The sequence below is a fragment of the Aquibacillus albus genome (genome assembly GCF_016908325.1).
Lineage (GTDB): Bacteria > Bacillota > Bacilli > Bacillales > Amphibacillaceae > Aquibacillus_A > Aquibacillus_A albus.
The window spans coordinates 1-83,600 of sequence record NZ_JAFBDR010000019.1 but is presented as its reverse complement, the minus strand read 5'-3'; the positions used below and the strand labels follow the sequence as shown (position 1 = coordinate 83,600).

Below are 83,600 nucleotides of genomic sequence, written 5' to 3'. Positions count from 1 at the left end.
CTATAACAAAAAAAAGACCCTGCAAAACAGAGTCAGTAAAAAGTTCAAGGACAAGCCTCTTTTTTTAAACTGTCTATTCTACAGGGTCCATTTTAGTTTGAGCTCGGTCCTCTTTTTTAAATTTGTAAAACATTTATGTGAAACAAGATGAATGACACCTATAACTGAGTATCAAGTAATAGAGACAATTTTTCATTACGTTCTTGCTGTTCCTCGGCTGTTAATAAATCGTATTTTTTTAATAAATGAAACAAAACATTTAGAACGTCTTGTGTAGGATTAGCTTGTAATAGCATATGCCCCTTTTTATACAGGCTATCTGGCAGGTGGTTTTTTTGACTTTCAAGTTTTTGCGTTACATCTTCTAGTGGGTGATCAATATTACATTCTCCCATTAAAATTCCCTCCTAACTATTTATTATCCTTTCCGGGTGTGAGTATACGTTAAATGTTTGTCCTCGAATAAAGCCGATGGTTGTGATGTTTAAATCTTCTGCAAGCTCAATAGCCAGGTCTGTTGGGGCTGATTTTGATAGTACAATACCAACGCCAATTTTTGCAGCTTTTATCAGTACTTCAGAGGAAATTCTGCCACTGAAAACAATCACTTTATCGCGAACAGGGATGCTGTTTGCCATGCTATATCCGTATAGTTTATCCAGTGCATTGTGTCTTCCAATATCTGTCCGATCGACGATAAGTTCGGTTGGACTACAGAGAGCAGCGTTATGTACACCACCAGTATTTTTAAACATAATGCTGTTTTCCTGCATCGTGTTCATTAACTGAATACACTGCTCTACTTTCATTTTCGTGTTGGACATGGACGTTTTTGCAGTACGGACATCACTCTGCAAATAAAATTGCCTACTCTTTCCACAACACGAGCCGATAAATCGTTTGGAATGGTCGGGATGGTTTGTAAAAGCATTTGATTTCAATGTGACGTAAGCAAATCCAAGTCCTTCATCAATTTCCAGGTTTGTGACATCATCTTTGAACAGAATTACTCCCTCAGACGCCAAGAATCCAATAACAAGTTCATCTAAGTGAGTCGGGGTGCAAACCATTGTTGCAAATTCCTCTCCATTGACGTGAATAGTAATTGGAAATTCTGTAGCAATTTCATCCTCTACCACTTCTAATTTCCCGTTTTGGTATTTCGTAATTACTCTTTTTTTGCTTCTTTGTAATACCATGGTTTCCCCTCCTATTCAATGAACATGTAATAATCATAAACATAATTGGTTTTATAAAACAAGTAACAGAATTGTTGGCAAAACTTTCAAAAAATCTATTGATATTTTAAGCGCTTTCGTGATAAGATTAATTTTGTTAAAAAATTCATAGAATTGTAACAAATTTGATGCGAGATAGCGTCCCTGTCGTCGGTTAAATTTATTACAAGTATTATGAAATAGATTTTACTGTTGGTCCAATAGTAGCGAATCCTGCTGTTTACTAACCGTTAATCTTTCCAGATGAGAATGCATGAAGTGTATTCTTTTGGAGGGGTTAACGGTTTTTATATTTTCAAAGAAGGATGTGTTTATTGGTGCAAAAAGTGAAAAATAGATGGTTAATTGCATTGTCAGCTGTAGGAATACATATTTCGATTGGTTCTGTCTATGCTTGGAGTAATTTTACTGACCCATTAATTGAACAATTTGGTTGGTCCAATAGTCAAGTGCAATTGACCTTTAGTATTGCCATTTTATTTTTAGGATTATCTGCAGCCTTTCTAGGTCACTTCGTCGAAAAATATGGTCCAAGGAAAGCTGGATTACTTGCTGCTACCTTATTTGGCATAGGGATATTTGGTTCCGGCTTAGCAGTAAACCTCAGTTCATTACCGCTATTATATGTATTTTACGGTGTATTAGGAGGCGTTGGATTAGGGGTTGGTTACATTGCTCCTGTATCTACACTAGTAAAATGGTTCCCAGACCGACGTGGGTTAGCAACAGGGTTAGCGATTATGGGTTTTGGTTTTGCCGCGGCAATTAGTAGTCCAATTATGGATGCTTTAATTAAATCAGTAGGAACTGCTAATACGTTTTATATTTTAGGAATTGCTTATTTTGTTGTAATGACTATATCATCTCTTTATTTAGAAAAGCCCCCTGTTGATTGGGCTCCGGCAGGCTTTAACGATAAAATGAAACAAGATCAATCAAAGGTGAAGAAAGATTTATCACAATTAAAAGCTAATGAAGCCATTAAAACGTCAAGGTTTTATTATTTATGGATCATGTTATTTATTAATGTTACGTGTGGAATTGCTATTTTATCTGCAGCAAAGCCGCTTGCAGAAGAGAGTATTGGTCTTACAACAACAGAAGCCGCTGCACTAGTTGGTGTACTAGGGATTTTTAATGGTCTTGGCAGAATAGGTTGGGCTTCCATATCAGACTATATTGGTAGACCGAATACGTACACCACATTTTTTGTTTTGCAAATTATCCTATTTGCAGCATTACCGCATACAACAACGTCCTTATTGTTCCAAGTAATGCTTGCCGTTGTTTATACGTGCTATGGCGGAGGATTTGCATCGATTCCTGCATTTATTGGGGATTTGTTTGGCACGAAGCAGCTCGGTGCGATTCATGGTTATATTTTAACGGCATGGGCGGCTGCAGGTTTAGTAGGCCCTTTATTCGCAGCATGGATGAAGGATACGACTGGTAGTTATGGCTCAAGCCTAACATACTTTGCGGGGCTATTTGTGATAGCACTAATAATTTCGTTGCTTATCCGCAAAGATATCAATAAATTACGCAATCTAAATAGGCAACAATTTGAGGGGAAAGCGGAAGTAAGTTAAATTTTATAATGTTCTAGATAAAGTATGATAAAATATTATCGATAGAATACGATTGTATATGTAGGAGGCCACCATGAATAGGTATGAGGCAGAATTCAGTAATCTTGTTCGTTCTTTCAGAAAAAAGCATATGGGAAAAGGCCCAAGTAAAATTACAACGACATTTTGCAAAAATTGGGCGATATGCGAGATGGAAGGTAATCTTTCACCAGTTGAAAAATTCATTGCAGGGGCTGATGAAGGAAGACAAGTTTTGCGGTCTGCCCGAACAGAAATGGTGAAAGACATGTATCGAAACAATCCTCCTGTAGAAATGGAAGAGTTTTTAGGTTGCAAGTTTGTTGATTTGTTTGTTGATATAGATATTGATCGTGATTTTGGGATGTCGATCTTTATCTTTGCTGAAAATATTGAGCAAAAATATTGTAAATAATAGGTTTTGGCACTTGGTAGCGACCCTGCTAAAGGCTTAACCACCGTAGTATTTTTAAAATAAAAATATGTACGGTGGTTTTTTCTATGTTAGAGGGCGCTTTCAAAGGAATCTATGTTAGGAGTGAACAAAAAATGGGGAAGACTAAACATCAAGGACCAATCAAAATATCGAAAGTACCCACACCAGAACATTGGGTCAGTCCGATTCCGTTTGGATTAGGGAAGGTAAAGCCGAAACATATTCGGGATACGATGAAAATCATGTGGGAAAACAAGGATAATTTAAATTACGCCAAAAATATTCTTACGAAAGGTGTATGCGATGGTTGTGCTTTAGGAGTATCAGGTCTTCAGGATCAAACACTGAAAGGTCCTCACATTTGTACGACTCGCTTAAATGTTTTACGCCTAAGTACCATGCCTGCAATGAAGGAAGATATCGTTCACGCAGACATTGATGAGCTTAAGAAATACAGCAGCAAAGAATTACGTACGTTAGGTAGAATTCCATATCCGTTAATTCGTAGAAAAGGAGAAAGGAAGTTTTCACGTATTAGTTGGGATGAAGCAATGAATACGATTGCGGAAAAAATGAAAAAATTAGATCCTAAACAGTATGGTTTCTATTTAACTTCCAGAGGAATTACGAACGAATCGTATTATGTGGCTGCAAAAGTATCTCGTTTCCTCGGAACAAATCATATTGATAATGCGTCACGAATTTGTCATTCTCCATCGAAAACGGCGCTAAAGCGTTCAGTTGGAATAGGTGCTAGTAGCTCGAACTATCAGGACTGGATTGGTACGGATGTCCTATTATTCTGGGGATCTGTTGCCTCGAACAGTTCTCCAGTTTCAACGAAATATATGCTAGCTGCAAAGAAAAAAGGTACAAAAATCATTGTCATTAATCCATATAAGGAGCCTGCCATGGATAAATATTGGGTTCCTTCAAATGCAGAATCCGCTTTATTTGGGACTAAAATTGCAGATGATTTTTATCAAGTAAACATTGGTGGGGATATTGCTTTCATGCATGGAATCATGAAGCATTGGTTTGAAATGGAGGAAAAAAAGTACGGTTCAGCCGTCAATCATACGTTTGTTCGGGATCATGTTAATGGCTATGAGGAGCTTAAAGCTAAAGTACAAAATCAATCGTGGGATAGCGTCGTAAAGTCATCAGGTGTGTCAAAAGATAGGATTATTGAGTTATCTGAACTGCTAGCAAACAGTAAAAATGCAGTCTACGCTTGGGCACTTGGATTAACGATGCATTCTTTTGCGACAGATAATATTTCTCAAGTTGCTAATCTCGCCCTTTTACGAGGTCATTTAGGACGTAAACACGCTGGTCTAATGCCATTCCGTGGACACTCAAGTGTTCAAGGTACAGGTGAGATGGGGGCAGACCCATTTGTTCTTCCTGGCGGCGGCTGGGATGAGGAAAACGTGAACAGAATGGAAAAGGTATGGGATTTTGAGCTGCCTAAATGGCAAGGGGATATTGTCGGTGTTTCTTTAGAAAATGCTGTGCTCCCTGAGGATCATGAAAGAAAAATAAAACTCTATTATATGAGTGGTGGTAATTTCTTAGAAACAATGCCTAATCCTGAGTTTATCGAAAAAGCATTGTCTGAGCTGGATATTCGTGTCCATCAAGACATTATTTTTAATACATCGACATTGGTGGAAGCGAAAGAGGCGGTTATTGTTTTACCTGCTAAAACGCGTTATGAGCAAGAAGGTGGAGGAACTTCTACTTCGACGGAGCGGATGGTCTATTTTTCACCGGAAATTGAAGGGAACAAACAGGAGGTTCCAGAAGCAAGAGCGGAATGGAAAATCTACATTGACTTAGCCAAACGAGTGAAGCCAGAAACGGCTCATTTGGTAGATTTTAGAACTGGCCAGGAAATTCGAGATGAAATTGCAGTGGCAAACCGCAACTATGATGGGATTCAGCATTTGAAAAAACAAGGAGATGTTTTCCAATGGGGCGGCGCCTGGTTATGTGAAGGTGGCGTTTGTCCAACACCAGATGGAAGAGGAAATTTAATTCCAATTGATATTCCTAAGCTGGAAAAGCCAGATGGCACCTTTTATATTACGACTCGGCGAGGGAAACAATTCAATTCGATGGTGTACAAAGAAACAGACCCGTTCAATGCGGCCGGTCGTTATGATGTTTTAATCAATGAAGAGGATGCAAAAGAATTAAACATTGCGAATGGTGAGCCAATTGTTGTTTATAATCAACATGGTACATTTCAAGGAAATGCGCACTTTGCTGATATTACAAAGGGAAATGTCGGCCTTCACTTCCCTGAAGGAAACTTTTTAATTCCAAAAGGGATTTATGATGGCCCATCTGGAATCCCGCAATATAGTGTGGCGGCTAAAGTGGAAAAAGCTGAACGCTTCCACGCCAAAAAGGATGTAGATTACTTGGAGAAAAGGATAGAAGATTTAGAAATGGAAGTGTAACTATATTGTTGATAGAGTCGTAAAAAGATAATAATAGATAAAAAGATACTCCAACCACGTGACGGAGTATCTTTTTTATATGTAAAGAAAGCGCAGGTGATTGCCAAATTTACCGGGAATTATTAATCAAATAAATTTGATTGTTATTATCCGGCTTAACCTGTGGTTTTGTCAACACGCTATCTTTATTGATCCATGAAAATAGTTGTAGTTAAATTCAACTACATACATAGGACATAAGTTGCAGTTTTTGTTCATAGAATTATTTAAAGAATAGTAGGGGTATGGTGAAGATGGGTAATTTCTATTCAGTAAATAGTTGTAAAAAAGTAATAGTATTAACTCTTTCTGTGACAGGGTGGATCATTATAGCAATAACCTTACTCTGGTATGTCATTGTTTTGTTCTCAGTTTTTTATAGTCAATTATCGATGAATGGATTATACGTTCCAGAAATCGTTAACGAAACTAAAAGTCGACTAGTTCTTGTTTTTATATGGACTCTAATTGTCTTTTTATTTAATGTAGGATGGATAAAATATAATAATTGTTTACCACATTCAAAAGAACGATACGACCGTAAAACGAATCAAATTTTATATATGCATACAAATATTCCATGGTCTGAGGCAGTTATTTCAACAATTCATGCACAAAACGTGTTACAAGAAGCAGAACAAATAAAAAATAGCCTTTCCGTTGTACAACCTCATCCGAATGAAACCATTTCCAACCTAAAGAAAATGGAACCACAACAACTTCTTAATCTTGCTATAACGCTTATAAAAAGTGACCACTTATCAAAGGGGGTAAGTATTTTAAGAATTATTCTTGAGCACCCCGAATCCTCTGCTTTAGTTAAACAGGTCGCCAGAATTAAAGTTTCACAATGCTTAGTTGAATTAGGGCATGAAAGCTTCGCAACAGGATTAGCTGAATAGATAATTAAGGTTAATATGGAGGAAAAACAAATGATACCTGAGGATTTTGAAAAAATTATTAGTCAAAAAAAATTCAGTCGTTCTGTACAGGGGTACAACCCAAAGCAAGTCGATCGGTATTTAAAAAAAATGACTGGTTATTATTGGGAGCTTTATGAAGAAAAACAAACATTAGAGACTAAAATTAGTCACTATGAAAAGCAGGATAAATACCTGAGTCAAGCATTAATACGTGTCGAAGAATCTTCTGAAAAGATAAAACATCAATCAAAAATAGAAGCTGAACAAATCATACAGCAAGCGAAAAAGGATGCAGAGCACATGAAACAAGAAGCCACAACTTGTGTGCAGCAACTAAAAAAACAAGTGGTAGAAGAGCAACAAGCATTTGTTCAACAACTTAACCAGAATAGAAAGACTTATGAAGAGCAGACAAAAGGATTAATTGAAGGAATATATTTTGCTGTGAGAAGTAAGGTCAATAGTTTACATGAAGAACTTAATAAAGAATTAGAAGACTATGTAAGAACGTTGGAAGATACCATGCAACAAACCGATTATATCGAAAACATGAAAGTGGAAACGAACAAAAAAATGAACACGGAGGACAGGTGGAGGGTAAAGGAAGAAGAGCTCTTAGTTGGGTATGCGTTAAAGGATGATATTAAAGATAATGAAGGAAATATTGTCGTTGCTAAATCAACTGTGATCACTCCCAATGTCATACAATTGTTAATCGATAAAGAATTGTATGGTGAGTTATTTGCAGTCATAGGTGATGAAGTAGATGAGCGTTGTCCATAAAACCTTTGAACTAATGGGTTATTTTATCATCGGGTATCCAATCTTCATGGCAATCGTTTGGATTGTTTCTGGGTTCATTTACTGGCAGAGATATGAAAGGTCTGAACATATTGATATTCAAACGATAAGCAAGTGGCCGACTGTTACCATTTTAATTCCTTGTCACAATGAAGCACAGATTATTTCTAAGACATGCAAGGAACTCTTAAACATAGACTATCCATCCTATCAAGTAGTATTTATTGATGATGGATCGACTGACCATACTTCTGAGGTGATTCGTAAGTGGACAAAAGAAATTTCTCATTTCCATCTCTTGAGAATTATAGAAAATCAGGGAAAATCAAACGCTTTGAATAGTGCATTAGCAGTAACCGGGACTACTCCTATAACAGTAATTATGGATGCTGATACGTTACCACAACCCGTATCTATTAAAATTCTCGTACAAACACTCCTATCAATAAATGATATAGGTGCGGCAACAGGTCATGCCATCGTATATAATCGAAGCAATTTATTAGAAAAAATTCAAGCGGTGGAATTTACATCGATTATTGGTTTAATAAAAAGAGCCCAGAATATGTATGGCTACCTGTTTTCTATATCTGGATGTATCACGGCTTTCAAAACAGAAGCATTGCATCATGTAAACGGGTTTTCTACAAAAACTGCAACGGAAGATATTGATATAACTTGGGCATTACAAAGGGCTTACTATCGAGTGAAATATATCCCTCAAGCTGTCGCACATATCCAAGTACCGAACAAACTCGCTGAATATTGGAAGCAACGGAAACGTTGGGCAATGGGTGGCTGGCATTTATTACGTACCCATAAAGATATTTTTCTAGATTGGAGATTAAAGAGGCTCTGGATTATTTATATTGAGTTACTGTTATCTTATATATGGTCATTACTCTTTGTTTTTGGAGTGGTATTATGGCTAGTACCAAGTATTCTTCTAATGAAGAGTAATATTGGAATCAACCCAATACCCATCTTTACCTCAATCTTAATCTTAATGTGTATGATTCAGTTCACGATTGCGCTTAAATTCAACCATCCATATGACAAAGAAATTTGGCGGTTATTCTACTTCATTCCATGGTATCCAGCTTTATTTTTTACTGTTGGTGCATTAACCGTTTGTCGTACAGTGATTGCAGGCCTGTTTCAAAATTTAGATATGGCTGGAAAATGGAGAAGCCCGGCTAGGATTAATGTGCAAAAGGATAGGGGAAAAGGTGAATGAAAAAGTGGGTTATGGCTATTATACTATTGTTCATCATTGTTTATTTGGTTAGTATAAAAATAGATCAAGCTAATGAAGCGGCACAAGACATGTATAAGCAAGATTTCACTATTACAGGGCAAGGTTGTCTTGTATTAAATTATCACCGTATACGATCATCAAAAAAATTGGTTAAAGCGTTTGATAAATTAGTCACAGCATACACAAAGGACCCAGAACTACTTTTATATTCTGTGTATGAAGATGAATTTAAGGAACATTTACATTATCTTAAGAAAAATGGATTTCATTTTGTAACCCCAGATGATATTAACCAATTTATAAAAAATGAAGCATCACTTCCTAACAAGTGTGCTTTAGTGACATTTGATGATGCGGATGTAAGTGTTTATGAACATGCGTTTCCGATTTTAATTGAGAACCAGATTCCGTTCACACTATTTATTATAACGGGAGAAGTAGGGAATGCTGATTTCAAAGGTCTAGAGCTTGCTACATGGAGTCAAATAGAAGAGATGAAGGATACTGGTCTTGCGACGATAGGGACACATACACACGATATGCATTATTTAGAAAAAAATAATAATCCTCCATTTTTATCTTTAGATAAGATGGACGATTTTAGACAGGATACACAAGCAACCATAGTGACCGTTGAAGAAAAGTTAGATTTTACGCCAATATACTATGCTTACCCATTTGGTTTTGGGATGCCAGAGTCAGATGATATACTGCTAGAATCCGGATATGAGTTAATTTTTACATTAAGACCAGGAACTGTACAAAAAAGTGATCCAGCTTTTTTTATGAAAAGAGTACTTGTCACTAAGGAAAGCTGGCAGGAAGTAGTGGACTGGGTAGAAAATAACTATTAATAGTAGCGAGGAATATGAAAAAGGAGCAAAAAGGGGTCAGACCCCTTTGGGATAGTGCAATTTTTTTGTGTTTAATAAACTTTGGTTCGAAAAAATTAAAAAAAGTTGTAACTTTCCATAGTTAGCGGCGTCTGTATATATAGAACAGCAAACGGATTTTACAACAAATGAGTGGAAGACTGAACAAAATGATTACACTCCTTTTGATGAACAGATGGTAATCCAACAAGTACTCACTCATATGCAAAAAAAAGAGCGAACGATTATCCTTGTATGTACTTGCAAGGCTTTAGTTATGCAGAAATCGCAGATATCGTAAGTTTATCAGAAGGAAAGTCAAAATAGGTATTTACCGAGCGAAAAAAATTCATAGCCTTATATGAAAAGCAGGAGTAGGATTCAAAATGAAGCTAACATGTGAAGCAGTCGAAGATTTTTATGTACTCTACCAAGAAGATGAGCTACACACAAACGTAAAGAAGGCAGTCGAAGAACACTTACAGACGTGTGACAAGTGCCAAAACATCTATAAAACAGGAGATAATTTTACGAAGGCAAAGAAGTTAAAAGAGGATGACTCTTCTAACACTCCATCTAATAAACTGGATAACCAAATAAAGACGAAGCTAAAATTACGGAGAATGCGGTTCATTCTTTTATTTATTGTTACGATTTTTATTGTTTATAGCTTCTTCCAGTATGTGGATGATCGGAAAAATATGTTATATGAAGTGTCAAGCTTAGAGGGAACGGTTCGAGATTTGTACTTTGAAGTCGATCGGGTTAAATCGGAAGGAGACCCTTATTTTAGGACCTTTTCATATATTTCTGATTTAAATGAAAAAACAGCTCGCATAAGCCGACATGCAAACGTTTTTGAAGAACGACAAATAGACAATCATCCGTATCAGTTACATTTAACCTTAACTTTAAACGACTTCAACAATGTCTTGCATAACCGTTATAAACATGGGCAGTGGACTGACCGAGATGAGGAAGCCTTGAACCGGATGAGTGATTTGTTTGATGAATTTTCGATTTTATTGACTGATGAACGATTAAAGCTAAATGATGTATATGATTACAGTCCCACTGCTTTATTTACACCATTTAATGGAGATAAACTAGTATCCATTCATCAAGACATCAATTACTTGGCGTATTCGTATAGTTATTTCCAAAAATTTCCTGAGGAAGTAGAAATTCTTACTGAGCAGGAGATGAAACAGAGGGCACGAGAAGTTTTTCAAGCACCAGAGGCTGAGGTTACGCTTGGTTCTATTCAAAGTAGACCTGTCATTAAGGGTAATGGTACTTATAGTACAATGATTGAGGGGGAAAATAAGCGATATAATGCAGAGTGGGAAGCATATACAGGAAATCTTTTGGAATTTAACAATCGTCATATGTCGGAAAGTGGTGAGCTATTACCAGTGGAGGATGTCCGAGAGCAACTGGATGAGCTTATACCTCGGTTGTTTAATAATGAAGAATTCCAAGCTAATTACAAAGGTCTAAATTATAATTTCTCAAGCAATTTAGATCACCAAATTTATACGTATCAGATAATACCTGCAAAAGATGGCTTTGAAACGAATGCTCGTTATCGATTATATATCGATGCCAGAACTGGTAACCCGCAAAGCTTAATAACATTGGATCAAAACTACTTTGCTCATTTACCGTTTTCGCCTATTAATATTAATGTCAGTAAGGAGGAAGGAATTGAACGACTACAAGAAAAATATCCTGATGCGACGTACTCCTTCCAAAATACAGAATATGTCCCTTCGATTCTAAGCAATCAGTATGAATTAGTTCATCAATTTGAACGGGAAGAAGGAGAAGAAGCGCCAAATACTATCTATTTAAATACGAGGTCTGGAGAAGAAGAAGCATTATATTAGGGGGAGGAAAATCCTACTCCTTTCCAAGCAATTCAGATAACGCAATTGCAGATACAAAGTCAAAGGGCGTTAATTGTTTAATTGTTGTTTTTCCTAATAAGATAAAAAGAATCCGATGGTAATATTTAAGGTTATATCCATAAAACTTAATTCCATCATCGCATCCCTCCTAAAAAGAGATTTCTATTATTTTTGACAAGTTTAATAGTTTTCATTCTAGAATAATCATGTTCTTATAGATGTTATTATGAGGAGAAGACATGGAGCGGATATGGAAATAACGGGCTCAATGTCCACGGAGTAATATGATAAATTACAAAAAACGCTTGGAGTGAAATCCAAGCGTTTTAAGTATCTACTAAAATATAATTATGCAGTTAAAATACTTTCAATTTTCTCAAGCGAGTCTTCAGATAGCTTTACGCCTGACGCTTTTACATTTTCTTCTAGCTGCTCTGGTCTGCTTGCACCTACAAGTGCACTCGCAACATTAGGCTGTCTCAAAATCCAAGCAATCGAAAGCTGGGCTAATGATAAATCTTCCTCAGCTGCTACTGCTTTTAATTGCTCTACTTTATCAAGATTTGTGTCTGTTAACACACGGGATAAGTCGAGGTTCTCTTGTGCTGCACGACTATCTGCTGGGATTTGTTCTCCCTTTTTATACTTTCCTGTTAACACACCTTGTGCCAATGGAGAAAAAACTACCTGGCCAATGCCATGCTTCTCACTAACAGGGATAATTTCTTTTTCTATATAACGTTGGAGCATGCTGTAATTGGGTTGATTGACGACAATATGATCTAATAGCTTTTTATCTGCAATATGAATAGCCTCTGAGATTTGCTCTGCGGTCCATTCACTTACACCTAAATAAAGCACCTTCCCCTGCCTAACAAGGTCATCTAAAGCACGTAACGTTTCCTCTACTGGTGTATCTTGGTGGAAGCGGTGGCAGTAATAAATATCAACATAGTCCATCCCTAACCGTTGGAGGCTGGCATCACATTGTTCAGTAATATGCTTACGTGATAGTCCTTGATCATTGGGACCATCTCCCATTTTACCAAATACCTTTGTGGCCAATACATAAGAGCTCCTCGGATACTTGCTTAATGCTTTTCCAACGATTTTTTCTGCTTCTCCACGCATGTAAACGTTTGCAGTATCGAAAAAATTAATCCCTAATTCATAGGCTTTGTCTATTGATGCTTCTGCTTTTTGTTCTTCCACATAGCCACCATATGTAAGCCAGCTTCCAAGACTTATTTCACTTACCTTTAACCCTGTGTTCCCTAATCGACGATATTGCATGAAATCACCCTCCTATTTATGGAATATTCAGTTAATATTTTTACTTTACTACAGGACAAGGGAAAAGGTCTAATAGTTAGCTTCCACAATCGAATTAATTACGATGACGAAAAGAAAGACGTTTCAATGTAAGTGGATTCGTTCTTGAAAATAAAAACGGTTACACTTATGATTATTTATATTAGCTACACCCATTACTACTAGATAGATAGATTTTTAAGAGGATGTTCAATTTGAACACGCACTTTATATAGAACGTTATTAAACATATTAACTTCTGGAGGAGGAAGTGGCTTGACTATACTTTATTTTGATTGTTTTTCAGGTATTAGTGGTGATATGACGATTGGGGCGTTGATTGATGCCGGAGCGGACCCTAATCAATTAGAAAACGAGTTAAAAAAATTAAAGATAGCTGATGAATATACACTAGAGTGGAAAAAAGTAGTTAAAAACGGAATTACTAGTACAAAATTTGATGTGATCCTGAGGAATGATGAAGCTCATCACCATCACCACGGGGACCACCATCATGGACATAGCCATGAAGAACATTCACACCATCATGACCACACTCATCAACATCGTTCTTATCAAGATATTGTACATAGGATCAGTGAGTCGGATTTATCTCAGAAATCTAAAGAACTAGCTTTAAAGATTTTTAAGAAAATTGGTGAAGCGGAAGGGCATATTCATGGAGTATCTCTGGAAAAGGTTCATTTTCATGAGGTCGGAGCGGTTGATTCAATCATCGATATTGTTGGGACTGCAATTCTGATTGATTTGTTAGGTATTGAAAAAGTGATTTCTTCTTCGATTCCTGTTGGATCAGGAAGGATTCATATTGATCATGGAATTTATCCGGTGCCAGCACCAGCAACCTTAGAAATTTTGCGTGGTATTCCAATTATAAATAGTAATGTAAAAGCCGAATTGGTAACACCTACGGGAGCAGCGATTATTGCGGTACTTGCGGAGGAATACGGAACTTTTCCGACTATGAACGTAGAGAAAATTGGTTATGGTGCGGGTACAAAAACCTTTCCTAATCATCCGAATGTGTTACGTGTTGTAATTGGCACTTAAAACGGATGTTCAAAAAAGTTACCAAATGATAAGCGGCGTATCTCTTCGTTGGCTCGTTCTTCCGGTCCCCATGTAGAAAAAGCATCAGGGGAACTTCTACTAAGAACGTGCACGTCCTGTGCACAACGTAGAAGTCAGCACGTCCTGTGCAAGTCCGTTCCTCAGAAGCTTCGCCGCCTCGATCTACTTGCTTCTAATTTACCGACTTTTTGAACACGCACTTAAAGCGGACTAGGAAAAACTTGCAGGTCAGGGTTTTCTGCGATTTCGGTAAAGTGAAGTTTCACTTTATCGAGATTTTTGCTATAATAATAACAACGTTGTTATTTGGTTGGCGATATTAATCGTTATTAAAATTTTTTGTTTTTTTGAAAGGGATTACACCTTAGGTAGGCGAACATAGTTAGTAATAAATAACGTTCAATACAATAATGGGAATGGAGTGAAAAAGGTGGGCATTATTCAGGAGTTACTTCAAGATATTCCGCTTCCAAAAGTCGCGAAAGTACGGCAAACCTTTGATCAAACACAAGTAGACGATTTATCGAATGATTTACGAGGAAAATTAGATCAAGAAGCAGTTAAAGCTAGTATTAAGCCAGGGATGGAAGTAGCGATTGCAGTTGGCAGCAGGGGACTTGATCGTCTTGTGGAATTAACAGCAGTTACCGTGAAATTTTTACAGGATCTAGGTGCTAAGCCTTTTATTGTACCAAGTATGGGAAGTCATGGTGGAGCATCTGCGGAAGGGCAAAAAGCGGTGCTTGAACATCTAGGTGTAACAGAAGAAAGCGTAAATGCCGAAATTCGTTCCTCGATGGAAGTTATTAAAGTTGGAGAACTAGAAAACGGCTTGCCTGTCTATATTGATAAGCTTGCTTCTAAAGCAGATGGAATTGTTGTGATTAATCGAGTAAAGCCTCATACAGCCTTTCGTGGACCAGTGGAAAGTGGCGTGATGAAAATGATTAGTATTGGTCTTGGCAAACAAAAAGGTGCAGAGGCATGCCACCAGCTTGGGTTTAAGCATATGGCAGAATATGTTCCGGCAATGGCCAACATGACCTTAGAAAAAATGCCGTTTTTATTTGCAGTCGCAACGGTTGAAAATGCTTTTGACAAGATTGCTAGAGTTGAAGTTTGGCAGCCAGATGAAATTGAGGAAAAAGAAATCGAAATGCAAAAGCTTTCGAAACAATTACTACCGAAAATCTATTTAGATAAAATTGATGTGCTTTTAATAGATAAAATCGGAAAGAACATAAGTGGAGACGGGATGGATCCAAATATTACCGGGCGTTATCCAACACCATATGCCTATGGTGGACCAGATGTTACGAAAATGGTTGTATTAGACTTGACGAAGCAGACAGAAGGAAATGCCAATGGGGTTGGTACAGCTGACTTCACGACACAACGGATAGTCGATAAGTTGGATCGTGAAGCAACGTATGCGAACGGATTAACTTCGACTGTTGTCGGTCCCACCCACATTTCTACTACGCTAGCAAATGACGAACTGGCAGTAAAGGCTGCAATTAAGACGTGTAATATTTTAGATTTTACGAAGGTAAAGCTTGTTCGAATTAAAAACACATTAGATATTGGTGAAATTGAAGTGTCGGAAGCTTTACTAGAAGATGTAAAAGCACATGAAAATTTAGAACAGCTGACAGATTCATATGAGCTTGACTTTAATGAAAATGGAAACTTGTTTGAATAAAGGGGAGGCAAATGATGCAGGATTTATTTGACTTATCGGGCAAGGTTGCCGTTGCTATTGGTGGAAATGGCGTTTTGGGAGGAGAAATCGCCAAAGCCTTTGCCGAGTATGGAGCAAAAGTAGCCATTGTAGGTAGAAACATGGAAAAGGCAGAAGAGGTAACGAAAGAAATCGAAGCTAACGGTGGAACTGCAAAATCATTCCAAGCAGATGTTAGTGATTTGGCGACAGTAGAAAATGCTGCAAAGGAAATAGAAGAATGGGCAGGTGGATGGGATATTATCCTAAATGCCCCTGGGATGAACAGTCCGACCCCATTTTTTGATCTAAAGCCAGAGGAATGGGATCAAATTATGGATGTGAATCTTCGTGGTGTTGTATTTGCTACACAAATCTTTGCGAAACGGATGGTTGAGCAGGAACGGAAAGGTAGTATTATTAATATTTCTTCTGTTTCTTCGACGACACCACTATCTAAAGTGTTTACATATTCAGCATCGAAGGCGAGTATGAATAATGTGACACAATTTTTGGCCAGGGAATTTGCTCCAAATGGAATTAGAGTAAATGCGATTATACCAGGCTTTTTCCCTGCAGAACAAAACCGCAAAATTTTAAGTGAGGATCGAGTAGCACAGATTATGAATCACACACCAATGGATCGTTTCGGAGAACCAGAAGAACTGAAGGGTGCTGCTATCTATCTAGCTTCAGACAAAGCATCTGGATTTGTAACCGGGTCATTCCTGCGAGTCGATGGTGGTTTTGGAAGCATGACTATTTAATTGGAGGAAAGAGGTTTATGACGTTAAGAGAAGTAGTAATTGGGTTAGATATTGGGACAACAAGCGTCAAAGCAGTCTTGTTCGATACGAAGGGAAAACTAATCTTAGAAACGGAAGAATTGATTACGACCTTCCATCCTGAACCTGGGTGGGCAGAGCAGGATCCTAAGGAAACTGAACGCAAGGCGATTCAAGTGATAAAACAAGCAATTAACCAATTGGATAAAGGGAAGGATAAACTTCTTGGCATTGGTTTTTCTTCTGCGATGCACTCACTTATATGCATGAGCAGCGACAAGGAACCGTTGTCGAATGTGATTATTTGGTCTGACGGAAGAAGTAGTGAACAGGCAGAAAATTTAAATGAAGTTAAGGGGAAGGATATTTACCTAAGAACTGGTACACCGATTCATCCAATGTCACCTTTTGTAAAATTAAATTGGATGAAGGAAACAGGGTATGAACCTTATCATCAGGCAGCCTACTTCCTATCGATGAAAGAATATCTCGTATGGAAATGGTTTGACAAACGGTTGACAGATTATGCAATGGCTTCTGCAACAGGATTGTATAATGTTCAAACACATCACTGGGATGAAGAAGCACTTGAAATCGTAGGTGTATCGCAGGAGCAGCTTTCTGAAATTGTTGGTCCGGATACAGTGCTTGGTGGACTTATTCCTGAGGTTGCCAATGAAATAGGTGTAAGCTCGGAGCTGCCATTTGTGATTGGATCAGCGGATGGACAGCTAGCCAATCTTGGTGACGGTGCCATCTTACCAGGAGAAGTTGCAATCTCCGCTGGTACGAGTGGGGCAATTCGTCAGTTTGCACAAGGAGCGGCAATTAATTCAAATCGAGAAACATTCACTTATGCGTTTACGAGAGATACATCGATTGTTGGTGGCCCAACGAATAACGGCGGAGTTGTGCTACAATGGCTAAAAGATGTGCTGGAATTTAAAGGAACACACGAGGAATTAATTGCTGGTGCAGAAACAATTGCTCCAGGAGCAGAAGGTATCTTATTTTTACCCTATGTAAATGGAGAAAGGGCACCGGTTTGGAACCAACGTGCGCGAGGAAATTTTTATGGCTTAAGCATTGAGCATCGAAAGGAACATTTGGTGAGAGCGGTTTTAGAAGGAATTGCTCTGAATTTATATCAAATTAGTCAATCGTTAGAAAAGCTTGCTGGAGAGCCAAAGCGAATTACCGTAAATGGTGGACTATCAAAATCTGATGTTTGGGTACAAATCGTAGCAGATATTTTTGGAAAAGAAATTCATCAATCGGAAACCCATCACAGTGCCGCTTGGGGAGCAGCTTGGACAGCGTTGGTTGGAATCGGATATGTATCTGATTACGCAGCAATTAAGGAGTATATTACGATAAAGAAATCCATTCAACCAAATCTAGAAAATCATAAGAAATATGCAAAAAATTATGAGAAATATGCAAGGTTAGCAAAAGATATTTCAACCTATTTTACAGATTAAATGATTTCATTAGCAACGAGGTGCCAAAGACATGCTTGATAATATTCTAGAACAAGTACAACAAGGAAAACTTACAGTCGAAGAAGCAAAGACTAAATTGGCGTCCTATGAGAACCTTGGATTTGCCAAAATTGATTATCATCGAACGAAACGAACGGGTTTTCCAGAGGTCATTTATGGTGAAGGAAAAACGGCAGACCAAATCATATCGATTATGAAAGCTATTCAACAAAACAATAACAATGTATTAGCGACGCGAGTTTCTGAAGATAAAGCAGAAGTCATTGTCGAACAATTTCCAGAAGCCCAATACGATTCACGTTCAAGGATCCTTTATTGGAAACTACAGAACGATGCTGCTCTACAGCGAGAAGGTTATATTGCAGTCATTTGCGCAGGAACTTCAGACTTGAATGTAGCAGAAGAAGCTGCTATAACAGCTGAGGTTTTCGGTAGTAATGTCCACCGCATTTATGATGTCGGGGTAGCTGGATTACACCGGCTTCTCGATCATCTAGAGGAAATTCAAGGGGCAACGGTTTCGGTCGTTGTTGCTGGCATGGAGGGGGCGCTTGGAAGTGTTGTTGGAGGTCTCGTTTCTCATCCAGTAATTGCTGTTCCTACGAGTGTTGGTTATGGTGCGAATTTCCAAGGTTTATCAGCGTTATTATCGATGTTAAACTCCTGCTCCTCTGGATTGAGTGTGGTCAATATTGATAACGGATTTGGGGCAGCATACAACGCAGTTATGATTGACCGATTGGCAAACCAAAAAAGCAGGGAGTAAACGGAGATTCTTCAGAGCTGTGTTAGAGGAGGCGATTAGGATATGAGAGAAAATCAACCACCAAACTTCGAACACGTCGATGATCAAATGATAAAAATGGAAGTCAACCTCGACGACACACCTGGAGAATGGCTAGGATATGTGATGGATGAACTTTTCGATGCTGGTGCAAATGATGTTTACTATACACCGATTTATATGAAAAAAAATAGACCTGCTATTTTACTTCAGTTGCTCTGTTCCATGGATCGTTTGGAAACGATGAAATTCATTTTATGGAAGGAAACGACGACACTTGGTATTCGTTATTATCCATTAACGGTTCATCGGATGGAACGTCGTTTTGTAACCGTTGAGACAGAATGGGGACCGGTAACTGTAAAGCAGGGGATTTTTAATCAGGAAGTATTACAAAGCTCTCCAGAGTATGAGGAATGTAGAGCTATTGCAAAAAAGTATCAAATTCCATTAAAAAAGGTATATGCAGCAGTTTGGAATAAGTTGGAGTGCTGACATATCTCAAATTGAGAACAGGATTAAATGATAGGGAGGAGAAAAGTATGCTAGAAAAAAATCAGAAGCTTGGGGAAATTTTAAACGGGATGGATCGCGTCATGGTCGCTTTTTCAGGCGGAATTGATAGCGCCTTTGTACTGAAACGAGCAGAACAGGAATTAGGAGCATCCAATGTATTAGCTGTCGTCGTAGCATCCGAGCTATTCCGTAATGAAGAATTTGAAGGAGCCGTACAGTTAGCCGAAAAAATGGGGGTTCCAGTTCATCAAACAGAAATCAAAGAGCTTGAGCAGGAGGAAATTGCGGCGAATACACCGGAAAGCTGGTATTATAGCAAGAAGTTGCTTTACACACATCTAAATCAGCTAGCCGAAAAAATGGGTTATGCCTATGTGTTGGATGGCATGATCATGGATGATGTAGACGATTTTCGTCCCGGTTTAAAGGCAAGAACAGAAGCTGGAGTCCGTAGTGTTTTACAAGAAGCAAAGCTTTATAAAAGAGAGATTCGAGCATTAGCGAAGGAAATCGACGTCCCGGTTTGGGATAAACCAGCATCTTGTAGTCTGGCATCTCGAATTCCATATGGCACAATACTAGACAAACAAAAAATCTATCAAGTTGACGAGGCAGAAAAATTCTTGATAAAGCTAGGCTTTAATATGGTACGTGTACGTCATCACGGAGAGATTGCTAGAATTGAAGTTCTCCCAGAAAAGATGAATGGGATCATCGAATATCGTGAAAAGATTGATTTGAAATTTAAATCACTAGGTTTCTCTTATATTTCTATTGATTTGAATGGATATCGAACGGGTAGTATGAACGAAGTATTGCCAGACCAAACCATCGTAGGCTAATAAATGGATAATTAGTGAGGAGTTGGGGGAGCAATCCAGTTTTGGAGTGTTTCTCCTTTCTTCATTCAAGAAATGATGAACCTACCACGATTTATTCATCTTATTATGTAGCTTGATTCTTATAGTTATAAAAATTTAGAATCTGAACAGAAACGGTTGTTCATTAACCCAAAATGTTTTACAATAATAACAACGTTGTTATTAAGATTTGAAAATTTGAAACTTCGGCATTCAAATTTTCTTTTCAACTAAATGTAACCGATATCAAAAAGGGATTCAACGAAGGAAAATGAAAAGGAGCTGATTTTTTTTGAACCATGTTGTTGATTTGAATCATCTTGTTGAGGTGCTTGAGTCATTGAGTAAGGGTAACGTGTTGGGAACAACTAGTAATCTAAAAGTCTACGAAAAATCGTTCACAGAACATGAAAATGTAAAGTTATTAATGGTAAAAGATGTCGACCAAAGATGGCTGCTGGCTGCTGGTGAAGGAGCACTTTATGATGAGCTGCAGGGAAAGAACGTAAAGGATACTGGTAAAGCATGTCCACTTTCCCATGAAAATCGACTTGTCCTTAATCGTTATTTTGACTATACAGTTCCCCAAGCATTCGGTACGGAAATTGCTACAATGGGATTGGGAGATCGATTAGGCCTAGCCTCACCTGGTCATATTGATACGATAGAAAACCATAAAGTAAAGCCGGTTTTGGCTCAACAGAGTATTCGTGAATTAGATTTAACCAATCGGACGATGCACGATATTCTTGATGCTGCAACCTACGCAGTTTTTCAGGAAGGATACAAGGGTGGATATGGTGCAGATGGCGATCATATCAAAGAAGAAAAGGACATTGAATATGCATTATCATTAGGGTACTCCATGTTAACACTAGATTGTTCTGAGCAAATTCCTAATCGTATAGAATCAGCTTCAGCAGAAGAAGTGCAAGCAGAATTTAACCAATTATCACAGGAGAAAAGAGACTATTTCAACAGTGAGTATTTAAATAAATCTTTTGATGTAAATGGATTGGCGATTAGCTATGATGAGACCGCTGTCAGGAAGAATGTGTTGTTATATGGTGAAGCACTTGATTACATGGAGCATGTTTACACTACTTATTTAGCGAATGCGGATAAGGCGATCGATTTTGAGGTTTCAATCGATGAAACAGAAACAGTAACATCTCCAGATGCCCATTTTTTTGTGGCAAATGAGCTGAAAAGAAGAGGTGTATCTGTTACCAGTCTTGCACCGAGGTTCTGTGGTGAATTCCAAAAGGGTATTGATTACATTGGAGATATGGAACAATTTGAAAAAGAGTTAAGCGAACATGCCCAAATTGCTGAGCACTTTGGCTATAAGCTTAGTATTCATTCTGGTAGTGATAAGTTCAGTGTATTCCCGATTATCGGTAAATACACGAAAGGATTGCTTCACGTTAAAACAGCAGGTACCAATTGGTTGGAGGCTGTAAGGGTGATTGCAGATACGAATCCAGATTTATATCGTAGAATGCATACGTACGCCCTGGAACATTTCGATGAGGCATTAAAGTATTATCACATTACCCCAGATTTAGACAGTATTGATCCACTTGATCTTAAACCGGATAATGAATTGCCTTCCTACATGGATCACGATGCTGCTCGTCAATTAATCCATGTGACATATGGTGTTTTATTAACTGCAAAAGATAACAGTGGTAATTACTTATTCAAAGATGAATTTTTCCAAACGTTAAATGAAAATGAAGAGGTCTATCGTGAGGCACTTAAGAAACATATCGGGAGACATGCTGAATTACTTGGGTTGTAAAAGCTTTTGAAACTTAATGGAAAATAAATGGAAAGTAGGGGTAGAATGAAACAATTTATGGATGAAAATTTTTTACTAGATAACGAGATTGGTAAAAAATTGTACTTTGAATATGCAAAGGATCTTCCAATCATCGACTATCATTGTCACTTAGTTCCTCAAGAAATTTACGAAAACAAACAATTCAACAACATAACGGAAATCTGGCTATATGGTGATCACTATAAGTGGCGTGCGATGCGGGCAAATGGAATTGATGAAGAATACATTACTGGAAATGCTAGTGATTATGATAAGTTTATGGCTTGGGCGAAAACGGTTCCAATGTTAATCGGAAATCCATTGTACAACTGGACGCACTTGGAGCTGCAACGATTTTTCGATGTTTATGATGTACTTAATGAGAAAAGCGCACCTGAAATTTGGGAAAAGGTCAATGCCAAATTAACAAGCGGAGAATTTCGTGCACGTGATTTTATTGAAAAATCAAAGGTAAAGGTAGTTTGTACCACAGATGATCCGGTCGATAGTTTAGAATATCATATTAAGCTGAAGGAAGAAGCTCCAGAATTTGATTGTAAAATGCTTCCTAGTTTTCGCCCGGATAAAGGTCTTGAAATAAATAGAGATGGTTTTCAGGACTGGGTGAAAAAATTAGAGCAAGCAGCTGATATGAGCATTTCATCTTATGATGACTTTTTAAGTGCACTTGAAGCTAGAGTTGAATTTTTTAATTCAATTGGTGGAAAAGTATCGGACCATGCAATTGACTCGATGATGTATGCAGAAGCAACTAAGGAAGAAGTAGTTTCATCTTTCCAACAAGCGCTTGAGGGGAATAAAGTTTCACTTGATGATGAGCGAAAGTTTAAATCTTATACGTTAACGTTTTTAGGTAAACAGTACGCAAAGCATGATTGGGCGATGCAATTTCATATTAATGCTCACCGAAACAATAACACGAGAATGTTTAACGAGTTAGGTCCTGATACTGGATTTGATTCGATGAATGATGAATTAGTTGGAAAGCCACTTGTAAGGTTATTAGATTCGATGGATAAGGAAAATGCACTGCCCAAAACAATTCTTTATTCTTTAAACCCTACTGACAACAGTACGCTTGCAACAATAACAGGTAGCTTTCAAGGTGGTGGAGTCCCAGGAAAAATGCAGTTTGGAACCGCTTGGTGGTTTAATGATAGTAAACCTGGTATGCTGGATCAAATGACGACACTAGCTAATATTGGTGTATTCAGTCAATTTATAGGAATGTTAACAGATTCACGTAGTCTGCTATCTTATCCAAGACATGAATACTTTAGAAGACTCGTATGTTCATTAATTGGTAGCTGGGTTGAAAGCGGAGAGATTCCAAATGATATGGAATTACTAGGAAACATTGTTCAAGGAATATCTTATTACAATGCTGAGCAATACTTTAATTTTTCATAGTTAGAGAATAATAGAGAAACATTCCGGTCAATTGAGAATCGGAATGTTTTTTTACTGGATAAATCCCATCTGTGTTCCATATGAAACAATGGTCATAGGAGGAATTTAACGGATTTAGCGAGAATACCATATATAGGTAAACATTCATAATAATAGTAAAGGTAGAGGTAAACATGAAGATGCTCGAAAAGATGGTTTTATCGAATGGGAAGCTGAATGGAAAATATGTGCAGGATAGAGAAATCCTTTACCAAGGTATGAACGGCAAAAATGTAGAGCGGTTTTATTTGTCTGCCTCAGAAAGTTATATTTTCAAACCTTTGACGAATGATAGCCAACTAGGTAAAGAGCAGTGGATTTATGAATATGTTTTACCTTCGTTACCTCCGTTTTATCCGAAAATGATTGCAAAATCGTCAAGTACAGACCCGGATAATCATTGGATGATTTTTGAAGATTTGGGCTCGCTTAATCATGTATTTAATGAAAAGGTAGTTCTTGAAGTAATAAAATGTATGGCCAAGTGGCATACCGTTCCTACAGATAACTTGAAGCATGAAGATTTACATGGCCCGAAGCCATATATAGAAGATATTACTGCTGATGTTTTTGCAAACAAACAGGAGATATTACGAATAGCTTCTGAGCATTCGATTCCAAAAAGATACATGGATATAATTTTTTTACTTTTGGAAGAAAATCCCTTCTCAAATGTTAAAGTTTTTTCGCATGGGGACCTGCACTTAGGAAATTATGCTGTTACTGATCAGCAGGTGGTCGTTTTAGATTGGGAGCACGCACATCTAAACGTACCATTTTGGGATTTGTATCATTTAATGGATATGTCTCATCCAATGTTTCCAAAGGAAGTTACACCTATCTTAAGAGAACATGTGCTAGGCTGCTATTTAGATCAAATGGCGTTTTACGGACTCAGTTTTTCCCATCATTCCTTCAAACAGGAATATTATTTGTTTTCTACTGTATTTAGCCTTTGGATGCTTCTACTTATTCAACAAGACCTAAACAACGGAAACAGTAATTGGCCGAAAGAAAGATTACGTGAACAACTAAATGAAACAATTTCAAATCTAGTTCAATGTGCAAACCAATTATCATAATGTCCACAAAGGGGTCTGACCCCGCTTGTGGACATTTGTCCGTGTGTCGCGGACACTATTGGTGGTTTATTTAATCTAATTGATCAGCTGGACCAAAGAATTCAAAGTGGATTTTTTCTTCTGGAACGTTCCAGGCTTTTAAGCCATGTTTAATCACTTTCATAAATGGTACCGGGCCACAAAAATAAAAATCTGCTTGGTTGTCAGGTAAAATTTGTTGTAACCATTCTAATTCTACATATCCCTCCTTATCAAAGCGGTTTTGTTCACGGTCATAATCTGTTGGGTTTTCATAGCAAAGAAAATAATTCACATTTTCATTATTGTTCGCTAGTTCAGTTACTTCGTTGTCCATTGCATGGAAGTCTCCATTTATTGCAGCATGAATAAACGTAACTTCTCGACTAGGTTGTTGTTCTACGATTGTATTTAACATGCTAAGCATTGGCGTTTGCCCAACGCCACCACTAATTAGGACAACCGGTTCAAAGGAGTCCATATTTAATACAAAATCACCAGCTGGTGCAGTTAATTCAACAACATCCCCTTCGCTAATTTGATCATGCAAATAGTTGGAAACAATTCCATCAGGTTTGATATCACTATCTGCTTCGCGCTTCACACTTATTCGGTAATAATCTTTTCCTGGTGCATCTGACAAACTGTACTGTCGAATATGTGTGTAGGTTTCTCCTTCAATATAACAACGAATGCTGACATATTGTCCTGGTAGGTATTCGGAAATGGCTTTACCATCTTTTGGTTTTAAGTAGAAAGAAGTGATTGCGTCACTCTCTTTTACCTTTTTAGCTACAACGAAGTCACGAAATCCGTCCCACCCGCCTTTTTTCTCTGCTGCTTCTTCATACATTTCTTTTTCCACCTGAATAAATACATCAGCTATCACACCATATGCTTTACCCCAAGCCTCAAGAATCTCATCAGTTGCAGCATCACCTAATACATCCTTAATGGCTAATAAAAGATGCTCTCCTACAATTGGATATTGTTCAGGTTTAACTTGCAAGCTTCGGTGTTTATGGGCGATTTGTTTAACGACGGGGACGATTGCTTCTAAATGATCAATATATTTTGCTGCTGCGTAAACCGTATTAGCTAAAGCCTTTTGCTGTTTTCCTTGCTGTTGGTTGGCGTGATTAAATACATGTAACAGTTCAGGGTGATTTTCAAACATCAATGGATAAAAACGTTTCGTAATTGCTTCCCCATGTTTTTCTAATACAGGAGCTGTTGATTTTACAATTTCAATTGTTTTTTCATCTAAACGTGTAGTTACTGTCATTCCAGAAACCCTCCTTGGAGTTATAAAAGATACATTTTAAATACATCTTTTATTGTAAGGGGATTCAGTGTACAAAAGCAATATTTTAAATACATCTTTAAGAAAATGTTCACATTTAAACTTAATGGTTTGTATCGTGTATAATGATATAGTGAATAGAAATTAAAGATAGAATAAAGGTGATTTATATGCAGTTAACTTCCTTTACGGATTATACGTTACGCGTTCTAATTTATTTAGGAACCCAACCTGAAGGAAAACAATCGAACATTAAAGAAATAGCAAATTTTTATAATATATCGAATAACCATTTAAGTAAGGTCGTTTATGAATTAGGCAAGTTAGGGTTTATTGAGACGATAAGAGGTAGGAATGGTGGTATCAAGCTCAGCCAAAATCCAACTACTATTAATGTAGGCTCGATTGTAAGGCATACAGAAAGTCCCATTCACCTGGTGGAATGTTTTGATGAAACGAGAAATACGTGCAAAATTAGTCCGGCTTGTCGATTAAAAGGAGTACTCAATGAGGCGCTAGAGGCTTACTTCAAAGTACTTGATTCCTATACACTGGAAGATCTTTTAGTAAATAAAGATGCGTTGAAAGAATTGATTTTTATGACAAAAACTGAGAACGGATGAAGAATCTAGTTCCGATACGCTCCTAAAACATAATAGAATTAACAAATCACACAACAATGCTTTAAAGCTTTGTTGGTGTTGCAAAATACCCTGGAGAAATAAGCCAAAGCTCGAGTTTTGCTCGGTTAACATGCTTTAGTTTTTAAATAAAAAACAGCCATGAAGGGTTAGGTCCTTTTTGGCTGTTTTCCAATTTAAATAAGCAATTTATCCATGGAAATCTTTATAACGTTTATGCAGCTGATTCTGATTTTGGCTCTGGTACATAAGCAAGAATAATAAAACCAATAATGAATAGAATGACTAGACTAAATACACCCATGTTCGATTTCCCAGTTACTTGTGCGGTTGCTCCTAATAGAACGGGTCCCATGATGGATGCGAACTTTCCGAATATATTATAGAAACCGAAAAACTCATTTGCGTGATTCTTTGGTATTAGCTTAGCAAAATAGGACCTACTTAATGCTTGAATACCTCCTTGAGAGGTAGCGACGAGCATGGCTAGTATCCAAAAATCTAACACAGTCTCTAAGAAAAACGCATAGATACAAACAATGATATACACACAGATACCGACATAAAGCATCTTTTTACCTGTGAATCGCTCGGAAAGCCGACCATATAAAATAGCAAACGGGGCAGCGACTACTTGAGTGACAAATAGAACAACTAGTAAATTGGTAGCGCTTATTCCTAAGTCCGTCCCATATGCTGTTGACATGGAAATAACTGTACCAACACCATCAATGTAAAAAAAGTAGGCGAGAAGGAATAAGAAAACTGCACGATATTTTTTAATTTCTTTAAATGTATTAGCTAACCGTTTAAAGCTATTAAGTACAAGCTTTGGTTCTCGATTAATATAATGCTTTTGATGGACATGCTTTAACATCGGAATCGCAAATATTCCCCACCAAATAGCGGTAATAATGAATGCAATTCGGCTAGCGTTCGTACTGGATAGAGGTATTGTCTCTGTTTGAGCTAACATGATAATTGCGATACTAATAATAAAGGGGATTGTACTACCGATATACCCTAATCCAAATCCTCTAGCCGAAATACGATCCATCCGCTTTTCTGTTGTTACATCTACAAGAAAGGCATCATAGAAGACGTTTGCTCCAGTTGAGCCAATCGATGCGATCGTATAACAAATGAGGAGCAATAACCATTGTTCACTTGGAACAAAAGCGAGGAACGCTGTTGATAGGACACCTAACCCGAAAAAGAAAGTAAAAAAACGCTTTTTCATTCCTTGGTAATCTGCAACTGTCCCTAAGATTGGACTAAGCATAGCTAAGATAAAGGTGAAAATAGAAATGGTATATCCTAAGTAAGCGGTAGAGTTTGCAGCACTGACACCAGCATTCGTTGCTGCTGCCTTATAAAAAATTGGAAATATAGCGGTTGTAATAATAATGGAATAGGCAGAATTTGCCCAGTCATAAAACATCCAGCTGTTTTCTTGTTTCGTAAACCCCTTCATGTACATCCCCCTCAACGTTTCGGTTATTTTTATTTTACAGGAAAAGAACGCTTTCAAATAGAGGGAATTAAAGAAAATTTGGCTAGCGCCAAGCCTTTAGGCGCAGGCGATCGCCTAGTTGCGCTTATACTTAGTTCCTAAAAATTTTTACTACGTCGATTAACTTCAGCGCTAAAATTTTAAACTTTCCTAACGTGAAAAAATAAACATTACTTTTACATGAGAAGGTGAACTACCCAAATAAGATGAAACCTTTGCTATACTAGTAGAAAGTAAAAATTCAAAACTTCGAACGAATAGAAGTAATGGAAATCGATGAGTATTAGAGGTGGGGAATTTGCATAAAACGATAGGAATATTGGCACACGTTGATGCAGGGAAGACAACCTTTTCTGAACAACTGCTTTACCATACAAGTCGAATCAAAAAGCGGGGAAGGGTCGATCATAAGGACGCATTCCTTGATAGTCATACGATTGAAAAACAACGGGGTATTACTGTTTTTGCGGACCAAACAACGTTTACGTATAAGCAATCAACCTATCATCTTATTGACACACCTGGTCACGTCGATTTTTCTCCGGAAATGGAACGGGCGATTCAAGTGATGGATTATGCTATCGTCATTGTTAGTGCAGTGGAAGGTGTCCAGGGGCATACGGAAACAGTTTGGCAGTTACTTCAAAAGCATCGAATTCCAACCTTTTTCTTTATCAATAAAATCGATCGCGTTGGTGCGAATATGGAAAAAGTTTTAGCAGATATTCGCAAGCATATGACCGAGGATGCTTTTCCTATAACAGGAGCGAACCTAGAAGGAAACATGGATGAAGCTTTGGTAGAATTTTTAGCAGAAAGAGATGAGCAGCTTTTAGAAATGTATATGGAGAAAGGATATGATCAAGAGATATGGTTGAACAACCTCATCGATCAGATTAATCGCAATCAAGTGTTTCCTGTTATGCACGGGTCGGCACTTCAGGATATCGGTGTCGTGGAATTTTTACATGTATTCGATTCCCTAACGCTTACCAATTATAATAATCAGGAGGCCTTTTCTGGACGCGTTTATAAAATTAGACATGATGAAAATGGCACGAGACTTACCTTTATAAAAGCGTTGGCTGGAACATTAAGTGTTCGTGAACCCTTGGCTTACGGGGCTTTTAATCAACAAATGGAGGAAAAAGTTACACAGCTTCGAATGTACCACGGGGAAAAATACGAACAAGTGGAGACTGTCCATGCAGGAGAATTATTTGCTGTTACTGGATTAACGGATGCACAAGTTGGTGATGGGCTTGGAGCATTAAAGGAAAAAGCAGCATTTGAAATGATTCCAACGTTAAAGTCTAAAGTGATTGTAGACCCATCTTTACCTGTGAAAGAAGCATTAAGGCTGTTTCAAATATTAGATGCTGAAGACCCTTCGTTACATGTTCATTGGGATGAAAGGTTGCAGGACATACATATCCATGTAATGGGAACCGTTCAATTAGAAGTGTTAGAGCAGTATGTGAAAGAACGGTTTGATTTATCGGTGTCTTTTGCAGATCCAGAAATTGTATATAAAGAAACGATCGAAGCGCCAGTGGTTGGCTATGGACACTTCGAACCATTAAAGCACTATGCGGAAGTCCATTTGAAGATAGAGCCTGCTGAACGAAACAGTGGTATCTCTTTTGAGAATGCCTGTCATGCCGATGACCTGTCTGTCGGGAATCAAAACTTGATTAGGCATCATCTGTTTGAACGAGAGCATCATGGTTTACTAACAGGATCTGCTGTTACGGACGTGAAAATTACGTTATTAACGGGTAGAGCACATGAAAAGCATACGTCGGGAGGCGATTTTAGGGAAGCTGCGTTTCGTGCATTGAGACAAGGACTAGAAAAAGCAAATAATCTCTTGCTAGAGCCTTATTATCAATTCAAAATTAGGGTTGAAATAGAATTGATGGGCAGAGTCATTTCAGATATCCAACAAGCGAACGGAACATTTGAAACACCGAATACAGAAGGTGAAAAAGCAACAATAACTGGTACAGCACCAGTAGCTACCTTTAAGCAATATAGTGTTGATCTGGCATCGTTTACTCAAGGAAAAGGATCCATTCATTTAACATTTGCTGGCTACTTCCCGTGTCACAATCAAGAGGAAGTTATCGAGCGGATTGGATACAATAAAGATGCTGATCCCGAATACAGCTCCTCATCAATCTTCTGTGCTAAAGGAAAAGGCTATACCGTACCTTGGGATAAGGCAGAAGCGTACATGCACGGTTGAAAAAGGCACTTCTGAAAATCACTTTGTTTTTCGAGAATAGGATGCTTGTTTAAGATAAGGAATAATGGGTAATTTATTAGTAAGCAAGCATAAATAACGGAAAGGGGTGTATCCATGGCTACACATATCCTAGCCTATTTTAAAAACGAAAATGATGCAGAAGCGGTACACGCAGATTTGCATCGTTTACATGTCAATAATGTGGTAGTTGATGAAATGCCAGAGGATGCTGAACCTGAAATGATAGTACCAATTGCTGCTGTTAATACTGGTTCTGGTGGTGCCGCCGTAACAAATAATGGTTTTTTTGCTGCAGCTTATGGTCAACTCGACTTGGATGACATAGGAGACGATGCTGAAGATAGGCGAAAACACTTATTAGAATTTGATGTAGAAGATGAAGATGTAGATGCGGCTATAGAAATTCTTAAGAAACACGATGGATATATAGATAAATCATTGCTTCAATAATGCTTTCATTGGTGCTGTCTTTTTCACTAAGTTCAAAAAAATACAATAAGAGAGGATGCCCTATAGATAGAGCATCCTCTCTTAAATTGGTAGTAGGAAATAGTGTTTACCAGAAGAAGAATGGAAGGAAAGCTAAAGTAGCAATTGCTCCAAATGCAACCCCAACACCAAAACCAGGTCCGTATCCATACGGTCCCCAGTAGCCAAATCCATAGCCGCCTAGTCCTCGAGGGGTTGGTTGTAAGAATACATGAGAATGGTTTACTCGTTGAATAATACCACGATGGACTCTGCCATCCTTTGTTGTTATCTTAACTGGTTTTCCAACGTTCTTTTGACACATGTTAAAATAGTTTGACATACAAAGTGCTCCTTTCATACTTCCGATTAGTGCTCTCCAACACTTATAATAGGTTATGAAAGGAGTGGACGAAATGTAGAGGTTAGTTGACCGATGGTTATCGCACATTTATTAATAGTTGATGTTCAAAAAGTCGCCAACTTTTTGAACAACGCATTAATAGGAAGAATTATGAAAGATCTCATCAGAGGATAATCGTAAGCTTTCAAAAATTGATTTATTGCTATTTTGAAGAAATGAGTACACGAGATGATAGCCGGTATTGTACCCTAACGACTTCGGAATATTTCCTTTTCCATATAACAATATATCATGGCGCCGATCTGTTTTTTTCATATCAATATTCGGTTTGATCCATTTTTTCCAGTGCTTTTTTACCTCTTCGTCAGAGTATAATTTGGTCCAATTTGCTATATATTTATCACCTAATAAGCTGCGAACTGCATTTTCAGCCAATCCCTCTAGGATTAGGGAGTCTAATAAGCATAGCTCCTCTTCTGTTTTGTCTATGAAATGAAGACGACAAACATGGTTATACTCATGCGTAATCAAAGCAAGTAATTCCTTTGTAGTCGTTTTATCTGTTATAAACAAAAACATTTTATCGCGAAAGCTCAGACCAGATAATCCGTTGAATTCCCTTTGGAGTACACGACTTGTAAAATTAGAAGGAAAAATAAAGACAGGAACATCTGGACCTTTCCACGCTTTTTTTAAGGTCGACAATCCTTTCTCTGCCTGTTTCCACACGTTCCTTTTGATCATTTTTCTAATTACCTGTTTATCTGATGGATCTGGTAAAAACAATCCGTGGCTTAATAAATGAGCATGTAAATCATCTATATTAGCAGTTGGAAAATAATCCAATAACTTCTGACACAATGCTTCTTTTTGAACTTGAAGATTCCGTTTGTGATTTCTTTTTTTGTTTTTTTCATAAACGGTTAACCATTGATCTGTAGGTATAATTGTCACAAATATCATTCCTTCCGTTGACAATAATAAAGATAAGAACCTAATCGATCAGCATATTTCTCACTTAAATAATGGTGCTTAGCCATTAACTGAAGCATTGTTTCATTCATTTTAGCAGGGTGGTTTAGCTCATAGTTGCTACCTAAATAAGGGTCGACTGTTTCTTTTTCCATTAGGGAAAACCCATTCTTTTCAATTAAATGAATCCACTCGTCTTTAGTAGGAACATCTGTAACTTGATAAAAATCTTTTAATTCTTGGATTTCACTCTTATCTAACCAGCCAGTATTGGTCATTTCTAATAAAACTAATCTGCCATTGGGGTGTAAGACCCTTGCATATTCTGCTAATGATTTAGATATATTCGTAAAGGATGTAACTGATTCGGATAGAATAATGTCAAAGGAATCCGATTCGAAGGGCAGTTGTTCTGTGCTTCCTTGAACAATAGTAGCCTTGATTGGTTTTGTTTCAATCCGTTGTATGGCCTGATTTGTCATCTCTGTATCAATATCTAAACCGACAGTTTCACAATCAAATTTTTCTGCTAGGTATTCAACGGTTTTACCGGTTCCACAGCCAGCGTCCAAAATTTTTGTGAATGAATCAATAGGAAGCTTCTCTGCTATTTTTTTTGTTACCGCCATACTTCCAGGGTGTGCACCACCAACACCTAATTTTGCTAATAGGTTCGTATAATTTAATGTCATTTTCATTACTCCCGTTTACTTTTTAACAATATAATATGTATGTTCAAAAAATTTGGGAAAAGATTTATTCCAATAAGTGCGTGTTCAAACTGATTGAGGATATACTTTAAATTGCGGTTTGTTTGTAGTAACATTAGATAAAAATTGTCAGATTTTTAATTAGCAGAAAAGTAGGTGATTCAGCTTGAAACAGAAAGAAATAGAGCTTCTAGAATTATTGGAGGAAAATGCAAGGATAAATATTGAAAGTATAGCGAAGATGATTGATGTAAGCGTCGAAGAAACGAAAAAAATGATAGAAAAATTAGAGAACGATAATGCCATATTAGGTTATTCAACCATTATTAATTGGTCGAAGGTTTTGGAATCTGAAGAAGTTACGGCCATGATTGATGTGAAGGTTACACCTGCAAGAGGTGTTGGCTTTGATAAGGTAGCTGAGCGAATTTATCGCTTTCCAGAAGTTAAAGCTGTTTACTTAATGTCAGGTGCTTATGATTTATCTGTTTCAGTAGAAGGAAAAACCATGATGGAAATCAGCCGTTTTGTCTCCGAGAAATTATCAACCCTTGATACAGTTATCTCTACAACGACTCATTTTGTTCTCAAGAAATATAAGCATGATGGTGTCATTTTTGATGACGGTGAAGATGACAAAAGAATTATGGTGACACCATGACAATACAAGGAACTTCCTATCTTTCAAAAACGGTTGAGAGCTTAAAACCTTCGGGAATCCGACGTTTTTTTGATTTGGCTTCAAAGATGGATAATGTCATATCGTTGGGGGTTGGGGAGCCAGATTTTGTTACACCGTGGAACGTGATTGAAGCAAGCTACCATTCGCTTGAGCAGGGATATACTGCATATACAGCAAATTCGGGCTTATTAGAGCTTCGGAAGGAAATTAGTCATTTTTTAAATAAGCATTATAGCCTTGATTATAACCCAGAAAATCAATTAATCGTTACAGTTGGTGCTAGTCAGGCAATTGACTTAGCTTTAAGGGCAATTTTAAATCCAGGTGAAGAGGTTATTGTTGTTGAGCCTGGCTTTGTATCTTACGCACCAGCAGTTACTTTAGCCGGTGGAAATCCAATTACTGTTCATGCTGATGCAGAAAAGGAATTTAAAGTTCAAGCAGAGCAATTAGAAAAAGCAATTACCCCTAATACCAAAGCTATCATCCTTTGTAGTCCGAATAATCCGACGGGTACCGTACTGAATAATGAAGAATTGGGTAAAATTGCAGCTGTTGTAGAAAAACATGATTTAATCGTAATTTCTGATGAAATATATGCTGAATTAACGTATGATGAATCGTTTACAAGCTTTGCTTCCATCGTTGAAATGGAGGAACGAACCATTTTAATTTCCGGATTTTCCAAGGCATTTGCCATGACTGGTTGGCGATTAGGTTATGCGGCTGGACCAGTTTCCATCATTGAAGCAATGACAAAAATTCATCAATATACAATGATGTGCGCACCAACAATGGCTCAGCATGGGGCTTTAGAGGCTTTGAGAAATGGTGAGAGCAGTGTGCAAAAGATGAAACGAAGCTATCAGCAGCGAAGGAATTTCGTCGTCAAAGCGTTGAAAGAGATGGGCCTTGATTGCCATATGCCTGGAGGAGCGTTTTACGTCTTTCCATCCATTAAGAAAACAGGACTGACATCAGAGACCTTTGCAGAGAAACTGTTACATGAGGAAAAGGTTGCTGTCGTTCCCGGAAATGTGTTTGGCTCCAGTGGTGAAGGCTATATTCGTTGCTCATACGCTACTTCCTTAAAACAGCTAGATGAGTCGATGAAACGAATAAATAGATTTATCAATAACATATAAAAAAACAGGGGGGTCAGACCCTTTAGGGGTCTGACCCCCTTTTTCACTGTTTACATTTACATTTTCTTACGTTTTTTTGCGTTTTGGTATACGACCTATTCCTAGTTCCTTTGCTTCATTATTAAGTGCTTTAATTAAGCTAGCCGTCATTAAAGCCATAATCACAGAGAATGGAAGTGCAGCCGCTATCATGAGATTTTGAAGTGCTTGAAGACCTCCGGAATAGAGTAAGACAAGTGCGATAGCAGCTAACATAATACCCCAGGTTATTTTGATTTTTGCTCCAGGTGAATGCGAACCATTTGTTGTCATCATTCCTAATACATAGGTTCCTGAATCCGCAGAAGTAATGAAAAATGTGCCAATTAAAACCATGGCTACAATCGAAGCAAAGAATCCTAAAGGGTAATTAGATAACATTCCAAATAACGACTCCTCTGTTGCAAGCGCAGAGATTTGGGCGATGTTATCGTGTTCTAATTGAATCGCTGTTCCTCCAAAGGTTGCAAACCATAGAAAACCTATAATCGATGGCGCTAATAAGACATAGAACACAAATTCACGAATCGTTCTTCCCCTAGAGACACGTGCAATAAACACGCCAACAAATGGTGACCAGGCAATCCACCATGCCCAGTAAAAGATTGTCCAGCCGTTTATCCATGCTCTATTTTCTTCATCTAATGGTGAGATTCGAAAGCTCATTCTTGGTAAGTTCTGCAGATAAGTTCCAACTGTGTCTGTGAAAATATTTAAAATAAATAGGGTTGGACCAAAGACAAGTACAGTTAAGAATAATATGGCTGCAAGCACCATATTGACATTACTCAAGATTTTAATTCCTTTACTTAATCCTGTCCAAGCCGAAAATAAGAAAAGGACAGTAACGATTGCGATGATAATGAACTGAGATACAATCGATATTGGGATATTAAATAAGAAGGACAACCCACCATTAATTTGAACGGCTCCAAAGCCTAGTGTTGTTGCCACCCCCATCACTGTTGCTAGTACTGCTAAAATATCAATCAATTTCCCAGTTCCACCATCAACACTGTTTCCTAAAATCGGTCTTAGTGTTGTACTAATTAAACCTGGCTCTTTATGACGGAAGTTAAAGTAAGCAATAACCATTGCAACGATGCCATATATTGCCCAGGCGTGTATTCCCCAGTGAAAAAATGTAAAGCGCAGTGCATCTCGAATGGCTTGGTCTGTTCCTGTTTCTCCAGTAGGTGAACTTATAGCATAATGACTAATCGGCTCAGCCGTTCCATAGAATACCAAACCGATCCCCATTCCTGCACTAAATAGCATGGCTAACCAAGTCGGTCTAGAAAATTCAGGCTTATCATCCTGCTTGCCTAATTTAATTCTTCCAACAGGAGTAATTAAAAAATATAAACAGACAATGACAAAAACGGTAACGAGTATTAAATAATACCATCCAAACGATGCAGAAAAAAAAGCTTGCACATTACCTGTTAATTCCTCTAGTGAGTCTGGAAAAATAATTCCGAACAAGACAAGTAGAGATAAGATGACAAGTGAAACGTAATATACTGTTGATCCTTGTTTCATTAATTATTCTCTCCTTTTATTCGTTGTCACTCTTACATAGCTTTTCCTTATTGTCTTTATTTTGACTTAGATTATGTATGGAAAGAAAAAAGCCTTAGAAATATTACCAAATAAAATCAATAATTACAAATTTTAGATAGCGTAAGCAATAAATGTGTTAAAATTAGTTACTATAATCAATACTTCTAGGAGGAATTGGAGTGGGAGGAATAGGTTTTCCTGGAGATATTATGTTTCAGATCGTACCAATTATTATTATGATTGTTTTTGTTGTTGTTATTGGAACGATTATATTTAACGTCATAAAAGGGATTGGTCAATGGAATCAAAACAATCAATCTCCACAACTGACTGTTCCTGCAGTAGTAAAATCGAAACGTACGCATGTAAGCCGAAGATCGCATGGACATGGTAATCATGTACACCATGGGTCAAGAACTGATTATTATGTAACGTTTGAATTTGAAAGTGGTGACCGATCTGAATTTAAAGTGAGTGGCCAAGAATATGGCCAGATAGCAGAAGCGGACTTAGGTATGCTTACTTTTCAAGGAACCCGTTATCTTGGATTTTCACGAGATACTTAAAAAAGCTGACGGAAATGCACGAGCAAATGTGCTTTTCCACCAGCTTTTTTTTCATGGGAGGAAAGAAAATGCTATACTGATGAAAAATAGATAGTGAGTAACCATTCAAACTATTTTTTGTTACTCCAAAAAAGAGATAGGATGAAAAAATATGAAAGTACATAGTGATATAGAAATTGCACAACAAGCAAATCTAAAAAGAATAGAGGAAATCGCTTCCTCGATAGGATTAAAGGAAGAAGAATGGGAGCCATATGGCAAATACAAAGCAAAAATCTCCCTTGATGTGTTGGATCGATTGAAAGATAAACCGGATGGAAAGGTAGTGCTTGTCACATCTTTAAATCCAACCCCTGCTGGTGAAGGGAAATCAACGGTAACGGTAGGATTAGGACAAGCATTAAATAAAATTGGTAAGAAAGCCGTTGTTGCTTTACGGGAACCTTCCTTAGGTCCGACGATGGGATTAAAAGGTGGAGCGAGTGGTGGCGGTTATTCGCAAGTCATGCCGATGGAGGATATCAACCTTCATTTCACCGGAGATATTCATGCGATCACGACAGCAAATAACGCGTTGTCTGCTTTTATTGATAACCATATCTTTCAAGGAAATGCTTGCGAAATAGATACACGTAGAATCGTATGGAAGCGAGTTGTAGATTTAAATGATCGTGCCTTAAGACAAGTGATTGTTGGCTTAGGAGGAGTAAAGCAAGGTGTTCCAAGAGAGGATGGCTTTAATATCACGGTTGCCTCCGAAATTATGGCGATATTTTGTTTAGCAACAAGTATGCAGGATTTGAAAAGTAGGCTTGCCAAAATTGTTGTCGGCTACAAATCAAATGGTTTCCCAATAACAGTAAAAGATTTGGGTGTGGAAGGTGCACTAACATTATTATTAAAAGAGGCAATTAAACCAAACCTTGTACAAACTTTAGAAAATACACCAGCGATTATTCATGGTGGGCCGTTTGCCAACATTGCTCATGGCTGTAATAGTGTTTTGGCGACCAAAGTTGCGAGTAAGCTAGGCGATTTTGTTGTAACAGAAGCAGGATTTGGGGCCGATCTTGGTGCGGAAAAATTTTTGAACATCAAGGCCAGACTAGGTGAAATAAAGCCAGAAGCAGTTGTCATTGTAGCGACGATTCGTGCATTAAAGATGCATGGGGGCTTATCCAAAAGTGAGTTGAAATCTGAAAATGGACAAGCATTACGTGAAGGAATGGACAACTTAGCAAAGCATGTAGAAACCATTGAAGCATTTGGTTTAGCCTATGTGGTTGCGATTAATCGATTTATTACAGACACAGACAAAGAAATAGAAGTAGTAAAAAAATGGTGTAAGGATAGAGGGATTGAGGTAGCAGTTGCAAACGTATGGGAAGAAGGAGGGGAAGGTGGAGTCGAATTAGGACATACACTTTTAAACGTAATCAACAATAAGAAGAGTGAATATCGTCCACTTTACTCATTAGAGGATTCCATTGAAAGTAAAATTACTACCATTGCCAAAAGGGTTTATGGGGCAGAGAAGGTAGATTTCACACCGAATGCACGAGCACAGCTAGAAGAATTTCATGCTAATGGATGGTCCAATCTTCCTGTTTGTATGGCAAAGACACAGTATTCGTTGTCGGATGATCCGAAGTTATTAGGTAGACCAACTGGATTTACAATTACTGTTAAGGAATTATGTCCCTCCATTGGTGCTGGCTTTATCGTCGCCCTAACAGGGGATATTCTGACAATGCCTGGATTACCAGCTGAACCAGCAGCATTACAAATGGATGTGAGTGAAGACGGAGATGCTATTGGCTTGTTCTAAAAAAGGGAAAGGATGTTGATTCAATCAACATCCTTTACTTGTTAGTATAACTTCCGTTTAAAATAGTAATTACCTCTTACTTGTAAGTACAATTCTTGATATAATAATGATAGCGCTTAGATTAAACGAGAGGGAGATAGAGAGATGAAGGTAACAGATGTTAAATCATTTGAACTTGAAACAACAGTAGGAATCGCTCCTAAATTACCTGAAAAGGTAGAGGCAGTTTTAGATAATGGCATTGTTGCAGATTTTAATGTGCAATGGGATTCGGTTGAATCAGCTCAATTAGCTGAAAAAGGAACGTTTACAGTAGAAGGTACCTTAGAACATAAAACATACCGAAAGCATCTTGTAGAACAAAGGGCAGATCCTTATATATACAAGCATACAGACGGTTATTATTATTTCACAGGCTCCTATCCACTCTATGATCGTATCGTCTTAAGAAGATCCAAAACAATAGAAGGGCTTACCGATGCTCCTGAAACGGTTGTTTGGAAAAAGCATGAAAGCGGTGTGATGTCCGAACATATTTGGGCACCTGAACTTCATTTTATTGATGGGAAATGGTACATCTATTTTGCAGCTGGAGAAAAGGATGATGTGTGGGAAATCCGTCCTTACGTATTGGAAACTGATGCAGAAAATCCATTAGAGGGAAATTGGACGGAAAAAGGTCAAATCAATACGGAATTTCAAAGCTTCTCGCTAGATGCAACAACCTTTGAGCACCAAGGGAAGCGTTATCTCGTTTGGGCACAAAAGGTAGATAATGATACGATTTCCAATATGTATATTGCAGAGATGAGCAATCCATGGACAATTAAAGAACAGGTTTTTCTTTCTACTCCTGAATATAAGTGGGAACAAGAAGGTTTTTATGTAAATGAAGGTCCAGCTTTCTTGCGCCGCAATGGTAAAGTATTTATTGCTTATTCTGGTGCAGCAACAGATGATCGATATGCGATGGGGCTTTTATCAGCGGATGAAAATAGTGATTTGCTAGATCCGAAATCGTGGACAAAAACACCAGAGCCAGTCTTTGTATCTAGCGAAGAAACAAGTGAATATGGACCTGGGCATAATAGCTTCACTGTCGATGAAGATGGCTATGATTTACTTGTTTATCATGCACGTCCATATAAAGAAATAGAAGGCAATCCATTATATGATCATAACCGTCATGCGCGTGTACAACGTCTGTTTTGGAATAACGATGGGACACCATACTTTGGCATACCTGGTCAGGATGTGGATGTATCTACACAGAAAGCTAAAGTGTCTGTAACGGTAAAGTAATGAAATATAAATAAACGCACATTGTCATGGCAATGTGCGTTTTTTCGGTGCAAATCTGTATCTCTCATAAAAAAAGGTATAGACTACCTCGAGCCTATACCATCCTAAAAATTACTCTATCACATATTCCACTTCATCAAATTTTCTGCTGTATTTCATATGAAAATCCATTCCATCAAAGTACCAAATATCCGAGTTTTCTACATAAAACGTAATTCCCAGAGCTTCTGTTTGCATTGCTGGATCATTCGGTTGGTCATTGGATAATGCAAGAGAAAAACCTTTGTGTACACCACCGTGCCCTCCATAACGAACAAAGAAGCGGACGAAATCTCCTTCCTTTAAATCCATTTCATCGATATACCACTTGGCAGCTGGTTGTGTAATTGAGATCTTCATGTTGTTGCCTCCTTCTAATTAACTATAACAAATAACGTTAGTATAGGACTAAATGATTTGCTTTCGTAAGACGCTTTATGTCATTTGTCGGTGTATGAAATGTAAGGTGATTGAAAAACATGTCATATTTTTAAGATTACATACTTTTTTCAAAAAAATAACTAGGTCAATTTCATGAAAATTATGGAAAAAATTACAAGTGAATGACAGGTGAATACGAGAAATGATAGGCTTAAATATCCAGATAATGATGGTAATTGTCCTATATCCATCAAATTTCCCTTTTTTATGTCAAAATAATTGAGCTTATTGTTGGGTTCTCGTTATCTACTGCATCCATTATCATGGTTACAAGAGATCAGTCGGAAAAGTAAATAACTGATTCTCGATAAAGGCAAAGCTGGTGAAAGCCAGTGACGCAAAGCTATAGGGGCTTCAGTGTATGGAACACTATGCCAGCCAGTTACCGAAAGATCAGGGTGTAGTTTTTTCTATAAGGGATCGTCCATTCAACTAGAAAAACGACCAACTTCTTTATAGCAAATATAACTACGAACAACAACCCCGCTTTCGGTGAAGGCGGGGTTAATTTTATTTAATGGAGGTGAGAGATTGGAATTAGTTAACCTGAGTAATGGACAAACGTTAGCGACTAACCTTCGCGAGGCAGACACTTTTTGGGAAAGGTTAATCGGATTAATGTTTACAAAAGCGTTGGACTCAGGCTCTGGATTACTGATTAAACCCTGCCAGTCCATTCACACATTTTTTATGAATTATGCCATCGATATCTTATACCTTAATGAAAAAAATGAAATTGTGGCAATGGATGAGGCTTTGCAGCCGGGAAAAATTGGTAAGCGACAGAAGCGGTCAGTTGCCGTCATTGAGCTTCCTGAGGGTGTAGCAAAGCAAACGGAAACGATGGTTGGTCATGTTATTCAATTTAAATAAGAAAAGGGGAGATTTTCATGTTAAACAAATTTAAAGCATTGTTGTTAGAAGAAGAAGGTCAAGGGATGACAGAATATGCGTTGGTGTTAGGTGTAATTGCAATTGGCGTGGTGGCAATTTTAATTACGCTTGGAGAAGAAATAACTGCCAAGTTCCAAGATGTTGTAGATATGATTAAGAATCCTAGCGGTGAAGAGTCTGGTTAATAATTAAATTAATAAATAGGAGGGCAAACCAATGCTAATCAACATCTTGTTATTTATCATTCTATTGACCTGTGTCATAACAGACCTAAAGTCTAGAAAAATATATAACCATGTCATTTTTCCATCTCTTGTCCTTGCCCTCCTTTTTCACTTTTTTACAGGTGGCTTTTCAGGGTTAGGTCATAGTTTACTAGGGCTTCTAACTGGATTTGCCATTCTTTTGATTCCATATTTGATGGGCGGCATGGGTGCTGGGGATGTAAAGCTTTTAGCAGTAATTGGTGCAATCAAGGGTGTATCATTTGTCCTTGCTGCAGCAGTGTATATGGCAATCATTGGGGCTGCTATTGGGTTAGCTATTATGTTGTTCAGGCGAGGTGCTTTTCAGAGAATGAGAGTACTTGTTTACTCCTTATGTGGCATGAAATATGGAGTTAAAATATTTCCGAGTCAGGAAAGTCTTCAGGCAACATACCCGTATGGAGTGGCGATTGCGGGTGGTACGATGATGGCGTTTTTTGTAAATGGGGTTCAATTCTTATGATGCGCGAGGAAAAAGGACAAGCATTAGTAGAAATGTCCCTTGTAATTCCAATGCTACTCATCATCCTTGTTGGTGTATTTGATATTGGTAGAATGATTTACACCTATTCCACGTTACATTTTACTGCACAGGAAACGGTTCGGCTCGGCAGTTTTAGTAAGGGAGATCCTGAAATGGAACAGTTTGCCCGTAATAATTTTAGTGCTGGAGATCGTTCGGAGCTAGAAGTGGCCATTTCCCCTTCTGAAGAGATGCGCAAGCCTGGTGAATATGTAACGGTTTCCCTTACCTATCCTGTAGATCCATTCATTCCCGTTGTAAGTACATTCCTACCTGATGAAATTCTGCTCCAAGTCGATTCTACGATACGAATAGAATGAGAGGGGTAGTAATGAAGAAGATAAAAAAATTTTTTAAGAAGGAACAAGGAAATGTGCTAGTACTTGTCTCCATATCGTTTATGGCTTTATTAACGTTCACGGGTTTAATCATTGATGGCGGTATGCTTTATATGACGAAGTCCCACCTGCAAAAGGTAGCAAATGCTGCAGCGTTATCAGGAGCACAGGAATTAACAGATGAAGATGAAACGGAAGTAGAAGAAATAGTCGATGCAATTATAGCTTTCCACCGAGAATCAGCTGCTTTATCAAACATCAATGTCACCTTGAACGAACAGGTATCGGTTGACCTTGACGAGCCTGTAGAGCTTGCGTTTTCTAGTTTGCTAGGATTTGAAACAATTAACGTTAGTGCTCAAGCGACAGCAAGTTTAGGAAAAATGGGTAGAGTCGTCGGTGCTGCTCCATTAGGTATTAATGAATCGATATCACTAGAGTATGGGGTTAATTACGAGTTAAAAGTAGATTCAGACGACGTCGACACTGGTAATTTTGGCATCTTAGCTTTAGAAGGCCCTGGTGCTGCTACTTATGAAGATAATCTACGTCATGGATTTCAAGAAGAACTAAAAGTTGGCGATATTGTTGATACGCAGACAGGTAATATTGCTGGTAAGACAAAAAAGGTAGTCGATGAATTAGTTGATAGCTGTGATGACCCTGATCAACGGGATTGCAGAAGAATTTTGCTTGTCCCTGTTTATCAGCCATACAATCAGGATTCGAATCAAATGAAGCAAGTGCAGATAACTGGGTTTGCTTACTTTTATATACTAGAACGGATGCAAAATAACGATACATCGATTACAGGAATGTTTATCAAGCGCACCGATACAGGATTTGAAGATACAAATGCAGTAGATCGTGGTGCATACAGTATTCGATTAACAGAGTAGGTGAAAAAATGAAATCACGAGTAATTTTATTATTGTCCCTTGTTATGGCCATTTTCACTACCTTTTTATTTATCAATTATTTGCAACAAAACGAAACAAAAGGAGCATCTGCACCAGATGTTACAAAAGTAGTTGTAGCAAAGGAAGCAATCCGGCAAAATCAGCAGATGTCAGTGGAGCTCGTTGAACTGACTGAAGTGACTAAGAAAGATGTACATCCAACAACATTAACCTCTCTAGAGGATGTGGAAGGGAAAATTGCAACAGCTGCTATCGAGAAGGGGGAAGTTATTTTAGCTCACCGAGTCCAAGCTGATGAAGCAGAAGAAAAGGTTGTTTCTCGAAAAATTAAAGATGGTTTTCGAGCAGTTTCTGTAGGAGTTAATATCGTGCAATCTGTTTCTAATTTAATAGACCCCGAGGATTATGTAGATGTTATCCATTCTAAAATATTAGAGGATGATTCGGTTGAAACGGAACAGCTTCTATCTAAGGTACGTGTACTAGCAGTTGGACGAAAATTAACGGAAACAACAGCTGGGGAAGATGAAGGATATGTAGAATATAGCTCAGTCACATTAGAGTTAAAGCCGGATGATGCGAAAGCGTTGATCCATGCATCAGAAGAAGGGTTGATTCACTTTACTTTACACTCTAGTATTCTGCCAACAGAAGAGGAATAAAGGAGAGAAGCTGCTATGGCACATATGGAAGATGCCAAGAAGTCAAGTGCTGCGAAGGTCGTTGCTGTCTGTAGTGCAAAGGGTGGCATAGGAAAAACCCTTTTGTCTGTTAACCTGGCCGTAGCGTTAAATAAGAATAATTTAGATGTGGCATTAATGGATGCGGATTTTCAGTTTGGTGATGTAGCCCTGGCATTAGACTTGCACCCTTCTTTTACAATCAAGGACGTGATAGAGGAATTGAATCAAATAGATCATACTTCTATACAAGATTTTTTAACAGAACATGCTACAGGTGTGAACATATTAGCGGCCCCGGAAAAACCTGAATATGCAGACCTTGTTACGAGTGAAGCTGTCATGAAAATCATCCATCTATTAAAAGCGCAACAAGATTATTTGATTGTTGACAATGGGATCGGTATTCAAGAACAATCGATTGACCTATTAGAGCAAGCGGACAAAATTTTGTTAGTTACCAATTTGGAAATGACTGCCTTAAAAAATACGAAGTTAATGCTGGAAACCTTTCGTGAATTAGGGATTAGAGATAAAGTGTCTTTAGTTGTCAATCGTTATACAATGGAAAGCTTAATGGAAGCCAAAGATGTACCGGAAATGCTTGGCGAGCATCACGCATTTTTTATCCCAAATAATTTTAAATTGGCTTCTCAATCTCTGAATTTAGGACTCCCTTTTGTGTTAAGTCAAGCCAGTTCTGATTTGTCTAAATCCATTTTTAAAATGGCAGAAGGTATAGCCTCCAACACACATGCTTCGATAGAAACAATGAAAAACAAAAAATCTGTATTGTCACATTTACTTCCGTTTAAAGGGAAAGGGGTGAATGGCTAATGAGTTTGTTGAGTCGCATCCAAAATAAGACAAATGACCAGGCGGAGCAAAAGGAACAAGAGCCTCAGGGAACGAAAGCCGCGGTTTATCAGCCTTCCAAACAGCAGAGCACTACGCGAATTCAAAAGACAGAAACCATCCATAAAGCTGCGAAACCGAAAAAAAAGAACGAAAAGCAACAGGCCTTTAAACAGGTGCTGCACCAACAAATTTTACAAGCAATGAAAAAGGGTCAAGAGGTCGAAGAAATTGTTCCAGAGATAGAGCAAATGGCTATGGATATTTTAAAGGAAGAGGATGAATTCAAGGGTTCCGTTGACCGAAAGAAAGTGGTAGAAGAGCTAATCAATGATCTAACGGGATTTGGTCCGATAAACCCTTTGTTATTAGATGAAGATGTTTCGGAGGTGATGGTCAATGGTCCGGACCAAGTGTATTGTGAGCGGAAAGGAAAAATAATCTTAACGGATATTAGCTTTCGAGATAATGAACATGTGATGAGTGTGATTGAAAAGATTGTTGCTCCAATTGGAAGGCGGATTGATGAAAGTAGTCCAATGGTGGATGCACGTTTACCGGATGGATCAAGGGTAAATGCGATTATTCCTCCACTTGCCTTAAATGGTCCTACGATAACCATTCGAAAATTTTCGAAGGACCCCTTTCAAATAGAAGACTTAATTACATTTGGTACATTAACGAATGAGATGGCTGTTTTTTTAGATGCCTGTGTCAAAGCAAGACTTAACATTTTTGTAAGTGGTGGTACGGGTTCTGGAAAAACAACTAGTTTAAACGTTTTGTCTAACTTCATTCCAAATGATGAGCGAATTGTAACGATTGAAGATGCTGCCGAATTACAATTAGGACAAGAGCATGTCGTATCACTGGAATCAAGGCCGCCCAATATTGAGGGGAAGGGTGCGATTACGATTCGTGACCTTGTGCGTAATTCGTTACGAATGCGCCCAGATCGTGTTGTCATTGGTGAGGTGCGTGGTGCAGAGGCGTTGGATATGCTGCAAGCGATGAATACTGGCCATGATGGATCACTGGCAACAGGGCACTCGAATAGTCCACGGGATATGATTTCCAGGTTAGAAACAATGGTTTTATTAGCTGGTGTCGAGCTGCCAGTAAAAGCGATTAGAGAGCAGATTTCAGGCGCGATTGATGTGATTATTCAACAATCAAGGCTAAAGGATGGATCACGAAAAATTGTCAGTATAACAGAAGTACAAGGATTAGAAGGAGATGTCGTTGTACTTCAGGATATCTTTACTTTTGAACAAAAGGGGCTGGATGAACAAGGCAAAGTAATGGGTGAATTAGTTCCAACAGGTGTTCGTCCAAAGTTTTTTGATCGATTGGAAAGCTCAGGTATCGATATCCCGATGAGTGTCTTCTTAAGAGCTGGAGAGTGGGAACAGTGAAAGAAATTGTAATAGCTATGGTGCTGCTTTCCTCCTTTTTATTTTTTTATGCGATATTGAAGCGGTTATTGTTAAAATCAAACAAGGTTCAAGATCGAGTAAATCGATACCTTATGGATGCAAAACAAGATGAGAAACAGCAGAAAAAGCAAGAAAAGCCTAAATTTTCATTTACCTTTACAAAAAAACAAATCCGAAAAAAGGTTTTAACAAAAGAAAAAAATGTAAAGCTCGAGGCTGCATTAAATCGAGCAGGCTTGCCACTAAAGCCAGAGGAATACATTATGTTTCAGTGGATTGCGGTGTCATTGTGTGCGGGTTTGTTTTATCTGCTGTTTGAACGTATTTTTCTCCTACCAGTCGGGGCTATGATTGGGTATTTCGTTCCGAAGTTTATCCTTCTAAAAAAACAAAGGGATCGTTTAAAGGCGTTTAACGATGCCTTGCCGGAAATGATAACAACACTGATTGGCGGATTAAGAGCAGGGTTTAGCTTTCAACAAGGACTAAAATCTGTGATGGAGGAAGCTGCTTCCCCAATGAAAGAAGAGGTAGAAATGGTATTGCGCGAAATGCAATACGGCGCAAGTGTAGAAGATTCGTTAAATCGTTGGAAGGATCGGATGCCAAGTGAGGATTTAGATTTAATGATTCAAGCAATTATTATTCAAAGGCAGGTCGGGGGGAACTTGGCAACCGTTTTAGAGAAAATTGTAGAAACGATTCGGGCAAGAATTAAAATCCAAGGTCAAATTAGTACATTGACTGCTCAAGGGCGATTATCTGGTCTTATTGTCGGTCTATTACCAGTGATTCTAGGATTTATGTTATATATAATTGAGCCAAACTATATTGGTGTCTTATTTGAGCATCCATTTGGCATTATTTTGATGGTTGCTGCCAGTATTTCTAGCCTACTAGGTTTTATTTTCATAAAGAAAGTAACGACGATCGAGGTGTAATCAGGATGATAATTATAACGTATACACTGAGTCTTTTATTACTGATCTATGGGCTGTTTGCTTTTAAATCAGAAAAGAGGCAGCAGCTTGAAAGCCGTGTGAATGCCGTGCTTCATGTCAATAAGGAGACAATGTCACAAGACGAAGAGAAGCAATCGTTTTCCAATCGAATCATTCAGCCAGTATGGAAAAGGTTAAAGAAAAACTATCAAAAAAATGTATCCGAAGAACAAATAGCAGCGATTGAATTAAAATTACTTCAAGCCGGCAGTCCTTTTGGATTGACTCCTGTTGAGTACCGGTTTATCCAATTAGCATTATTTCTCTTATTACCTGGCTTGGTAGTTGTTTGGGCGTTGTTTGGACGATTAAATACTGGTGTGTTTTTATTATTTTTATTAGGAAGTATCGTAATTGCAAGATACCTACCAATGATTTTAATAAAAAAGAAAATTGCAGAGCGAAATAATCAGGCATTAAAAGAATTACCTGATTTTTTAGACTTGGTAACGGTAAGTATTGAAGCTGGTTTAGGTTTTGATTCGGCTTTGAGTAAAGTTGTGGCAAAAAAAGAAGGCGTACTATCAAATGAGTTTCAACGTTGTTTAGAAGAAATGCGATTAGGAAAAACAAGGCGAGAGGCACTGAATGGTGTACGTAATCGGTTAGTACTTGACGATGTTCGGGCACTCATCGGTAGTATCATTCAAGCTGAACAGCTTGGGATTGGGATGGTTCAAATAATGCGTGTTCAGTCGAGTGAAATACGAGAAAGAAGAAAGCAAAGAGCAGAGGAGGCTGCAATGAAAGCACCGATAAAGATGCTTTTTCCTCTCATTTTGTTTATCTTTCCTTGTATTTTTATTGTTTTGTTAGGTCCAGCGGTTATCCGTTTTCTTGGTGCGTTCTAATGGTGGACAATTGGGATGTTCTGGATCTGTTCTTGTTTTCTTGTTAGATGGAGTTCTAGCTTGTTATTGATAGAAGCATAAAACACGTCATTAATATTATCGATACCTAGAGAAGATAATTGCTGATGAAGCCATTGATCGTCGACGTTAAATTGTTGAAGTACATCCGAATATAGCTTTCCTTCCACTACGACTGGGAAAGCTAAACTAGTAGATTTCTTTGCAATCCCCATATCTTCTATAGTGACTGTTTGTTTTGCTTCTTTTTTGTACACGCTTAAAGATCCATTAGCTTCAATAATAGCAAGTTCAACATCATTCAGGTCAAATACATCTTTTAAACGTAGCATCTGCAAGATATTGTCAATCGAATAGCGACTCTTTTTTAAATTAGCATGTAAAAACTTCCCATCCTTCACAACAACCATTGGTTCAAACGTAAGTAATCGGCCGAATTTTCGATTGGCTATCTTCCATGATGCAACCAGTCTCTGTAGTATCGCAATTATAACAATTGCAAAGGCTGTAGGTAGATGGTCGATACTGGGGTCTGCTATATCCGCGCCGACTACGGCACCTAGTGTCAAGATGATTAGGAAGTCAAAGACCGGAAGTTCACCAATTGCCCTTTTCCCCATATATAGTGTCAGCATCAACATCAATGGTAAAATAGTTACAATCCTTCCTAGGACAATGAATAAATCTTTAATCGTATCTGTCATTCTTGTTTTCCTCCATCAAACCATTATTGAATAAATTAATGCTTGTAGATAGGAAAAGAGATCTTCTCGTACTGAGAAAGATCTCTATTGCATAATTAAGCTTCTCGCAAGCTATCTAAAGGCACGTTTCTTTCATTTTGTGGCTCGTCAACAGGAAAGACGCGAGCTGTAGATGCATCCTCATCAACGTGCTGAATGTAAATAGGCGTTTCCTCATAAAGTACGTTGATCATTTTTGGTGATTCAATAATTTCTTGTGCTCTTTGTACATCCATCATATCCCTCCTCCAATTCATTCATTCTATTATTTGTATCTAGATGAAAAATATGCGTATTTTGAGAAGAGAGAGCGATAAAATTGCTTATCGTAAGGATTCGATTTATAATCCGATTATGTATTTAGAATTTTTGTACCAAGTGTGAAAGGGAAGTGCCTGCATTGATTCGTCGATTTTATTCCTATTATTTACCTCATAAAAGATTATTTATCTTGGATTTTAGCTGTGCAGTAGTCGTTGCTATTTTGGAGCTCGCTTTTCCATTGGCTGTCCAATGGTTTATAGATGACCTGCTTCCAACGAACAACTGGTCTATGATTGCTACTGTCAGTGTAGCACTTCTGCTATTATATATTCTCAGTACATTTTTACAGTATATTGTCAACTATTGGGGCCATAAGCTCGGCATTAATATCGAAACCGATATGCGGCAACAGTTATTTAAGCATGTTCAAAAACAGTCGTTTCGCTTTTTCGATAATACAAAAACAGGGCATATTATGAGTCGGATTACCAATGACTTATTTGATATTGGTGAGTTAGCACACCATGGTCCTGAGGATTTGTTTATCGCATGCATGACGTTTATCGGTGCGTTCTGGATCATGTTTACGATTAACGTCAAATTAGCGCTTGTTATTTTATTGGCTGTTCCCTTTTTAGTTTGGCTTATTTACTTTTGTAACATTCGGATGAATAATGCTTGGAAGCGTATGTATCGGGAAATTGGTGATGTCAATGCGCGAGTAGAGGATAGTGTATCCGGTGTACGAGTTGTTCAATCATTTACGAATGAGGATTATGAAATTGCAAGGTTTACGAAGGACAACCAAAACTTTCGACATGCAAAGATTAGTTCTTATAAAGTAATGTCTTATGGTTTATCAGGAATCTATATGATGACTAGACTAATTGTGTTAGTGGTGTTGGTACTTGGTGCTTGGCTTAGCTTTAATAATCAGCTTTCCTATGGAGAATTAGTCGGTTTTGTTTTATATGTCAATGTTCTTTTTAAACCGATTGATAAAATTAGTGCACTGATGGAAATGTATCCGAAAGGGATGGCCGGCTTCAAACGATTTACGGAGTTAATTGATACAGAGCCCGAGGTTGTTGACCAAGAGAACGCGATCAAGGTGAAAAATCTTCGTGGCGATATTGATTTTCATCACGTAACATTCGGCTATGAAAACCATCAAACGGTATTAAAGGATATTAATCTGCATATAGATGCGGGAGAAACCATTGCATTTGTAGGTCCGTCTGGTGCGGGTAAAACAACGATTTGTTCATTAATACCTAGATTCTATGATGTGAATGATGGTGCAATAACAATAGATGGGCTGGACATTCGGGATATGACAAAGCAATCGTTGCGTCACCAAATCGGAATCGTTCAACAAGATGTGTTCCTATTTACCGGGACGCTACGTGAAAACATCGCTTATGGGAAACGAGACGCAACGGATCAAGAAATACAGGATGCAGCTAAAAAGGCTCATTTAGAAGCTTTCATTGACTCTCTGCCAAAAGGATATGAGACCGAGGTGGGGGAGCGTGGATTGAAGTTATCTGGAGGACAAAAACAGCGAATAGCAATTGCTCGGATGTTTTTGAAAAATCCACCGATTTTAATTTTAGATGAGGCAACTTCTGCCTTAGATACCGAAACAGAATTGGTGATACAACAGGCATTAAATGAACTTGCTAGGAATAGAACGACGTTAATTATCGCTCATCGCCTTGCTACAATCAAAAATGCTGATCGAATTATTGTCGTAACCGATCAAGGAATAGAAGAACAGGGAACGCATGAAGAATTAATTCAAAAAGATGGTACATTTGCTAAGCTCCATCGTGTCCAACAATAATAAAACATGCATCACAAAAGAACCTCGCCAATGCCAAGCTGGATGGTGAGGTTCTTTTTTTAATAGTATAGCCAATGATGGTTAGTCGATTAAATTCAATTTTTCATAGGGTATCATTTGCTTATGAAGTCCATAATACTTGACCAAAACGTTCTGAACGGATTGAGAATCTAGTATTAGCATTCCTACATTATTTTCTGTATCTATCATCTTCCCATTTTCTGTAGACAGATATCGAATCGTTTCTCGCCACCTATACGTTGGAGGGCACGGCGCACCTTTGTCCTCTATCACTAGGTTGTTTTGATTATCACAATAACGGAAAATTCGTTTCTGCATTCTATTTTTAATGAAATGAACTGCTTTAGTTAAGAAGGAATCTGAAGTGACGGAACAGATATCAGTTAATCGACTGCTTGTAAATTGATATAGCTTTAAATTCTTTCCTTCATTATATTCAACTGTAGATTTAAGAGCTGCTGCATAATGACTATCCCCTGACAAAATAAAGCAATGACTTGGATTACACTCTGCTAACCATCGGTAGAATGTATGAAACTCATCTCTATTATATTTCCGAGCTTTTAAATCAAGCATACGCTGCCTTTTGATTCCGAGAAAGCGTAATGGATTAAAAAAATTGTATAAGGTAGCTTCAATCAAGTCATTACCGTAAAGTGGTCTTGGAGAAACAACAATTAATGGACTTTGGTGTTTCCAGCCACTGTTTTTTAGTAATGCAGAAGCTTTTTTCCATCCTTCTGTGTTCTTTAACTGAGAACGTTGAACTTCCTCTTCTTTGGTAGCGCTTACATTGATGGCGTTTGATCTCATTGTACGTGTATCAAGAAAGATAGCTTTTGGGTAGGTTGGTGCAACAAATTGCCAATCATTAAAATTCCATAACATGTCGACCCAATCTTGATAGGAGTCTGACTCGATTGAAAAAGCTTGCATATAATTTTGCATCGTTGCTTTAAACAACGTATCGAATGCATTTGGGTTATTTCCCCAGCCTTGAAAAGCCCAATAAGCTGCTAATCCATTAGCTACTATGTGTTTACCGAGTGGGGCATTTCGGACGGCTGTTTTCCATTCGCTTGTTAAGTTCCAATCACCTGTAATATCATGGTCGTCAAAAATCATATAGGTAGGGGTATTAGCAAGGAGACGACGGATTCGATATAAATCTTGTTGAAATTGATAAATGTTCGTCGCTTGTTCTATATATTCCATTCGATTTTGGTTAAGCTCCTTTTCGAGCGCTTTTTTATTTGGCTGGTCTGGAATTGCAACAAAATAATCGTCTTGCATATCCGTATTAAAAGTATCAAAAACACCGTAACTCTCCGCTAAATCCCAAAGCTGAGGTCCAAACGATAGTAAATACATGGCTGCATATTCACCGAGGGTAATAAGATGGTTGGCTCCATGATTTGGTGTAAACTGAGCGAGTTGTTTGATCATATATTGTCTTCCGGATAATTCATTTAAAAATGATAATTTGGAGTTCATTTTTAGTCGAGTATCTAATCTCTCAAGTTTTTCATCCTTACCTATTAACTCTTTTCCTAACTCCATAATAAAGGTACGCAGTGGAACAGGTATATCATCAGCGTAAATTTGGTTACCCATGAGAAAAAGTGAGCTTGGTCGATTACAAATATCATCCTGACTCTCTTCGATAATTAAATCTGCACCAACAAGTGCATCATCTCCGTAACTTTGTGGTTTACGGCAAGAACCATAAAGAACGTTGTTTGCATTTCTCGTATTCATGTAAAATGTAGGATATTTAAAATCACCATAAATGATTGCATGTGGGTTTTGCTTTGACAATAAACCAAGTTGATTTAGATCAATAGTAGTTGACTCTTTTCTAAAAAAAAGATTGTAACCAATTAATCGGTTGGTCGGCAATTCTTCCTGAACAGGCATGATTTTTACTAAATGAATAAATAGTTTTTTACCTAATTCTATCGTTTCGGTTTCCGTCTCTGAATCTATCATTCGATAAGCATTGTCAACATCGTATAATGCTGCATCCATTGAATAGTCTTCACTCGTCGCTATCCATAGGTGTACGTGAGAGGCTTCCGTCCTTCGAACAATCGGTCCAGACAGTATTGAAGGCAAATCCATAAATACCACTCCATACTATGAATGAATTTAATATAGCTTATTCGTTAGAAAAGGAGGGTGTGCTGTTACTGCTATAGAAAAATAGAGTGCAGATTTGCACTAAAAAAGTAGGAAAGAGGCAGTAACACTGATATGAATGCAAGAATGTTATCCTGCGCAACAATTTGAGAGTGCTTGAATACCGCTGCGGAAATACACTTCGCTTTCCGCGGGCGGCTGGTGAGCCTCCTCGAGCTTTCGCTCTGCGGGGTCTCACCGATGCCATTCCTCCCGCAGGAGTCTTCGTGTATTTCCTCCGCTGTAAAGTGATATATATAAATAGAAGTCAGACATTTTTCCCCATAATAGTAATCTAAGCTGCGGAAAAATGCGAGACTCCTATGGGAAAGGAACAGTCTGAAGACCCCGCAGCGAGCGCTTTTTGCTCGTGAGGAGGCTGAAGCGTTCCCCATGGAAAGCGAGTGTTTTTCCGCAGCTTAGATTAGCACTCATCTTATATAGGATGGGAATAGTCACGATAGCAGTTATGTCGCATTATGTGTCAACTGTGTAATGAAAAAACAAAAAATACGACAATAGCCTTTAAAAAAATTGTAGAGAAACCCTAGGGCTTCTCTACAAGCTGAGGTACATATTTGCACGCCTAACTATTTTGAACGACTCGTAATAATTCATGCGCTTTATCTCCTGCAATGGCAGCAAGGCTTTCCCAAAGTTCATCTCTTAAAAGGTCCAGTTCTACAAGTTTTTTTGCTAAATCAATAGCCTCTTTTTCCATTTCTTTTGCTGACTCCCTTCAAATTTTTTAGACTGCATTATTTTGTTTACTTGCTTTACTTTTTTTATATTCATCAACTAGTTCTGTGATTGTTTTTTCATATATGGAATGATCAGTAGGTTGATAGGCACCTGCTTGAATTAGTTTTTTAATTAAAAGGCTTTTTTGTTGATTAACAGCTTTTCTTAAGTATGACATGTGGATCTCTCCTTTCTCATGTATTCATTGTATGAAAAATTTTATTCGAATGCATGTAATCTGTGAGCGTTTTTTACAATGTTTTTTACTTGTGTTAGATGTTATGTGTTAGATAATCTAACACAATCATATAGTTGTTTTCGTATTCGATGTATAATGAAACATATGTAATTTTACTTTTTATGACGATTACCACTTTCAACCAAACGTCGAGTGGTTAGACAAAATTTAAAACGGTGGTGAAGAAAATTGGCTGATAATCCTTCTTATAAAGAAAGAAAAGTCATTACGATTGGAGTAGTCAGTGAATTAACAGGTTTGTCAGAGAGGCAAATACGCTATTATGAAGAAAGGAAATTAATTTTTCCAGAAAGATCACCAAAAGGAAATAGAAAATATTCATTTTCTGACGTGGAACAGTTAATTGATATTGCAAATAAACGTGAAGAAGGGGTTCAAACCTACGAAATAAGACAAGAAATGTTAAAGGCGAAACGGAAAGAAGAAAGGCGGTATCGCAAGGAGCTACTGCGTGGTGAAATTAATGCCCGATTTGGTGTTCAAAAAGAATAGTCTAAACAACGTCTGCTTTGCGTAGGTATAAAATATATGGATGCACAATATTCTCTAAAAAAGGTGATTTTGATGGAGCGAAATGACCAAGTGGAAATAACTGTGAAGGATGTGTGGGAAGCAAGAAAGCGATTAGAACCAATCGTTGAAAAAACACCACTTATCTACTCATATCCTCTTTCAAAATTGACGAATACGCCGATTTATTTAAAATTAGAAAACATGCACGAAACAGGATCGTTTAAAATTAGAGGTGCTGCAAATAAAATCCTCTCGTTATCGGAGTCTCAGCAAAAAAAGGGGGTTGCAACATTTTCCACAGGTAATCATGGTATTGCTGTGGCTTATGTAGCAAAAAAGTTAGGAATTCCTGCAACAGTATGCATATCAAATAGAGTGCCAGAAGTAAAAGTAAATAGATTGAGAGACCTGGGTGCCCGAGTAGAAGTAGTAGGCGAAGGTCAAGATGATGCAGCAGCCTATTGTGGCGAGTTAGAAAAGAAAGAAGGTATAACGACAATTAAACCGTTTGATGATCTGGAGGTTATTGCAGGTCAAGCAACCATTGGCTTAGAAATAATGGCGGATTGTCCGTCCGTGAACCAAGTGGTTATCCCATTATCTGGTGGCGGACTATTATCTGGCATTGGATTTTTTTTGAAGAATATGAACCCAGGCATCAAGGTCACTGGTATGACAATGGAGCAGTCTGCTGTTATGCATCACAGTATAAAAGAAGGTAAACCAATAACGATGAAAGAAACCGATACTTTAGCAGATAGTTTACTTGGCGGGATTGGTCTCGATAATAGGTATACATTTTCCATGACAAAAAAATACATGGATGATAGCTTGTTAGTTTCAGAGAAAGCGATAGCGAAGGGCATGATTTTTATGATAAACTATCATAAAATGGTGGTGGAAGGCGCTGCTGCAACAAGTATTGGCTGGTTGTTGAAAACGAAAAAAAGTGTACGTAAAGGACCAATTGTTTTCATTGTAAGTGGCAGTAATGTAGATTCAGCAACTGTGCGTCGTGTTATGGAAAACCATTAATTTGCTGTCAAAATGAGGTGAGGCTTATGGGGGTTTCAGCAGAAGATATTGTTCAACTATCGATTTTAGAGACTTCAAAAGTCAAAGCCGGAAAGCAGTTGTTAAAAGAAACGTTTGTTGAATGGATTTCTGTTATCGAATTACCTGTAGAAAATTTTGTGAGAAAGAATGAATTTGTTTTGACTACAGGGATGGGTTGCGAAAATGATCCGCAACTCTTGGAAGAATACGTAGAGGATGTTGTGCAGTCTGGAGCATCTATATTAGGTGTTGCCACCGGTAGATATGTTTATGATATCCCTGATCGAGTGATACAAGTTGCTAACAAGAATGACCTGATCCTCATTGATATTCCTTGGGAGATTCGATTTGGTGATATCCTTCAGCATGTAATGGAAAAAATAACACTGGATAAGCAGGAAGAAAGGCAGCAGGCGGAAAAGGTTAGACAAAAGCTCATCGACTGTGTGCTACAAGACAAGGATTTGCAACAAATTTCCCATACGTTATACCGTTTCATTCGAATGCCCGTTTTAATGGTGGATCAATCTGGTTTTATTAGGGCGAATCAACACATGAATAAACAAGTGTTACGTGTTTATCAGGATGAAAATAGCCAACATAACCTTCAACCAAATTCTTCTATTGATCTTCATTTTAAGGAGCACCCGTTATACTATCATTTGGAAGCTTACGATTTAGATGACAAAATTATTTTTCAGCTTCCTATTATTAATAATCATAAAACACAAGGCTATTTAATTGTTCAACCAAAAAGTAAAGAGCAGCTATCCTGGTTTGTAATGAATGTTTTAGAGCATGCCTTAACCGCTTGTGCCCTTTACTTTGTTAAAGAGAATGCGATAGAACTAACCGAAATACGATTAAAGGATAATTTTGTATTAAATCTCGCTAAGCAAGAAACGCCTATTGATGATCAGCTTTTGTCAAAGGCGAAACTTCTTGGCTATGATTTAAATTATCCATATGTTTGTCTTCTAGGGGAAGTTAGTAATCGTGAGGACCTGGTTCGTGATAAAAACGACAGTCCAGAAAATTCATCCTTACAAAGTTTAAACTATTATATTCAAAAGGAAATAACCTATGCTGGAAAGTTATTGGGACGTCATACGATGGCAACCTTTGATGAGGGTCAAGTTATTATTTTTTTAGAAGCAGATCACCATCCTTACATGGAGACTGCCAATCACTTTCTGGACACAATTTCGCGGAGATTAAATGAATTGCTGGCTGGCATGGAATTATCTTGGGGAATTAGTACACCAAAGGATAATGAAACTGCCTTTTATGAAACGTATCAAGAGGCGAAAACAGCTCTTGATATAGGTGTGCAGCAAGGTGATCGAGGGGAACGAACCTTTTTTAGTAATACAAAAATAAATCGCTTACTAATGGCGATTTCCAAAGAAAGTGAAATTGCATCGATTGTAAAGGAAACACTTCAACCGTTGTTAGATTATGATAAAAAGCGACAAACGGACTTATTATATACGTTTATGACTTACAACAAATATAAAGGGAATGTCAGTCAAACGGCTCGTGCGTTAAACTTGCATAGACAGTCGTTGCTGCATCGTTTAAGGAACATTGAGGCTCTCACGCAATTATCATTAATAGATTCGGATGATTCCTTTTTATTAGAACTGAGTGTGCGGCTATGGACGTTAAAAAAAATTAAATAATTGTTACTGAAATGCCTGATAACTAATTTGACTATTGTTTATTGAATTAGTTATCGGGCATTTTTGTTTTACTTTTCGTCATAATGGGAAGGGCAATAGTAACAGTAAAAAAATTGGTTTACTTCCAATTTTTACTATAATCTATATGAAATACCTAATCGAAATTCTAATAAATAAGCGTAATTTAGATTATTTATGAGTAAATTGCCCGTATTTAACTATAAAATACTAAAATAATCAATTTTGGATTTATTTGATGTTAAATGTGTATAAAAGGCGATGGATTAATTTCATACAGTTTGAACATTACAAATGAAAGAAAATTTTCATATGATAGAACTAACAAATAGTTAAAAAATTCTGTCAATGACAGACAGGAAGGGGGAAGGCGACATGCTTTCATTTGATATTATTGAGTATCAAAACCGTCTGAGTAAGACAAAGCAAAGGATGGCAGAGAGTGGCATTGAAGTCTTACTAGTCACGGACCCTGCAAATATGAATTATTTATCTGGGTATGATGCTTGGTCGTTTTACGTTCACCAAATGTTAATCGTTATTATTGATGAACCACAGCCAATATGGATTGGACGCTATCAAGATGCAAACGGTGCAAAAGCTACTACATGGATTTATGACGAGAATGTTATCGCGTATCCAGATTATTATGTTCAATCATCTGTTTACCATCCAATGGATTTCGTAGCAGAAATATTAAAACAGATTGGTCAAGGTAATCGCTATATTGGAGTGGAGATGGATAATTATTACTTCTCTGCAAAGGCATTGGAACGCTTAAAACAAGGGTTACCAAACGCAACTTTTAAAGATGCGGATTTATTAGTAAATTATGTTCGGATTATAAAATCAGATCAAGAAATTGAATATATGAAAAAGGCAGCTAAAATTGCTGATGAAGCAATGTTTAAAGCGACAGAAAGTATATATGCGGGTGTTAGAGAGTGCGATGTTGCAGCTAATATTTATTATCAAGTTGTTAGCGGGACGAAAGATTATGGTGGAGATTATCCGGCCATTGTCCCATTGTTACCTTCTGGTGAAAACACATCGGCACCGCACCTAACATGGTCAGATAAACGATACCAGGAAGGTGAAGCAGTAATTGTAGAACTTGCAGGTTGTTATAAAAGGTATCATGTTCCGTTAGCTCGAACCGTTTCCATTGGAAAGCCATCTAAGGAACTAGAAAAAATTACACCTGTTGTAGTAGAAGGGTTAAATGAGGTGTTACATTCTGTAAAGCCAGGTATGACATGTGGTGAGGTTGAAAGTATTTGGAGAAATAGTATTAAAAAACATGGAATTGAGAAAGAAGCAAGACTTGGTTATTCTGTCGGTCTCAACTATCCACCTGATTGGGGAGAGCATACAGCGAGTCTGCGAATGGGCGATCCAACCGTCTTGCAGCCGAATATGACTTTTCATTTAATTCCTGGCCTCTGGTTTGACAATTATGGAATCGAGATTAGTGAATCATTTCGTGTGACGGATGCCGGGTGTGAGACATTTACAGATTTTCCGAGGGATTTGGTTGTGAAGGACCCTTTTCACAGGAACCAACATGGCGGAATTATTAGCTAGGGAGGTGCACCGGTGGAAGTTGTCAGCAAGAAGCAATTAGAGGAAGTAGTTACTCTAAACCATCTATTAATCAATATTATTGAGCAAGCTTTTACCGATTTATTGGTTAAGGAAGTTCAGATGCCACCTATTATGCGAGTCGATGTACCAGATTATAATGGCGAAGTGGATATTAAGTCTGCATATGTTCCTGGCTACGATAGCTTTGCGATAAAGATATCTTCCGGCTTTTTCAATAATTATAAGCTAGGGTTACCATCTGCAAACGGCCTAATGTTGCTGATTAGTTCCAAAACAGGCGTCCCAAAAGCAGTGTTAGCTGATAATGGTTATTTGACAGATATACGTACGGCTGCAGCAGGGGCGGTAGCTGCAAAGTATTTGGCTAAAACCAAAAGTCCGAATGTTGGTGTGATCGGTACCGGTGCACAAGCACGTTTGCAAGTAAAGGCAGTTTCCTTAGTACGGAAAATTGAGAAGCTATTTGTATATGGAAGAACAAAGGAAAAGGCAGAAAAGTATAAGCAGGAGATGGAAAAAGAACTTCAAGTCCCTGTTCAATTGATGGAGCATCCAAAAGAGGTTGTTCAAAGCAGTGATACAGTTATTACAACGACACCAGCAACAGATCCTGTGATTAGAGCGGAATGGCTTCACCCGGGGCTGCACATTACAGCCATGGGATCGGACGCAGAGCATAAAAGGGAGCTAGATGAACATGTAGTGGAAGCTGCTGATCTAGTAGTATGTGACAAAAAAGAACAGTCGACTCGTTTAGGAGAGTTGAAGGGTAAATCAGAAAAATTTGTAGGCAATAATGTGTTGGAATTGGGTCAAATTACTTCTGGCGCTGCAGTTGGCAGAGAAACCCCTGAACAAATTACCGTGTGTGATTTGACTGGAACGGGTATTCAGGATACTGCGATTGCTAGGTTTGCGTATGAACGTTTAATAAACAAATGTAAAGGGAGGAATACGTAATGAGACAATCAAAAATAGCAACGCGAGCGATATGGGCTGGAGAGAAAGATTCTTTGGCATTTGGAGCTACACAGGTTCCTGTCGTTCATAGTGTTTCGTTCGGCTATGATGATATGGATGAGTGGTACGATGTTGCCATTGGGAAAAAAGAAGGACACATTTATGGTCGAAACACGAATCCAACTGTTCAAGCGTTTGAAGAAAAGATAAAAGATTTAGAGAATGCAGAAGCAGCTACTAGCTTTTCGACAGGGATGGCAGCGATAAGCAATACACTAGGAACATTTTTATTTCCAGGCGACCGAATTGTTTCCATAAAAGACACGTACGGCGGAACGAATAAAATTTTTACAGAATTTTTACCGAAGCAAAATATTGATGTAGTGCTATGTGATACAGGGGATCATGAAGCAATCGAAAAGGAAGTCGCAAAAGGCTGCAAGGTGCTTTATTTGGAAAGTCCGACGAATCCAACGGTAAAAATAACTGATATCGAGCGAATGGCAAAAGCAGGGAAAAAGGCTGGAGCAATGGTCATTGTTGATAATACCTTTGCAACACCAATTAATCAAAACCCGTTAGAACTTGGTGCTGACTTAGTCATTCACAGTGCTACTAAATTCTTAGGGGGTCATGCAGACGCTCTCGGTGGTTCTGTTTGTGGTAAGAAAGAGTTAGTTGAGCAGATCTATCATTATCGTGAAATTAATGGAGCAACATTAGATCCAATGGCAGCTTATTTATTGCTTAGAGGAATGAAAACATTGAAGTTACGTATTGATAAGCAGTGTGAAAATGCAATGGCTATCGCACGTTATTTAAAAACGGTTGATGTTGTTGAATCGGTATTCTATCCAGGCTTGGAGGATCATCCAGGACATGACATTGCCAAAAAGCAAATGAATAATTTTGGAGGAATGTTGAGCTTTGCGGTAAAAGGTGGAGTAGATACACTAAGACATCTATTACCAAAGCTAAAGTATGCAAATAAAGCAGCTAACTTAGGATCAGTAGAAACGGTTGTAGGCCCATCACGAACAACGAGTCACGTTGAATGTACACCAGAAGAAAGAGCAGCAATGGGGATACCAGAAGGGTTGATCCGTTATTCAGCAGGAATTGAAGATGTAGATGACCTCATTTATGATTTAGATCAAGCGTTTCAGGCGCTTCCAGAAAGTTTATTTGTACGTTAAGAGGAGGAGCTTTTCTATTAATACAAGGAAGGGGGGCGGGCTTACCTTGAAAACTGAAAATTGGGATGTAACGAAACGTTCTCAGTTTATAAAAGCACAGTTAATGGATTGGCGTCGCCACTTGCATCGCTACCCAGAATTAAGCTTTCAAGAGAAAAAAACAAGTGATTTTATCCAAAGCGTGTTGGAAGCAGAAGATATATTTAACATTCAGACAGGAATTGCAGGGTATGGTATTGTTGCCACCCTCTCCTCGGGAAGTGGGCCTGTCATCGGTGTTCGAGCGGATATGGATGCATTGCCAATACAAGAACAAACAGGGGTCGAATATCAATCCGAACATGAAGGAATTATGCATGCTTGTGGTCATGATGCCCATATTACCATGTTATTGGGAGCCGCAAAGCTATTAGCTGAGGATTATAGAGAAGGTAGAATAAATGGTACGATTAAATTTATTTTCCAGCCAGCAGAAGAAAGTGCAGATGCGAACGGATTAACTGGGGCACCGTATTTACTTCGTTCTGGTATGATTAATGACTTGGATGCAGTAATTGCTTTACATGTTTGTCCTTGGCGCAATACTGGAGAGCTGCAAATAAATAAGGGTCCTAGTATGGCAAATATTGATAATTTTTCCCTTGAAATCTTAGGGACAGGAGGACATGGTGGTTATCCATATCAAGGAACGGATCCTATCTGGATGTCTTCCTACGTACTTCAAGGAATTTATAGTCTTATAAGCAGAAAGATAAATCCACTCGATGTTGGAACGATAAGTGTGGGAGAAATTCATGGTGGCCATACAGCCAATGTCATTCCTGAAAAAATAGTGATCAAAGGAACGCTACGCTCCTATACAGATGACGTTCGCCAACAGTTAATCGATGAATTACAATCGATTGCTAAAATAACGGAATCATTAGGGGGAGCGTATCAGCTTGAAATTGAACATGGGGAGCCTGCACTTGATAACGATGAAGAAATAACAGAATTAATTAAACAAACGGCACAAACTGTTTATCCGAATATGCCGATTTATGAAGAGCCCTTTGGTATGGGTGGGGAAGATTTTGGTCATATAACAAAGCAGATTCCAGGTGCAATGTTCTTTTTAGGTTGTGCATTCAATGGGGATACAACAGGAAGCTTGCATACGTCTAATTTTCAAATCAATGAAGATGCGCTACCAATCGGTGTAGCACTTCTATCAGAATGCACCCACAAGCTATTAACTAGTAAGAAATAATCTTGGAGGTGAATGATTTGGGTTTGAAAGTTGCTTTCATTGGATTTGGTGGTGTCGGTCAGGCGTTAGCAAAGCTTTTTAAAGACCAGAAAGTTAGTTTGAAAGATTCGTATGGGCTAGATCCTGTAGTTGTTGCAGTGTCTGATGTTATGAAAGGATCGGTGTATCAGCCAGGTGGCTTAGACATCGAACAATTGCTAAAGGTTGTAGAAGATACAGGTAATGTTGAAAACTATCCTGATGAACCTGGAATAGTGAAGGGCTGGGATAGCCTCGAAACAATCAAGCATTCCAATGCAGATATGATCGTAGAAGTAACATTTACGGATGTTAAAACAGGTCAGCCAGCAATCGATCATATCCGTACAGCTTTTGAAAATAAGAAAAGCGTTGTGACTACCAACAAAGGACCAGTAGCCCTTGCTTATCACGAACTATCTAGTTTAGCAGAAAAGAACGGTGTCTTCTGGGGGTTTGAAGGAACGGTAATGAGTGGAACACCTGCCCTAAGAATGCCGATATCAACACTAGCAGGAAATGACATTAAAGAAATTAAGGGCATTTTGAATGGAACGACTAATTATATTTTAACCGAAATGGAAAAGGGAAAGACATACGAAGATGCGCTGGAAAAAGCGCAGGAGCTTGGCTATGCAGAGGCGGATCCGACAAGTGATGTAGAAGGCTATGATGCCAGGTATAAGGCGGCGATTCTATCGAGTTATTTAATGAATACACCAATTCCTCCACAAGATATAGAATGTAAGGGAATATCAGACATGACAGTTGACAAAATTGAAGAAGCGAAAGAAAACAATAAGAAATGGAAGCTGTTGGCTCGTATAACCAAAGAAAATGGAAGTGTTACGGCTACGGTAAAACCAGAGTTAATTGACACAGAAAATCCTTTAGCTGGAGTTTCTGGAGCGACAAATGCAATCTTATATGAATGTGACTTATCTGGGCCTATTATGTTGACAGGAGCTGGAGCAGGATTAATCGAAACTGGATATTCATTACTCATTGATATCATTAACTTTCAAAGACAAAGCGCCCTAACGAAAATTTAAAGGAGGGTGACAGTATGCAACTACAAGTTAAAAATGAAAAAATGTTACTTGCTGGTCAATGGATTGATGCTGCAAAGACATTTGATGTATGTAATCCAGAGAGTGGTCAAGTGATTGCACGAGTTCCAGCCGCAACAAGCAGTGATATGCTATTTGCAATTGAAAAGGCAGATGAAGCATACCGTTCTACACAGCCATGGCCAACGCATGAACGAATCCGCGTGTTGAACCGAGTCGCTGCTTATATGGATGAATACCGCGAGAAATTTGCAAGAACGATTGCACTTGAAGGTAGTAAGACAATTAACGAGGCGCGAGGAGAAGTGAAGCGTGCCATTCAAACCATTCAAATTAGTGCGGAAGAGGCAAGAAGAATTAATGGGGAAACGATAAATTTTGATCAAAGCGAAGGCAGCGAAAATCGGGTAGGATATAGTTATCGTTTTCCAGTAGGGGTTATCGGAGCAATTACTCCATTTAACGATCCGTTGAACTTGGTTGCACATAAAGTTGGACCTGCGATTGCTGCTGGGAATGCCATTGTTGTCAAACCAGCATCCGTTACACCATTAAGTGCATTATTATTGGCAGAAGCGTTTATGGAAGCTGGTCTACCTGCAGGGCTGCTTTCGGTATTGACTGGTTCAGGTAGGGAAATCGGTGAGCCACTAACTACCCATCCAAAGGTAAGGATGATTTCGTTTACGGGAGGCCCGAACGCAGGTGAGCGGATCGCAAGTAAGGCCGGTATTAAAAAAATTAACATGGAACTGGGTTCTAACTCTCCAGTAATTGTATTAAATGATGCGAATATTAACGATGCTGTCAAGGCATGTGTGTCTGGAGCTTTTTCCGCGGTAGGTCAAAATTGTATTGGTGTTCAAAGAATTTATGTTGAGAAAGAAAGTTATGCAGCCTTTATGCAAGCCTTTGTAGAAAGAACAGCGGAATTAAAGGTTGGAGAAAAATTAGATGAACTTACGGATATGGGTCCAATGATTTCAGAAGAGGAAGCAATTCGAGTAGAATCATGGGTGAATGAGGCATTATATGATGGTGCTACGCTGCAATTTGGTGGAAAACGGGAAGGAGCGTTTTTCTCGCCTACGATTTTAACCGAGGTTCCTAGCACTGCAAAAATTGCGAAGGAAGAAGTATTCGGACCTGTTGTAGTGGTTAATGCTGTCGATGATCTATATCAGGCAGTGGAAAGCTCAAATGACGTGAATTATGGTTTGCAAGCCGGAATCTTTACAGAAAATATAGATAAGGCCTATTATGCAATTCATAATTTACATGTTGGCGGTGTGATGGTAAATGACACGAGTGACTATCGAATTGATGCCATGCCATTTGGTGGAGTGAAAGGATCAGGATTAGGAAGAGAAGGTGTACGATCAGCGATAGAAGCAATGACTGAAGAAAAAGTGGTTTGCTTTCGCTTACAACAGGTCATGTAAGGAATTTGATCTCTTTTTGCCAGTTAAGAAAGCATTCAGCAAAATGGAAATTTTCATTAAATATAAATTTTAAAACGCATGGATTTCATGATGATCCATGCGTTTTTGTCTGCTATTTCTATTGTCATTTAACTTGCCGTTTTGGATTAGCTTGGCTTCCTTCTATTTTGAACACTTATCGAACGGGTGAACTTTAGTGAATTATTCTTACTCCGCTTCGTAGTAATTAAAAATTGATCGTATTCATTTAGAAGCTCATGGATGGTCATTTTTTGTAATTCTGCACGATTATACTCAACGGCACCATCATTCATCAATTGATGGATTAATAATTTCTTTTGTTGCTCTACGGCTTCTCTTAAATAACCCACTGATACCGCTCCTTTTTTATAATAATTAAGTATCATTCAGATTTATTTCGTATAAAATCAAACTCCTTCTAAGTATTTCCAACGTAAATAAGGAATAAACGATTATTTACCAAAAAAAATTACAATTTTGTGAAAGCTTTTATACTAATATTAGGGGATAGGTTTTGTTGGTTAAATATAACCATTCATGAACTGATAAAAGAAATCGAAGGAAGAATTAAAATGGAAAAGTTAACGGAAGTTGAAGTTCAACAAGCGTTAGAAAAGCTATCTACTTGGGAATAGTATAGGGATTAAGGAGGAAATTTTCCCTTTTGTTGTAAGTTTATATAACAATGTTTTTTTCGAGGATATCGTTTCCGCTAAGGTTATAAATTGATAAAGGGGAGTGCGGGAAAGAAAAGAAGAAATAATTCTTTATGTATTCATTTGATAGCTGTAAAGTAAAAAACACCTTGTTTAATCACTATCGTCATCATCATCTCCTCCAAAGCCACCTGCATCCCCACTGTTTGATTTTGTTTTTTGGCTTGCAGCCCAGAATGCAATGAAAAGCAACGGAATAAGAACAATCAAAGGGATATTAATCGAGCTTCGAGTAATCATAGCAATGATTGTTAGGACAATAATCCCAACCATAATATACAAGCATCCACGTCCAAATGTTTCCATAGATAAGATTCTCCTTTTGCTTGGTAATTGGAAGTAACCATTAAAGGATACACTTATCATCATAGTATGTTAATCATTCATAGATATTACTATATTCTCGTTTGGGAAAAGAAGCTTTTGTCGATGCTGAAACATTGATCTCCTGGTAAAATGAATAAAAGTAACAAGAGCGGATAGAGGAGAATGTGTAATGAGAAAACAGCAGGATTTTACAAATGGAAAGATAATCAATCAACTATTGACCTTCTCTGCCCCAATTATGTTTACCAACTTGCTGCAAGTATCCTATCAGTTTATTGATAGCTTATGGGTGGGAAATTTATTAGGGGCAAATGCGTTAGGAGCAGTTGCAGTTTCAAGTATTGTCATTTTTACGTTGTTGTCATTTATTATCGGAATAAATAATACAACGTTAACTGTATTATCCCAACAAAAAGGGAAAGGAAATGAAGAGGGTCTAAAAAGCTATTTAAATGCGTTTGTGGTTACGTTAACGATAATGGCAATCTTTTTAGGTTTGATTGGGTTTCTTTTAGCAAATCCGATTTTAAGCTTGTTAGGCACACCCTCATCTATGATGGATGACGCGTCCGTTTACTTGAAAATAAATGCATTAGGGATTCTTTTTTTATTAGGCTACAATTTTATTGGAACTGTTTTACGTGCAATAGGTGATAGTAAAACTCCACTTCGATTCGTTATGATTGCAGTTATATTAAATTTTATTTTTGATCCTGTTTTTATTTCTGTTTTTGACTTAGGGATACATGGAGCAGCGTATGCAACGGTATGCTCTCAAGGGATTGCTTTTTTATATGGTATTTACTATGTCCTTCGTAAAGAGCTTGTTCCATTCCCCGTTCCATCTTTACCTGCCATTGCTGAAGTAAAGCTAATTTTACACTTAGGTATCCCATCAGGACTGCAAATGTCAGTCATTTCTGCTGGGTCTGCAGCAATTATGAGTGTCGTTACTTCACATGGAGAGGCTGTCGTTGCAGGGTTTAGTGCAGCGCAACGACTAGATAGTATCTTTATTTTACCTTGTCATGCGTTGGGCACTGCTGTAAATAGTATGGCTGGTCAAAATATCGGTGTGAATAAATGGGAAAGGGTATCGAAAATTTCTAAATATGGAGTTATCTATAATTTTTTAATCATGCTTTTTGTTGCATTACTCCTTGTTTTATTTGCGCAATTCGGGATTCAATTATTTATACAAGATCAAGCTGCTGTACAATTTGGTGCTACTTATTTAACCATTGTTGCTTTCTTTTACCCATTTTTAGGAATTAATTTTATTTTAAATGGTGTTGTTCGAGCTGCAGGGGCCATGTATCAAGTGCTAATTTTAAATGTCATCTCATTCTGGATTTTACGTTATCCACTTACATATTTGTTCTCGTCCAAGTTTGGCGAAATAGGAATTGGATTAGGGATGGGGATTAGTTTTGTAATCAGCAGTTTATTCGCATTTTTGTATTATCGATATGGCAGGTGGAGAGAAAAAGAAATATTTAAAGAGGATGTTCAAAAAGACACCAAATGATAAGTGGCGCAGCTCTTGGTGGGCTCGTTGTTAGGTTAAATTCTTCGTGACATAATCTTACAAAAATGTTGGAGTGTGGAAGATTAGATGATAAAGTTTTCTTAGAGATAGAGAGAAAGCAAGGGAAGTCTTTAGCAATATTGGGGGATGAGTCGTTACGATCATCGTTGGTTTCAATTGTCTAGGGGTACTACATATAAAAACAGCTATCCGTTTGAAAAAATTCAATCGATAGCTGTTTTTGTTTGCCTTTTAACATAAATGAGGAAAATGGTCACTTTTGTTGAAGTGGGGGTCTTCTCGCGAAAAAAGACAAACATTCAGTAATTGCGCGAATATTTCCCTTAATTTTGGATGATTTTAATGGTAGCGAGTAGTTTCATTCTGATAGGAGGCTTTTCTTCATGTGGAATGCGATACTATGGGGTACCATTGCTGCATCTGCAACAATGGCAGGTGCCATAATTGTTCTGAAGTTTTCCATTCCTAAGCGTTTAATTGCGTTTATCATGGCTCTGGGAACAGGAGCCCTAATAGGCGCAACAACGTATGAACTCCTAGGAGAAGCCTTAGAGTTAAGTGGTTTTAAAGAACTTGCCATTGGATTTCTTGGAGGAGCGTTAGTATTCACTATTTTAGATATCATTGTAACAAATAAAGGTGGTCATCAACGGAAAGAATCAGATCGACAACATGATACGTCGTCATCAAGTGCAGGATTAGGGATTTTTATTGGAACAATTATGGATACGTTACCTGAATCAGCGATGATTGGGATGAGCTTGATTGGTGGAGAATCGGTAAGCTTAGCACTCGTCATTTCTATTTTTATAAGTAATTTACCAGAAGGAATATCAAGCACTGTTGGCTTGCAAAAGAATGGGTATTCAAAGAAAAAGATTATCTTCCTTTGGTTACTTGTTGTATTTTTTTCTGCGCTTAGCTCTGTTGGTGGAACATTTCTTGAGGCAGCACCGGATAGCATAAAAGCAATAATGAGTGCATTCGCTGGAGGCGCTATTATCTCTATGATTGCTTCAACGATGATGCCAGAAGCATTTAAAAAAGGCGGACCAAGTGTTGGATTCATTACTTCGATAGGGGTTTTTATTTCACTGTGGCTACATCATTTATAAGGTGTTATGGATTCCAGTTTCATTCGGTTCGTAGTAACATGTGTATAGTGATAAGCAATGAACAAAGGGGAGAATAAAATTGACGAAGCTGCATGAGGTTCATGTCTATAGAGGACAATACATAGAAAGTAGTCACCAAGTACATATAGCTGTAGTATCAGCTGAAGGTAAATTAATCGGATATTATGGCGATCCATTTCGCCTGACATTTGGCCGCTCCTCGCTAAAGCCATTTCAGGCGGCACCATTAGTTGAATCTGGTGCAATCGAGACTTATGGGTTAACGCAAAAAGAGCTTGCCTTGTTTTGTGCGAGTCATAACAGTGAAGACTTTCATAGACAAGGAGTAAAGGATGTATTAGCGAAAATTGACTTAGAGGAAAGTGCACTTCAGTGTGGTACTCATATACCAAGGGACAAGGATAGTTATAAAAAACTGATAAAAAGTGGAGGGGAGCTGACCCCAGTTTATCATAACTGTTCCGGTAAACATGCGGGAATGCTTGCAGGGTCCCTTAAAAAAGCATTGGATATTGATCATTATAGAGATCCAGATCATCCGTATCAGTTAGAAATTATCGAGGTTATTTCCAACGCTAGCGACTATGCAAAGGAAAAAATAGCTACTTCCGTTGATGGTTGTGGTCTCCCTGTTCATCGTTTACCGTTATACAACCTTGCTTTGGCTTTCACAAGATTAGCTGTGCCGAATCTTTGGGCAAATGGAAGTGAGCAAAGAAAAGCATCATTTGAGAAAATTCGTGAAGCAATGACTAAGTATCCAGAGATGGTAGCAGGAACAGACCGGTATGATACCGACTTAATGCGGGTATTTAATGGGCGGCTTGTAGCTAAGGTTGGTGCAGAAGGTGTACATTGTATCGGTGACAAAGATACCGGCATTGGAATAGCTTTAAAAGTAGAAGATGGTAACGAGCGAGCGACCAATGTTGCTTCGATGGAAGTGCTTCATCAGTTAGGGATTGGAACTGAAAATGCGTTCAGTCAATTATCTGAATACCATCATGCTCCTGTCCGTAATGCAAGAAAAGAAAAGATTGGTGAAATGATTCCGAGCTTTACGCTGAAAAGAATATAACTTTTTTGAACATCTGCTTTTAAATATAAGTAATCAAATTTTAGCAAAATGACTAATAGATGTTAATGCGAAATATAAAGCATAACACCTCTGTTTAAGTAAATAGTATAAATGATTAATTTTAAAAACAGAGGTGAAAAACATGAAGATTTTTCAATACACCGTATTAGCATTCCTTCTAGGTGTTGTGGCAACTGGTTGTAATAATGATGCGAACCAGATCGATCAAGCAAATCCAGGTAATGATCCTGCAACACCACAACAAGTGGGATTTAATGCAGGTGATAATGATAATAATTTTGGAGTTAATGAAATTCCAAATAGGTATGACATCCCTGTTCGACCGGGGCGTGAGCAAAATATATTTAGAATTCCTGGTGGACAGAACGGGCAACAAGCTCAACCTGACACAAATCAGCGTTACCAACAACAAAATCCAGATCAGCAACAACAAGCAATTCCTCAACAAGAGGAGCAGAACCAACCACAACAAAAACAAACAGAAAATCAACCAACAAATATACAGGCAGAAGTTATTGAATTAACGAATCAGGAAAGACAAAACAATGGCTTACCACCGCTTAAACAGGACCAGCCATTAACAAATGCAGCACAGATGAAGTCAGAGGACATGGCGAATAATAATTATTTCTCACATAATTCTCCGACATATGGTACTCCTTTTGATATGTTGCAATCACAGGGAATAGAGTACACAACTGCTGCAGAAAACATTGCAAGAGGTCAACAATCAGCACAAGAGGTTGTTGAGGGATGGATGAATAGTCCGGGTCACAGAAAAAACATTTTAAACAAGAAAGTAACGCATATAGGTGTTGGGTATGCTTCGAACGGAGATTACTGGACACAGTTGTTTATTAAGAAATAAAAAAAGAAGAAGGGCTGCCCTTGCAATGAAGGGACAGCCTTTCTTGCTTAACAACAAGAAGAATCCGAGTTATCACAACAATCCTCTTCTTTGTTTTCCTTTTTTTCTGTAATTTGGATGGTACAACAGGATGAAGCTTCTTTTTCACTTTTTCCTACGACCTTTTTCAGTAAATTTATCATGGTAATCACCTCCTTTTATAACCTGAGACTTTTTGAACATCATCTATAATAGGTAGAAAATAAACCCGGATAAGGTAGACATAGTAATAACCGATAGAACAAAAAGGATGACGAGTTGCACTTTGAAAATCGATTTTAAAAGCATTACTTCTGGTAAACTGGCACCCGCTGAACTAATCATCATTGCCATAACTGGTCCTAGGGCCATCCCTTTTAGAATTAACATTTGAGAAATTGGAATCATACTAGATAACCGAATATATAAAGGGATACCAACAACTGCAGCTAACGGAATGAGCCACCAATGCTCTGCTCCGAATGTGTTTGATATCCACTCAGTTGGAACAATTCCATAGATTGTTGCTCCAATGGCCGCTCCAATGAATAGATAGGGGTACACTGACTTCATTAAATCAACGGTCTCTTTCCATGCATAACGAAAACTAAAGGGAACGGTTTTTTCTTGATAACCACTCATAACGACATTTTTAACGGCCTTCTCCATCCCTAAGGCTTCTAATGCCAACCCGATGACAATCGAAAAGGTTGCTGTAACTACAATATAAATAAGTGTTACCTTCCACCCTAAAATGACCCCCATAATCGTTAATATGGTCGGGTCTAGTACTGGAGATGAAAATAAGAAAATCATAACTAGACCAAAGGGTAATTTTTTCTTTAACATCGTTACAACGATCGGAATCGTAGAACAGGAACAAAAAGGCGTAAGAAATGCAAAAATGATAGCAAAAAATACCCCGGCAATTTTGTTTTTTCCTGTCAGGTGTCTTTCAATTTTTTCAAATGGAATAAATCCTTGTAGCAGACTGACGACAAACGTGATAACAATAAATAATCCGGTTAACTCTAAAGCAATTTTCAGAAAGCTAATTACTATTTCTTGAAGCATGGAACCCTCCTCCTTGTATGATCCATTTTATTTGATAATTAAATCAAAAAAAATTGATTTATAGTAGGAAATTTTATCAAAATTATTTGATTTAATTATATTATGAAAAAGTGTGCTTGGCAACAGTTTTATCAAAATTATTTGATTAATTTATTTTTCACTATCGTTTAAGAAACCTTTGCATTCGATCCTTTTACTCGTATAATTGGGTAATAGTTAAAAAACGATATGGATGTATGCTTTCCTTGAAATGCGAATACAATGTTCCGTATTTCAAGGATATTTTTTGCTCTAGTAGGGGGAGAAGCTTAATTGTCAAATAGAGAATCATTAATTCCTTTAAAGATGTTGCTGTTCAGTTTTCACGGTGCAAATACGATTATCATAAGTTTTTTGCCATTATATCTTCAGTTTAAAGGATTAGATGGTAAGGAAATTGGATGGGTTTTAGCTATTGGTCCGATGGCTGCGATCATTTCTCAGCCATTTTGGGGGTATATGAGCGATAAGTATCAAACGGTTAAACGGATAGTAATTATTTGTTTAATATGCTTAATGGTTGGAAGTTATATTTTCTTGCAAATGACAACGGTTCCGCTGTTATTAATGATGGCTGTCGTGTTTTTTTTCTTTGCGGCGCCTGTTGGGGCATTAGGTGACAGCTTGTCCCAAAGAAGAGCTGATGAGTTAGGTATCTCATTTGGAACGATTCGGATGTGGGGTTCGATTGGTTTTGCTACTTCATCACTAGCCGTTGGGGAATTACTTTCTATGGTTGGAATTGAATATATGATTTGGCCATATCTCTTTTTGGCTGGATTGGCTTTAGCTGTCTGCTTTTGGCTGAAGGACGTAAAAATAAATGCAAAACCAATTCAATTCAAGGATTTACGACGTCTAACGAAAAACAAACCTTTTATTATCTTTTTATTTTTAATTATGTTTATAACGACGACCCACCGAGCTAATGATAGTTTTATAGGTATCTATATTGACCAGTTGGGTGGAACAGAAAGCCTGATTGGAGTGTCATGGTTTGTTGGGGTGGCAAGTGAGGCACTCGTATTTGCTTTTGCCGGGTATTGGTTTAGAAAACTTCACCCACTAGTTTTTATTATTATTGCAGGATTACTTTATAGTATTCGTTGGTTTGCATACGGTTTTATTGAAGATCCGATGTTTATCGTAGCTTTTCAATTTTTACATGGATTGACGTTTGGTGTGTTTTACTTGTCTGCCTTTCAATATGTAACAAGGCTTATTCCAAAAGTATTACAATCGACCGGACATCTTGTGTTTGTGTCGATGTTTTTTGGTGTATCGGGGATAATTGGCTCGCTAATTGGAGGTTCGTTAATCGATACGATGGGTGGAGGCTTCTTATACCTAAGTATGGGTGGAATTGCATTAGTTGGAAGTATCGGTATCACTATTTATCATGTGTTGCCGTTTGGTAAATGATCATAGGAGGAGAGGAAGGACGAAAGGTTCTTTCTCTTTTTATTTATGAATCAATTTGATACCTCCTTATTGAATTGCTTATAATTAAATGAAGTAGGAAAAATATGGAGAGATAAATATGACTAACCATACGGATCATAAAAATGAAATCACTAAAGTTTGTATATTGGCTGGGAAATTAATGTTACAAAGTGGTGCCGAAACGTATCGTGTAGAAGATACAATGATACGAATTGCAGCTTCTTATGGGATTGAAAACCCACAAAGCTTTGTGACACCGACGGGCATTCTCTTTTCCATACAAGATACAGATCCAACGAGTTTCGTTCGCATTGTTGAACGTTCAACAGACTTACATAAAGTAACTTTAGTAAATAGTGTATCTAGAAAAATTAGCAGCGGTGAACTGTCAGTAGCTCAGGCGAGTCAGCGGCTAAAGGAAATTGAAAAACAAACACATGCGTATTCCATACCAGTTCAAGTAATGGCAGCATCCGTGACAAGTGGTAGTTTTGCTATCATGTTTAATGGTCAATGGAGTGATTTCATTCCTGCACTTATTACAGGTGGAATCGGATACTCCACGGTGGTATATTCCCATCGTGTCGTTGAAATTCGTTTTTTTGCTGAGTTTTTTGCCGCGGTCATGATTGGTTTAATTGCGTATTGCTTTTTATTTTTTGGAATAGGTAATGAGCTAGATAAAATCATCATTGGCTCTGTCATGCCATTGGTACCTGGCCTTTTAATCACAAACGCTGTACGAGATTTAATGGCCGGACATTTGGTTTCGGGTCTATCCAAGGGCGCAGAAGCATTTTTAACTGCATTCGCAATTGGTGCGGGTATTGCTGTTGTACTATCTATCGTGGGGGGATAATATGTATATAGAACAGTTAGTCACAAGCTTTTTTGCGGCAGCAACATTCGGCATTATTTTTAATGCACCTAAAAGAAACTTAATCCAATGTGGTCTGGTAGGTATGTGTGGTTGGATCGTTTATATCGTCTTCGTCGAATTAGGTATCGATGCCGTTCCTGCGACGGTTGCTGCAGCGGTTGTAGTCGCTGTATTGAGCCAACTATGTGCCAAACTATACAAAACTCCGATTATTGTCTTTATCGTTTCGGGGATTATTCCATTGGTCCCTGGTGGGCTGGCCTATGATGCAATGCGTAATTTTGTTGAAAATGACTATAATACAGCGGTTCAATTGGCAGCTAAAGTGCTTTTAATTTCTGGAGCTATTGCAATTGGGTTAGTATTTTCAGAGGTAATTAATCAAGTCATCCGTAAATCAGGGTGGAAGCGAATATAGTACCACGGCGTATTTGAGTGCTGTCATACGAAGCCTTCAGTACACCTTCTTCGCTCATTTCCTATTCCTTGTGGTGAGTTTTTCCATAGCTTATTTTTTCCTGTTTGCGTATAATCAAAAACAGGTGATTTTTATGGAATTTATATTAGTTCTTATCCCCATTTTCGGTATTTTTGCGATTGGATACATCGGAATGAAGTTATTGAACATCGAGATAAAGCCAATCTCTACTATTGCACTTTATTTAATGTCTCCGTTTCTTGCCTTCCGAACCTTCTATCAAAATACGTTAAACATGGATTATGTATATTTGGGTATTTTTCTTGTGCTACTATGTGTTGCAACGATTTTGGTATGCTATGTGATTGCTTATATAAGGTTGTGGGATAACGAAGAAAAAAGCGGGATGATACTAGCTTCTGTTTTCATGAATAATGGTAATTATGGAACACCTCTTGTGCTGTTAATTTTCGGTGAAAGAGGTTTGCATTATGCAGTTATTTTAATGGTGCTACAGCAATTAATCATGTGCACGGTTGGGATCTATTATGCTGCAAAAGGTAATGAAAGAAATATTAAAGTAGCCCCATTGAAGCAAGTGATTCGGTTTCCGGTCATTTACGGAGCTCTTCTAGGAATTTTGCTTAATTTAGTACAGATAGATTTAGGAAGTAATATGATGATTGCAGTGGATATGGTCTCTGATGCTACCATTCCTACGATTATGATTGTCCTTGGAATGCAGCTAGCGACAATTAAGCTTAAGAAAATGGAATTGGGTAAACTATCTGTTTCGTTGTTTATTCGATTGGCCCTTGCACCAGTCATTGCTTATGTAATTACACTATTTTTACCAGTTGATGAAATGACAAAGGATATCTTGATTCTAATGGCCGCAATGCCAACTGCAGCAAATACGACGATGTATGCCTTGCAATTTAATGTCAAGCCAGCCTTTGTTTCCAGTGCTACATTAATCAGTACATTAGCAAGTGTAATTACACTGCCAATTTTATTAGTTATATTGTTATAAAAAGAAGGATGAACCTCCGTGGCTTCATCCTTCTTTTTTTGGAGGTTCGTGTTAAAGTTCGGTGATAATTTTTGACTCATCGTGTGAAATCAGGATTTCACACGACTATCAGCATAGCTGAAAGGATGCCAAATGGAAAAGAACACAGGAGAAAACTTGTTTTCTCAATGTGTTCTTTTCCATTTGGCATAATGAGTCAAAAATATACTAAATATCAACACTATCCTTTAACAGACCCTTTTTGGAAAATAATACATGCGTGAAAAAAATGGGATGATAAACACTAAAAATATAACAAAAAAAGAAATGGGGGAGTTAACCATTCGTTACGAGTGTGCAATTATTGGTGGTGGTATCGCTGGCTTACAAGCAGCTATCCAATTAGGCAGATATCGCCATGACGTGATCGTAATTGATTCAAGAGTAAGTGGCAGGTCAAACCTTTGTCGCTGTTATCATAATGTGCTTGGATGGCCTAATGGTGTTAGCGGGCAAAAGTTGAGAGATATTGGTACCGAACAAGCAAAAGAACTAGGGGTATATTTTCTGGACGCTACAGTAAAACGTGTGAACAAAAATAAGGATGTATTTGACATAGAAACAGAGAGCGGAAATTCATATCAAGCCCAGCGGATTTTGTTTGCGACAGGTGTAAAGGATCGTATTCCTTCTTTTTCAAACTTAATTCCATGTTTAGGTAAAAGTGTTTATATATGTCCTGACTGTGACGGGTATGAAATTTTAAATAAAAAGGCGATTATCTTAGGTTCTGGGACTCCTGGTGCCAACATGGCTTTGACTTTAACGAATTGGTCTAAAGATCTTATATACGTTAACCATGAACAAGAACCATTAGAGGAAAACAAGCTAGAAGCGTTGAACAAGCAAGGAATTACTTATTATGATAAGCGGATTATGCAAGTTTTTGCTCAAGACGGAGAGTTTAAAGGTGTTGAGTTAGAAGGTGGCAAAGAAATACATGCGAACCATGGCTTTGTTGCTTTTGGAGGAAATGAAGTGAAGTCTGAGCTTGCAGAGCAGCTAGGAGTAGAGCTTCATAAAAACAAACATATTTTAGTAAATCCACGTACACAAATGACAAGTGTAGAAAATGTTTGGGCTGCTGGAGATGTAGTCGTACACTCTGAACAAATGACAATAGCTATGGGGGATGGGATGCAGGCGGCGATTTGGATTCATAAAACATTAAACTAATTCGTGAAAAGGGCGATTGCATGTTTCGGTGATCGTCTTTTTATGTATATTGATACATAATTGTGAACAAATAGTTCATAATATTTCCAAGAAAACAATATACAAAACTATTGATAAATATACAATTTGGAGTTATTATTTTTATTGCTGTAAAAATCTTATGAACAATCAGGAGTGAATAATTATGAAGAATCGTTTAACTTATTTCCTATTAGCTTTATTGACGATGGGTTTACTTATATTAACAGCATGTGGGACAGGCACGGAAGAAGGTGCAGATGAGGGAACGAATGGTACTGATACAGAAGAAGGTGCCAACGAGGACGCAAAAGAAGAAAGAAAAGTGTTGCAAGTAGGTACAGATGCCGCTTTTGCCCCGTTTGAATATATGGAAAAAGGTGAAATTACTGGCTTTGATGTAGATTTATTAGAAGCGGTTATGGCTGAAGCTGGATATGAATATGAATTGAAAAATACTGGCTGGGATCCACTATTTGCTTCTTTAGATACGAAAAGCATTGATTTAGGTATTTCTGCTGTAACGATTGATGAGGAACGAAAGGAATCCTATGATTTTTCTGTGCCATATTTTGAGTCTACGCATATGATTGTATTTAATGAAGGTACTGATATTACAAGTGCTGAGGATTTAAATGGAATGAGAGTAGGGGTACAAAATGGTACGACTGGACAGTCTGCTGCTGAAAAAATATTAGGGAAAAATAGTGATAACATTTCCAAATATGAAACAACAGCAGTTGCTTTTATGGCACTTACAAATGGTGATGTACAAGCAGTTGTAACGGATAACGTTGTTGCGAATGAATTTGTGAAAAATAATCCAAATGCGAATGTAGAAGCAATTACAGATGAAGATAATTTTGATTCAGAATTCTATGGATTAATTTTCCCTAAAGGTAGTGAATTAGTAGAAGACTTTAATGAAGCTTTAACAACAGTGATTGAAAATGGTACGTATGAAGAAATCTATCAAGAATGGTTCGGGTCAGAAGTAGATACTGAAGTTATATTAAATGCTGCAGAATAAGGCATAATAAGAAAAAAAATTAGCGTAACGATAAAACGTTACGCTAATTTTTCGCAATTTTACATGATTAGCCAAGTTTTTAAAGAAACCTAGAAGGAGTTTTATGAAGGTATGATGAATATTTGGGAGAATATTAGATGGGATATTATTGTTGATTATCTTCCGTTTTTTTTAAAAGGAGCACTGGTAACCATTGGGATGTCTTTAGCTGGTGTCTTATTCGGATTGGCTTTGGGGTTGTTAATTGGTATCGGCAAGATGTCGCCAATAGCGATTGCGAGGCTCCCGTTTATTTGGTACGTCAACTTCTTTAGAGGTACGCCATTGTTTGTTCAAATATTATTGATACATTTTGGGTTGATGCCGATATTTATGACACCGGTAAATCCAATTGCGTCAGGTGTTGTTGCATTATCTCTAAACTCAGCAGCTTATATCGCAGAGATCTTTCGTGCTGGGATTAAATCAATTGACAAAGGGCAGGCAGAAGCGGCACATTCACTTGGTATGAACAAATTGCAAGTGATGTGGTACGTTGTTTTACCACAAGCATTTAAGCGAATGGTTCCACCACTAGGGAATGAATTCATTGTGTTGTTAAAGGACTCCTCGCTAGCAGCTGTTATTGCGGCACCGGAATTGCTTTACTGGGGAAGAGCAGCACAAGGGGAGTATTATCGTGTTTGGGAGCCGTATTTAACGGTAGCACTTATCTACCTTATTTTAACATTAACGTTGACTTACTTGCTTAATTACTTAGAAAGAAGGTTAGATACGGAATGATTTCGGTACAAAATCTTAAAAAATCATTTGGAGAATTAGAGGTTCTAAAAGATATTAGTGTGGAGGTAAACCCTCAAGAGGTAGTTGTCGTTATTGGACCATCCGGCTCTGGTAAATCTACCTTTTTGCGCTGTTTAAACTTAATGGAATCAATTACAGATGGACAAGTACTCATTGAAGGAAAGGACCTTACGGATAAACAAACGAACATTAATGAAATCCGAACTGAAGTAGGGATGGTGTTTCAACAGTTTAATTTATTTCCGCACAAAACGGTTCTGGATAATATAACACTCGCGATGACAGTTGTTCGTAAATGGAATAAACGTGAAGCGGAAGAAAAAGCACTGAAGCTTCTAGAAAAAGTAGGCTTGAAAGAAAAGGCACAGGTCTATCCTGATTCATTATCTGGTGGGCAAAAACAGCGTGTAGCGATTGCTCGTGCGCTTGGAATGGAACCGAAGATTATGCTATTTGATGAACCAACTTCAGCATTGGATCCTGAGATGGTCGGGGAAGTGTTAGAAGTTATGAAGCAGCTGGCAAAAGAGGGGATGACTATGGTCGTTGTTACACATGAGATGGGCTTTGCCAGAGAAGTTGGCGACCGTGTTATTTTTATGGACGAAGGATATATAGTGGAAGAAAATGAACCAGAAGAGATATTTGGAAATCCACAAAACGAAAGAACAAAAGCGTTTTTGAGCAAGGTGCTATAAAGGTCACTTTTGATGTGGCCTTTTTATTATACTTTCAGTTAGTTATAAGTGAAACTAGGCATGTAGATTTTCCTAATTATTCAGCATCGTGTAAAATGACATTGTAAAAGAAGGGGGTTGGGTCATGGCAACCATTAATGAAATAGCGAAAATGGCAAAAGTCTCTAGAACAACTGTGTCCAGATTTTTAAACAATTCAGGCTATGTTAGTGAAGATGTTAGAAAACGAATTGAAAAAGTGATTGAAGAGACAGGCTATATACCTAGTCAATATGCAAAGTCATTACGAACGAAACAAACAAAAGTAATCGGTGTAATCTTACCAACAATCCGAACCGAGACATCTAGTAGGCTAGTAGCCGGAATGGATGAAATCCTAGCAGCATCAGGCTATCAAATTTTGCTTGCGAATACGAATTTAAATAAAGAAAAAGAAATGGAATATATGGACCTATTAAAAAGTCGTCAAGTAGATGGGATTATACTGGCAGCAACCAACGTCAGTGATGCATTAGTCAACAAAATTTCGCAATTAGTTATCCCTTGTGTGGCGATTGGTCAAGAAATCGATGGTATTTCAAATGTATTATATGATGACTATCATGTCGCAAGAGCGTTAACATCTCTTTTTATTTCAAAAGGACATCAGCATATTGGATTTATTGGGGTTGCTGAATCAGATCGGTCCGTTGGGTTATTGCGGAAAAAGGGCTATTTGGATGAAATGGAGAAGAGCGATTTTGCTGTTGAACCAGCATGGCTACAAAAAGGAATTTTTGATATTGATTCAGGATATACTGCGATGAAAAACATAATGGAAACGTCGAACCAAAAGCCTACAGCCGTTTTTGCAGTAACTGATCGATTAGCAATTGGTGCGATGAAGTATTTAAAGGAACATAACTATAACATTCCGGATGATGTGGCTATTGCAGGAATTGGAGCGTCTGAAGTGTCGATGCACTTAGATCCGTCATTAACAACGGTCGATTATCAAAATGAGAAGGCTGGAAAAGAAGCGGCGATCCTGATTTTGGACCAAATTAAAAAGGAAAATAAAGCCATAAAAAAATTAACACTAACGTATAGACTTTTAGAAAGAGGTAGTGTATGATTGCCTGTGGAATCGATTCCAGATTGAAACCGATTACCAATTTTAAGGTATATTTTTTTCGCAATGTGGAATCGATTACACATTAAGATGATGATGAAAAGGAGTTAGAGACAATGGCGGAAAATCGAAAAATAGCACAAGAAATCATTGATGCTATTGGAGGAAAAGAAAACATTTCATCAGTAGCCCATTGTGCTACGCGTTTAAGAATAATGGTCAATGATAAGGAAGAAATTGATCAGGATAAAGTAGAGAAAATTGATAAGGTCAAGGGTGCCTTTTTTAACTCAGGTCAGTTCCAAATTATCCTTGGAACAGGTACAGTTAATCGTATTTATGAAGAGGTCGAGAAATTAGGAGTCATTGGCACGACAAAAGCAGAGCAAACCCAGGAAGCTGCTAAAAGCGGTAACGTCTTGCAACGGGCAGCGCGTACATTGGGGGATGTGTTTGTACCAATTATCCCAGTCCTTGTAGCGACAGGGTTATTTATGGGGCTTCGTGGTTTAGTTATGCAAGAACAAATACTAGCGTTATTTGGATTAACCCCAGCTGATATTTCAGAAAACTTTATCATGTTTACACAAATTTTAACGGATACAGCCTTTATCTTTTTGCCGGCATTAATTGCATGGTCAACGTTTCGTGTCTTTGGCGGAACACCGATTATTGGTTTAGTTCTTGGTTTAATGCTGGTTAGTCCTTCGCTTCCTAACGCATGGGGAGTTGCGGAAGGAGCGGTAGAACCATTATATTTTCTAGGGTTTATTCCCGTAATTGGCTACCAAGGATCTGTTTTACCTGCATTTATTGCTGGAATTCTTGGTGCAAAATTAGAGCGTTTTATTCGTAAGCGTGTACCAGAAGCATTAGATTTAATTCTTACACCATTTTTAACATTGTTAATTATGATTGCTGTTGCATTGTTTGTTATTGGTCCAATTTTACATGTTGTAGAGAATGGCATTTTATCAGGTGCTCTAATGGTGTTAGGCTTGCCAATCGGTTTAGGTGGACTTTTGATTGGGTTCTTACATCAAATTATCGTAATCACTGGGGTACACCATATATTTAATCTATTAGAGATAAAGCTATTGGAAAACAATGGAGTTAACCCATTTAACTCGATTATTACAGCGTCCATTGCTGCACAAGGTGGAGCGGCATTAGCGGTTGGTTTAAAGTCGACATCAACCAAATTAAAAGCATTGGCATTACCATCTTCTTTATCTGCATTTTTAGGAATAACAGAACCAGCTATTTTTGGGGTTAACTTACGCTACGTTAAACCATTTATCATGGGGTTGATTGGTGGAGGCATTGGTGGTTTTGCTGCTTCACTGTTTAACTTAGAAGCAACGGGAATGGCGATCACAGTAATCCCAGGAAGCTTGCTCTATCTAAATGGCCAAATTTTACTTTATTTGCTCGTTAATCTGATTGCAATCGGGATCGCATTTGTCCTGACTTGGATGTTTGGTTTTTCTGATAAAAAAGAGGATACTGTCAATTAAAAGGGGAGCATGCTTGGATGAAGGAATTTGGGAAAAAGGCTCTCACGCTTAATATAGAGCGTGACCGTTTTTTAAAGGAACAGGCAATGGAAAGGCTTGAAAAATATCGTGAGACTACTAGTCAAGATCCATTTCGAATGCAGTATCATATGATTCCACCAGTTGGATTGTTAAATGATCCAAATGGCTTTATTTATTACAAAGGGGAGTATCATCTATTTTTTCAATGGAATCCATTCGAGACGAAGCATGGACCGAAGTTTTGGGGACACTATTCCTCAACCAATCTAGTGGATTGGCAATTACAGCCTATCGCGCTAGCTCCAAGTGATTGGTTTGATAAGAATGGATGTTATTCCGGAAGCGCTGTTGAACACGAAGGTAAGCTATATCTTTTTTATACAGGTAATGTCAGGGATGAAAACGGAGACCGAGAATCTTATCAATGTTTAGCAGTTTCTGCTGATGGTGTACATTTTGAAAAGAAAGGTCCAGTGATTTCAGTTCCTAAAGGGTATACGGCACATTTCCGTGACCCTAAGGTTTGGAAAGAAAATAATCGATGGTACATGGTGATTGGCGCACAAACAGAAGAGGAGCAGGGATGTGTTGTTCTTTACGGTTCAGACGATTTAGAACAATGGGAGTTTATTGGTCGATTGGCAGGTACTTCACAAAGTAATGAGGAATCGTTTGGTTATATGTGGGAATGTCCAGATCTCTTTTCTCTAGGAGATAAGGATGTGTTGTTATTCTCGCCGCAAGGTATTCCTGCAGATGGCTATCATTATAACAATATCTACCAATCAGGATATTTTGTTGGAAAGGCAAATTTAGATAAAGGGACTTTCGAACATCAGGAGTTTGTGGAGTTAGATCAAGGCTTTGACTTTTACGCTCCACAAACAACACTGGATTCAGGTCAGCGCAGGTTAATGTTTGGTTGGATGGGAGTACCTGAGGAAAATGAAGCATTCCATCCGACTTTGGAGTACGAATGGATTCATGCGATGACGATACCGAGAGAGTTAAAGCTGGTGGACGGATGCGTATATCAGTCTCCAGTAGAAGAGCTCAAGCAGCTACGTGAAAATGCAGTTGAATATAAGGAAGTAACTATTCGCAATCAATTTGAATTAGATAATGTAGGGAAGCTAGCGTTTGAGCTAATGGTTGACATTCTTTCAAACAGTTCGAAGCAATTTACGATATGGCTTGGAAAATACACGAGAGTCATCTTTAATCAAGCGAAAAATCGTTTAACCTTCGAACGCAAAAGCATAAAAACGAATGAAATAGAAGCAAGACATTACAAAATAGAAAAGATAGATAAGTTACATCTATTTATCGACGCATCCTCCGTCGAAATGTTCGTCAACAATGGAGCAAAAGTATTCACATCACGCATATTCGAACACCCTGACAATCGAAAAGTTACGTTTGAAGTAAGCGATGCAATGACAATCGATGTATTTACATGGGATTTAAGGGGTCAGTAAGCTTACCCCTGTCAAGTAGACACATAAGGTTTGGGGTCATGCTGCCAATTTACTTTTATATTGAACTGGAGCTGATGATCCT

At 38.0% G+C, this 83,600-nt stretch carries 81 protein-coding genes and 1 riboswitch; of the genes, 62 read left to right on the top strand and 19 right to left on the bottom strand.

The features are described from left to right. Nucleotides 1–158 precede the first annotated feature (158 nt). Nucleotides 159–395: a group-specific protein gene (locus JOC48_RS15510; protein WP_204501202.1), complete on the bottom strand. Its 237-nt coding sequence runs from the start codon at nt 393–395 to the stop codon at nt 159–161. A 12-nt stretch (nt 396–407) separates the two neighbouring features. Further along, complete coding sequence (gene fdhD, locus JOC48_RS15505; protein WP_204501200.1) at nt 408–1,199, bottom strand: formate dehydrogenase accessory sulfurtransferase FdhD; 792 nt, start codon at nt 1,197–1,199, stop codon at nt 408–410. Between the two features lie 365 nt (nt 1,200–1,564). Here fdhD and JOC48_RS15500 point away from each other — a divergent pair, with 365 nt between their 5' ends. The 8 genes from JOC48_RS15500 (at nt 1,565) to JOC48_RS15465 (ending at nt 11,531) form a co-directional block, all read left to right on the top strand. Then, nucleotides 1,565–2,827, top strand: coding sequence for an L-lactate MFS transporter (locus tag JOC48_RS15500; RefSeq protein ID WP_204501223.1), 1,263 nt, complete (start codon nt 1,565–1,567; stop codon nt 2,825–2,827). 73 nt (nt 2,828–2,900) lie between these two features. After that, nucleotides 2,901–3,260, top strand: a complete 360-nt coding sequence (locus JOC48_RS15495; protein WP_204501198.1) for a Na-translocating system protein MpsC family protein — start codon at nt 2,901–2,903, stop codon at nt 3,258–3,260. A 134-nt stretch (nt 3,261–3,394) separates the two neighbouring features. Next, nucleotides 3,395–5,749 carry an FdhF/YdeP family oxidoreductase gene (locus JOC48_RS15490; protein WP_204501195.1) on the top strand — a complete coding sequence of 785 codons (2,355 nt, stop codon included), beginning with the start codon at nt 3,395–3,397 and terminating at the stop codon, nt 5,747–5,749. Nucleotides 5,750–6,042: 293 nt separating this feature from the next. Beyond that, complete coding sequence (locus JOC48_RS15485; RefSeq protein WP_204501194.1) at nt 6,043–6,690, top strand: hypothetical protein; 648 nt, start codon at nt 6,043–6,045, stop codon at nt 6,688–6,690. Between the two features lie 30 nt (nt 6,691–6,720). Further along, nucleotides 6,721–7,494, top strand: a complete 774-nt coding sequence (locus JOC48_RS15480; protein ID WP_204501192.1) for a DivIVA domain-containing protein — start codon at nt 6,721–6,723, stop codon at nt 7,492–7,494. Then, on the top strand, nt 7,478–8,749 hold the full coding sequence (locus JOC48_RS15475) for a glycosyltransferase (protein WP_204501191.1): 1,272 nt from the start codon (nt 7,478–7,480) through the stop codon (nt 8,747–8,749). The genes JOC48_RS15480 and JOC48_RS15475 overlap by 17 nt, the downstream gene beginning before the upstream one ends. After that, nucleotides 8,746–9,624: a polysaccharide deacetylase family protein gene (locus JOC48_RS15470; RefSeq protein WP_204501190.1), complete on the top strand. Its 879-nt coding sequence runs from the start codon at nt 8,746–8,748 to the stop codon at nt 9,622–9,624. Before JOC48_RS15475 ends, JOC48_RS15470 begins: the two co-directional genes overlap by 4 nt. Before the next feature lie 404 nt (nt 9,625–10,028). Continuing rightward, entirely contained in the window at nt 10,029–11,531 is a 1,503-nt protein-coding gene (locus tag JOC48_RS15465; protein ID WP_204501189.1) for a zf-HC2 domain-containing protein, read from the top strand. 369 nt (nt 11,532–11,900) lie between these two features. Here JOC48_RS15465 and JOC48_RS15460 read toward each other — a convergent pair whose 3' ends face one another. Then, a complete protein-coding gene (locus JOC48_RS15460; protein ID WP_204501187.1) occupies nt 11,901–12,845 on the bottom strand; it encodes an aldo/keto reductase family protein in 945 nt (314 codons plus the stop codon). Nucleotides 12,846–13,139: 294 nt separating this feature from the next. On the opposite strand from JOC48_RS15460, the gene larC reads away from it, so the two are divergent. The 10 genes from larC to JOC48_RS15410 all read left to right on the top strand — a co-directional run bounded on the left by larC (nt 13,140) and on the right by JOC48_RS15410 (nt 24,499). Next, on the top strand, nt 13,140–13,934 hold the full coding sequence (gene larC, locus JOC48_RS15455; RefSeq protein ID WP_204501186.1) for a nickel pincer cofactor biosynthesis protein LarC: 795 nt from the start codon (nt 13,140–13,142) through the stop codon (nt 13,932–13,934). 451 nt (nt 13,935–14,385) lie between these two features. Beyond that, nucleotides 14,386–15,657 carry a nickel pincer cofactor-dependent isomerase, group 22 gene (locus JOC48_RS15450; RefSeq protein ID WP_204501221.1) on the top strand — a complete coding sequence of 424 codons (1,272 nt, stop codon included), beginning with the start codon at nt 14,386–14,388 and terminating at the stop codon, nt 15,655–15,657. A 14-nt stretch (nt 15,658–15,671) separates the two neighbouring features. Further along, nucleotides 15,672–16,442, top strand: coding sequence for an SDR family oxidoreductase (locus tag JOC48_RS15445; RefSeq protein WP_204501184.1), 771 nt, complete (start codon nt 15,672–15,674; stop codon nt 16,440–16,442). A 17-nt stretch (nt 16,443–16,459) separates the two neighbouring features. Further along, nucleotides 16,460–17,941, top strand: a complete 1,482-nt coding sequence (locus tag JOC48_RS15440) for a gluconokinase (RefSeq protein ID WP_204501182.1) — start codon at nt 16,460–16,462, stop codon at nt 17,939–17,941. A gap of 31 nt (nt 17,942–17,972) precedes the next feature. Continuing rightward, entirely contained in the window at nt 17,973–18,728 is a 756-nt protein-coding gene (gene larB, locus JOC48_RS15435) for a nickel pincer cofactor biosynthesis protein LarB (protein WP_204501181.1), read from the top strand. 42 nt (nt 18,729–18,770) lie between these two features. Beyond that, a complete protein-coding gene (larC2, locus tag JOC48_RS15430) occupies nt 18,771–19,241 on the top strand; it encodes a nickel pincer cofactor biosynthesis protein LarC2 (protein WP_204501180.1) in 471 nt (156 codons plus the stop codon). Between the two features lie 47 nt (nt 19,242–19,288). Then, nucleotides 19,289–20,104 (top strand): ATP-dependent sacrificial sulfur transferase LarE, encoded by an 816-nt coding sequence (gene larE, locus JOC48_RS15425; RefSeq protein WP_204501178.1) that lies wholly within the window; start codon nt 19,289–19,291, stop codon nt 20,102–20,104. A gap of 310 nt (nt 20,105–20,414) precedes the next feature. After that, on the top strand, nt 20,415–21,926 hold the full coding sequence (locus tag JOC48_RS15420; RefSeq protein WP_239584412.1) for a tagaturonate epimerase family protein: 1,512 nt from the start codon (nt 20,415–20,417) through the stop codon (nt 21,924–21,926). Between the two features lie 27 nt (nt 21,927–21,953). Beyond that, nucleotides 21,954–23,378 carry a glucuronate isomerase gene (gene uxaC, locus JOC48_RS15415; RefSeq protein ID WP_420829225.1) on the top strand — a complete coding sequence of 475 codons (1,425 nt, stop codon included), beginning with the start codon at nt 21,954–21,956 and terminating at the stop codon, nt 23,376–23,378. 173 nt (nt 23,379–23,551) lie between these two features. Next, nucleotides 23,552–24,499, top strand: a complete 948-nt coding sequence (locus JOC48_RS15410; RefSeq protein ID WP_204501176.1) for a phosphotransferase family protein — start codon at nt 23,552–23,554, stop codon at nt 24,497–24,499. Between the two features lie 70 nt (nt 24,500–24,569). On the opposite strand, the gene hmpA is transcribed toward JOC48_RS15410, so the two are convergent. After that, nucleotides 24,570–25,802 carry an NO-inducible flavohemoprotein gene (gene hmpA, locus JOC48_RS15405; RefSeq protein WP_204501175.1) on the bottom strand — a complete coding sequence of 411 codons (1,233 nt, stop codon included), beginning with the start codon at nt 25,800–25,802 and terminating at the stop codon, nt 24,570–24,572. Nucleotides 25,803–25,990: 188 nt separating this feature from the next. Here hmpA and JOC48_RS15400 point away from each other — a divergent pair, with 188 nt between their 5' ends. Continuing rightward, on the top strand, nt 25,991–26,443 hold the full coding sequence (locus JOC48_RS15400; RefSeq protein ID WP_204501174.1) for an Rrf2 family transcriptional regulator: 453 nt from the start codon (nt 25,991–25,993) through the stop codon (nt 26,441–26,443). 232 nt (nt 26,444–26,675) lie between these two features. Here the strand turns inward: JOC48_RS15400 and JOC48_RS15395 are convergent, their stop codons facing one another. Further along, nucleotides 26,676–27,935 (bottom strand): MFS transporter, encoded by a 1,260-nt coding sequence (locus JOC48_RS15395; RefSeq protein ID WP_204501172.1) that lies wholly within the window; start codon nt 27,933–27,935, stop codon nt 26,676–26,678. A 328-nt stretch (nt 27,936–28,263) separates the two neighbouring features. Here JOC48_RS15395 and JOC48_RS15390 point away from each other — a divergent pair, with 328 nt between their 5' ends. Beyond that, nucleotides 28,264–30,222 (top strand): GTP-binding protein, encoded by a 1,959-nt coding sequence (locus JOC48_RS15390; RefSeq protein ID WP_338024335.1) that lies wholly within the window; start codon nt 28,264–28,266, stop codon nt 30,220–30,222. Nucleotides 30,223–30,336: 114 nt separating this feature from the next. Then, a complete protein-coding gene (locus JOC48_RS15385) occupies nt 30,337–30,693 on the top strand; it encodes a hypothetical protein (protein ID WP_204501169.1) in 357 nt (118 codons plus the stop codon). A 106-nt stretch (nt 30,694–30,799) separates the two neighbouring features. On the opposite strand, the gene JOC48_RS15380 is transcribed toward JOC48_RS15385, so the two are convergent. The 3 genes from JOC48_RS15380 to JOC48_RS15370 form a co-directional block, all read right to left on the bottom strand. Then, complete coding sequence (locus JOC48_RS15380; RefSeq protein ID WP_204501168.1) at nt 30,800–31,054, bottom strand: LSm family protein; 255 nt, start codon at nt 31,052–31,054, stop codon at nt 30,800–30,802. A 156-nt stretch (nt 31,055–31,210) separates the two neighbouring features. Continuing rightward, nucleotides 31,211–32,029: a DUF2268 domain-containing putative Zn-dependent protease gene (locus tag JOC48_RS15375; protein WP_204501167.1), complete on the bottom strand. Its 819-nt coding sequence runs from the start codon at nt 32,027–32,029 to the stop codon at nt 31,211–31,213. Nucleotides 32,030–32,034: 5 nt separating this feature from the next. Next, the gene (locus tag JOC48_RS15370) at nt 32,035–32,739 is read right to left on the bottom strand and encodes a class I SAM-dependent methyltransferase (RefSeq protein WP_204501166.1); all 705 of its coding nucleotides are present in this window, start codon (nt 32,737–32,739) and stop codon (nt 32,035–32,037) included. A gap of 184 nt (nt 32,740–32,923) precedes the next feature. Here JOC48_RS15370 and JOC48_RS15365 point away from each other — a divergent pair, with 184 nt between their 5' ends. Then, on the top strand, nt 32,924–33,418 hold the full coding sequence (locus tag JOC48_RS15365) for an Lrp/AsnC family transcriptional regulator (RefSeq protein WP_204501164.1): 495 nt from the start codon (nt 32,924–32,926) through the stop codon (nt 33,416–33,418). Beyond that, a complete protein-coding gene (locus tag JOC48_RS15360; RefSeq protein ID WP_204501162.1) occupies nt 33,415–34,584 on the top strand; it encodes an aminotransferase in 1,170 nt (389 codons plus the stop codon). The genes JOC48_RS15365 and JOC48_RS15360 overlap by 4 nt, the downstream gene beginning before the upstream one ends. 66 nt (nt 34,585–34,650) lie before the next feature. Here JOC48_RS15360 and JOC48_RS15355 read toward each other — a convergent pair whose 3' ends face one another. Continuing rightward, the gene (locus JOC48_RS15355) at nt 34,651–36,165 is read right to left on the bottom strand and encodes a glycine betaine uptake BCCT transporter (RefSeq protein ID WP_204501160.1); all 1,515 of its coding nucleotides are present in this window, start codon (nt 36,163–36,165) and stop codon (nt 34,651–34,653) included. A gap of 200 nt (nt 36,166–36,365) precedes the next feature. On the opposite strand from JOC48_RS15355, the gene JOC48_RS15350 reads away from it, so the two are divergent. The 3 genes from JOC48_RS15350 (at nt 36,366) to JOC48_RS15340 (ending at nt 39,882) form a co-directional block, all read left to right on the top strand. After that, nucleotides 36,366–36,752, top strand: coding sequence for a DUF2500 domain-containing protein (locus JOC48_RS15350; RefSeq protein WP_338024334.1), 387 nt, complete (start codon nt 36,366–36,368; stop codon nt 36,750–36,752). A 151-nt stretch (nt 36,753–36,903) separates the two neighbouring features. After that, the gene (locus JOC48_RS15345) at nt 36,904–38,580 is read left to right on the top strand and encodes a formate--tetrahydrofolate ligase (protein ID WP_204501158.1); all 1,677 of its coding nucleotides are present in this window, start codon (nt 36,904–36,906) and stop codon (nt 38,578–38,580) included. 144 nt (nt 38,581–38,724) lie between these two features. After that, nucleotides 38,725–39,882 carry a family 43 glycosylhydrolase gene (locus JOC48_RS15340; protein ID WP_204501155.1) on the top strand — a complete coding sequence of 386 codons (1,158 nt, stop codon included), beginning with the start codon at nt 38,725–38,727 and terminating at the stop codon, nt 39,880–39,882. 111 nt (nt 39,883–39,993) lie between these two features. Here the strand turns inward: JOC48_RS15340 and JOC48_RS15335 are convergent, their stop codons facing one another. After that, nucleotides 39,994–40,281 (bottom strand): HesB/YadR/YfhF family protein, encoded by a 288-nt coding sequence (locus tag JOC48_RS15335; protein ID WP_204501152.1) that lies wholly within the window; start codon nt 40,279–40,281, stop codon nt 39,994–39,996. Nucleotides 40,282–40,664: 383 nt separating this feature from the next. Beyond that, a riboswitch (cyclic di-GMP riboswitch) is annotated at nt 40,665–40,752 on the top strand. A gap of 141 nt (nt 40,753–40,893) precedes the next feature. Between JOC48_RS15335 and JOC48_RS15330 the strand changes: the two genes are divergently transcribed. The 10 genes from JOC48_RS15330 to JOC48_RS15285 are packed head-to-tail and all read left to right on the top strand — an operon-like array spanning nt 40,894 to nt 48,126. Next, the gene (locus JOC48_RS15330; protein ID WP_204501150.1) at nt 40,894–41,235 is read left to right on the top strand and encodes a DUF192 domain-containing protein; all 342 of its coding nucleotides are present in this window, start codon (nt 40,894–40,896) and stop codon (nt 41,233–41,235) included. 17 nt (nt 41,236–41,252) lie between these two features. After that, nucleotides 41,253–41,441, top strand: a complete 189-nt coding sequence (locus tag JOC48_RS15325; RefSeq protein WP_204501147.1) for a Flp family type IVb pilin — start codon at nt 41,253–41,255, stop codon at nt 41,439–41,441. A gap of 31 nt (nt 41,442–41,472) precedes the next feature. Continuing rightward, nucleotides 41,473–41,985 (top strand): A24 family peptidase, encoded by a 513-nt coding sequence (locus JOC48_RS15320; protein WP_204501145.1) that lies wholly within the window; start codon nt 41,473–41,475, stop codon nt 41,983–41,985. Continuing rightward, a complete protein-coding gene (locus tag JOC48_RS15315; protein WP_204501142.1) occupies nt 41,982–42,365 on the top strand; it encodes a TadE family protein in 384 nt (127 codons plus the stop codon). The genes JOC48_RS15320 and JOC48_RS15315 overlap by 4 nt, the downstream gene beginning before the upstream one ends. A gap of 11 nt (nt 42,366–42,376) precedes the next feature. Then, nucleotides 42,377–43,282: a pilus assembly protein TadG-related protein gene (locus JOC48_RS15310; protein WP_239584410.1), complete on the top strand. Its 906-nt coding sequence runs from the start codon at nt 42,377–42,379 to the stop codon at nt 43,280–43,282. An 8-nt stretch (nt 43,283–43,290) separates the two neighbouring features. Then, nucleotides 43,291–43,965, top strand: coding sequence for a Flp pilus assembly protein CpaB (cpaB, locus tag JOC48_RS15305; protein ID WP_204501138.1), 675 nt, complete (start codon nt 43,291–43,293; stop codon nt 43,963–43,965). Between the two features lie 15 nt (nt 43,966–43,980). Further along, nucleotides 43,981–44,820: a CpaE/TadZ family protein gene (locus JOC48_RS15300; RefSeq protein ID WP_204501135.1), complete on the top strand. Its 840-nt coding sequence runs from the start codon at nt 43,981–43,983 to the stop codon at nt 44,818–44,820. Beyond that, nucleotides 44,820–46,253, top strand: a complete 1,434-nt coding sequence (locus JOC48_RS15295) for a TadA family conjugal transfer-associated ATPase (RefSeq protein WP_204501132.1) — start codon at nt 44,820–44,822, stop codon at nt 46,251–46,253. Before JOC48_RS15300 ends, JOC48_RS15295 begins: the two co-directional genes overlap by 1 nt. Continuing rightward, nucleotides 46,250–47,215: a type II secretion system F family protein gene (locus tag JOC48_RS15290; protein ID WP_204501129.1), complete on the top strand. Its 966-nt coding sequence runs from the start codon at nt 46,250–46,252 to the stop codon at nt 47,213–47,215. Before JOC48_RS15295 ends, JOC48_RS15290 begins: the two co-directional genes overlap by 4 nt. Nucleotides 47,216–47,220: 5 nt before the next feature. Beyond that, nucleotides 47,221–48,126, top strand: a complete 906-nt coding sequence (locus JOC48_RS15285; protein ID WP_239584409.1) for a type II secretion system F family protein — start codon at nt 47,221–47,223, stop codon at nt 48,124–48,126. Here JOC48_RS15285 and JOC48_RS15280 read toward each other — a convergent pair. Beyond that, nucleotides 48,123–48,848 (bottom strand): DUF421 domain-containing protein, encoded by a 726-nt coding sequence (locus JOC48_RS15280; protein WP_204501127.1) that lies wholly within the window; start codon nt 48,846–48,848, stop codon nt 48,123–48,125. The two genes, JOC48_RS15285 and JOC48_RS15280, sit on opposite strands and share 4 nt — an antisense overlap. A gap of 95 nt (nt 48,849–48,943) precedes the next feature. After that, nucleotides 48,944–49,123, bottom strand: coding sequence for an H-type small acid-soluble spore protein (locus JOC48_RS15275; protein ID WP_204501125.1), 180 nt, complete (start codon nt 49,121–49,123; stop codon nt 48,944–48,946). A 164-nt stretch (nt 49,124–49,287) separates the two neighbouring features. Here JOC48_RS15275 and JOC48_RS15270 point away from each other — a divergent pair, with 164 nt between their 5' ends. Beyond that, nucleotides 49,288–50,997: an ABC transporter ATP-binding protein gene (locus tag JOC48_RS15270; protein WP_204501123.1), complete on the top strand. Its 1,710-nt coding sequence runs from the start codon at nt 49,288–49,290 to the stop codon at nt 50,995–50,997. An 81-nt stretch (nt 50,998–51,078) separates the two neighbouring features. Here the strand turns inward: JOC48_RS15270 and JOC48_RS15265 are convergent, their stop codons facing one another. The 3 genes from JOC48_RS15265 to JOC48_RS15260 form a co-directional block, all read right to left on the bottom strand. After that, the gene (locus JOC48_RS15265; protein ID WP_204501121.1) at nt 51,079–53,139 is read right to left on the bottom strand and encodes a metallophosphoesterase family protein; all 2,061 of its coding nucleotides are present in this window, start codon (nt 53,137–53,139) and stop codon (nt 51,079–51,081) included. Between the two features lie 643 nt (nt 53,140–53,782). Further along, nucleotides 53,783–53,917: a hypothetical protein gene (locus JOC48_RS21555; protein ID WP_275580750.1), complete on the bottom strand. Its 135-nt coding sequence runs from the start codon at nt 53,915–53,917 to the stop codon at nt 53,783–53,785. A gap of 27 nt (nt 53,918–53,944) precedes the next feature. Continuing rightward, entirely contained in the window at nt 53,945–54,115 is a 171-nt protein-coding gene (locus JOC48_RS15260; protein WP_204501118.1) for a Fur-regulated basic protein FbpA, read from the bottom strand. A 249-nt stretch (nt 54,116–54,364) separates the two neighbouring features. Between JOC48_RS15260 and JOC48_RS15255 the strand changes: the two genes are divergently transcribed. The 9 genes from JOC48_RS15255 to JOC48_RS15215 all read left to right on the top strand — a co-directional run bounded on the left by JOC48_RS15255 (nt 54,365) and on the right by JOC48_RS15215 (nt 65,005). Beyond that, a complete protein-coding gene (locus JOC48_RS15255) occupies nt 54,365–54,688 on the top strand; it encodes a MerR family transcriptional regulator (RefSeq protein WP_204501117.1) in 324 nt (107 codons plus the stop codon). A 72-nt stretch (nt 54,689–54,760) separates the two neighbouring features. Further along, nucleotides 54,761–55,744, top strand: coding sequence for a hydroxyectoine utilization dehydratase EutB (gene eutB, locus JOC48_RS15250; protein WP_204501116.1), 984 nt, complete (start codon nt 54,761–54,763; stop codon nt 55,742–55,744). Nucleotides 55,745–55,770: 26 nt separating this feature from the next. Beyond that, the gene (locus JOC48_RS15245; protein ID WP_204501115.1) at nt 55,771–57,447 is read left to right on the top strand and encodes a PucR family transcriptional regulator; all 1,677 of its coding nucleotides are present in this window, start codon (nt 55,771–55,773) and stop codon (nt 57,445–57,447) included. Nucleotides 57,448–57,840: 393 nt separating this feature from the next. Further along, entirely contained in the window at nt 57,841–59,049 is a 1,209-nt protein-coding gene (locus tag JOC48_RS15240; RefSeq protein WP_204501114.1) for a M24 family metallopeptidase, read from the top strand. Nucleotides 59,050–59,061: 12 nt separating this feature from the next. Further along, nucleotides 59,062–60,030 (top strand): cyclodeaminase, encoded by a 969-nt coding sequence (locus JOC48_RS15235; protein WP_204501111.1) that lies wholly within the window; start codon nt 59,062–59,064, stop codon nt 60,028–60,030. Next, nucleotides 60,030–61,226, top strand: coding sequence for a cystathionine gamma-synthase family protein (locus JOC48_RS15230; protein WP_204501109.1), 1,197 nt, complete (start codon nt 60,030–60,032; stop codon nt 61,224–61,226). The genes JOC48_RS15235 and JOC48_RS15230 overlap by 1 nt, the downstream gene beginning before the upstream one ends. A gap of 46 nt (nt 61,227–61,272) precedes the next feature. After that, a complete protein-coding gene (locus JOC48_RS15225; RefSeq protein WP_239584408.1) occupies nt 61,273–62,475 on the top strand; it encodes a M20 metallopeptidase family protein in 1,203 nt (400 codons plus the stop codon). A gap of 17 nt (nt 62,476–62,492) precedes the next feature. Beyond that, entirely contained in the window at nt 62,493–63,545 is a 1,053-nt protein-coding gene (locus JOC48_RS15220; RefSeq protein WP_204501106.1) for a homoserine dehydrogenase, read from the top strand. 14 nt (nt 63,546–63,559) lie between these two features. After that, nucleotides 63,560–65,005 carry an aldehyde dehydrogenase family protein gene (locus tag JOC48_RS15215; RefSeq protein ID WP_204501104.1) on the top strand — a complete coding sequence of 482 codons (1,446 nt, stop codon included), beginning with the start codon at nt 63,560–63,562 and terminating at the stop codon, nt 65,003–65,005. A gap of 146 nt (nt 65,006–65,151) precedes the next feature. Here JOC48_RS15215 and JOC48_RS15210 read toward each other — a convergent pair whose 3' ends face one another. Further along, a complete protein-coding gene (locus JOC48_RS15210; protein ID WP_204501102.1) occupies nt 65,152–65,376 on the bottom strand; it encodes a hypothetical protein in 225 nt (74 codons plus the stop codon). Between the two features lie 129 nt (nt 65,377–65,505). Here JOC48_RS15210 and JOC48_RS15205 point away from each other — a divergent pair, with 129 nt between their 5' ends. Next, nucleotides 65,506–65,661 (top strand): hypothetical protein, encoded by a 156-nt coding sequence (locus tag JOC48_RS15205; protein WP_204501100.1) that lies wholly within the window; start codon nt 65,506–65,508, stop codon nt 65,659–65,661. A gap of 174 nt (nt 65,662–65,835) precedes the next feature. On the opposite strand, the gene JOC48_RS15200 is transcribed toward JOC48_RS15205, so the two are convergent. Further along, nucleotides 65,836–66,048, bottom strand: a complete 213-nt coding sequence (locus JOC48_RS15200) for a hypothetical protein (RefSeq protein ID WP_204501098.1) — start codon at nt 66,046–66,048, stop codon at nt 65,836–65,838. Nucleotides 66,049–66,238: 190 nt separating this feature from the next. Here JOC48_RS15200 and JOC48_RS15195 point away from each other — a divergent pair, with 190 nt between their 5' ends. The 4 genes from JOC48_RS15195 to JOC48_RS15180 all read left to right on the top strand — a co-directional run bounded on the left by JOC48_RS15195 (nt 66,239) and on the right by JOC48_RS15180 (nt 70,721). Further along, the gene (locus JOC48_RS15195; RefSeq protein ID WP_204501097.1) at nt 66,239–67,597 is read left to right on the top strand and encodes an MATE family efflux transporter; all 1,359 of its coding nucleotides are present in this window, start codon (nt 66,239–66,241) and stop codon (nt 67,595–67,597) included. Between the two features lie 404 nt (nt 67,598–68,001). After that, a complete protein-coding gene (locus tag JOC48_RS15190; RefSeq protein ID WP_204501096.1) occupies nt 68,002–68,733 on the top strand; it encodes a ZIP family metal transporter in 732 nt (243 codons plus the stop codon). Nucleotides 68,734–68,812: 79 nt separating this feature from the next. Beyond that, nucleotides 68,813–69,832 carry an asparaginase gene (locus JOC48_RS15185; RefSeq protein ID WP_239584407.1) on the top strand — a complete coding sequence of 340 codons (1,020 nt, stop codon included), beginning with the start codon at nt 68,813–68,815 and terminating at the stop codon, nt 69,830–69,832. A gap of 142 nt (nt 69,833–69,974) precedes the next feature. Continuing rightward, complete coding sequence (locus JOC48_RS15180; protein WP_204501095.1) at nt 69,975–70,721, top strand: CAP domain-containing protein; 747 nt, start codon at nt 69,975–69,977, stop codon at nt 70,719–70,721. 47 nt (nt 70,722–70,768) lie between these two features. Here the strand turns inward: JOC48_RS15180 and JOC48_RS21550 are convergent, their stop codons facing one another. Next, a complete protein-coding gene (locus JOC48_RS21550; RefSeq protein ID WP_275580749.1) occupies nt 70,769–70,903 on the bottom strand; it encodes a hypothetical protein in 135 nt (44 codons plus the stop codon). 43 nt (nt 70,904–70,946) lie between these two features. Then, the gene (locus JOC48_RS15175; RefSeq protein ID WP_204501094.1) at nt 70,947–71,813 is read right to left on the bottom strand and encodes a permease; all 867 of its coding nucleotides are present in this window, start codon (nt 71,811–71,813) and stop codon (nt 70,947–70,949) included. A gap of 312 nt (nt 71,814–72,125) precedes the next feature. On the opposite strand from JOC48_RS15175, the gene JOC48_RS15170 reads away from it, so the two are divergent. The 11 genes from JOC48_RS15170 (at nt 72,126) to JOC48_RS15120 (ending at nt 83,518) form a co-directional block, all read left to right on the top strand. Then, on the top strand, nt 72,126–73,274 hold the full coding sequence (locus tag JOC48_RS15170) for an MFS transporter (protein WP_204501092.1): 1,149 nt from the start codon (nt 72,126–72,128) through the stop codon (nt 73,272–73,274). Nucleotides 73,275–73,392: 118 nt separating this feature from the next. Beyond that, on the top strand, nt 73,393–74,154 hold the full coding sequence (locus tag JOC48_RS15165) for a threonine/serine exporter family protein (protein WP_204501090.1): 762 nt from the start codon (nt 73,393–73,395) through the stop codon (nt 74,152–74,154). 1 nt (nt 74,155) lies between these two features. Next, a complete protein-coding gene (locus JOC48_RS15160; protein WP_204501088.1) occupies nt 74,156–74,593 on the top strand; it encodes a threonine/serine exporter family protein in 438 nt (145 codons plus the stop codon). Between the two features lie 133 nt (nt 74,594–74,726). Beyond that, nucleotides 74,727–75,626: an AEC family transporter gene (locus JOC48_RS15155; protein ID WP_204501086.1), complete on the top strand. Its 900-nt coding sequence runs from the start codon at nt 74,727–74,729 to the stop codon at nt 75,624–75,626. A 273-nt stretch (nt 75,627–75,899) separates the two neighbouring features. Then, nucleotides 75,900–76,841: an NAD(P)/FAD-dependent oxidoreductase gene (locus tag JOC48_RS15150; RefSeq protein WP_239584406.1), complete on the top strand. Its 942-nt coding sequence runs from the start codon at nt 75,900–75,902 to the stop codon at nt 76,839–76,841. 184 nt (nt 76,842–77,025) lie between these two features. Continuing rightward, nucleotides 77,026–77,889 (top strand): basic amino acid ABC transporter substrate-binding protein, encoded by an 864-nt coding sequence (locus JOC48_RS15145; protein WP_204501084.1) that lies wholly within the window; start codon nt 77,026–77,028, stop codon nt 77,887–77,889. Nucleotides 77,890–78,000: 111 nt separating this feature from the next. Beyond that, nucleotides 78,001–78,672 carry an amino acid ABC transporter permease gene (locus JOC48_RS15140; RefSeq protein WP_239584405.1) on the top strand — a complete coding sequence of 224 codons (672 nt, stop codon included), beginning with the start codon at nt 78,001–78,003 and terminating at the stop codon, nt 78,670–78,672. After that, entirely contained in the window at nt 78,669–79,391 is a 723-nt protein-coding gene (locus tag JOC48_RS15135; RefSeq protein ID WP_204501082.1) for an amino acid ABC transporter ATP-binding protein, read from the top strand. The genes JOC48_RS15140 and JOC48_RS15135 overlap by 4 nt, the downstream gene beginning before the upstream one ends. A gap of 124 nt (nt 79,392–79,515) precedes the next feature. Beyond that, nucleotides 79,516–80,505: a LacI family DNA-binding transcriptional regulator gene (locus JOC48_RS15130; RefSeq protein WP_204501080.1), complete on the top strand. Its 990-nt coding sequence runs from the start codon at nt 79,516–79,518 to the stop codon at nt 80,503–80,505. Between the two features lie 113 nt (nt 80,506–80,618). Next, nucleotides 80,619–82,019: a sucrose-specific PTS transporter subunit IIBC gene (locus JOC48_RS15125; RefSeq protein WP_204501078.1), complete on the top strand. Its 1,401-nt coding sequence runs from the start codon at nt 80,619–80,621 to the stop codon at nt 82,017–82,019. A 17-nt stretch (nt 82,020–82,036) separates the two neighbouring features. After that, the gene (locus JOC48_RS15120) at nt 82,037–83,518 is read left to right on the top strand and encodes a glycoside hydrolase family 32 protein (RefSeq protein WP_204501076.1); all 1,482 of its coding nucleotides are present in this window, start codon (nt 82,037–82,039) and stop codon (nt 83,516–83,518) included. The last annotated feature ends 82 nt before the right edge of the window (nt 83,519–83,600 follow it).

Excerpts from the sequence above, each read along its gene's own strand:
- JOC48_RS15510 (WP_204501202.1), bottom strand. The coding sequence starts at position 395 with ATGGGAGAATGTAATATTGATCACCCACTAGAAGATGTAACGCAAAAA.
- fdhD (WP_204501200.1), bottom strand. The coding sequence starts at position 1,199 with ATGGTATTACAAAGAAGCAAAAAAAGAGTAATTACGAAATACCAAAAC.
- JOC48_RS15495 (WP_204501198.1), top strand. The coding sequence starts at position 2,901 with ATGAATAGGTATGAGGCAGAATTCAGTAATCTTGTTCGTTCTTTCAGA.
- JOC48_RS15490 (WP_204501195.1), top strand. The coding sequence starts at position 3,395 with ATGGGGAAGACTAAACATCAAGGACCAATCAAAATATCGAAAGTACCC.
- JOC48_RS15485 (WP_204501194.1), top strand. The coding sequence starts at position 6,043 with ATGGGTAATTTCTATTCAGTAAATAGTTGTAAAAAAGTAATAGTATTA.
- JOC48_RS15480 (WP_204501192.1), top strand. The coding sequence starts at position 6,721 with ATGATACCTGAGGATTTTGAAAAAATTATTAGTCAAAAAAAATTCAGT.
- JOC48_RS15475 (WP_204501191.1), top strand. The coding sequence starts at position 7,478 with ATGAGCGTTGTCCATAAAACCTTTGAACTAATGGGTTATTTTATCATC.
- JOC48_RS15470 (WP_204501190.1), top strand. The coding sequence starts at position 8,746 with ATGAAAAAGTGGGTTATGGCTATTATACTATTGTTCATCATTGTTTAT.
- JOC48_RS15465 (WP_204501189.1), top strand. The coding sequence starts at position 10,029 with ATGAAGCTAACATGTGAAGCAGTCGAAGATTTTTATGTACTCTACCAA.
- JOC48_RS15460 (WP_204501187.1), bottom strand. The coding sequence starts at position 12,845 with ATGCAATATCGTCGATTAGGGAACACAGGGTTAAAGGTAAGTGAAATA.
- JOC48_RS15445 (WP_204501184.1), top strand. The coding sequence starts at position 15,672 with ATGCAGGATTTATTTGACTTATCGGGCAAGGTTGCCGTTGCTATTGGT.
- JOC48_RS15440 (WP_204501182.1), top strand. The coding sequence starts at position 16,460 with ATGACGTTAAGAGAAGTAGTAATTGGGTTAGATATTGGGACAACAAGC.
- larB (WP_204501181.1), top strand. The coding sequence starts at position 17,973 with ATGCTTGATAATATTCTAGAACAAGTACAACAAGGAAAACTTACAGTC.
- larC2 (WP_204501180.1), top strand. The coding sequence starts at position 18,771 with ATGAGAGAAAATCAACCACCAAACTTCGAACACGTCGATGATCAAATG.
- larE (WP_204501178.1), top strand. The coding sequence starts at position 19,289 with ATGCTAGAAAAAAATCAGAAGCTTGGGGAAATTTTAAACGGGATGGAT.
- uxaC (WP_420829225.1), top strand. The coding sequence starts at position 21,954 with ATGGAAAGTAGGGGTAGAATGAAACAATTTATGGATGAAAATTTTTTA.
- JOC48_RS15410 (WP_204501176.1), top strand. The coding sequence starts at position 23,552 with ATGAAGATGCTCGAAAAGATGGTTTTATCGAATGGGAAGCTGAATGGA.
- hmpA (WP_204501175.1), bottom strand. The coding sequence starts at position 25,802 with ATGACAGTAACTACACGTTTAGATGAAAAAACAATTGAAATTGTAAAA.
- JOC48_RS15400 (WP_204501174.1), top strand. The coding sequence starts at position 25,991 with ATGCAGTTAACTTCCTTTACGGATTATACGTTACGCGTTCTAATTTAT.
- JOC48_RS15395 (WP_204501172.1), bottom strand. The coding sequence starts at position 27,935 with ATGAAGGGGTTTACGAAACAAGAAAACAGCTGGATGTTTTATGACTGG.
- JOC48_RS15385 (WP_204501169.1), top strand. The coding sequence starts at position 30,337 with ATGGCTACACATATCCTAGCCTATTTTAAAAACGAAAATGATGCAGAA.
- JOC48_RS15380 (WP_204501168.1), bottom strand. The coding sequence starts at position 31,054 with ATGTCAAACTATTTTAACATGTGTCAAAAGAACGTTGGAAAACCAGTT.
- JOC48_RS15370 (WP_204501166.1), bottom strand. The coding sequence starts at position 32,739 with ATGACATTAAATTATACGAACCTATTAGCAAAATTAGGTGTTGGTGGT.
- JOC48_RS15360 (WP_204501162.1), top strand. The coding sequence starts at position 33,415 with ATGACAATACAAGGAACTTCCTATCTTTCAAAAACGGTTGAGAGCTTA.
- JOC48_RS15355 (WP_204501160.1), bottom strand. The coding sequence starts at position 36,165 with ATGAAACAAGGATCAACAGTATATTACGTTTCACTTGTCATCTTATCT.
- JOC48_RS15345 (WP_204501158.1), top strand. The coding sequence starts at position 36,904 with ATGAAAGTACATAGTGATATAGAAATTGCACAACAAGCAAATCTAAAA.
- JOC48_RS15340 (WP_204501155.1), top strand. The coding sequence starts at position 38,725 with ATGAAGGTAACAGATGTTAAATCATTTGAACTTGAAACAACAGTAGGA.
- JOC48_RS15335 (WP_204501152.1), bottom strand. The coding sequence starts at position 40,281 with ATGAAGATCTCAATTACACAACCAGCTGCCAAGTGGTATATCGATGAA.
- JOC48_RS15325 (WP_204501147.1), top strand. The coding sequence starts at position 41,253 with ATGTTAAACAAATTTAAAGCATTGTTGTTAGAAGAAGAAGGTCAAGGG.
- JOC48_RS15320 (WP_204501145.1), top strand. The coding sequence starts at position 41,473 with ATGCTAATCAACATCTTGTTATTTATCATTCTATTGACCTGTGTCATA.
- JOC48_RS15315 (WP_204501142.1), top strand. The coding sequence starts at position 41,982 with ATGATGCGCGAGGAAAAAGGACAAGCATTAGTAGAAATGTCCCTTGTA.
- JOC48_RS15310 (WP_239584410.1), top strand. The coding sequence starts at position 42,377 with ATGAAGAAGATAAAAAAATTTTTTAAGAAGGAACAAGGAAATGTGCTA.
- cpaB (WP_204501138.1), top strand. The coding sequence starts at position 43,291 with ATGAAATCACGAGTAATTTTATTATTGTCCCTTGTTATGGCCATTTTC.
- JOC48_RS15300 (WP_204501135.1), top strand. The coding sequence starts at position 43,981 with ATGGCACATATGGAAGATGCCAAGAAGTCAAGTGCTGCGAAGGTCGTT.
- JOC48_RS15295 (WP_204501132.1), top strand. The coding sequence starts at position 44,820 with ATGAGTTTGTTGAGTCGCATCCAAAATAAGACAAATGACCAGGCGGAG.
- JOC48_RS15285 (WP_239584409.1), top strand. The coding sequence starts at position 47,221 with ATGATAATTATAACGTATACACTGAGTCTTTTATTACTGATCTATGGG.
- JOC48_RS15280 (WP_204501127.1), bottom strand. The coding sequence starts at position 48,848 with ATGACAGATACGATTAAAGATTTATTCATTGTCCTAGGAAGGATTGTA.
- JOC48_RS15275 (WP_204501125.1), bottom strand. The coding sequence starts at position 49,123 with ATGGATGTACAAAGAGCACAAGAAATTATTGAATCACCAAAAATGATC.
- JOC48_RS15265 (WP_204501121.1), bottom strand. The coding sequence starts at position 53,139 with ATGGATTTGCCTTCAATACTGTCTGGACCGATTGTTCGAAGGACGGAA.
- JOC48_RS21555 (WP_275580750.1), bottom strand. The coding sequence starts at position 53,917 with ATGGAAAAAGAGGCTATTGATTTAGCAAAAAAACTTGTAGAACTGGAC.
- JOC48_RS15260 (WP_204501118.1), bottom strand. The coding sequence starts at position 54,115 with ATGTCATACTTAAGAAAAGCTGTTAATCAACAAAAAAGCCTTTTAATT.
- eutB (WP_204501116.1), top strand. The coding sequence starts at position 54,761 with ATGGAGCGAAATGACCAAGTGGAAATAACTGTGAAGGATGTGTGGGAA.
- JOC48_RS15245 (WP_204501115.1), top strand. The coding sequence starts at position 55,771 with ATGGGGGTTTCAGCAGAAGATATTGTTCAACTATCGATTTTAGAGACT.
- JOC48_RS15240 (WP_204501114.1), top strand. The coding sequence starts at position 57,841 with ATGCTTTCATTTGATATTATTGAGTATCAAAACCGTCTGAGTAAGACA.
- JOC48_RS15230 (WP_204501109.1), top strand. The coding sequence starts at position 60,030 with ATGAGACAATCAAAAATAGCAACGCGAGCGATATGGGCTGGAGAGAAA.
- JOC48_RS15215 (WP_204501104.1), top strand. The coding sequence starts at position 63,560 with ATGCAACTACAAGTTAAAAATGAAAAAATGTTACTTGCTGGTCAATGG.
- JOC48_RS15200 (WP_204501098.1), bottom strand. The coding sequence starts at position 66,048 with ATGGAAACATTTGGACGTGGATGCTTGTATATTATGGTTGGGATTATT.
- JOC48_RS15195 (WP_204501097.1), top strand. The coding sequence starts at position 66,239 with ATGAGAAAACAGCAGGATTTTACAAATGGAAAGATAATCAATCAACTA.
- JOC48_RS15190 (WP_204501096.1), top strand. The coding sequence starts at position 68,002 with ATGTGGAATGCGATACTATGGGGTACCATTGCTGCATCTGCAACAATG.
- JOC48_RS15180 (WP_204501095.1), top strand. The coding sequence starts at position 69,975 with ATGAAGATTTTTCAATACACCGTATTAGCATTCCTTCTAGGTGTTGTG.
- JOC48_RS21550 (WP_275580749.1), bottom strand. The coding sequence starts at position 70,903 with ATGATAAATTTACTGAAAAAGGTCGTAGGAAAAAGTGAAAAAGAAGCT.
- JOC48_RS15175 (WP_204501094.1), bottom strand. The coding sequence starts at position 71,813 with ATGCTTCAAGAAATAGTAATTAGCTTTCTGAAAATTGCTTTAGAGTTA.
- JOC48_RS15165 (WP_204501090.1), top strand. The coding sequence starts at position 73,393 with ATGACTAACCATACGGATCATAAAAATGAAATCACTAAAGTTTGTATA.
- JOC48_RS15160 (WP_204501088.1), top strand. The coding sequence starts at position 74,156 with ATGTATATAGAACAGTTAGTCACAAGCTTTTTTGCGGCAGCAACATTC.
- JOC48_RS15155 (WP_204501086.1), top strand. The coding sequence starts at position 74,727 with ATGGAATTTATATTAGTTCTTATCCCCATTTTCGGTATTTTTGCGATT.
- JOC48_RS15150 (WP_239584406.1), top strand. The coding sequence starts at position 75,900 with ATGATAAACACTAAAAATATAACAAAAAAAGAAATGGGGGAGTTAACC.
- JOC48_RS15145 (WP_204501084.1), top strand. The coding sequence starts at position 77,026 with ATGAAGAATCGTTTAACTTATTTCCTATTAGCTTTATTGACGATGGGT.
- JOC48_RS15140 (WP_239584405.1), top strand. The coding sequence starts at position 78,001 with ATGATGAATATTTGGGAGAATATTAGATGGGATATTATTGTTGATTAT.
- JOC48_RS15135 (WP_204501082.1), top strand. The coding sequence starts at position 78,669 with ATGATTTCGGTACAAAATCTTAAAAAATCATTTGGAGAATTAGAGGTT.
- JOC48_RS15130 (WP_204501080.1), top strand. The coding sequence starts at position 79,516 with ATGGCAACCATTAATGAAATAGCGAAAATGGCAAAAGTCTCTAGAACA.
- JOC48_RS15125 (WP_204501078.1), top strand. The coding sequence starts at position 80,619 with ATGGCGGAAAATCGAAAAATAGCACAAGAAATCATTGATGCTATTGGA.
- JOC48_RS15120 (WP_204501076.1), top strand. The coding sequence starts at position 82,037 with ATGAAGGAATTTGGGAAAAAGGCTCTCACGCTTAATATAGAGCGTGAC.